Origin of the sequence: Winogradskyella maritima (assembly GCF_042650215.1) — a bacterium.
GTDB lineage: Bacteria > Bacteroidota > Bacteroidia > Flavobacteriales > Flavobacteriaceae > Winogradskyella > Winogradskyella maritima.
Window position 1 is genome coordinate 1,268,554 of the sequence record NZ_JBHSAT010000004.1, and the last position, 115,343, is coordinate 1,383,896.

The window sequence follows — 115,343 nt, forward strand, 5'->3', positions numbered from 1 at the left end:
TACTTATACACCACCGGAATAATCTCACCCTTCGCCAATCTAAATCTATCAGTATCTTCGTCAGAAAGCGTTGCTGTGTAATCCACTTCTTCAACCTTGAAACCAACTGACCGAAGCTTATCAAAATAATCACGGCCATATACACGCACGTGGTCGTACTGACCAAAGATTTTAGCGCGTTCGGCTTTGTCGGTTATTGAGGCATCTTCGAATGTAGCTTCACGATTTAAATCTTGTGGAATCTGAAACACACCCCAACCGCCAGGTTTCATAACACGATAGAGTTCTTGCATGGCTTTGTTGTCGTCAGGTATATGCTCCAACACATGGTTGCAAAGAATGACGTCGTAACTATTGTCTTCAAAGGGTAGGTCGCAAATGTCAGCCTTCACGTCGGCAATTGGCGATAGCAAGTCTGTGGTGGTGTAATCCAAATTTTCTAGCGCTCTGAATCTGTCTAAAAAGCACTGCTCTGGGGCGAAATGTAGCACCTTCAAATTCGAACTAAAGAAATCAGTTTCATTTTTAAGATAAAGCCAAAGCAAACGATGGCGTTCTAAACTTAGTGTTGAGGGCGAAAGCACATTTGGGCGTTGGGTACCATAACCATAGGGCAGAAACTTACTGAAATTTTTGCCGTCGATGGGGTCTTTGTATTTTGTACCTTTTAGGAAGAATGCTAAAATTGGTCTAACAACATAGCTCAACCGAATGAGGATTGGGCGCGGGATAAGATTGAGTATGAGCTTAAAGAGGTTTGACATTAGTTTATATGGGGTTTTACACAGAGTTTCACGAAGTTGACACGGAGATTCTCAGAGAATTTAATCATTAGTATTGATAAATCTCTTAATTCCATTTTTAAGAAGTTTAGAACGAAAGTTGAATAAAAGTCCAACAGGATAATCACCCAACTTCATGTAAGTTAAAATTTGCGCGGTATGGACATCTGTAAATCGTTCTACAGTTTTCAATTCGATAACAACCGTGTTTTCTACAAGTAAATCTATGCGATAACCATTGTCTAAAATCAAGTCTTTGTAGGTTTTAGGTTGAGACACCTCTTTTTTGACCGAATAGCCTAATGCTCTCAATTCATATAAAAGACATTCTTGATAAGCGGATTCTAATAATCCCGGACCGACTGCTTTGTGAACCTCTATGGCAACTCCAATAATATTTTCTGTGATTTTATCGTAAATCATCAAGTAATATAATATTCAAAATACACAATAGTAATTCCTCCGTGCAACTCTGTGTGTCTCTGCGTAACTCTGTGTGAAAACTATACCTCTATAGGCACAGCCCTAAACTCATCCTCCTCATCCGAAGTAATCCCCAAAGCCTCATGAACATACTTAAAAGTCGATAAAATCTCAGGTTTTCCATTAACCAATGCCACATCATGTTCAAAATGGACGCTTGGTTTTCCGTCTTGGGTGACAATCGTCCAACCATCCTTAAGTTGTTTTACTTTGTGCGTTCCCATATTAATCATGGGTTCTATAGCAACAGTCATACCTTCCAAGAATTTTTTACCGCGTCCGCGTTTACCGTAGTTTGGCATTTCCGGGTCTTCGTGCATTTTTTTTCCGATACCATGCCCAACCAATTCCCGAACCACACCATAACCTCGGTCTTCGCAATATTTCTGAATTGCATAGCCCACATCACCAACACGATTGCCGTTTTTAAATTCACGAATACCTACATAAAGCGATTCCTTGGTCGTCTGAATGAGCCTTTTAGTCTCTTCATCCACTTCTCCAATTTCAAACGTATAGGCATGGTCGCCATAGTAATCGTTCATCAGTGCACCACAATCCACAGAAACAATATCACCATCTTTGAGCGGGGTATCTGTCGGAAGGCCATGAACAACAGCTTCATTAACACTACATAATAACGTGGAAGGACAATCATAAAGCCCCAAAAACCCAGGAATTGCACCTTGCTCACGGATAAAGTCTTCCGCAAGTTTATCTAGTTGTTGAGTTGTAACACCAGGCTTTATCTCCTTGGCCAACATGCCTAGGGTTTTAGACACCACCAAGGCACTTTGGCGCATTAATTCTATCTCTTCTTTGGTCTTTACAATAATCATTGCAGGTAAAATTAGACGGCAAAGATAGCTATTAATCTATAAAATGAATTTGGATTGAAGATGTTAAGTCGCTATGACTTTAGCCAACCGAAAAGGCCTCCTTTGTTCGGCTTTTTTTCTTCGGAAATAATCTCGTTGGTAATCATTTGGTAGACTTTCCCCCAGCCGATAAAACCGCCGATATTTCTATCATCTATAAAAAGGTCAGCGTGAATTTTTCGACTTTTTTTCGAATCGAATTGCTCCTCAGGAAAACTCTTATTTACGGCATAGAACTCGATACCATTATCCTTACAGAATTGAACAGCTTCTTCAAGCTTTGAACCATCTCTATAGGTCCAAAGGATGAGTCGATGCCCATCTTTTTGAAGGCGCTTCAAGGTTTCAAACGCAAAAATTTGAGGTTTTCCAATATCGGGATAAGCATCATGCACGATGGTACCATCAAAATCTATGGCTAGTATGAGTCGGTCTTGAAAATTCATATTACACCAAACTATGTTGCGTCATGGCTTTTGGTTGTTCCACACCCATCAAAGATAAAATAGTTGGAGCAATATCTCCAAGAATTCCGTTTTTGATTGTTTCTAAATCTTTGTCAATAAGAATCACAGGGACAGGATTAGTGGTATGCGCTGTGTGGGGAGACCCATCAGGATTTATCATGGTTTCGCAATTGCCATGGTCTGCAATTAATAATGTTGTATAGCCCTGGTCTAGCGCTGTGGAAATGATTTTCCCTACGCAGTCATCAACAACTTCGCAGGCTTTAATGGCTGATGACATCACTCCAGTATGGCCTACCATGTCGCCGTTGGCAAAATTAAGGCAGACAAAATCGGGCTCGCCGTTTTCTAGTTTAGGTAATAGGGCTTCAGTAAGTTCGTAAGCACTCATTTCCGGCTTTAAATCGTAGGTCGCAACTTTGGGAGAGTTCTTCAAAATGCGCGTTTCACCTTCAAAGGGTTCTTCTTGCCCTCCTGAAAAGAAAAACGTCACGTGAGGATATTTCTCGGTTTCCGCAATTCGTATTTGGGTCTTTCCTGATTTTGAAAGGACTTCACCTAGCGTTTCGGTAATATTATCTTTATTGAAAACTACTTTGATGTTTTCAAAATTCTCATCGTAATTGGTCATGGTCACATAATACAAATTCAACTTGTGCATGTTCTGTTCATGAAAATCACGTTGCGACAATGCATCCGTCAATTGACGTCCTCGGTCGGTTCTAAAATTGAAAAAAATCACCACATCGTCTTCTTCGATTTTAGCGGTTGGTTCACCTTCAGAATTTAGAAGAATCATCGGTTTTAAGAATTCATCGGTGACATTTTCTTCATATTGATTTTGAATCGAATTCAAGATATTGGTCGTTCCCTCACCTTGACCGTTTACCAGAGCATCGTAAGCCAATTTTACGCGCTCCCAACGTTTGTCGCGGTCCATAGCGTAATAACGACCAGTGAGCGTAGCGAGTTTTGCCGTGGTTGTTTCTAGGTAGTCTTCGAGTTCAGAAATAAATCCATAACCCGATTTTGGGTCGACATCACGACCGTCCGTAAAGGCATGGATATAGACATCGCTCAAGGCATTTTCCTTGCAGGCATCCAACAGCCCGAAGAGATGATTGATGTGTGAATGCACCCCGCCATCACTAACCAAGCCCAAAAGATGAACTTTTTTATTATGGTTTTTGGCATAGGTGAAGGCCTCTTTTAATACGAGTTCGTCCTTTAGTTTATCGTTTTGTACGGCAAGGTTGATTTTTGCCAAATCTTGGTAAACGATTCGTCCCGCACCTAAATTCATATGACCCACTTCACTATTGCCCATTTGTCCTTCTGGCAGTCCAACATGTAAGCCGTCCGTTCTTAGCGTGGCATGTGGGAATTTCGAATATAAACTGTCAATAAATGGCGTGTTGGCTTGGTCTACGGCAGAAACTTTAGGGTCGGGAGATAGGCCCCAACCATCTAGAATCATTAAAATGACTTTTTTGTTCATATGTTAATTCTGATGAAGCTCAAAGATAAGATTTCAAATAAAGATAGGTTGCTAACCGCTAGATTTATTGAACAAGTTTCGAAATAACTGGCTTTAACAGTTTGAAACACTTTTAGTTAAACTAATGTTATAAAGGTGTATGTGTTGTAACGCAATGAGATTGTAGGCGTCTTTTAAGTAACAATCATAACATAATCAATTAATTAAATTCTTTCATCATGAAAAAAACATCAATCATTTTAGCCTTGGCATTAGGGCTATTCACAATTAGTGTAAATGCAAACGAGATTTTAACGGAAACTTCATCTACAGAATTGGTTAGCCCAATATCTGAGGTTAGCGCTTTGTGCAAGGCTGCGGCCACGGGTGATATAGACACCGTAAAACAACTTATTGCCAATGGGAATAAGCTAGATGTAAAATCTAACGGAATGCTACCCATTCATTACGCGGCAAAGTACAATAGAGTAGAAGTAATTAAAGTATTGATCACAGCGGGGTCAGATGTTCATACCCTATGCGATAAAGGATACAGTGCTTTAAGACATGCTGAAAAAACAAATGCTAAAGATGCAGCCTTGTTTTTAAAGCGATTTAAAAAAGCATCTTAAAAAATTAGTTAGAGTTAGTTTGGAAAAGCACCTTAGACTTAGGTTTGGGGTGCTTTTCTGTATTTCGCAATGGACTCTCTAATTTTTTCAATCCTATTTTCAGGATCTGGATGTGTGCTCTGAAACTCTGGAACTCGGTTGGGGCCAGCGGCATCTTTAAGAATTTGCATGACGCCGATCATTTCTTCGGGATTATAGCCTGCTTTCATCATAAATCGGACGCCCAAGTCATCGCTCTCCAGTTCGTCGCCACGACCATTTTTAAGCAATTGACCTTGTCCGATTTGTTGCGCTACCTGCCCAAAATCTATGGCTGCAGCACCCATAGCGAGTGTTGACCAAAAGTTTGAATTTGTAATTCGCTCATTTGAATGTTTCCCCAGAACGTGCCCAATTTCATGGCCGAGAACCCCCGCCAATTGGTCTTCATTTTCCAATTTTGAAAACAAAGCATAGGTTATGAAAATCTGTCCGCCAGGTAAGGCAAAAGCATTGATTGTTTTAGGATCTGCCAATAGATGGAATTCATATTTGTACGGTGTTTGTTGCGCAATACTGTTATCAATAAGTTTATTACCAACATTATCCACTAAAGCTTGATATTGATTGTTTGGATGTAAACCACCGTGTTGCTGTGCCATTTGTGGCGCACTTTGCAGACCGATGGCAATTTCTTGCTCGGGCGATAAGGATATTGCCTGTGTACGGCCGGTATATGGATTTTCTTCCTGCTGGCTACAGCGTCTCAAAAAAGCAAATACAACAACGGCCAAACCTATAAGTAATCGGATTTTAAAACTTCCTCTTCTCATTTTATTTTTAATTAGATGATGCCAAAAGGTACAAATGCTATACTTATTTTGTTAACTCAAATCCATATTAAAGTTTACTTTATTAATTAACGAATTTTGCAATTAAGGGATAGAGAGATTATTTTTATCATTAATAATTGTTACATGGAAATTAAATTCGAAATTCTCCCTAATTCAGATTTAGGCAAGATAATCCCTTTGGTATTCAAATTGAATGAGGGCCGTGTGTCTGAAACTCTTTTAAAAGAGCGGTTCAACGAAATGAAGCATCAGAATTATGAATGTGCTGTGATTTATGATGGCGAGCAATTGATAGGTGTTTCTGGCCTGTGGTTCTGTACGCGTCATTACACGGGCAAGTCTGTAGAATTAGACCATGTTTATATTTCCGATGCTTATCGGGGTCAAGGATTGGGTAAGCGATTCATGTCTTGGATAAAGACTTATGTTGAAGAAAAAGGCTGTAAGTCCATGGAGTTAAACACCTATGTACACAACTATCCCTCACACAAATTTTACTACAATGATGGTTATGAAGCCTGGGGCTACCATTTCTTCAAAAAAATATAAGTCTACCCGTTGTACATTTTGAATACTAAAATACGATTCATCGTCACTTCGAGTGATTTTGAGGTACGAAAAATTGTATCGAGAAGTTATTTAAAGGAAAAATTCTGTTTCTCGATACAAATTTTTCTCATTTCAATCCAAAAATCCACTCGAAATGACGAATTTTCTAAAAATGCACAGCGGGTTAAGTCTATTTAATAGATGATAAGTCAGAATTTGATTCAATTTCAACAGCACGTTGGCCTTGTTTAAATAGCCTTGCTTGTAAATTCCCGCGAAGATTAATGTCTTCGCCATCAACCTCTATCCAACTGCCTTCGCGTAATCCAATAACCGGTTGTGGATTAAATTTATGAAACTCAGAAATACGCGTTTCACGGGTCTCGCCCATGTGGGTATTTCCTGAAATCGGGTCAAGATAATGCGGGTTGATATTGAACGAAAACAGTCCCATAGCTTTAAAACTTGGCGGGTAAACAATGGGCATATCATTGCTTGTGCCAATGGTGAGCCCGCAGATATTACTACCGGCGCTGGTACCTAAATACGGTGTTCCATTTAAGATACTTTGCTTTAAATCATTAATAAGATTGAGTTTATAAAGTTGGTCTAGCAACACAAATGTATTGCCACCGCCCGTAAAAATACCTTCGGCATTCATAAGTGCTTGCTTAGGGTTTTCAAAAGTGTGTAGTCCTTTGACGCGTTTTCCTATTTTGGAAAAAGATTGACTTACTTTTTCCGTGTAATCGTCGTAAGAGATACCACTTGGTCTGGCAAAAGGAATAAATATAATCTCATCAGCTTCTTTAAAGAAGGGTTTGAGCTCTTCATGCAAATACTCTAAATGACCACTTCCAAAAACGGTTGAGGTGCTGGCGGCTATGATGTTTGCCATTTCTTTTTTGCGTAAATTTAGAGATAAGTTCAGTTTAACAAAAATTTACCACCACATTGGTAAAAGCTTAAGAGGCTTCTGTCTTAAATTTACATAAACCAACAAACGCTACTATGAAAACCATCTACCTTTTTCTCTCACTATTGTCTGTCTCACTATTTTCAGGAGCTCAAGAAATCATTCGTGTGGAAATTTCTGGTAAAATTGTGGTGGATTCTGATGAGCGCGAAGGTATAACCGTTTACAACTCAAGTTCCAATAAAGGGGTAACGACTGAGGCGAATGGCACCTTCAAAATTAATGTTGCTTTGAATGATGTTGTGGAGTTTGGTGCACTTCAATTTAAAGATTTCACCGTAAGGGTTGATGAAAATGTGATGAAATCCAAACAAATGACCGTGTATTTGGTTGAGGACGTCAATAAGCTCGATGAGGTCATTGTACTTCCGTATGATTTAACGGGTAACTTGGCTACAGACCTTGAAACGGTGCGAACGTTTAACGTGGATATGGACGACATCTATACGGATGCGAAAAATACCGAATTGTACGAGTATACAGCAGATGAAAATACTAAAGTTGATAACCCCTTCACCAACAGGGAATTTAAATACGGTCTTAATATTATAAATCTAGTTGGTCTGTTTACCAAGAAAAAGAAGACGAATCCTGAATTAGAATCCGAATTGCAAACCCCAATCTCAAAGCGGTACAACGCCAAGTATATTAATGAGAATTTTAATATCCCACTGAATCAGGTTGATGCTTTTTTTGATTATTTGAAAGGTAAAGAACTCGATGAAAGACTTCTTGAAAAAAACAATGAATTGCTCCTTATCGACTATATCCGAAAGCAAAGTCAGCTATTTTTAATTGAGCGTGGCAAAAACTAAATTTCTCTTTTTTTTCTTCGGTTGTTTTGTGCTTTCATTAAATGCACAGCAAAAAATTAATGGACAGGTCATAGCATCTGAGGATGTAGACCGTATTCATGTTTTAAACAAAACGTTTTCAAAATACACTGTGACCGATGAGCGTGGATTTTTTGAAATCGAAGCCCGGCTTCAAGATACACTTTCAATTTCTGGCATAAAATACAAACCCGTTGAGGTAGTAATCACTCAAGATATTCTCAGTGGCGGTTTGCTTCAAATTCAATTAGCCGAAAACATTAATGAGTTGGATGAAGTGACGGTGGGTAAAGTCCTTTCAGGAAATTTGGAAAGTGATATTGCCAATTCGGACGCTAAGCGAGATATCGACTTTTACGATCTTGGAATCCCAGGTTACACCGGTAAGCGAAAAACCCAAGTGGAAGCCCGGTTGCATGACGCGGATCATGGCACTATGTTGACACCGACTTCGGTGAACATCAATAAACTTTTAAATGCGATTAGTGGCAGAACCAAACGCCTTAAAATGCAAGTAGCTCTGGAGTATAGGGAAAAATGTATGCAACGTTATAAATCCGAATTTTCAAAATCATTATTCGATAATGAAACTCTTGATGAAACATTACAAGACAACTATTTTAACAGCCTCACCGATGACCCCGATTTTGAAGCGCTTTGCAAACAGAATGATGACTTAAAGTCCGTAGAATTCTTGCTTAGAAAGTTAAAGGCATATAAAGCCAATCTAAATTCTGAAGAAAAGAATTAACTTGGAACACTTTTTGAAACTACCCGTTCAAACCTGTATTATGAAATCTAGAATAGTTATTCTCACCCTTATTGCCCTACCATTATTTATGGCTATGTCTGTGGCTCATAAATACTACGTCAGTGTTACTAAAATCGTCTATGCAAAGGAAGAGAAAGCTGTACAGATTACCAGCCAGATTTTTATTGATGATTTTGAAAACCTATTGCGAGAGCGCTACGATGAGACCATTACATTAGCAGGAAAAGACGAATCTAAAAATGTAGATATGTATATGCAACGCTATCTTACCGATAAACTAAAATTGGTTATCAACGGAAAGGAAGCTGATATTAACTATTTGGGTCACGAATACAAGGAAGATATTACCTATTGTTATCTCGAAGTTTTAAAGGTTGAAGGCATATCCTCAATGAAAATCACAAACGAAGTTCTATTCGATATGTTTGATGAGCAACAGAATATTGTTCGCACAGAAATCAACTCCAAAAAGAAGAGCTTTTTAATGATTCCAGAAAAAAATCAAGGTGTGTTAAACTTTGATTAAAAATCTCTCAAAGCCCTTTAAAATCGCTATTTTAGGCATCATTTTTAACAAATCATTATAATTTATGAAATTAATTAAGCAGTCCTTATGGGCTATTCTTTTTGTTTCTGCTGGCGCATTTGCTCAGGATGAAACTACTGAAGAAAAACCTCAAGGTCACACCAACAACAACAAATTCAAGCAGTTATATGATGAATTTGCAACGCCTAATATGTTCAGAACCGGATCGGGTGCTCCTGGGCCAGCTTACTACCAACAGCAGGCCGATTACAAAATGGACATTGAAATTGATGATGAAAATGCAAGACTTTACGGTAATGAAACCATTACCTACACCAATAATTCTCCAGATCCGCTAAAATATCTTTGGGTACAATTAGACCAAAATATGCGTGCTAGAGATTCCAAAACCCCATTGATTAATAGTTCAGGTATTGGTCCAGCAACCACGCCAAGCAGAGCGGCGAGAACGTATTTAAGTGAAGGGTTTGATGGGGGTTTTAATATCGAATCTGTCACTAATGTCAACGGCAAGCCTTTGCCACACATGATTAATAGAACGATGATGCGCGTTGAGTTGCCAAAGGTGATGAATACGGGTGATAAATTTTCTTTTAAAATCAAATGGTGGTACAATATCAATGATCACGTAAAAGATGGTGGGCGTTCAGGATACGAATATTTCCCTGAGAATGATAATAGAATCTATGTTATGGCGCAATTCTATCCACGTATGGCTGTATACAATGATGTTGAAGGATGGCAGAATTCCCAGTTCTGGGGACGTGATGAGTTTGCCTTACCATTTGGAAATTTTGACGTGAATATCACCGTGCCAGCAGACCATATCTTGGATGGTACAGGATTTTTAACCAATCGTGAAGAGTTATTCACTAAGGAAATGATGAAGCGTTTCAATCAGGCGAAAAAGTCTTATGACGAGCCAGTAATGATTGTTACTCAAGAAGAGGCTGAAAAAACAGAAAAGACAAAATCAAAAGAAAAGAGAACCTGGAAGCTTTCTGCACAGATGGTTCGTGATTTTGGTTTTGCTACATCCCGAAAGTTTTTATGGGATATGATGGCTGTTAAAGTGGGTGATAAAGATGTGATGGCTGTGTCTTTATATTCTAAAGAAGGAAACCCGTTATGGGAGCAGTGGTCTACAAAAGCGGTGGCAAGTACATTAAAATCATACTCACGTATGACTTTTGATTATCCTTACCATAAAGCCATTTCGGTTCACGCACCGATGGGTATGGAATATCCAATGATTTGTTACAATTTTGGTCGTCCGGATAAAAACGGAAATTATTCAGACCGAACTAAATTTGGGATGATTAGTGTTATTATTCATGAGGTAGGACACAATTTCTTCCCAATGATCGTCAATTCAGATGAACGCCAATGGACATGGATGGATGAAGGTTTAAACACCTTTGTTCAATATGTGGCTGAGCAAGATTTTGGCGAGTGGTACCCAACTGCGCTTTCGGAAGGGCAAACGGCATACCCATCGAGACGCGGTCCAGCTAAAAACATTGTTCGCTACATGGGAGGTAATCAAGATTTCATTGCACCAATTATGACCAAAGGTTTAAATACTTATCAATTTGGAAACAATGCCTATGGTAAACCAGCTACGGGACTTAATATCTTAAGAGAAACTATTATGGGACGTGACCTGTTCGATTATTCTTTTAGAGAATACGCTAACCGTTGGATGTTTAAGCACCCAACACCTGAAGATTTCTTTAGAACTATGGAAGATGCTTCGGCATTTGATTTAGATTGGTTCTGGAGGGGTTGGTTCTATACAACGGATTACACGGATATTGGTATAGAAGATGTTAAGAAATTTGTTGTCACTTCTAAGCCAAGTGCGGAAGGTACAAAATTAGCAGAGCGTTTTAATATGAGTACTGACGAATTAATCTACTTTGTTGAAGAAGACTCTGATGAATTTGATGCCGCTATGAAAGGTAAAGGTCTTGAAGATTTACCAACGGTGAAAGAGTATGTTATGGATAACTTCTCTGAAGCCGAGCGTAAAGAAATTAAAGCGCCTAAGTATTTTTATAGTGTTACGTTCAACAAGCCAGGTGGTTTGGTGATGCCTTTGATTGTAGAATATAGTTATGCTGACGGTACAAGCGAAAAGGTGACATATCCTGCACAGATTTGGAGACTTAATGATAAGCAAGCAAGCAAAGCTATAGCTAGCGAAAAAGAAATCGTTAAGATAACGGTTGATCCAGATTTAGAAACTGCTGATGTTGACACTACAAATAATTCTTGGCCGAGAGAGGCTCAAGAAAGTGATTTCAATAAGTTTAAAAGTGGCATGAAAAACTAGTCATCCACTATATGATATAAAGCCGACTTTTTAACGAGTCGGCTTTTTTTATTCCCTACAGTCAGCCTATATTTGCACCGTGATACACGCACTAAACATACTATTCATTGGAGGACCAGAGATTATATTCATACTGTTTATAGTCATTATGGTTTTTGGTGCGGATAAAATCCCTGAAATTGCCCGTGGCTTAGGTAAGGGTATGCGTCAATTAAAAGATGCAACCAATGACATTAAGCACGAGGTTACCAAAAGTGCCCAAGACTCTGGCGTAATGGATACCGATGTTACCAAGAACATCAATGAGGAGCTAAACAAGGTTAAGGATGATCTTGAAGACTTCACAGGTTCCGTTAGGCGAAAGCTGTAATTCACTTTTGTAGAAGCTTTGAGTTTACTAAGGTTTACATGAGGATTGGTAATAGGTGAATGTCTACGATAAATAATCTTCAGCTATTTAAGCTAATAGAAGCGGATAATTCGGGTTTGGGAATATTGAAACATTACGAGCTAGTTTGTAATACAAACATCTAGTAATTAGATAGTTGATTTTCTTGATATATGTATTTTTTTGTGGGGAAATATTTCTGAAAATGCATTTCATCGAAAAAATAGTACTTTTTGTCGTATTTCTTTAAATATTTGCTATGTTGCCGCTCCCAATTTGCCCTACATGAAATTGAACCTACTTTTAATAGCTTGCTATTTTATCCTTAATTTCACCTATGCTCAGGATGAAAGAAGTGTTATCAAAACAATAGACCTCCTCAATCAAAGTGCAAAAAAAGCATACTTAGAGGATAATATCGACCTTGCATTTGAGGCCATTACTAGAGCTATTCATCTTTCAGATTCTATTTCAGATTATTATGGCACGGCCATTTCTTATATAACTCTAGGTAATATATATGCTGAAATCGGAGATTACCATAATGCGGATAGCATGTATCAAACCGCACTGGAGTCTGCCAAATCCGTTGAGGATCCACATACCTTGTCTAAAGCCAATCTATATATTGGATTGATAGCACTAAAGCAGAATAAAAAAGCCTCTCAAATCATAAAACCTTTGGAGGAAGCAATGCGGGTTGCGCAAAGTATTCCTAAAGATGACGAAGAAGGAACACTAGAGAAAAACAGTATTATGGCTAAGGCTTTGGTTGCTCTTGCCAGTTACCATAACCAAAATGAACAATCTACTGCATCATTAGCTTTGGTATTAAAAGCCAAAAATTTGCTCAAGACCAATTTAGATTTTTATGATAGGGCACTTGTAAATTTTGAGTTTGGGAGATACCATTTTAATAACCAGAATTACTTTACGGCAATAGATAATTTCGAGATAGCACTTAGTGAACTTAAGCAGGTTGGTAAGCCTAGTTATCAAGAATTAATGTTAGAGGCGGATATAACTAAAAATTATGCCAACGCTTTAAAGAATTTAGAGCGTAAAGAAGAGGCTTACGAAAAGTTAGTGGTTGCCGAGTCCTTGGCAGCAACTGTGTTTAATGAGGAAAAATTAAGGCAAGTTAACTTGGCAAAGTCCCAATTTAATATAGAGTCTTATAAGCGTAAGGCAGATATCGCTAATCAGCAGCGCCTTTTACAAGCTGAAGTAAACGAAAAGAAGGGGAAGGCCATACTTGTAGTTGTTGTAGCTGCATGCATTTTGGCGATAACCCTTATTTTGGTAGTTCTAAGTCAGATGTCATACCGTAGAATAGCAAAACAATTATCCCTAAAAAATAAAGAATTAGAACTTGCTAAGAATCTAGCAGAAGAATCTTCTAAGCAAAAATCTTTATTTATATCCAATATTAGTCACGAGTTGAGAACACCGCTGTATGGCGTTGTAGGATTGACCAGTCTCTTATTGGAAAGTAATAATTTGGACAGGCGGGAACAAGGTTTTTTAAAATCGCTGAAATTTTCAGGTGATTATCTTTTGCATCTTATCAATGATGTCCTTCAGATGAGCAAGATTGAATCCAACAAAGTGGAATTGCAAAACACCTCTTTCAGTCCAAAGCGATTGGCTAAAAATATTTATAACTCTTTTTCTTATCAATTAGAAGGAAAGAACAATCAATTGCATTTAACCTTAGATCGAAGATTACCAAAGTATATATTGGGCGATAGTGTACGTTTATCACAAATCTTAATCAATTTGGTAGGTAATGGCTTAAAGTTTACCAATGGCGGTAATGTGTGGTTGCGCATGACGCAAGTTGGGTCTTCCGAAACAACTACAACTATACAATTTTGTATTGAAGACGACGGTCCAGGTATAGCGCCCGAAGAACAAAAGAAGATTTTTGAAACCTTTTCTCAATTAAACCGAAATTATAATAGTGAGTATCAAGGTACAGGACTAGGGCTTTCCATTACTAAAAACCTGCTGGAGATTTTCGATAGCCAGATAAATTTAGAAAGTGAGATTGGCAAAGGATCCAAATTCACTTTTAATATTAGTTTTGAAATTGATCAGGCAAAACAGGAAGCTTTAAATATTCAAACTATAAGTCAAATTATTTCAGACAAAAGCAACTCCAGAATACTGATTGCGGAAGACAACAAAATAAATCAAATTGTAACAAGAAATATTCTAGTCAAAGAAAACTACGACTGCGATTTGGTGGAAAACGGACAGCTTGCTGTAGAAGCTGTTAAAACAAAGCATTACGACCTCGTGTTAATGGATTTAAATATGCCGGTAATGGGTGGTGATGAGGCGACACAAAAGATTCGTGAGTTTAATAAGGATATACCTATCGTAGCGTTAACAGCTTCCGTTATGGAGGAAATTAAAGATAGGCTAATGACGATTGGCATGACCGATATTATCATTAAACCCTATGATAATTACGAATTTTTTCAAACTATAACAAAGCACCTTTATAAGGCACTACCTTCAGAAACGTCACGATTAAAGCTTTCGGCTAATGGTTAAGCCATCTCTAATGGGAAGTACAATAGTCTCTACTCTTGGGTCTTCTTTCAAAAGTGTATTATAATCTAAAACAGCCTTTGTGGATACGTCTTTTGGGTTCAACGTCTGAATGACTTTTCCATGCCACAACACATTGTCCGAAAGAATGATACCTCCAGTAGCTACTTTGTCAATTATTGCATGGAAATAGTTTGAATAGTTGGGCTTGTCGGCATCAATAAAAACTAAATCGAATTCATCTTCAAGTGTCGGAATAATATCTAAAGCGTTCCCCACATGCTGAATGATTTGTCTTCTGAAACCAGATTTTTCAAAATATTTATTCTGGATGGTTTCCAATTCCTCATTCACATCAATGGTGTGGATTTCGCCATCAGTTTGAAGCCCTTCAGCTAAACACAAGGTGGCGTAGCCTGTAAAAGTGCCTAATTCTAGAATGCGTTTTGGTTGTTTCAATTTTGAAATCATGCTCAACACTCGGCCTTGATATGGCCCACTCAACATTATCGGTTGAAGGATTTTTTGATAGGTTTCTCTTGTGAGCGCCTTCAACAAGTCCGGCTCTTGCTCAGAATGCGATACCACATAATCATCTAAATCTTCAGGAAGGAAATACATTATCCTAAAATTCTCTTTACCAATTTGTCTTTCTCATCTTGATTATCACCACACAACCATTGAATGACGTTGTCTTCCCAAATTGCATCCCGTTCAGTCTCGGTGATAATGTTACGTTCAATGGCTAAATCCAAAATTTTCCCAGGATAGGAGGATTGCTTTTCGCTTTCCATTTCACCTAGAGGATAAGGGTCATCTAAGCCCATTAATACTTGTTTGGAGCCTTGATTTTTTATTAATAGTTCCAAGCCACCAGTATCGTGTACAAGGGTGTCAAAGAAAATGTTCCTATGGCCTACGGCTTTTCTAGGGTGTGTTTTCCCTTCAAACAAATCGGGACGCCCATCAAAACCTTGAATACGTCGGCCTAAATTAATTTGCGCCAATTGGCCACCATGGGCAAAGCAGGTTCGCATATTTGGGAAGCGTTCTTGATAACCGTTCAAAGTCAAAAAGTGATAGGCATCAGCGCATTGTGCTAGCATCCAAATAAGGTGAAAACGCCAGCTTGTATTTTCAAGTTTAATGAATTTTTCGCCATCATACGGATGGATTTCAACAGCAAGGTTGTATTTGTTGGCGAGTTCAAAAATGGGTTCGTTCTCTTCATCAAAAATGCAACGCCAGGTACCAATGGTATCCATGTAGTGCGTCGGTAGGCATAATAATTGCATGCCCAGTTCCTCAACACAACGTTCAATTTCCCAGCAAGCACCTCTTACAAATCCAGGATGTACTACAAAACCGCAGGTAAATTTACTCGGATTGTCCTGTTGTACCTTCGCATTAAAATCATTCTGAAATCGCAAGGCCTGTTTCATTTCTTCAACCCTTAAACCGTTACCATAAAGCTGGGAAAGGTTTAAAACCACGGCATGGTCAATCTTGTTACGCGCCATCCACTCTAACTTTTCATCCAAGAAAAAACTAGAATCGGTGATTGGTCGATTCCAATCTTTCTGAAGCATGTATTTTCGGTCTTTGTCTACCCAAAAAATACCCTTGTCTTTCATGAATTGAGGAATATCCTCAGGATAGGGTAGAAGGTGAGAATGCCCATTGATTCGTAATTTGCGTTTATCTTCCATTGTCATGCTGAGCGCAGTCGAAGCACCTTTGTTTGATTAATTATCTATCTGAACTTTTTTAGGTGGTTCCATCGTTTCACCACAATTAGGACAGGTACGTTTGTGCTGGTCGCCATAATATTTATCGAAGATTTTTGGCATATCCGTTTCAATATTATCTAGTGTAAAATCCTCTTCGTACAACTTGGTGGTACAATTTTCGCAAAACCATAGGAGCGCATCCTGCACCCCTTTTTCTCTTGGGTATTCTATGACCAAGCCTACGGTATTTGCACCACGCTGGGGCGAATGTGGTACTTTGGGGGGCAATAGAAAGATATCACCCTCTTTAATATGAATGTCTTTCGGTTCTCCGTCTTCAATAACCTTAAGGACAATATCACCTTCGACCTGATAGAAAAATTCTGGTGTTTCGTTATAATGATAATCCTTTCGGCTGTTGGGGCCTCCAACAACCATGACAATGAAATCGCCATCTTTCCAAACGACTTTATTGCCAACTGGCGGTTTAAGAAGATGTCGGTTTTCTTCAATCCATGCTTTAAAATTTACGGGAGGATATAATTTACTCATTGACTCACTATTTTGTCATTCCTGCGAAGGCAGGAATCTGTTAATCACTATGTTTTTGGATTCCTGCCTTCGCAGGAATGACAAGTTACAAACTTTTTGTTCTTCCACCATCCACAGGCAGATTAATCCCATTGATATAAGATGCTCTAGCACTCGCTAAAAATGTTATGGCGTCTGCGGTTTCTTCGGGCCGAGCAAAACGTTTTGCAGGCACGGCATTTTGCATTGCTTTTGTGGCATCTTCAACGCTGGTACCAGATTTTTGAGATTTGTTCCTAATAATTTGCGATAAGCGTTCCGTGGAAGTAGCACCGGGTAAAACATTATTTACGGTGATGCCAAATTGCCCCAGCTCATTGGCCATTGTTTTACTCCAATTAGCGACTGCACCTCGTATGGTATTACTTACGCCTAGACCGTCTAGGGGTTGTTTTACGGATGTTGAAATGACGTTAATAATACGACCATAATGTTCTGATTTCATAAATGGTGCAAGCGTCTGTACCAAAACATGATTACACTTTAAGTGTTGTGTAAAAGCATTTTCAAATTCGTCTAAGACCGCATCGAATATAGGACCGCCTTTTGGGCCACCAGTATTATTTACGAGAATGTGAAAGCCATTATTTTCTTCAATAAATTTTGAAACTTTAGATTTCAATTCATCTGGATTTGAAAAATCAGCCACAATATAATTATGATTTCTGTGTGAAGGCAACTCGGCCAAAACGGCTTTGAGCTTGTCCTCGTTTCGTGCAATTAATGTGACATTGACACCTTCTTCAGCCAATGCCAATGCTGTTGCTTTTCCTATACCTTGTGTGCTTCCGCAGACTAAGGCGTTCTTGTTGTTAAGTTCTAAGTTCATTCCTATCCCTAACCCTTTCCAACGGAAAGGGAACAATTTTTTAGTTAATTTTTAATTTATCTGTTCAATCAGTTTCTTCTCTTGCCTTCTCCGCTAAAGCTAAATCGTCACGCACGTGGGAAGACGGAAAATGGGATTTAACTTTTATAACATCTGAGTCAGCATTCCTCCCCTTGGGGGAGGTTAGGTGGGGCTGTTTACACACACATTCTTCGCCTCCGTGAAAAACCGAAGCGCCTCAAATCCACCTTCTCTACCAACACCGCTGGCTTTTACGCCACCGAAGGGCGTTCTTAAATCGCGCATCATCCAGGTGTTCACCCAAACAATACCGGCTTGGATTTCTTGACTCATACGCATGGTGCGTTTAAGGTTATTCGTCCATAGAGTTGCTGACAAACCGTATTTTACTGAGTTGGCCATCTCTAGTACTTCGTCTTCTGTATTGAATGGCATTAGAGTTACCACCGGTCCAAAAATTTCTTCTTGATTTACACGGCAGTCGTTAGAATCGACTTCGATAACGGTAGGCTCTAAATAGTACCCATTTTCAAAACCTTCGACCTTTACTTCGTTTCCGCCACATAGGATGTTTTCGTTTTCGAATTTAGCGATTTCGATATATGATTTTACCTTTTCGAGGTGTGATTTTGAAACTAAAGCACCGATATCCGTCGTGTCTTCAGACGGATGTCCTACTTTTAATTGCTTTACTTTTTCGACAAAATCGGTTTTGAATTTTTCATAAATCGAAGCCTCCACAAAAATACGACTACCACACAGGCATATCTGTCCCTGATTGGCAAACGAGGAGCGAACCGTGGTTTTAAGCATATCTTCATAATCACAATCAGCAAAGATGATATTTGGGTTTTTCCCACCGAGTTCCAATGACAATTTTTTGAACATGGGCGAGGCCACTTTAGCGATGTGCGCACCCGTTGCCGTACCACCTGTAAATGAAATCGCTTTGATATTTGGATGCTCAACAATGGCTTGTCCTGTGGTAGTGCCCAATCCGTGAACAATATTTAAAACTCCTTTTGGAAGGCCTACCTCGTTACAAATTTCACCCAAAAGGTAAGCCGTCATTGGCGTAATTTCACTTGGTTTGGCGACGACACAATTTCCTGAGGCTATGGCTGGTGCAATCTTCCAGGTAAATAAATACAATGGGAGATTCCATGGCGAAATACAGCCCACAACGCCAATCGGTTGTCGTAAGGTATAATTGATGGCATTTTGGCCAACGCTCTCATGGCTTTCACTTGCAAACTGCGTAATGGCATTGCCAAAAAAACGAAAGTTACTCGCGCTTCTAGGAATATCGACAGCCTTAGACATACTTATAGGTTTGCCATTGTCTTTACTTTCGGCTTCGGCTAAACGGTCTATGTTGGCTTCGATTAATTCTGAAATTTTAATAAGAATACGACTGCGCTCATCCAACGTGGTTTTACTCCAAATGGGAAATGCAGATTTGGCGCTTTGATAGGCGTGTTCTACATCAGCCTTGGAGGAGTTGGGAATTTGTCCGTAAACCTCACCGTTAGCAGGATTATAATTATCTAGCCACGCATTAGACGTTGGATTTATGAATTCGCCGTTGATGTAGTTTTGGATGTTCATTTAAATAGGTTTATAGGCCATCACCTTAATCTCCACTACCAAATCAGGATGTGGTAATTGGTGTACGGCAACCGTAGTCCGTGCTGGTCCCGTCTCTTTGCTAAAAAACTCCGCGTAGGCTTTGTTGTAATCGGCAAAATCATTCATGTTGACTAAAAACGACGTCACATCAACCGCATCGTTTAGGGACGCACCTTCCTTGGCTAAATTACGTTCAATGTTTTTTAACACCTCCTGGGTTTGGGTATAGGCATTTAGTTTTTTGGTTCCCATCTCGTCGATGATATCTACGCCCGCGATGGTATTGTCTGGTCGGCGCGAGCTGGTGCCAGATACAAATATAAAATCGCCCACGCGCTTAGTATGTGGGTATGCGCCTCTTGGTGTAACGTCACTCATGGTAAAAAAAGCCCCTCTTAATCTCCTCTAAGGGAGAGACTCTTACTCGGGCGTAGTAAGAATACTTGATTATTGTCATTCCTGCGAAGGCAGGAATCTTTTTTTGATTTATTTAAAATTACGTCATTGCGAATCACGCCTAAGCGTGATGTGGCAATCTCATTACTTTAATATCACATTAATTAAAAAGATTACCACGTCACTACATTCCTAGTAATGACGTTTTAACTTAGTCCAGCGATTTCATCATCTTCCAAAATCGCTCTCGTTTCTTCTGTTACTTTGTCTAAAATTGTTTTTAAATTTTTAATTTCTGTCAGGTCGAGCGCAGTCGAGACCTCTCCATCCGCCAACATATTCAAGATGGCTTTGTCTTGGGCGCGTCCTTTCAACATGGCTTCGCGATAACCAATATCTTCATTAAAGGTAACCAAACTATATTTAGAAGAATAGTCATCGGGGAAGGCTTTTTCCAAGGCCATTTCGATCTTCCGTTTTTCTTGAAATATCGCTTGACCCACATGGTCTTTCATCTCATGGAAATTGTCAATCGCTAAATCGGCAATGGCATCAGTATCTGGTTTACGTCGTTTTTCGTAGGCTTTAAATATGGCTTCCCAATTATCATGACCTTCATCTAAAACAGCGTCGAATTCTACAACGTCTTCAAAGGATGCATTCATCCCCTGCCCATAAAACGGAACGATAGCGTGCGCCGAATCACCCATCAACAGGGTATTGCCTTTGTAGTGCCAAGGCGAACATTTAATGGTGCCCAATGGTGCCGTGGGATTTTCAAAGAAATCATCGACCAAATTCGGCATTATAGCCAAGGCATCTGGGAATTCTTTTTCGAAAAACTCTGTAACGATTTCAGGTGTTGTGAGATTATTGAAATTGTACTCACCTTCGCCATAACTTAAAAATAGCGTAACGGTAAAACTGCCATCTAAATTGGGAAGTGCAATTATCATAAAATCGCCTCTTGGCCAGATATGTAAGGCGTTTTTAAAGGTCTTGTAACCGCCATCTTCGGCAGGTAGAATGCTTAATTCTTTATAGCCGTGCGTCAAGTAATTCTGAGAAAAACTAAATAAGAATTTCCTGCCCAAATAATAGCTTTTTCGCAAGTTAGAACCCGCACCATCCGTCGCGATAATGACATCAGCATCTTCTATAAATTCCGATTTATCCAAATAATCTTTAAACAACGCAGTGGTGTTTTCAAAATCGACACTTTTACAGCCTTTATTGAAATGGATGTTAACATTATCATGTTTTTCAGCTTCGGTCAGTAACAATGCGTTTAAATCTTCGCGCGAAATGGAATTGATATACTCGTAATCGCGTCCGCTGTAATTGGACATAAAGGTGTTACCGTCTTTATCATGAATCATTCTCCCGTGCATAGGAATACAAAGCGCTTTCACATTGTCTTCCAAACCAACGAGCTTCATGCCTTTGTTCCCTCGGTCTGAAAATGCGAGGTTGATGGAACGCCCTGCTGAAATGTCAACTGTTCTGAGGTCTGGGCGCTTTTCATAAACGTTAACGTTGTAGCCACGTTGGCCCAAGCGCAAGGCGAGTAAGCTCCCGCAGAGGCCTGCTCCAATGATGAGAATATTCTGTGAAGCCCCATCTATACCGACGTTTCGGGATTCCCCGAAGACTTTCTCACTGTTGCTTTTGTTTTCTTTAGTGTTCATTTTTTTGCGTTAATCGTTCCTTCCCTTTGGGAAGGCTAGGATGGGCTTTAGTCTCTCAACAAACTCAAAAACATCCTCAAATGAGTTATACAACGGTACGGGCGCGCAACGAATCACATCGGGTTCTCGCCAATCCGTTATGATTCCTGCTTCAGTGAGTTTTTGGTGTAAGGCCTTGTCTGCACTTCTTACCTGAATACTCAATTGGCAACCGCGTTCTTTTGCATTGGATGGTGTTATAATTCGGATATGGTCATTATTCAATTCGTTGATAAGATATTCAAAATAGCCTGTCAATTTTCTAGATTTTTCTATGAGGTTATCCATTCCGGCCTCAGCAAAAACATCCAATGAGGCTCTAATGGCACACATGGATAAAATAGGCGGATTGCTCAACTGCCAACCTTCGGCGCCAGGTAATTGGTCAAACTCATCCCGCATCTTAAATCGGGTTTGTTTGTTGTGACTCCACCAACCAGTAAATCGGTTTAGGGTTTTATCATGGGCATGCCGTTCGTGCACAAACACACCGCTTAGACTTCCTGGGCCTGAGTTAAGGTATTTATAAGTGCACCAAATGGCAAAATCAGCTCCTGAATTATGTAAATCTAACTTCACGTTACCCGCGCCATGGGCACAATCAAACCCGACTTTACAGCCGTACGAATGCCCGAGTTCTGTGATGCGTTTTAAATCGAAAAATTGTCCAGTGTAATAATTGACACCGCCAATCATGATAAGTGCAATTTCGTCACCGTGCTGTTCCATTAAACGTTCTAACTCGTCATAATGGGTAAGGTCGGTTTCAGGATTTGGTTTCCAGAGAATTAATCCGTCTTTGTCGTCATAGCCGTGATGGCGCAATTGCGATTCCACAGCGTATTTATCTGACGGAAACGCATCTGCTTCAATCAGTATTTTATAACGTTTTTCCGTGGGTTTGTAAAACGACACCATCATCAAGTGTAGGTTGGTCGTTAGGGTATTCATAATCACGACTTCAATCGGTTTGGCACCGACGATGTCCGCCATGCTTTGGGTTAAGAATTCGTGATAATGTAACCAAGGATGCTCACCTTCGGTATGGCCTTCTACACCCAAATTGGCCCAGTCGTTCAATTCTTCTTCAATATAAGATTTGGTCAGTTTTGGTTGCAAGCCCAAGGAGTTTCCGGTAAAATAAATTAAAGGATTTCCATTGGCATCTTTGGGCAAATGGAACTGCTGTCTAAAATCCGCGAGCGGGTCATTCTTATCCTGTTCTAGGGCGTAGGCCTTGCCTAATTTGTAATCGGACAATGGTTTTTGGTTTTGGTATCTAACAAAAATACGGATTAAAAAGATGCCAGTCTAGTCGGATTGGGTCAATCGCAACTTCAAAATTTAGTATCTTTAAGAAAGTTTCAACCTATGGAAAAAGTAAAAGAATACAGTAACGGCGAAGTAACCATTATCTGGAAACCCGAACAGTGCATACATTCTGGGATTTGTGTGAAGGGTCTTCCAGAGGTTTTTCAACCTAAAGACAAACCTTGGATAAAAATTGATAATGCGACTACGCAAGCCTTGGTGAGTCAAGTTAAGGACTGCCCATCTGGTGCCCTATCGCACTATATGAATTCTGAAAAAGAACAAATGGAACAACCTGAAGATATTAAAGTAGAAATAAGAGAAAACGGCCCTTTGCTGGTCTATGGTGATTGCGAAATAAAGAACCCCGACGGGTCAACCACCACCAAAAAACGGAGCTCTGCCTTTTGTCGATGTGGTGCTTCTAGCAATAAACCATTTTGTGATGGTTCCCATGCTGATGTCGGCTTTGTAGGTTAAAAGAAAAAGCGTCTCTCCGTAGAGAAACGCTTCGATATATAGACGCCCTAAGGCGGAAAAGTGAAAGATATACGTAGAAAGTCTAAACTTAATCGCGAACCTTACACTTATACATTCAAAACGCGTGCCAATTATTTGTTCAGCGTCACGTTGATTTTATCAAAATACAGATTGAAATCGCTGTCGGGCATTTTGTGCTCCGTAGCTATCATAATCCCATTGTAATTCTTATAATTTTCAAAGGTCGTCATCATGGATGGTTCTTCGGCATTCCCTTTTCTAAAGACCCATTCGCGAATCATATAATCATCATCGTAAAAAATATCGTAAGCATCACCAGGTGTGTAACCGCCTTCACTCGGATAGGTGATGGTAATCATGTTCATTTCGGTTTTGCTGATTGGGGCCTCTTTGGTTACTGGCTCCGATAAAGTTGCGGTATTATCCCAAACCAATTGAAACGGTACCAATAACCAATATTTATCATTGATAAATGCTTGGTCTGTTTTCAGTTTGGTGCTGTCCATCGACGCTCTCGTGTAGGCAATGGTCTCATCTTCACCAAAAAACTGAACCGCATCTGGTTGTGGAGCCCATGCCCAAGCACGTCCAGGACGTTTGTTGTCACCTCCTCGGTCTACATTAAACGTAAAGTTGATGGTATTAACATGTTGCCAATTGTCATAACCATGGGCTTTGGCGATTTTTTCAGCGGTGGTTAATTCCGGTTCTGCCGGTGTTGGTTCGTCGGCGATGCGTTCGTTTTTGTCTGATTTGCACGAAGCGAAAGCTAAAAATGCGAAGAGGTATAAGAGTCTGAATGTCATTCTGAACAAATGTTTAATTTAGACACAAATTTAAGAAACGATGAGTCAGCACGAGAATTATTTTGAAGTTAATAAAGCCACATGGAATAAGAAGGTTGCCATACACGCGCAAAGTGAGATGTATGATATGAAATCTTTCAAAGCTGGAAAAACCTCATTAATGCCTTACGAATTGAAGGCGCTTGGCGATGTTAACGGTAAATCGCTGTTGCATTTACAATGCCATTTTGGTCAGGATACTATTAGCTGGAGTCGCCTCGGTGCTACCTGTACTGGAATAGATATTAGTGATTCTGCGATTGACCTAGCTCGAAGTTTAGCTAAGGAATTAAAGGCTGATGCTCAGTTTGTTTGTTGTAATGTGTTAGATACCTCCAAGCATGTGAAGGAGCAATTTGATATTGTGTTTACAAGCTACGGTACCATTGGTTGGTTGCCCGACTTAAAGCCTTGGGCACAAATGATTGCAGAGCGCTTAAAACCTGGTGGTGTGTTTTACATTGCAGAGTTCCACCCCATTTTATGGATGTTTGATTATACCGATGGGCAAGCCGTAATGCAATACCATTACAATCAGGAGGCTGTTATTTATGATGAATACAAAGGCACGTATGCGGACCAAAATTCAGATATTATCAGTAAAGAGTACGGCTGGAATCACGGTTTGGCCGATGTCGTCAATGCACTAATAGAAGCAGGGCTAACCATCGACTATCTCAACGAGCATGATGAAAGTCCGTACGATGTGTTCCCTAACTTAAAGAAAAACGAATCTGGGATGTATGTAATGGAGGAGCAGTTATTTCCTATGATTTTTGAGGTAAAAGCAATCAAGAAGACTTAATAACCATTTAAACCGGATTCTTAATGCTTCGCCTCTTCCTTCAACACCTCGGGCATCTTCGCCTGAAAACGTTTTAACCTCGGAATAGACACATTTCGAATGTAGCCGTTATTTGGGTTGCGTTTTTCGTAATCTTGATGATAGGCTTCTGCTACCCAAAACTTCTGAAACGGGTAGATTTCTGAAGCAATTTTGGCATCCAATTTTTTTGCAAGGGCGTCTTTCTTTTCTTCAATGATTTGCTTTTGCTCGTCATTTTGGTAGAAAATTATGGGACGGTATTGCGACCCTTTGTCAGGGCCTTGACCATTAATCTGCGTTGGATTTTGGGATGCATAATAGACATCTACCAAGGTGGCAAAACTTACAACTTTAGGGTCATAAATGATTTCTACGGCTTCGGCATGGCCTGTTCGTCCCGTATTACTTGCTTCGTACGTTGGATTGTCAGTATAACCTCCAGAATAACCGCTAATGGATTCTTTAACACCTTTGACGCTTTCGTAAACTGCTTCGACGCACCAAAAACAGCCACTGGCAAAATAGGCTCTTGCCAATCCATTTTCCAAAGGAACTTCTACAGGGTCGGCATCAATAACGGCTTGTTGTTTCGGGTTGATAGTTTGTGCGGTATGGTTGCAACTGAAGAGCAGGGCAACTATTAGAGTAGATAAAATCTTGTTCATAGCAATGTTTCTTTTCATAGTCGTACAAAGTTAGATAACCTTAAAGGGAATGGTTTTAAAATTTTGCTAAATGTCCAAGTTTTCATTTCGGGTGAATTCTTCAGATTGTAAAACGGTTAAGAATTTTTATTGAGAAGCTCTCAGTAGATGTGTTCTCGATAGACGCTCTTTCGTCACGCACTCGAACTGACATAAGAGCATAAAAAAAGCCCCTATCCGAAAATAGAGGCTTTCAATATATAAGTTTCAAACTTAAGACAGCTTAGCAAAAAGCTTATCCATCTTAGCTTTTTCTTCTTCAGCTAATTGCGCATCAACCAATATTCGTCCTGAATGCTCATCAGTAATGACTTTCTTTCTAGACGCAATTTCTACCTGTACTTGTGGAGGAATTGTAAAGAAAGACCCACCAGATGCACCTCTTTCAATCGGTACAACGGCTAAGCCATTCTTAACGTTAGTACGGATACGTTGGTATGCTTTTACCAAACGCTCTTCAATTTGCTTTTGGAATTCTTCAGACTTAGCAAGTAATGCTTTTTCTTCTTTTTCAGTCTCTTTCAAGATTTCATCAAGTTCACCTTTTTTGTGCTTAAGGTGTGTCTGACGGTCTTTTAACTTCTCTTTAGTTTCGCCAATCACTTCCTTCTTTTGCTCAATTTGAGCTTTAAATTCCTTGATGTGCTTTTCGGCCAATTGAATTTCCAATTCCTGAAATTCAACCTCTTTGGTCAAAGAGTTGTACTCTCTGTTATTTCTAACGTTCTTCTGTTGTTCAGAATACTTGCTGATTAAGGTTTTAGACTCCTCAATAAGGTTTTTCTTAGACTTGATTTCTTCATCAATCATATCCAAGCTTTCGTTCAGTTTTTCCAAACGTGTGGTCAGTCCCTCAACATCATCTTCTAAATCTCTAACCTCTAACGGAAGTTCTCCTCGTACATTTCTAATTTCATCCACGCGAGAGTCAATCAACTGTAAATCGTACAGTGCTCTTAATCGCTCTTCTACAGAAACTTCAGCCTTCTTTTTTGCCATAATTATAAATACTTTACCGGATTTGTATTTGTGCTTGATAAAACGACTGCAAAATTAGGAATTTTTTTCGAGAGATAGTCCACTAAAAACGTTTTTGTGTACTGCTCGCTTTCGTAATGACCAATATCCGCAACGATGATATCTTGCTCGGCTGAAAAGAAGTCGTGATACTTAAGGTCTGCCGTGATTAAAATGTCCGCGCCATTGGCTTTTGCAGATGGAATGGCAAATGCGCCAGAACCACCTAAGACAGCGACTTTATTAACGGTTTTATCACCCAATTCTGAATGTCGAACACAGCCCGATTTCATTTTCTCTTTTACAGTTTGAAGGAATTCCCGTGCCGGAACACCTGTTCCCAACTCACCAACCATACCCATCCCAATATTCTGGTTGCTGTTATCTAAAGTGATAACCTCATACGCAACTTCTTCGTACGGATGCGATTTAAATAAGGTTTGAAGAATTTTCCCTTCCAAATGTCTTGAAAAAGTGACGGTGATTTTCGTTTCGGGTTCTGTTTGAAACTGACCTTTTTCACCAATTGTTGGATTCGAATCTTCGTTGCCTTTAAAGGTGCCAAAGCCTTCGGTATTAAAACTACAGTTATCGTAATTCCCAATATTACCTGCGCCAGCATCGAATAGGGCCTGGCGAAGATTATCCGCATCTTTTGTAGGAACGTAAGTCGTCAGTTTTTTGATGCTCCCTTTTTGAGGCATTAAAATTTGCTTGTTTTTTAGCCCGAGTTGGTCGCAGATGATAGAATTGACGCCGTTGATAGCATTGTCCAATGCAGTATGAATTGCGAAAATCGCAATATCGTTTTTTATGGCTTTCGAAACCGTGCGCTCAACATAGCTTTTTCCCGTTAGGCGTTTTAAACCCTTGAAAATAATGGGGTGGAAGCTGACAATAAGATTACAGTCTTTAGCAATGGCTTCATCAACCACGGATTCCAACGTATCTAGCGTTACCAAAACACCTGTCGCTTCTGCGTTTTCATTCCCGACTAAAAGCCCAACATTGTCAAAGTCCTCTGCATAAGCCAATGGAGCTAAATCTTCAAGATGGGCGATGATGTCTTTGATGCGCATGGTCTATTGGAATTGGTTTTTTAGAGGTATAAACCTACGAAATTTTCTTTTGAATGATTTGTAAATCAATATGCGGAAACATAAAATTGCCAAGCCATCAGATATATAGTATTTTCGTTTTATGAAATGGCTACGCATCATCCTATTTCCCATCGTTCCGATTTACTTTATTGTGACTTGGGTGCGGAATCTTCTGTATGACATCGGTTGGAAATCATCTAAGGCTTATGATTTTCCTGTGATTTGCGTTGGAAATCTCAGCACGGGAGGCACGGGAAAGACGCCAATGGTCGAATATTTGGTTCGTCTACTCAGTCCTGATTATAACCTGGCAACCTTAAGCCGAGGTTACGGCCGAAAAACTAAAGGCTTTCTATTGGCAAAAGACAATGCTTCTGCTGAAAAGCTTGGGGATGAGCCGTTTCAAATTTATTTAAAATTTAAGGAGATTACCGTAGCCGTGGATGAGAAGCGTCGGCATGGTATTGAGGTTTTGAGGTCTTTGCAACCAAAACCTGAAGTCATTCTTTTAGACGACGCTTTTCAACACCGAAAAGTAAAAGCAGGACTAAACATTCTCTTAACAGCCTACGAGAAGTTATATGTCGATGACATCCCGCTACCGACCGGGAATCTACGAGAGCCTAAGTCTGGCGCCAAGCGTGCACAAATTGTAGTGGTTACTAAATGTCCAAAGCATATTTCGGAAGCCCAGAAGCTTCAGATTAAGGAGAAATTAAATTTGTTACCGACTCAGCGCTTGTTTTTTAGTCATATTACTTATGATTCAAACGTTTATAACGAAGACAAAGAATTGGAGTTGACGAGTTTGCATAAATTCACTTTAGTAACGGGGATTGCAAATGCCAAACCTTTGGTGGAGCATCTTCAAACGTTAAATCTAGAGTTTAGACATTTGGAGTTTAGCGACCATCATAACTTTACGTTTGATGAATTAAATACCTTTAGTAATGACAAGCTGATTGTCACCACGGAAAAAGATTATGTGCGTCTAAAAGATATTGGGCCTTTACAAGGAAAATTGTTCTACTTGCCTATTAAGATACAACTAGACCAAGATGCTGATTTTGATACTGTAGTTAAGCGATTTACTAAAGAGGTGTAGCTACTTTATCCTTGTCGTCGCCAGTGCCAGACAATTCATTGTATAATTTCTTTTCGAAATCTTCTTGTTTAAACGGCTTGGAGATGATATCGTCGAATCCGGCTTCGTCAAACTCATGCATCTTATCTTCCAAAGTTACCGCTGTCAATGCAAAAATGGTCAGTTCTTTATCAAAAGTTCTAATGCGTTTTGTAGCTTCCAATCCACTGATACCTGGCATGTGAATATCCATGAGAACCACGTTGTATTCGGTGTCTCGTACGCGCTCTACGGCCTCTTCGCCATTGTCTACAACATCACAGTACAGTCCCATTTTGTTGAGGATTTTCTTGGTAATCATTTGGTTGATTTTGTTATCCTCAACCACTAAGATTTTAATGTTTGTTAAGTCCAAATTCTTAATGTTTTTAGCATGTTCACTAACTTTCGGTACTACTTTTTTAGGTTCGGCATATTTCAGGGGAATTTCAAAAAGGAACGTGGTCCCTTTGCCTAATTCGCTCTTCAGCCAAATTTTACCCTTAAGGATTTCAATAAGTCCTTTTACGATGGAAAGACCTAAACCTGTGCCACCATATTTACGGTTAATTTGCACAGAGCCTTGCGAGAAGCTTTCAAACATTTGGCCTTGCTTTTCTTTGCTGATACCAATGCCATTGTCTTCAACTTCAAAACGTAGACGGTAGTTGTCACCATCTTGCTCTTCTTTAAACGCGCGCACCCAAATATCACCGTCTTTAGTGAATTTGATTGCATTACCTAGTAGGTTAATTAAGATTTGGGATAATTTTAGTTGGTCACCAAAAAAGGTCTCCGGTAAGCCCTTGCCATATTCTAAATGGACTTTAATATTGTTGTCTAAGGCTGAATTATTTAACGCCGAAATAACATTTTCCAGCTTTTTTCTTAGGTTGAATTGCTCTGGGTCTAACTCAACTTTATTGGCTTCAATTTTATTAATTTGAAGAATGTCATTAATGAAGGTCAGCAGATAATCACCAGAAAATTTCAAGGATTTTAAATGTGGAATTTGCTTTTCCTTTGGCTCCTCTTCCAACAACATATTGGTAAGTCCAGTCACAGCATAAAGTGGTGTTCTCAACTCGTGCGTCACGGTAGACAAGAAGTTGGCCTTGGTTTTTGAGGCTAACTCTGCTTTTTCTTTAGCAACAATCAATTCATCATTCTTTTTGTGAAGCATGTTGTTGGTGCGCAAACGGATGTTGTTATTCTTGTAAAGTGATAACGTTAGAAGCGATAAAATAGTAATTAAGGAGATACTCAAAATGGTTGTGATACGAGACAGGTTTTCCTCGGCATCAGCTTCATCAATTTGCTCTTTTAAATTTTTGTTTTCGGCGTTTCTGTACTTGGTTACATATTGAGCCTGTTTTTCGGGCGATAGGTTTTCGCGCTGAATATTCAATAATGAATCCGAAAGTTTTAAATGACGGTTGAGATAGACGTTAGCATCCTTAAAATTTTGTTGGGCTTCGTAAATCTGACTCATCGTTAAATAAGCATCATTTATGTTTTCCTGACTTTCAATCTGTGTAGCCAGTTGCAAGCCCTCTTCGGCCTGCTCCATGGCAATGTCAAGATTGTCTAATTTCATGGCGACCTTTGCACTTAGTATATAGGCCGTACTTAATGTTCGTTGTTGGTCGTGTTTTTTGGCAGAAATAATAACTTCTTCAAGCTTGTCTTTCGAAGCTTTAAAATTTTCTAAATGATAGTAAGAACGCGCTTCATTCAGCGTTAATTCCGAAAGATATTTATCAAGACCTTCATCATTGAATAAGCTTCTTGCGGAATTAAAGTATTCTAAAGCTGTGGTGTATTCGCCTCTGCTGTTGTGAATATAACCTTGTACATTATAAGTTAAGGCGAGATTAGGATTGTCATTAATATCTCGTTGAATCTCTGTAGCCTTAGCTAACGCACTCAGTGCCTTATCGGACTCGTCTACAAAGAAATGAAGCTTTGCTAATTTGGTGTGAATAAAGCCTACGCTTTTTCTGTCATTTATAGATATTGCAATATCCTTTGCTTTCTCCAAATTGTCTTTGGCATCGAAATAGTCACCTCGGTCACTCTGTATTTGGGCTTGGTCAATCAGCTGTTCTACTTCAAAAGCAAGTTTATCAGCGTCTTGCTGACTGCCATTTTGAGCTATGGTAAACCCAGCAAATGCGAGGAAAACTGCAAGTATGTAGTGTTTTAGTTGGGGCATTTAAGCACTATTTATCTGAACAAATATAATTATTTATTCGACAAACGTCCTTTTTTATCCGATAAATTGCAGATTAAGTCTAATATCCGAGAGGAGTAGCCTGTTTCATTATCGTACCAACCTATGATTTTCACCATGTTTCCAATTACGGAAGTCATCTGTGCATCAAATATGCAAGAATGTGGATTTCCAACGATATCAATCGAGACAATAGGGTCTTTTGTATATTGAAGGATGCCTTTTAAGTTTGAATTTGAAGCCTTTTTAAATAATGCATTGACCTCCTCAATGCTCACATCGTCTTTTTTAACATTAAAGGTAATATCCGTTAAGGAACCGTTAGCTACAGGAACACGTATACCACAACCTCCAATCGACTCTGACAATTCTGGAAAAATCTTTGTCAAGGCTTTCGCCGCTCCAGTAGTGGTAGGCACTATGCTTTGTCCCGCCGCTCTGGCACGTCTTAAGTCTCTATGGGGTTGGTCATGCAGACTTTGGTCCGTAGTATAAGAATGTATGGTTGTAATATAGGCTTGCTTTACACCAAAAGCTTGATGCATAAGGTCAATCATCGGCGCCGCATTGTTGGTGGTACATGAAGCGTTGGAAATGATTTTTTCACTACCATCCAAAATATCATCATTAACGCCTAAAACTATGGTTTTGATGCTTTCATCCATAGAAGGAACGGACAGAATGACTTGTGAAGCACCATTATCGATATGGTGTTGCAATTCTTCACGCTTTTTGAATTTACCAGTAGCTTCAATCACCACATCAACATCGTAAGGTGTCCAATCAATATTACTCGGATGGTTTTGATTTATAAGTGGTATTGAATGACCATCAACGCCAATGTGACTAGAATCGTGAGAGACTTCCTTGTCTAAGACGCCATGAATACTATCGTATTTCAATAAATGGCTTAATGTTAGTGCATCTGCCAAATCATTGATGGCAACCACTTCAACTTGTGGATGTTCTAGTGCCAAGCGCAACACACGGCGACCAATACGCCCAAATCCGTTGATACCTAAGCGAATCATTAATTGATGTGCTTTTGAGCCTTGTAGGAAGAACGCACCAAAGCACTACTTTCAACATGTCTAAAGCCAAGGTCTAGCCCAATTTCTTCGTATTCCTTAAACTGGTCTGGATTGATGAATTGTTTAACAGGAAGGTGTTTTTTACTCGGTTGTAAATATTGCCCGATAGTAACAACATCAACATCATTATCTCGTAAATCGTGAAGCGTTTCAATCACTTCCTCTCGCGTTTCCCCTAAACCTAGCATGATGCCCGATTTGGTTCGTCGCTGTCCCTGTGTTTTTAAATATTTAAGAACACCCATGCTTCGGTCGTATTTAGCTTGAATTCGTACTTCACGAGTTAGTCGTCTTACGGTTTCTATGTTATGCGAAACCACTTCTGGAGCGACTTCAACAATCCTATCGATATGTCTTTCGATACCTTGAAAATCGGGAATTAAGGTTTCTAGCGTCGTCTCGGGATTCATGCGTCTTACGGCATTTACCGTTTCGGCCCACATAATACTTCCCATATCTTTTAAATCGTCTCTATCAACACTGGTCAATACAGCGTGTTTAATGCCCATAATTTTAATGGAACGTGCCACTTTTTCGGGCTCTGCCCAATCCAATTGTTCGGGCCGTCCGGTTTTTACACCACAAAAACCACATGAGCGTGTGCAGACATTTCCTAAAATCATAAAGGTTGCCGTGCCTTCTCCCCAGCATTCACCCATGTTAGGACAACTTCCGGAAGTGCAAATAGTGTTAAGATTGTATTTGTCAACTAAGCCTCTTAATTCTATGTATTTCTTGCCCGTAGGCAATTTTACACGGAGCCATTTTGGCTTGCGTTGTGGTAGTATGTTAGACGCTGTTGCGGTATCCATTTTCTAGTCAACTTTTGTAAAGCAAAGATACGAAGTAATAAATTAAATGTCGTTAAAGAATACTCAGGTACCAGATACTGAAACCAATTAAGAATAGTATACCTGTCCAACTTAAAATATGCATGGCTTTGCTCAATTTCCATTCCGTTGGGACATTCTTGGAACGCATTAATTTATAATTGAGAATAGCATAAAAAGGCGCTGTTAGGAACGATAAGATGGTCGCTATTTTTACCAATTGACCCAACTCAGAACTGAATAGGAAGAAGATAAGAATACAACCAGCCACCAAGGCAAATAGCCATGGTTTGTAGCTTTTAATACTTTTTTGTTCTAGAAGTAAATCCGTGGTTTTGTCCATAACGCGAGGTGAACCGTCCAAGGTAGTGAGGGTAGTGCTGAACATAGTTGTAAAGGCCGCAATCCCAATGATAAGATAAGCCCAAGAGCCAAGACTACTAGTATACATACTTATCAGTTGCCCTGCAAATTGACTAGCGTTTGTGCTAAGGCTTTGGCCGGTATTGAACATAATTAAGGCACCCAAAGAGAGAAACCCAATACCCAAAATAATAGTGGCAACGTAACCGATATTAAAATCGAATAACGATGTTTTCTTTTCGAACCGCTGTGGGCCTTTGGTTTTTTCTATCGACCAAAGGGAATGCCAAACCGAAATATCTAAAGGTGCAGGCATCCATCCCATAAATGCTATTAGGAATGCCCAGCTGGCTTCTTTAGGGAAAATTTGTTGGAACGACACTGGACTTTTGGTCGTTGTTGCGGACGCTATTAGTGCGATAATGGTACTTATCGTTAATGTAATAATGATAATTTTCATTAAACCATCCAATAATTTATAACGTCCAATAAGTAGGATGGAAGCGCAAATCCCCAAAAGGATAACTGTCCATAATTGTACGCTGTCCAAACTTATGCTTCCAAGACTGATGGGGTCAAATGTGAAAAACAAGTTAGAAGCCAAACTCGCCGTTACAATGGTCACCGCCGTCTGTATGGTAAACATTGAGGCGAATGTTAACAAAAAGAAAGCGATAAGTATAGGTTTACCTAGTTTATTGTAACCATCGACTAAACTCTCGCCAGTCGCCATGGCATATCGCGGGCCAAATTGAAAAAAAGGATATTTAAAAAGATTCACCAAGAGCAAAGCCCAAAGTAGCCCGAAACCAAAATCGGCACCAGCTCTTGTCGATTGTACCAAATGGGAAACGCCGATGGCCGCTCCGGCAAATAATAGGCCTGGGCCTAGTTTTTTAAGCGTTGAAAGCATTGCTTTTTTGAATTATTCCGGCAAGAAGCTTTTTTGCCCTAAGTAGTTTAACCTTTACGTTATTGATGGGTTCATCAAGCTCAATAGAAATGTCCTTATAGCTCATTTCTTGAAAAAACCGCAACTGAATTACCTCCTGATAATGCGGTTTCAACTTTTTGATATCTCGAAGCAACTTTGCCAGATTTTGTTCCCGAATAATTTCATCCTCTTTCGTCGGCGAACCATCAGCAATACTATAGATTTCCTCGTCAACATCCTTTGTTTTACTATTGATAGATGAGTTGTGTTTTCGAACCAAATCAACGTGTATGTTCTTTGAAATGGTAATCAACCAAGTCTTAAATACGTATTCTTCTTTATAGGTGTGGATCTTATCGAAAGCCTTAGAGAAGGTTTGAATGGTAATATCCTCCGCGTCGTTTTCATTCTCCGTTCGTTTTAATTGAAAGCCATAAACATCGTTCCAATAGTTGTCCAATAAAAAATTAAAGGCCAATTGGTTGTTGTCTTTGGCAAGCGCAATCGCTTCATTTACTTCCAATACAGAGGTTTTGAGATAAGATTAGCTATAAAGATACAGAATTGTATGGCAATTAGAAAAGGTTCTAAAATAGGAGCGAATACCCAAAGTAGTTTTTCTTTCAATCGTTTGCTAGCCAAAGCCCAGGTTGTTATTTGCAATATAAATCGAAAGCCAATCAATCCCAACACAACAGGCCATAAGTATAATGTGCACACGAGTGCAATTCCCAAAACCCAAAACAAAACCTGGGACAAATAGAAGAGCCCGAGAAGACATTTATGTTTTCCCTTGTAATGTTTGGCTGTACTCACATGCCTACGCTTTTGGTAGAACCAGGATTTAAAATTGGTTTTTGGTTGAGATTCAGTAAATCCTTCTGGAGATAAGCAAATGGCAGTGTTTTTAGAGTCGGATGCTTCATTGATAAACAAATCATCATCGCCAGAACGTAGTTCCATATGATTCATAAAGCCCGAATGCTTAAAAAACAATTCCTTTCTATAGGCCAAATTACGACCAACTCCCATATAGGTCAATCCTGCTTTTGCATAGCTGAAATATTGAATGGCTGTAAGTACAGTTTCAAATCGGATTAAAGCATTGAGTAGTCCTTTCTTTTTTCGGTAGGCACCATAACCTAATACAATGGCTTTTTGGTTGGAAAAATGACTGCTCATTTCAGAAATCCAACGATGTGACCTCGGTTGGCAATCGGCATCTGTAAATAATAGAAAATCGTTTTTCGACGCTTTTATACCCAGCGTTAAAGCGTATTTTTTATTTCCCCAAAACTTATCAATAGACTTTACATTGACGCATTTAATGTTGGCGTGGCGCGCTTCAAACTGTTCAATAATCTCTAAAGTGTCGTCGAAAGAATCATCGTTTATGAGGACCAATTCAAAATTGGGATGGTCTTGTTCAAGAAGAAGGGGAATCAATTTTTTTAAATTTTCAGATTCATTCTTTGCACAGACAATGACCGAAACGGGGATGCTATGTTGCTTTCTTTCCGAAGTTTTTTCAGACGGAAAGTATATCAAATAAAAACTATAGTAAATAACTTGAAGTGCTACAACTGCAACAAAGCTGTAGAATAAAAGCGACAGTAGCGTCATAAATGCTTACGAATGCTGAGGTTCGTTACAATCCGCGAACTCGTCTGGAGTTTTGCCACAGAAGCCACAAGCTTCACCATCTTGGTTGAGCATAGGATTTTGGCTTGCACAAGTGCCAGCAAATTTTCCGTCTTTTTTTGCCCATATTTTAATGGCAATGCCCGCCACGGCGAGACCGAGAAGAACTAGGGTTATGAGTATGAGTTTCACAATAGTTTTATTAAGCGGTTTGTCGAGGCAAAGATACAGGTTTTAGTCAAGTTTATAAAACAAAATAGGCCATAGCAACTTTCGGTAAAGTGACTATGGCCCAGCTATTTAATTTAAGGGACTTTCTAATTGGTGCGCAGGGCAATTTCTGCGACTTCCTCTTTGCCTTTTGGCATAGCACTGTTTTTATTTTCAATAGTAATACTTAATGCCATGGCATCTTCCATGTATGGGATTGGACGTAATTTACGTTCTGTAGCGTCCAAAACACCCAATTCTATAATCTTGTCCTGAAACTCCGCCCACATTTGGTAATACTGCTCTTCTGGCAATTGTGGCAAAGTAATCACATCAATCATGGATGTTTTTTCAACCGGATTAATGTAAGCTACCGTTTCTAAATCCTTAGCACGGTCGTTACCTCTAAGCACATACTTTTGTGCGTCAGGGTTGTTTAATTTCATTAATTGTTCAGCCAAAGACTCCAAACGATTATTGTTCTTGTCTATATCTCCTCTTAGGTCGAAAATTTCTTCGACTACGACATCATTTTCAGATAGCAACTCCGAGTTTTCTTGCTGTAGCATGTAAGTTTTTCCTGCAAAGAACAAAGCTACAATGCTGGCCGCTATGCCGAACCAAGGCATTTTAGAGCCTCTTTTCTCTACCACAACTGAGCTTTCTTTGGTGGCATCCAAAATTCTAACTAAACTGCCATAAGGTGCATCAACAGCATTGGCTTTAGCAATAATTTCCAAGTTTGTTTGAAGCTTATCATAAGCCTCAGCAATTTCAGGATAACTATCTATAAGGTGCTCTACCTCCATAGTTTCAGCAATAGAAGTATCTCCGACAAGGTACTTTTCTAGCTTGCCAGAATTTAAAAAGATATGTAATTTTTCTTCCATACTTATTTGTTCAACGGGTCGTATACTTTTTTAAGTTCTCTTAACCCAATTTTTAATCTTGATTTTATAGTGCCCAGCGGAATTTTTAATTCGTCGCTGGCTTCTTGTTGTGTCATGCCTTCAAAAAATAAAGCGTTTAACACAATTTGATACTTTTCTTCCAATCGTCCAAGATGGTCTTTAATATCCATCACATCTTGGTTAATATTCATACTCGGCAATATATATACGTCCGATTTGTCGATTTGGACTTCTCTATGGTGCCGATTGTTGTAACTTCTCAGTTTATCAATGGCTGTGTTGCGTGCAATTCTATACAACCATGTAAATAGCTTGGCTTTTTTTGGGTCGTACTTACCTGCATTTTTCCAAACTTTTACGAAGGTTTCTTGCAAAGCATCCTCGGCAATTTCTTCTTTCTGGGTCACTTTGATGATAACACCGTAAAGACTGTTGGAATAATGCTCGTACAACAGATTAATAGCGCGTCTGTCTCCTTTGTCCAGAAGGCTAATAATCAATTTCTCTGTAGGCGTAACACTCAAATTCAGTTAGGGATTTAGGATTGAACTGTGGCGGTTTAAGCATCCTTAGTTTCAAAAATACGAATTAAGTGATGTGTTTGGATGTTTTTTAAATGATATTCACTTCCATTTGAAGCTGAATATTGAATAATCTGACCACTGTATTCTGAATTAATTTTGCCAGATTAAGAATGTCTTTTCCATCGGCACCACCATAATTGACCAAGACCAAAGCCTGATTTTCGTGAACACCGTAGTTGCCGAAAGTCTTGCCTTTAAAACCTGCTTTTTCAATCAGCCAACCTGCCGGTACTTTTATTTCTGAATCGGAAACAACATAATTCGGAATATCTGGAAATTGACGTTTTAGGTCTTCAAATAAGTTTGAAGAAATCACAGGATTTTTGAAGAAACTACCGCTGTTTCCGATGTCTTTTGGGTCGGGCAATTTGCGTTGACGAATAGCAATGACCGCTTTTGAAATATCCTGAATTGAAGGGGTTGACACATTCATAGCCAACAACTCATCTTTTATGGCGCCGTAGTCCGTTCTTAGCGTATGATTCTTTTTTGTTAATTTGAATTCTACACTTGTGATTATATATTGGCCTTTATGAGAATTTTTGAAGATGGATTCGCGATAGCCAAATTGGCAATACTCTTTTGAAAATTGCTCTTCCCGTTGGGATTTTATGTGCATAGCTGAGCAGGACTCAAAGACATCCTTAATCTCTATACCATACGCCCCAATGTTTTGCATGGGTGCTGTGCCGACATTACCAGGAATCAAAGAAAGGTTCTCAATACCGCCGTAGTTGCGTTCTAAACAGAACAAGACGAATTCATGCCAGTTTTCGCCAGCCATTACCTTGAGTATAATGTCTTCCTCAGTTTCTGACACAACTGAAATGCCTTTTAAATTAATGTGAAAAACGGGGGTTTGGATACTCTTGGTCAGTAGTAGATTGCTACCACCACCCAAGACAAATATGTCCGACTGGGCATACTGAGCTAGGGCGTCTTTCAATTGCTCAATAGACTTGATGTTTACATAGTTTTGAGCCTTGACGTCTAATCCAAAAGTATTGTATGGCTGTAGTGAAATATCGGTTTGGGTCGCCATTAGTCCTTGTAAACTTTTAAGGCTTCTTCAAGTATTTTTACGGCTTTGAGCAAACTGTCTTCATTAAGAACATAGGCAATTCTAATTTGGTTTAGACCTACTCCAGGTGTAGAATAGAATCCAGCCGCCGGAGCTACCATAACCGTTTGTCCTTCATAATCAAATGATTCTAAAAGCCATTTAGCAAAATCATCCGAATTTTTAACAGGCAATTCGGCTATACAATAAAAGGCGCCATTTGGCTTGGCTACTTTAACACCATCGATTTTTTCTAAGGCATTGATAAGGGTATTTCGTCTACTGACGTATTCTACGTTAACCTCGTCGAAATAACTTTGAGGTGTTTGCAAGGCCGCTTCACTTGCAATTTGTGCTAGAGTCGGTGGGCTTAATCTTGCTTGGGCAAACTTTAATGCTGTCGCAATCAGGGTTTTGTTTTTTGAGACTAAATACCCAATTCTGGCACCACACATGCTATAGCGTTTTGAAACGGAGTCGATGACAATCGCGTGGTCTTCCAAGCCTTCTTCTTGTAAAATGGAATAGTGCGAAATGCTGTCATAAACAAACTCGCGATAAACTTCATCGGCAATGAGGAACAAATCGTGCTTCTTTACCAAGTCCGCTAGCTTCTTAATTTCATCTTTTGAATACAAGTAACCTGTAGGATTCCCAGGATTGCAAATAAGTATGGCCTTGGTTTTATTGGTGATTAATTTTTCAAATTCTTCAATTGGTGGTAAGGCAAAATTGTTGTCAATTTTAGAAATGACTGGGACAACATTAACGCCTGAAGCTGTTGAGAACCCATTATAGTTGGCATAGAACGGTTCGGGAATGATGATTTCATCATCTTGGTCCATAATACTTCCAAAAGCAAACAGTAATGCTTCACTACCGCCAGTGGTTACGATGATATCATTGTGTGCAACATTAATGTCATTCTTAGCGTAATAATCAGCAATTTTTATTCGGTATTCTTCGGAACCTTCAGAACGAGAGTAAGCTAAGATATCCAGCGAGTGATTTGCTACAGCATCTAAGGCTACTTGAGGAGTTTTAATATCGGGCTGACCAATATTTAAATAGAAAACCGTTTTTCCTGCCTTATGGGCTTTTTCGGCGTAAGGCACCAATTTTCTGATTGGTGATTCTGGCATAATACGGCCCTTTTCGGATATTGCTGGCATAGTGAAATATATTAAGGCGCTAATTTCTGAAAATTCTTAAAGTTTATTTAAAAAAATACCTTAAAATTAAAGGTTGGAATAAAGATTTGTACATTCCGTTTCACCTTTTAATTTATGACGGCTGGTTTAAAATATTTTGTAATATGTCTTGCAATTGCATACTGCGGTATAGCTACAGGGCAAAGCAAGTTTGTTATGAAACCGAATCAGAGCAAGAAAATTAGGTTTAAGCTTGTCAACAACCTTATTGTGGTGCCTCTAGAGCTTAATGGAGTTAAACTATCCTTTGTTTTAGACACCGGAGTGAGTAAACCCATTCTCTTTAACATTGTTAATACAGATTCTTTAAAGATTAAGCAGGTTGAGACCATTTTTTTACAGGGCTTAGGCAGTGAAGGGTCTATAGAGGCCTTGCGATCCAAGAGAAACTTGTTGAGGTTTGGCCCTGCCATTAATGTCAATCAGGATGTGTTTGTAGTATTTGACAATACCATTAATTTCACCCCACGATTGGGTGTTCCTGTACATGGTATTATTGGATACGATATTTTTAAGGATTTCGTGGTTGAGGTAAATTATGGAGGACGCTATATTCGTTTGTATAAATCTGAAAAATTTAAGTCTAAAAACGCTGACAGGTGGAGAACACTTCCTATTAATCTTTATAAACGAAAACCCTATCTAAATGCTGAAGTAAAAATAGATTCAACTTATAAATCTGTGAAGTTATTGATTGATTCTGGAGGTAGTGATGCACTATGGTTGTTTAAGAATGAAGCCTCTGGTCTTACCTACAGAGATGATATGTTTTTTGAGGATTACTTAGGTAAGGGTTTGAGCGGTCCAGTTTATGGGCAACGATCCCGTTTGAATGAATTTAAACTGGCAGATTATCAAATTAAGAATGTCAATGTTGCATTTCCTGATTCTTCTTCTTTGAATGTGGCAAGAATGTACAGAGAACGATCTGGCAGTATTGCTGGGAATTTATTAAAACGCTTCAATTTTATTTTCGACTATAGAAACAAGACTATTCAATTTAAGAAGAATAAAAATTTTAAGGCGCCATTCTATTACAACAACGCCGGAGTTGTTTTGGAACAACATGGAACGAGATTGGTGAAGCAGCAGATAGCTTCAAAGGTCATAGATTCATATGGAAATGAGCGAGAATCGGGAAACAATGCGATAGAATTATCTACGAGATACAGTTTTGTTCTCAAACCTTCTTTTGAAATTGTCGATCTACGGGATAACTCCAATGCTAAAAGGGCAGGTTTAATGCTTGGTGATGTTATAACTGAGATTAATAATAATAAAACGCATAGGATGACCCTACAACAGGTGAATAGTTATTTTTATGATAGATTGGGCAAATCCATCTCTATACGTGTAGAGCGCGATGGTCAGTCCAAACTATTCCGCTTCAAACTAGACGACGTCTTCAAAAAAAAGAGCCCTCAAATTGAAGGCTCCTCAGATTCTATTTCAAAAATGTAGATTAATTTATTGTTCTACAGTCGATTTTTCTTTTTTGTCCATTAAGCTTTTATCACCAGGATTAACAACTAAGCCTTTGATTTTTAAAGCTACTGTTGGTGTATCAGCATTTGAGATTACGGTTATGGTTTTTCTTATAGGGTTAACACGATTGGTGTCATACTTTACCTCAATCTCTCCGGTTTCACCTGGCATAATTGGCGCTTCAGGCTTCTTAGGCACCGTGCATCCACAGGTTGACTTTACACTAGAGATAATCAAAGGCGCGTCACCTGTATTTGTAAATTCAAATACGCGGACGCCATTGGCACCTTTTTCTATGGTTCCGTAATCAATTGTATCGGTTTTAAATTCAATCTTAGCCACTTTTTCTTGGGCTTGCAATCCTAAACTCACTAGACCTACAAATAAAATTGTAAATAATTTTTTCATGACTTTCATTTTAAGTTTATAATTCAAAGCTAGTTACTTTCTTGGTTTCGTCAAAATTAATCGGACGTAATGCGTTTTATTTAACAGTAAATACGTTTTAAACACAGATTATGGTCGTCATTAATTCCTAAAAAAAAGAAATATAAGTACTTTTGCCCGTTACAAAGCAAAAAGGATACCAAAGATGGAAATACCCTCTAAATATAGCGCCAAATCAGTTGAATCTAAGTGGTATGATTACTGGATGGAACACAATTATTTTCATTCAGAACCAGACGACAGAGAGCCCTACACTATAGTTATTCCACCACCAAATGTTACTGGTGTTTTGCATATGGGTCACATGCTGAATAATACCATCCAAGATGTATTAATTCGTCGGGCGCGCCTACAGGGTAAAAATGCCTGTTGGGTACCTGGTACTGACCATGCCTCTATTGCTACGGAAGCCAAAGTTGTTGCGAAATTGAAGACTCAAGGTATTGATAAGAATGATTTAACACGTGAGGAGTTCCTAAAACATGCCTGGGATTGGACGGAAGAATACGGCGGTGTTATCCTTGAACAGTTAAAGAAATTAGGCTGTTCTTGCGATTGGGATAGAACAAAATTTACGATGGATGATGACATGTCTGAAGCCGTAATAAAAGTCTTTGTAGACCTTTATAATAAAGGTCTGATTTACCGTGGTTACCGAATGGTAAACTGGGACCCCGAAGCACAAACCACCTTATCTGATGAGGAAGTGATTCACGAAGAACGCAATGACAAATTGTACTATGTTAAATATCAAATTGAAGGCGAATCTGAATTCGTGACCATTGCCACAACACGACCAGAAACCATTTTGGGCGATACTGCGGTGTGTATCAATCCTGAAGACGAACGTTTTCAGTATTTAAAAGGGAAACGTGTCATTGTACCCTTATGTAACCGAAGTATTCCGATTATTGAAGATGATTACGTAGATATTGAATTTGGAACAGGATGCCTTAAAGTAACCCCGGCACACGACATTAATGATAAAGACATTGGCGACCGTCACAACTTAGAAATTATTGATGTACTGAATCCTGACGGAACCTTAAATGCCTATGGTTTACATCACCAAGGTAAAGACCGAGTGGTTGCTAGAAAAGATGTTGCCAAAGAGCTTGATGAAATGGGCATTTTAGTAAAAACAGAAAACATCACTCACAATGTCGGAACTTCTGAGCGTACTAAGGCGGTTATAGAACCACGTCTGTCTGACCAGTGGTTTTTAAAGATGGAAGATTTGGTAAAACCAGCCATCAAAGCCGTGTTGGAAGATGAGGAAGTAAAACTATTTCCAAAGCGATTTAACAATACCTACCGCCACTGGATGGAAAATATTCGCGATTGGAATATCTCCAGACAATTAATGTGGGGACAGCAAATCCCTGCCTATTATTACGGAGATGACAAAGAAGATTTTGTGGTTGCCGAAACTAAAGAAGAAGCTTTAGAATTAGCAAATAAGAAAATATCGGTCAGTTCGAGCGGAGTCGAGAACTCATTAAAACTCGAAGACCTTCGCCAAGATAGCGATGCTTTAGACACATGGTTCTCATCATGGCTATGGCCAATGAGTGTTTTTGATGGTATTCGTAACCCCGAAAACGCAGACATTAAATACTATTACCCAACTAATGATTTGGTCACAGGGCCAGACATTCTATTCTTTTGGGTAGCACGTATGATAATTGCAGGTTATGAATATAAAGACGAACGTCCGTTTGAAAATGTATACCTCACTGGATTGGTGCGCGATAAGCAACGCCGTAAAATGTCCAAGTCGCTCGGAAATTCGCCAGATGCCTTAAAGTTAATTGATGACTACGGCGCTGATGGTGTCCGTGTAGGATTGTTGTTGAGTTCTGCCGCGGGTAATGATTTAATGTTTGATGAGGAACTTTGTAACCAAGGAAAATCCTTCGCAAATAAAATCTGGAATGCCTTCAGATTAGTCAAAGGTTGGGACGTAGCATATATTGAACAACCAGAAGCGTCTAAAATCGCTTTGGAATGGTACGAAGCCAAATTTCAAAAAGCATTGAGCGAAATTGAAGACCATTACAGTAAGTACAGATTGTCTGATGTCTTGATGACCACTTACAAATTAGTTTGGGATGATTTCTGTTCGTGGTTATTGGAGATGATTAAACCTGCCTACCAACAACCGATAGATAAAACAACCTTTGATATGGTTATCAGATTATTTGAAGATAACCTAAAAATCCTTCACCCGTTCATGCCGTTCCTAACTGAAGAAATTTGGCAATATATGGAAGAGCGTACGCCAGAAAACGCTCTGATTGTTTCAAAATATCCTGGAGTCAAGTCTTATGATGAAACGTTAATTTCAGATTTTGAAATGGTAAAAGAAGCTGTTTCAGGCATTAGAACCATCAGAAAGGAAAAGAATATCGCATTTAAGGATACTATCGATGTGTCAGTTATCAATAATGAAAAGCTAGATTCAAAATACAACTCAGTGATTTCCAAATTGGGGAATATTGCTGAATTCTCTACGGTTGAAGACGCTTTGGAAGGCGCTTTAACCTTTAGGGTAAAATCCAACGAATACTTCATTCCTATGGCAGGCGCCATTAATGTTGAAGAGGAAATCAAAAAACTTCAAGAAGAGTTGAAGTACGCTAATGGCTTTTTAAAATCGGTTCGTGGGAAGCTATCTAATGAACGATTCGTTAACAATGCGCCTGAGCAAGTTGTGGCTTCAGAACGTAAAAAAGAAGCTGATGCTTTGGCTAAGATTGAAACTATTGAAGCGAGCTTGAAGAGTTTGCAGTAGACCTACCACTCATTAATCTTATTGGAATCCAGCTTCACAAAGATGAACAACAAAATCGTAAAGCCCATTAGACTAGAACCACCATAGCTAAAAAAAGGAAGAGGAATGCCAACAGTGGGAATAAGTCCCATGACCATTCCTGTATTAATTAAGAAGTGAACGAAGAATATACTCGCCACACTATAGCCATATACGCGGCTGAATTGCGACTTTTGAATTTCTGCCAAATAGAGAATCCTAACAATAAGTATTACAAAGCAAATCACAACAAAAGCAGAACCGAGGAATCCCCATTCCTCACCAACCGTACTAAAGATATAGTCTGTATCTTGTTCGGGAACAAACTTTCCGGTGGTACGTGTACCTTCCATAAATCCTTTACCAGTTAAACCACCCGAGCTAATCGCTTTTTCAGACTCGTTGAGGTTATATAAAATGGTTTGCTTCATCTGCCGAAGCTTTTCGGGGTCTTTCTCTAAACGTAACCATAAACTAATACGGTCTTGCTGATGCGGTTTCAAAATGGAAGTATAGAAAAACCGAACGCCAACAGCAATACCAACCCCTAGAACAATAAGTGCAATTGTTCGAAGTATTGGAGGACGCCGTTTTCGCTTTCGGAATAAATAAATAAGTGCAAACAAAATCAAAATGCCTGCTGTAACCAATAAACCGAATTTTAATGCTAATATGGCTATAGTAATCAATGCCGTCAACGAAATCAGATAGACTTGCTGTATGCCTTCCCTGTAAAAAACAAAGAAGAATGCACCGTAAACTAATGTACTACCTGCATCATTCTGAAGTAAAATCAAGATAGATGGCACCACAATAATAGCCAAAGCTTTTATCTGGTCTTTGATGGACTTCATGTCTGTTTGTAAATCGCTAATGTATTTAGACACCGCTAAGGCTGTAGCGGCTTTAGCAAATTCACTAGGTTGTAAGGTCATACCCCCAATGCCATACCAAGAGGTGGCGCCATTGATGTTTTTTCCGAAGAGAAACAAACCAACTAAGGTTAACAGTGAAAATAGATAAATTATACTGGCAAATCGCTCATAAAAACGAGATTCTAAGGAAAGTATGATTATAATGAGTGTTATTGAAACACATATGAATACAGCTTGTTTACCGAAACGCTGGGACATGTCAAACCAAGATGTAATATCACCATCATGTGAGGCGGAAACAATATTGATATACCCAAATAGGACAAGTGCGAGATAAAGTATAATGGTAAGCCAATCGAACTTAAATCCTCTATGATTTTCTCTATACATGTCTAGGATTTAAACGGCTTGTCCAGTTGAAGTTTCACCTCTTCTTTATCAATAACCTGAAGTTGGGTTTCCCCATTAATTTTAAACGGTTCTCCAGATTGTGGCTTGGCGTACTCGTTTTCTAGGCTGTGGGTTAAAATCCAATCTTCCATATCCGTTCTGGTGATGTCGCCTTTAATGTATTTTTCAATCATCAAACTTGCCATTTTGCCCGCAAATCGGCTTCCCCAGTAGCCATTTTCAACAAATACGGCGATGGCGATTTTAGGATTGTCCTTTGGTGCAAAAGCAACAAAAATAGAGTGGTCGGTCAATTGGGTTTTTTTGCCCTCAATAATGGCGAAGTTTTCGGCCGTACCCGTTTTACCACAGATTTCAATGCCAGGTACTTGAAGGTATTTGGCTGTTCCTTTATTGTATACATCAAACATACCTTGAACCACAGGTTCAAAATGTTGCTTATCTATCGTGGTATAATTAGGGGTTTTAAATTTTGAAGGAATAGTATCATTTTCAATCTCTTTCACAATGTGAGGTGTATAATAAAAGCCTCTATTGCCAATCGCCGCCGCCATGTTGGCTAACTGTATAGGCGTTGCCAATACTTCACCTTGGCCAATGGCATTAGAAATTGTAAAGGTGGTGTACCAACGATTTTCGCCATAAGCTCTATCATAAGTCCGTGATGAGGGCACTTTTCCTGGTTGCCCAACGGATAAGTCATTGTTGAGGTAGTTGCCAAAGCCAAAGCTTTTAATATGGTTACTCCAGACGTCCATACCTTTTGCAGGAGAATCGTATTTATCCATAATACGTCGATAGACATTGGCAAAGTAGGCGTTGCAAGACTCATAAATCCCAAGATTCATATCAGCAGGACTGCGATGTGCGTGGCAACCCATACGTCTGTTACCGTAGCGGTAGCCCATAGAGCAACTAAATCTATCTGACGTAGTAACCACACCTTCTTGAAGAGCAACCAGTGCATTAAGGGTTTTAAATGGCGAACCTGGAGGATACATCGCCTGTAAACCTCTATCAAATAAAGGTTTGGCAATACTATCGTTAAAAAGTTTGGTGAAATTACCTGAACGTATTCTTCCCACCAAATCGTTTGGATTATAGCTTGGGCCAGATATCATAGCTAAAATCTCACCACTGCCAGGTTCGATGGCGATTATGCCACCGCGTTTGTTTCTCATTAATAATTCTCCGTATTCTTGAAGCTTTGCATCAATGGTAATGGTAATATCCTTTCCAGGTTGAGGTAACGTATCATAGATGCCTTCTTTAAAAGGCCCAATATCTTTATTGAAACGGTCTTTTTGAATAAACCTCACACCTTTAACACCGCGCAGTATTTTTTCATAAGAGTCTTCGACTCCTGCGTTACCTATTAGGTCTCCGAGTTTGTAGTAAGGTTCCTTATTTATTATTCTTTGATTAACTTCACTTATATGTCCTAAAACATTAGCACCAATTGTTGTTTGATAGGAACGAAGAGAACGTTTTTGAATATAAAAGCCCTCATATTTTCGCATTTTTTCTTGAAGTACCGCATAATCTTCTTTGGACAGTTGTGGTACAAATGGCGAAGGCAATCGCGGGGAATAGTTATGTGCCCTTTCTAGCTTAGAGGCATAATCCTCTTCGGTGATATTAAGTAAGTCGCAAAATTCTGAAAGGTCTTCAGGTTTCATATCCTTTACTTCCTTCGGAATAACCATTACGTCATAAGAGGGTTGATTGGCAACCAAAAGTTGTCCATTTCGGTCATAAACATAACCGCGTTTCGGATAGTGGTACTCTTTTCTAATGGCGTTATCTTCTAAAATACTATAGGTATTATCGCTGTAAACTTGAAGATAGAATAACCGAGCCAGAAAAATAATTCCGACTAAAATCACCGTCATAAAAAGAAGTAGTTTTCTCATTTTCGTTTACTAAATAATTGAATCAGAATAATGCACAGAATACTCGTAAATAGTCCTGAAAATAACGTCTTTTTCAATATGAGAAGTATGTGGCTTATGTTAAAAATTTCGAGCGAAAACAATATCAAATGATGCAGAAATGTCATAGCGATGATATAGGCTAGGAGGTTGCCCAAATCAGTTAGACTAAACTTTAAGTTGTTGTATTCATATAATGTTCCAAAGGCGAATTTCAGAAAGACGGGTCTAGAGTAAGCCAATGCTACTGAAGCGGCGGCGTGAACACCGCCAGAATCCAGAAACAAATCTACGGTCATGCCGAGCAGAAAACTGATAAACAGAAAGCCTAATCGATTTGTGCCTACGGGATAAATGAGAATAAATAAAATGTAGATGTAGGGATTAATATACCCCAGAAAATTGATGTTATTGCAGATAAGCACCTGCACCAAAACCAAAATGATAAACCGTAATGCGTTATTTGCAATGGCGCTAGTCATTAATTCCGTTTTCTAAGGTGTTAATTTCTTCTGCGTCTTCATTTTCAACTATATAGACATAGCCGATATTAGTCATGTCATTAAAGAGCTTTACGTTAATGGTGTATGTGTCACCACTTGGATCGAGACTAAAATCATGAATGCTCCCTATGCCAATACCAGCAGGAAAAATTGAAGAGGAACCGCCAGTTACTATGGTATCTCCGACCTTTACTGGCGCAAATTTTGAGATATCGGTAAGCTGAGTCAACTCCAATGAGTTTCCATCCCATTTTAATGAACCCATGTGATTGGTCGCTTTTATCCTAGCATTAACACGGCTTTTGGTGTTTAAGATGGAAAGTACGGTGGAATAGCCATTGCTCGTATTCTCAATAATGCCGACAATACCCTTGGAAGTTAAGACACCAAAATCTTGTTGTACGCCATCTTTTTTACCTTTATTGATGAGAAGATAGTTGTTGGTTGATGCATAATTGTTACGGTATACCTTTGCATTATAGTATTTGAAAGTTCCATTACTGATGCTGTCGGTCCAAGTGGAATCAACTTCGTTCTGAGTATTGGATAATTGCGCTCGCAATAATTGGTTTTCTTCAATAAGCGCGTTGTTTTTTTCTTTTAATCCGAAGTAATCATCAATGCCACTAAAAGTACCATAAACACCACCAGACAAGAAATTGGCAGAATTTATGAATTGACTTTTATGATAATTGTGGGATTGAATTGTTAAGCTTAATGCTATCCCAAAGAGTAATAAAAACAATAGAAATGTTTTGTTTCTAATTACAAAATTGATGATTTGTTGCATTATTTAAGCTTATTTAATCAATACGCTTTTGTATTTAGGTAAGTTTTTAAGTACAATACCAGTACCGCGAACAACCGCTCTTAACGGGTCTTCGGCAATATAAACTGGTAAGTCTGTTTTTTGAGACAGGCGTTTATCCAAACCACGTAACATAGAACCACCACCTGCTAAATAAATGCCTGTGTTATATATATCTGCTGCTAACTCAGGAGGTGTTTGCGACAAAGTTTCCATCACAGAATCCTCAATTCGTAATATGGATTTATCTAAAGCTTTTGCAATCTCTCTAAATGAAATCTGAACTTGCTTGGGTTTACCTGTCAATAAATCTCGACCTTGCACACTCATATCTTCTGGCGGTAAATCTAAATCTTCAGTTGCCGCACCGATTTGTATCTTAATTTTTTCAGCAGTACGGTCTCCAACGTAAAGGTTATGTTGCGTACGCATGTAATAGATAATATCATTGGTAAACACATCACCAGCAACTTTTACGGACTTGTCACAAACAATACCACCTAGCGCGATAACAGCTATTTCTGTAGTACCACCGCCAATATCAACAATCATGTTTCCTTTGGGTTGCATAATGTCTACTCCAATACCAATTGCTGCAGCCATGGGTTCGTGGATTAAGTAAACTTCCTTACCATTAACACGTTCACAAGATTCCTTCACCGCTCGCATTTCTACTTCGGTAATTCCAGATGGAATACAAACCACCATGCGAAGGGATGGAGTGAATAATTTTTTCTTGAGTGCAGGTATATTTTTGATGAACATATTGATCATCTGTTCAGATGCATCAAAATCAGCAATTACACCATCTTTCAACGGCCTAATTGTTTTGATGTTTTCATGGGTCTTTCCTTGCATCATGTTGGCCTCTTTACCAACGGCAATAATTTTCCCCGAAATTCGATCTCTTGCTACTATAGATGGATTGTCAACCACAACCTTATCGTTGTGGATAATAAGTGTATTTGCGGTTCCTAAGTCAATGGCTATTTCTTCCGTAAGGAAGTCAAAAAATCCCATATGCTATCAATAATTAATTTGGGTTTAGTAAAGTGATTTACGTGTGCTTGTAAATGTAACTAATTATACGAAAAGATATTGGTTATTAGATGTCCATTATCCAATTATTTTCTACAAACTTTTTAACGCCTAAAAAACGTTTAAATAACTAATTAGCTATCATCGATTTCTCGATAGAGTTAGTGCTTAAAATGACGCGTTCCCGTAAAGACCATAGCCATATTATTGTCGTTGCAATAATCAATGCTCAACTGATCTTTTATGGAACCTCCCGGTTGAATCACGGCTGTGATACCGGCATTGTCAGCAATCTCCACACAATCCGGAAAAGGAAAAAAAGCATCACTAGCCATTACAGCGCCACTGAGATCAAAATTGAAGGACTGTGCTTTGTGAATGGCTTGGTTTAAAGCATCAACACGGCTTGTTTGCCCAGTACCACTCGCACATAATTGTCTTTCTTTTACTAGAACAATGGTGTTAGATTTGGTGTGCTTACAGATTTTCGAAGCAAAAATCAAGTCATCAAGCTCGGAAGTAGATGGTGTAGTTTCCGTAGCGTTCTGTAATTCAGCAATGGTATCTGTTTTATAGTCTCTGTCTTGAACCAAAACACCGTTAAGACATGTCCTAACAGTGGTTTCAGGAAGTTTAACGTCATTTAAAATTAAAAGAATTCTGTTCTTTTTGCCTTTTAGAATTTCTAAAGCATCTACACTGAATGAAGGTGCAATCACCACCTCACAAAAAAGCTTATGGATTTCTTCGGCGGTTGCTTTATCGATTTCTGTATTGCTAATCAAGATACCACCAAAAGCAGAAACTGGGTCGCCAGCCAAGGCGTCTACATAGGCTTGATGAACCGTATCGCGCTGTGCAAAACCACAGGCGTTGTTGTGTTTTAGAATGGCAAAAGTCGGTGCTTCGTTTTTAAATTCTGAAATTAAATTTACTGCTGCATCGACATCCAATAGATTATTATAGCTTAATTCCTTACCATGAAGTTTTGTAAACATGGCATCGAAATCTCCAAAGAAAAAGCCACGTTGATGGGGATTTTCACCATAGCGTAATACTTTTCCGTTGGTTTCACTGATTTTTAAAACAGCTTCGCTATGATCAGCATTAAAGTAATTGAAAATTGCAGTGTCATAGTGAGAGGACACATTAAAAGCTTTCATTGCATAAGTTTTACGATCAGCTTCAGACGTGTCACCATTTTTTTCGTTGAGTAAATCCAAAAATGCTTCGTATTCATTAACTGAAGACACACATAAAACGTCAGCATAATTTTTAGCTGCTGCACGGATTAAAGAAATGCCACCAATATCAATTTTTTCAATAATGGATTGGTGGTCTGCACCAGAAGCAACTGTTTTTTCAAACGGATAAAGGTCAACAATGACCAAATCGATTTGAGGAATATCAAATTCTGCCAACTCTGCAACATCGCCCTCGTGATTTTGACGATTCAAAATACCACCAAAAACTTTTGGATGTAAGGTTTTTACTCGACCACCCAAAATAGAAGGGTAAGAGGTGACGTCCTCAACAGGTATCACTGAAATACCTAAATCTTTTATGCATTTTTCTGTGCCACCGGTGGAATAAATGGTGACGCCTAAATCGTTAAGTTTTTGAACGATGGGTGCTAAACCGTCCTTAGAAAATACAGAGATTAAGGCCGATTTAATTTTAATGTTGCTCATGCTGTTGTGTTGTGTTTTAGAAGGCACAAAAATACAGATTCAGTAGACAAAATAATATTTACAGAAAAGATAGTTTTGCAAATTTGTAACAATCCATTGTTGAAAACGTCCTATCGTTAATCTTATCAGAAAAATAACTATGCTAGTCTATTTACGACTGTTTAAAGAGAGTTTAAGCTTTGCAATCAATGCGCTTAGAAACAATAAATTGCGAACTTTTCTATCCCTTCTTGGGGTGACCGTTGGGATTTTTTCCATTATTGCGGTATTGGCTGCGGTGGATTCGTTAGACCGAATGATTAAAGACAGTCTTTCGGGCATAGATAAGAATACGGTTTATCTTACACATTTTAGTTTTGGGCCAACAGATGTACCACGTTGGGAACGTGAGAATTTTGAGCCCATGCAGTATGACGATTACCAATTTGTAAAACGAAACATTGCCGATGTAGAAGCTTCGGCTTATGCTATTTTTGGGTCTAATGAAATTGTGCGCTATCAAGCTGAAAGTGTAGGGCCAGTGACTATAGTTCCGGTAAGTAGTGGGATTTATTACATTGATGGCTTTAAGATTGATAAAGGCCGATTTTACACCGAAGGCGAATCAGAAAGTGGCGCGCCTGTGGTTGTATTAGGGGCATCTTTGGCAGAAAACCTGTTTCAAACCGAAAACCCGTTAGGGAAAACCGTTAGAATTTACGGTAGAAAACTAAAAGTAATCGGTGTTGTGGAAAAGCGTGGTGCGGGATTCGGAGATACGCCAGACGACCGTGCATTTGTGCCGGCTAAGTTTGTTCTCACATTTAAAAATACAGGAAAAAATGGTTTGCCTGGTGCAATACTTTTAAAACCTAAGCCAAATGCAGATATGGCGGCTTTTGAAGAAGTTCTAAAACAAAAATTTAGAGCCTACCGCGGTCTCAAACCAGATGAAATAAATGATTTTTTTGTCACTAAAATTGCAGGATTTGTGGAGTTGATTGATGGTATTATCGGCGGTATGAATGTCATCGGCTGGATTATCAGTGGTTTCTCATTACTCGTTGGTGGTTTTGGTATTGCCAATATCATGTTTGTCAGTGTTAAGGAGCGCACCAATCTTATTGGGATTCAAAAATCCTTGGGTGCTAAGAACAGGTTTATACTTTTTCAATTTTTGTTTGAAGCAACTATACTTGCCGTTATGGGTGGTTTGGTAGGGCTTTTCTTGGTCTGGCTGATGACGGTTTTTGCCAATATGGTTTCAGGCGACTTTGAGTTTGTTTTGTCATTTGGTAATATGTTTCTAGGTTTTGTCATTTCATCTTTCATTGGTTTAGTGTCAGGTGTGATTCCTGCATTGTCGGCATCCAGACTGGACCCTGTTGAGGCTATTCGTACGGGGATGTAATTCCAAGAAACTCTATAGTATTTAAGTTTTCTGTAACTTTTACTGTTTGAAATTCGTCTATCTTTAACGCATCAATCAAACTATATGTTGCTATATATCCGCATTCTTGGGGAAAGTCTGTCTTTTGCTTTAAATGCGCTTCGAAATAATAAGCTGAGGACGTTCCTGTCCCTTTTAGGTGTTACAATAGGCATCTTTTCCATTATTGCCGTTTTAGCGGCAGTGGATTCTTTAGATAAAAATATTAGGTCCCAACTAAGTGCTTTAGATAGCAATACCATGTATTTGTCTAGGATTTCTTTTGCCCCAACTAATGTTCCACGCTGGAAACGCCAGTCCTTTGATGAGGTGTCTTACAATGAGTATAAATATTTAAAGTCGTCGCTTGAAGGTGCTGAACATGTCGCTTATCAGCTCTTTGCTAGGGCAGAAAGTATACGTTATGAGTCAGAAGTGGTGAGTAACGTTAACACCGTTGTGGTGTCTCATGAGTTTGCTGATATTCAGACTTTAGAATTTTCTAAAGGACGATTTTATTCAGAATCTGAATCAAACTCTGGAAAGCCCGTCGTTGTGATTGGCGATGAGATTGCAAATTCCTTATTCGGGGAGTTTGAGCCTTTGGGTAAAAAAGTTAGAATTTACGGGCAAAAATTTACAGTAATTGGCGTAGTGAAGAAAGAAGGTTCTGGATTGTTTGGGGAAAGTAACGACGTCTCTATGTTTCTTCCCGCTAATTTTGTAAGAAACCGCTATGGTGATAATAATAAGCTCATGACACACGTGGTCATCATTAAGCCAAGGTCTGGTGCGGATATAGATGAATTAAAAGCCGATATCACTCAGATTTTAAGAACACGTCGTGGTTTAAAACCAGACGAAATAGATACCTTTTTTATCAGTGTTATTTCTGGCCTTCAAGATGCCATTGATGGCATTATCAGCACCATGAACTTTATTGGTTGGATGATTAGTTTATTCTCGCTATTGGTTGGAGGCTTCGGCATTGCCAATATTATGTTTGTCAGCGTGAAAGAACGCACCAATCTTATTGGAATCCAGAAATCCCTAGGAGCAAAAAATAAATTTATTCTGTTTCAGTTTTTGTTTGAAGCCATCATCTTAGCTTTGGTAGGAGGGATTGTAGGTTTAATCTTCGTATGGCTAGGAACCGTTGCTGTTAACGGTATCGTTGAAGACTTTGAATTTGTTTTATCAATTCAAAATATTTTGCTGGGCTCCTTTATTGCAAGCGTCATTGGCTTGATTTCTGGTGTGATTCCAGCGTTGTCAGCATCACGATTAGACCCAGTTGAAGCGATACGTACGGGGATGTAGACTTCAAAATCTTTGGATTTTGAAGTAATTTCTAAAATTCAATCTCCAAATTCCATAAGAATGTTAATTATTTTAATCTCAATGGTATATTTTTCAATTCTTAAATGACTAAAAAACTAAAAATAATTTTACTGCTGTCCTATGCTTTAATCATGCTACAAGGGCAAATTATTGGGATGCCATTAATCGCTTGGTTGGTTCTTGTCAGTTTCGATTTTGGGAATCCTGACCAAATTTTCGTATTACTTGGCGTGGTTGGATTTATACTCTTAACTACGAAATATAGTAAATTAAGAAAAGTCATATTATTGGGCTTTGTTTTGATGGCAATGCCCATTTTTAAAAGAATAACTTCAGTTCCTTTAGAGCAATTTAATTATTGGACCTTCTATATTCCATTGCTCATCTTTGTCATCTCATCTTTATTGTTACTAATATTTCAGTCAAATAAAAATGAAGATTAAAGATTAATTTTTTAAGGGCTTTATTTGAAATTTAGAGATTGAATGTTGGAATTTAAAAAAGTTCAGAAACTTTTTCACATATAAACTCCAAAAATCGCTCATCTGCCTCAGTAAATGGTTCCGCTGTATTGGAATCAATATCAATCTGTCCGATATTTTCACCGTTTACAAAAATCGGTACTACAATTTCAGCCTTAACGGTAATACTACAGGCAATATAGTTGTCTTGGGCCTTTACATCCGGCACAACAAAGTTTTGATTGCTTACGGCCACTTGTCCGCAAATGCCTTTTCCGAAAGGAATAATGGTATGGTCTGTTGGTTCGCCAACATATGGCCCGAGTTTTAGTTCGTCCTTGTCACCATTCTTAAAATAGAAGCCTACCCAATTGTAATACTCTATGTGTTCTTCGAGCAGTTCACAGACTTTTAAAAGGCGTTCGTCAACTGATAAATCTGAATTAGAAAGGATGTCTACTGTGGGTTGCTTAAGGGCGTCAAATGTCATTTTATCGTTAATTTTTGGCAAAAGTATCTAAAAAGTCCTACATTCAAATTCTGTTTCATCAAAATTTAACAGCAAACTAACACGCCTTTATCTGAAAGCACTCATTAGCAAATACAAGCTGGTTATTAAGTTTATCCTAACCTTTCTGTTGGTCTATGCGGTGCTATCGTTTAGCTATAAACTGTATCTCGATTATTCAGACGGTTCTAAATATTATCCCGATTATTTTACCAACTTGGTCGCCAAACAGAGCACAACCTTGCTCAATGCAGTAGGATATGAAACCTTGGTTGAGCCTCACCCCGACGAAGCGTCAATGATGGTTTACGTCAACCGTAAATACGTGGCACGGGTCATTGAAGGCTGTAACGGCATTAGCGTCCTTATTTTATTCATCTCGTTCGTCATCGCATTCAATGATAAGTATAAGCGCACGGCTTTGTTTCTGCTTGGTGGAAGCGTATTAATCTATTCCGTAAATCTTATACGCATTGTGTTACTTTCAATAGGATTGTTCCATTATCCATGGCGACGCGATGTGTTGCATACTGTGATTTTTCCTTTGGCTATTTATGGATTGGTCTTCGTGTTATGGATGGTCTGGGTGAATCATTTTTCAAAACAATACAAACCAAAACCAACGCCAAGTGTCTAGGCCAATCCGCTATATCGGAATCTTTATACTTATTGTGCTTTTGGCATTGATTCGTGGTTTTGAGGATGAATTATTCTATGACCCGTACTTACTTTTTTTTCAGAATGACTTTTTATATATAGATAGTCCACGCCGAGAAGTCGCCAAGCTGGTAGCATTTACCTCGTTGCGCTATGTAATGAATACTATTTTGTCACTCGGTATCATTTATTTGGCCTTTATGGACCGAGGCATGGTGAAATTTTCAGGACTGATTTATACGGTAGCTTACATCGTTTTACTGATTCTGTTCTTATATTTCGTGATAAACCCAAGGCAAGAAGACTATTATCTTTTTTTCAATATCCGCCGATTCCTCATTCAGCCGTTGATACTTATTTTCCTACTTCCGGCCTTGTATTACTACCGAATTAAACGTTAATACTCTGATAAAAAGCACATCCGATTTAACAATTTTTCTACTTTTGCAGTGTGAAGCCAACGCGTTTACATAAAATCCTTTCGTTTCAGCTTGCCATTTTGGTAGCCTTTTCAACCATGTCTTTCACGATTGAAAAGCACTTCTGTGGAGGCACACTGGTAGATACAGCGGTATTTACAAAAGCAAAAAGCTGTACTTCTGAAATGGAGACGCCAGTAAAAAAGCCATGTTGTAAAAACGAAGTAGAGCTTATTAAAAGCGTTGATGATTTAACGACAGTAACACTTGAAGATGTTTCGTTGGAACATATCCAGCTCTTTCAAGTCGTGCTTTATGGCCTTCAGATTCAGTTTGAAAGTCTTCCAAAACAGCTAATCCCACACAAGGATTATGCACCACCCAATCTCATCGCTGATATACAGCTTCTGGATGAGGTCTTTTTGATTTGATGATAAATTTGAAACGGACCACGCACTGACGTGGCAAGAATTCGCAATTTTATCATTAAATTAATCACACAATGACACATACATATAACGTAACGGGCATGACCTGTGGCGGATGCAAAGCCTCGGTTGAAAAGACGCTTTTGGCATTACCAGAGGTCGAGCAAGCCACAGTTGATTTGGACAAAGCAGAAGTAGTGCTAAAAATGAATGCACATCTGTCCCAAAATCAATTACAATCGGCTTTGCCCAATAAATATCAAATTTCCCAAAAGAAAACCAACGTCTTTAAATCGGTTAGCGCAGAAACGGCTGAAGAGAAAAGCGAATGGCGACAACTCTTTCCGTTGTTTCTAATTTTCATTTACATCACAATCGCTTCTATTTCATTAAATGTAAATCCATGGAATGCCACAGCATTTATGCTCGATTTTATGGGGTTGTTCTACATCGTTTTTAGCTTTTTCAAACTATTGGATTACAAAGGTTTCCCTGAAAGCTTCAAAATGTACGACCCATTGGCAAAGGCCATTCCGGCGTATGGTTGGGTGTATCCTTTTATTGAAGTAGCATTAGGTTTAGCCTTTTTAATGCGTTTTCAAATTAAAATAGCTTTAATAGCAACTTTAGTGGTGTTAGGTATTACAACTGTCGGCGTCACACGAGCTTTGTTGAGTAAGAACAAAATTCAATGTGCCTGTTTGGGGACTGCTTTAAAGTTGCCAATGACCAAAGCGACATTTATTGAAAACACAGTTATGATAGTCATGGCTATACTCATGCTTTTAAACTCGTCTGCCTTATGAAAAAGCTAATTATGTTATGCAGTTTGGCTTTCGGGATGTTTGCAAATGCACAAGACCAAATTAAAGGCACAATTTTAGAAGCTGTGGACGGCAAAGAATTGCCGTTGGCGGGAGCAAATGTCTATTGGTTGAATACAACGATAGGTACTATGACGGATGGCCAAGGTCAGTTTTCATTGGCCTATGATTCATCTAGAACACAGTTGATTATTAGTTATGTTGGTTTTAAAACCGATACACTTACTGTAACATCACCAAAACCAATTCGCCATGTGTTGCAATCCACACAAGATTTGGATGCTATTACGGTAACATCCCGTAAGCAAGCTACGGCGAAATCGTATCTCAAAGCCACAAATACCTTTACGGTTAGCGCGGATGAATTGTTAAAGGCCGCTTGCTGTAACCTGTCCGAAAGTTTTGAAACCAATCCATCCATCGATGTCAATTTTGCCGATGCGGTATCTGGAACAAAACAGATAAAAATGTTGGGCCTTAATTCACCTTATATTTTAATTACGACCGAAAACGTCCCTGCCATCCGAGGAGCGTCTCAAGCTTATGGTCTTAGTTTTATACCAGGCACTTGGGTAGAGAGTATTCAGATTACTAAAGGTGCGGGGAGTGTTGTTAACGGCTTTGAAAGTATAGCCGGGCAAATCAACGCCGAGTTGCAGAAACCAACGACGGATGACCGTGTTTTTGTCAATGCCTATGGCTCTGTCAACGGTAGACTAGAGTTGAACACGCATCTCAATACTCAAGTGTTCGATAAGTGGAGCACAGGATTGTATTTACATGGTAATACCCGAAATCAAAAATTTGATAATAATGACGATTCATTTTTGGATGTCCCTCTGAAAAATCAAATCAATGTCATGAACCGTTGGCAATATACCAATGGCGAAAAAGGCATCGTGAGTTTTATTAACCTACGGTATTTGAATGACAATACCCAATCGGGTCAGTTGGATTTTAATCTAGACACAGACACAGGGACAATGAACGCTTGGGGAAGCGAAATTGACACGGAACGCTTTGAAGTCACCACTAAAGTCGGCTACGTGAATCCCGAAGTGCCATGGCAAAGTTTGGGTGTGCAAACGGCATTTAGTTACCATAAGCAAAACTCTTATTTTGGATTGAATGATTACGATATCGTCCATCGCAGTTTTTATGGTAATTTGGTGTATAACAGTATCATTTCAGACTCGAGACATAAGATTAAAACAGGATTGAGTGTTACCCACGATGATTACGACGAACAAGTCAATACCACAGATTTTAAACGTATTGAAAATTCCTTCGGAGGCTTTTTTGAGTATGCTTATGATAATTTAGATAAATTGACTTTAACTGCTGGAATACGTGCCGATCAGCACAACCGTTTAGGCTTTTTCGTAACACCAAGGGTGCATGCACGCTACACGCCATGGGAAAAATCAGCTTTTAGAGCGTCGATTGGAAGAGGAAAGCGGAGCGCCAATATATTTGCTGAAAACCAGAATTTGTTTTCAAGCTCACGCCAGATTTCTATTGATGATGACGGCGGAAAGATTTACGGTCTAGACCCTGAAATCGCATGGAATTACGGCGTGTCCTATTTACAAGGTTTCAATCTTTTTGGAAGAAAAGCGGACATCACGTTAGACTTCTACCGTACCGATTTTCAGAATCAGGTCGTGGTGGATTGGGAAGATCCATTCGAGATTCAATTTTATAATTTGGAAGGCGAAAGCTATGCGAATAGTTTTCAGTTTGAATTCAATTACAACCCATTTGAACGTTTTGACATCAGAACAGCCTACAAATATTATGATGTACAGACGGATTACAAATCCGGAAGGCTTCAAAAACCATTAATTCCTAGAGAACGTATATTCGCAAATATGGCTTATGAAACGCTTGAAAAAGACAACGGAAGCCAATGGAAATTCGATGCTACGTACAATTGGTTGAGTGAACAACGCTATCCAGATACCAGTCTGAGTGCACCCGAATTCCAATTGCCAGAGTTAACACCAACCATCGGAACCTTGAACTTGCAGGTTACTAAAGTTTTTTCTCCTAAATTTGAAATATATGTCGGTGGGGAAAATGTAACCGATGTCCGTCAAGACCGACCAATATTGAGTGCAGACAATCCGTTTGGCGCAAATTTTGATAGTAATTTTGTGTATGGCCCAATATTTGGAAGTATGTATTATGCAGGGTTACGGTTTAGAGTGGAATAAAAACGATTCTTTTACTTCTGAAGTCTCGGGAGAGTGGTCCCGAATCGTCGGGAGAGAATTGAAAAAATAGAATTTAACCAGTGATAAAATGTCGCGCTTAGCACAGGCGAAGTGCTTCAATAAAAAAATAAGTTTTAACTAAAAAGAATCCTCTTTTCGCTAGAAATGAGGTAAATACTAAAAATGAAAAAACTAGCAATCATAGCAGTAATGCTAATCACAACAGTAGGTTTTGCACAAACTAAAAATGACAGGGCCATTATGGAAGTAGACGGTGTTTGTATGATGTGTAAAGCCCGAATTGAAAAGGCCGCCATTAAAACTAAAGGTGTAAAATCCGCCATTTGGAACGTGGAAACCCACGAGCTAAAATTGATTTATGATGGTAACAAAACCAATGTTGACACTATCAGCAAAAACATAGCGGCAGTTGGGCATGACACTAAAACCATTAAGGCCACTGACGAAGCTTATAATTCGGTTCATCCGTGTTGTAAGTATAGGGATGAGGAAGTGAAGAAGGATCACGATGGTAATTAAAAATTCAAAGCCACGCGAAATGCGTGGCTTTTTTGTTATTTTCAATTTAAATTAGAAACAGGAAGATTTATTAAGAGATTTTAAAAAATGAGACTCACAACGCATTGTAGTTCTTGCAAAGAGAACATTAAGATTAAATCTAGTGCTTCAACACGTGGCGACCTTCAAATGGAAAAAGGTGATGAAATTAAAGTAAATTGTCCTCAGTGTGGTAAAGTTGAAAAAAAGCATATAAATGAAATTAGAGCAGAAGCCAATAACTTTATTATTGTTGGTTCTATAATTTTATGTCTAGTAGTTACCGCTTTTCTTTGGTATTATTTTGGTGCAATCGGTCTAGTTGGCTTTGCGATTCCAATAATTGTTTGGTATCAACAAATGAATGCTACGAGGTCTTTTAATTTGTATAGAATTAGAAGGAAATGAGCTTTAAACATTTATTATTTAAAGCCTCTTAGATCTTATAGAGAATATAGGATTGTTTTATAATGTATTTCTTTTAGCTACGCGAAAAAATGCGTGGCTTTTTTCATAATTTAGGGTTCTTCAAAAAATCATGCTCAAATGAAAACTCTAAAACAATTCTTTTTACTTTCAATTCTACTCGCATTAGTGCTAACCTCTTGTGCTAAAGATGAAAAAACTGAAGCCTCAATGCTTATCTATGGCGGGACTATCTACACCCTTGATGATACTCAAGAAACTGTGGAAGCCGTTGCCGTAAAGGGTGATACCATTTTATTTGCTGGAACGTTGGCAGGAGCTGAGAAATTCAAAGGTGAATCTACGGAACTATTGGATTTACAAGGCAAAACCATGACGCCAGGCCTTATTGAAGGTCATGGGCATTTTATGGGTCTTGGTTATAATGAAATCAGTTTGGATTTGTTGGGAACGACAAGCTATCAAGCCATAATCGTTGCTGTGGAAGAACGGGTGAAAACTTCCCAACCTGGCGAATGGATTACCGGTCGTGGATGGCATCAGAGTAAGTGGGATTCGTTACCGGAAGACTTAGTCAAAGGCTTTCAGACACACTTTAAATTGAGTGAGGTCTCGCCAGATAACCCTGTTTATTTGAGTCATGCTAGTGGTCATGCAGGATTTGCAAACGCCAAAGCTATGGAGGTCGCAGGGTTGACCGGATTGTATAAAGAAGGTTTGGGCGCTTATCAGGTTGAAGGAGGTGAGATTATTTTGGATGCAGGCGGAAGACCAACTGGAATTTTTAATGAAAGAGCACAAACGGTTATTACAAAACACATTCCTGAAAAAACTGCAGAAACGGATAGACAGGCCTTCGATTTAGCAGTGAAGGCGTCACATAGAAACGGGATTACCAGTTTTCACGATGCCGGAATAGGCCGTGAAACCATAGCCTTATTTGACGCCATGCAAGCAGAAGGTAAAATGGACGTTCGGATTTATGCCATGCTAACAGGATGGGATAAGGAACTATTGAACGAATGGTATTCAAAAGGTATTCGTGTGGATCCTGAAAACAGATTTACCATTCGTTCTGTAAAATTGAATTGCGATGGTGCTTTAGGCTCGCGTGGTGCGTGGTTATTGGAGCCTTACACCGACCGACCAGACCATTTTGGTCACGAAACACTACCAATGGAATTTGTCAAAGAAACTGCCTTTAATGGTTTGCGAAATGGCTTTCAAGTTTGTGCGCATGCTATTGGAGACAGGGCTAATCGGGAAATATTAGACCGTTATGGACTTGCTATGAATGAGGTGAAAGACAAAACAGAAAATCACAGATTCCGAATAGAGCATGCACAACATCTCCATCCGGATGATATTCCTCGATTTGCAGAATTGGGTGTGATTCCTGCGATGCAAGCGGTACACATGTCGTCCGACCGTCCTTGGGCGATTGATCGACTCGGCGAAAAACGTATTAAAGAAGGCGCCTACATGTGGCAGGATTTATTAAAGAGTGGTGTGCCTATTGTTAATGGTACGGATGTTCCTGTAGAACCTATCAATCCTATTGCGAGTTTCTACGCTAGTATCAGTAGGAAGACGCTTAAAGGATTACCGGAAGGTGGCTACGAACCCGACCAAAAAATGACGAGGCCACAAGCCTTAAAATCCTATACCTTGGATGCCGCTTACGGGGCATTTGAAGAAGACATCAAAGGTTCTATAGAAGTCGGTAAATTAGCTGACTTTACGATTTACAATCAGGATTTGATGACCGTACCAGAAGATAAGGTTTTAGACACCAAAGTTGTGATGACCATTTTTGATGGAAAAATTGTTTTTAAAGCTGAAGATTAAGTAAGTATTCAGTTTTTCAACTAAGAGCAACTTAGTTAAGTGCTTCACCTAATGTTTCGAGCACGTTGTCACAACTTTTGACACCTTCTTGAGTCGCTGTTCTTTTGTCTACAAATGATTGGAGCAGAGCCCTAACGATGTTTTTCAATTTTATTTCATCCAAAAAAGGTGAATTGCCTTGATTCATTTGGTCGTAGTCCGCATTATTCACAAGGTAGTTTCCTAAATAATCTTGAATGAGACTTGTATGCCTAATATAATCGTCGGCCATCTCTTCATAATTAGAATAGTGTTGTTGAATGGCGGTTTTTAATTCAAAATCTTCAATAAGTTTCAAGTCGCCAGAATTTACAAGCGTAAGGTAGGTGGTTTTTTTAGAGTTGAAATTTTCGTACTCAACAATCTCGAAGACATTAGTTAATAAACTCATGCCTTGTTGGCTGTTGGTGTTCAGTACTGGGATGATTTGTTCGCACACCTTTATTTTTTTGTCAATGGCTTCTATGTTGTTTTCAAGTTGAAGTCTGTCCGCTTCAATATCGCTTTTCAGGTTAGTGAGGTACTGTTCTTTCAATTTTGTATTGCTCCGGCTTTCGGCACATTTATTCATGCTAAAGGCAATAGTGATACCAATGATGACAATAATAATTTCCCGTAAGGTGTATTTCCAAGAAGAAGTTTTGGCCATGTTTTATGTGCTAGAATCTAAAACTATTAAAATTTGGAATGGGAACATAAGAAAAGCCCCAGATTTTCATCTAGGGCTTAGATTTGTATTCGTCAATTGCGAAAATGTGGCAACTTGCCTGTCCGTGCTACGGACTACATCATGCCTGGCATACCGCCACCGCCCATTGGAGGCATAGCAGGAGCATCTTCTTTAATATCGACTAAAGCACATTCTGTGGTTAGAATCATACCAGCCACTGAAGCGGCATTTTCCAACGCGATACGTGTCACTTTCTTAGGGTCGATAATACCGGCAGAAAGCATGTCTACGTAAGATTCTGACTTGGCATCGTAACCAAAGTCTTTCTTACCTTCAAGTACTTTATTGATAACTACAGAACCTTCACCACCAGCATTCTCAACGATAGTACGAAGTGGAGATTCAATAGCTCTATTCACAATTTGCACACCCGTTGTTTCGTCCAAGTTTTCTGTAGTAATCTTTTCTAGAGTTTTCTTAGCGCGCACTAAAGCGACACCACCACCAGCAACGATACCTTCTTCAACAGCGGCACGCGTCGCATGAAGTGCATCATCCACACGGTCTTTCTTCTCCTTCATTTCAACTTCAGATGCTGCGCCGACATACAATACAGCAACACCACCAGCTAACTTAGCCAAGCGCTCTTGAAGTTTTTCCTTGTCATAATCGGACGTTGTTGTTTCAATCTGAGCTTTAATTTGATTAACTCTTGCTTTGATGTCAGATGCTTTTCCAGAACCATTAACAATCGTTGTGTTGTCTTTATCGATAGTTACAGTTTCAGCCGTTCCTAACATTGTAAGATCAGCGTTCTCTAATGAAAAACCTCTTTCTTCAGAAATCACAACACCACCTGTTAGAATAGCGATATCTTCTAACATCGCTTTACGACGGTCACCAAAACCAGGTGCTTTCACAGCAGCGATTTTTAATCCACCACGCAATTTGTTGACTACTAATGTCGCTAAGGCTTGTCCTTCAACATCTTCAGCGATGATTAATAACGGACGACCAGATTGTGCTACAGGCTCAAGGATTGGAAGGATTTCTTGTAGGTTAGAAATCTTCTTATCGAATAATAAGATGTATGGATTTTCTAAATCAGCAATCATTTTATCCGCATCGGTAACAAAGTATGGCGATAAGTAACCACGATCAAATTGCATCCCTTCTACAACGTCTACATAGGTATCTGTTCCTTTTGCTTCTTCGACAGTAATAACACCTTCCTTACCAACTTTTCCGAAGGCTTTTGCGATTAACTCACCGATGGTGTCGTCATTGTTTGCTGAAATAGAGGCTACTTGCTTAATCTTTTCAGACGAGTTGCCTACTTTTTTAGATTGTTTGTCAAGATCACTAACTATAGCTTCAACAGCTTTGTCGATACCACGTTTTAAATCCATTGGATTTGCACCAGCGGCAACATTCTTTAAGCCTTCTTTTACGATAGCTTGCGCTAATACAGTAGCAGTGGTTGTTCCGTCACCAGCAAGGTCGTTGGTTTTAGATGCAACTTCCTTCACCATCTGTGCACCCATATTTTCAAGTTCATTCTCTAGCTCAATCTCTTTTGCTACAGAAACACCATCTTTAGTGACTTGTGGAGCGCCGAAGGATTTGCTAATAATTACATTGCGACCTTTTGGTCCCAATGTTACTTTTACTGCGTTTGCTAAAGCATCGACACCGCGCTTAAGGCCGTCTCTTGCTTCAATATCAAATTTTATATCTTTTGCCATTGTCAAAATTTATTTTGTCATTCCTGCGAAAGCAGGAATCTTGTTAATGTTAAATCTGTTTTTTTGAAAATTTTGAATTCCAATTTTAGATGATAGCAAGAATATCACTCTCACGCATCATTAAATAATCTTTGCCTTCAAGTTTAAGCTCTGTGCCGCCATACTTTCCATAAAGTACAGTGTCACCTACTTTTACTGTTAAAGGTTCGTCTTTTTTTCCGTTGCCAATAGCAACTACATTTCCTTTTTGTGGTTTTTCTTTTGCATTATCTGGGATAATGATACCCGAAGCTGTTTTGGTCTCAGCTTCCATCGGTTCTACAAGAACACGGTCTGCTAAAGGTTTAATGTTTAAAGCCATTTGTATAATTTGTTTAAGTTAATTAATTCAATTTATGTTATCCCGATTAAGGATTAACGCTTAAGCGTTATTCAATAATTTTGCCAATAAAAGAAGACTGACAAACTTGCAGAAGGATCTGACGGATAATGCTAGATTAGTCAGTTTTGAAACACTGTCATTCTGAACTCTTTTCAGAATCTAACCGTTTATCTTGAAGATGCTGAAACAATCCCGATATTTCGGGACAGCATGACAAATAGTTGATTTAAGCGTTTAAAACAAAAAAGCCATGCTAATTGCATGGCTCTTCAAATTTATATTACAACTTTAAATTAGTTGTTTGTATCATCCGTTGTACTTGCCGGAGGCGTTACAGGAATACTAGTCGTATCTTCAGTATCCAATGCTTTAGATTCTGAAACACCACCTGCACCTTCAATCGTAAGGTTAGAGGCTAAGATTAATAAAATCAATACGGTTGCCAAAGCCCATGTACTTTTATCCAAAAAGTCTCCGGTCTTTTTTACACCACCCAATTGTTGGGTTCCACCACCACCGAAAGATGAAGATAAACCGCCACCTTTAGGATTTTGCACCATAATTACCACCACTAAAAGGAAAGCGACGATTACGATTAATACAAGAAATACTGTAAACATTATTTTTAGTCTTTATTATTAGATTTAAGCGCTTCTACTGCTTTAATTTGGTCTGCAAAGAAACCACTTTTTTCTGGATATTTCAAACTTAAAATTTTATAAGATTGAATGGCCTTGTCATAGTTTTTTTGCTCTAAATAAATACGGGCTAAAGTCTCTGTCATCACGCTTTCTTCGACCGTATCCTCATTATTTACGAGCTTTGGTTTTGGCGCATTTTCAGTAGGCTTTATTTTTGGATTCGAGGTTAAGAATCGGTCAATAAGTTCTAGTTTGGTGTCTAAGGGAGCTGAGGGTTGAGCATCGGACGTTCGGTCTATGGGTTTAAACGTAGTCAGTTTTAACCATTCTGAAAAACTATGTGTTTCAGATTTATCAAAGCTTAAAGGTTTACCTATGGAGAGCAGGTCTTCGGGAGAAGCGGTAATTTCAGTTTTTGGTTTTGAAGTTGATGCAATGGTTTGGAGCGTTTTTGATTTTTCTTCAAACAAATTAGGGTCAAGCACCCCTTTGGTATCTTGAATCTGCTGCTTTAAAGCATCGTCAATCTTTACGCTTTTATCAACTGAAATGTCATCAACTTCATTGACCAAAATGTTCTTCAGATATTCTGAATTCTGTTTTATGGATTCCGAAATCGCATTTTGATTGAATACTTCCGACGTGATATAATCAAATAAAACACTACGGTCCGTTGTGTGTGCGGCAGTTACTTTTAAGGCATTATTATACTTGTAACTTTCCTTTTTTTTAAGACCTTTTAGATATAAAGCGCGTGCACTTTGAAAATAAGGGTGCTCGTCCACCAAGGCTTTGAGTTGCTCGGTTTGTTGAGCCGTTATGGCTTGAGGATGCTGTAAAACGTATGTAAATTCGCTTTGCTGCATAAGACTACCAATCTGCGAGTGAGGCGTTTAAAATATCTTGTGTAATCCGTTCAAACAATTCTTCCCATGCCGTATCACGTTGTGAGCCTATAAGCTGTGCTTGTGCAGGGTAATCGTAAAAGAATGAAAAACGCTTTTCAAAATTTTTCTCCTCGTCCAAGTTGTCAATATATCTTACGTTGACGCCCATGGTCACTCGGTTTTGGGCGGCTCGATTATCGGATGTTGCAGTGGTAGGAGAGATGCGGTATTCCACAATTTCGCCCTCGTAAATAATATCAGCGTTGGAGGTAGAAAGTTCCAAGCTAGTTTGGTCTTGAATGATATCCTGAAGCGCATTAGTGAATTCTATATCCAGCCCAGGCTCAATAAGGTCAGCATTATTCTGAAAGAAATTCACCTGAAACGAATTGGCGTTGGTACTAATTCCCGTAAACGAATAAGCACCACAACCCAAAAGCGTGAGCGATAGAATAAAAACGAAGCTATATTTAAAGTGTTTCATTAGACTAAATATACGGTCAATTATCAACGTATAATTATAAATCGTATTGTTTTATTTTCCGATAAAGTGTTCTTTCGCTGATGCCCAATTCGGCGGCGGCCAATTTACGTTTACCGTTATGGCGCTCTAAGGATTTTTTAATCAGTTCTAGTTCTTTATCATGAAGCGAGAGCGTTTCCTCTTCTTCAATTTCCTCAGCGAAATGATATTTATCTTGTTGCTCAATAATTGGTTCCTGAATTTGGGGTTCTTGCGCATTGGAAGGAATCGCCAAGACTTCTAAATCCTGAATAGCTTCTTCGTAATCTGAAGCATTGTCATTGCCGTAAATTTTTTCAATCAAACCTTCATTTTCCTTCTGAACGTCAGAACTAGAACCATTCTTCATTAACTCTAATGTCAATTTTTTGAGGTCGTTGAGGTCGGCCTTCATATCAAAAAGCACTTTATAAAGTATCTCACGTTCGTTGCTAAAATCACTTTCAGATTTTGAAGAATTATTAATTACGGCCGGAAGATGATTTCCTGAATTTGGTAAATACGATTGCAGAGCAAACGCATTGATGGTTCGGTTATGCTCCAAAACGGAAACCTGTTCAGCGACATTTCTCAACTGTCGGATATTACCATTCCAGCGGTATTTTAAAAGCGAATCAACAGCGTCCTCTGTTAGCTTCACCGTTGGCATTTTATATTTTGAAGCGAAATCACTAGCAAATTTTCGAAACAACAAGTGAATGTCTTCTTTGCGCTCCCGTAAGGCTGGTAGATGAATTTCAATAGTGCTCAACCGGTAATACAAGTCTTCACGAAACTTCTCCTTTTTAATGGCTTCGAACATATTTACATTCGTAGCGGCCACTATCCGTACATCGGTTTTTTGAACCTTACTCGAACCTACTTTGATGAATTCTCCATTTTCCAGCACACGTAGCAAACGTACTTGTGTGGTTAGTGGCAATTCTCCGACTTCATCTAAAAATATGGTACCACCATCGGCGACTTCAAAATAACCAGAACGGGTTTGTGTAGCTCCTGTAAAAGCACCTTTTTCGTGTCCAAAAAGTTCACTATCAATCGTGCCTTCTGGAATGGCACCACAGTTTACCGCGATGTATTTGCCGTGTTTTCTGTGGGATAATTGGTGGATGATTTTAGGAATACTTTCCTTACCCACTCCGCTTTCACCCGTCACCAATATGGAAATATCGGTTGGTGCCACTTGTATGGCTTTTTCTATCGCACGGTTGAGTTTTGGGTCATTCCCAATAATCCCGAAACGTTGTTTTATGGCTTGTATTGATTCCATAGCCCCTCAATCCCCAAAGGGGAAGTTTACTATTGCTAAATTTATATAACTATTTCTTTTCATAAAGCTTTAAAGCCTCCCTTTAGGGGAGGTTGGTAGGGCTATATCCTACAGCCTCACCAATAAGGGTTGCGGTGGTACAATCATTAATCTTTACCATCACAAAGTCGCCTACTTTGTAATTCTCCTTTGGAAAAACAGCAACGGTGTTTTGTGAGTTTCTTCCCGACCAATGCTGGTCTGATTTTTTTGATTCTTTCTCAATCAGTATTTCAACAGTTTTACCAACCTGTTGTTTAGTTCTATAGTGACTGTGCTGTTGTTGCAAGTCAATGATTTCGGACAAGCGTCTTTTCTTTACATCCATCGGCACATCATCTTCCATTTTACGGCCAGCAAGAGTTCCTGGGCGCTCGGAATAGGCGAACATAAAGCCAAAATCATACTTTACGTAGTCCATTAGGCTTAAAGTGTCTTGGTGGTCTTCCTCCGTTTCCGTTGGAAAACCTACGATCATATCTTGGCTAATGGCGCAATCTGGAATACGTTTTTTGATATTATCAATGAGCGCAAAATATTCCTCACGTGTGTGAAGACGATTCATTTCTTTTAAAATACGGTCGCTACCACTTTGTACAGGTAGGTGAATGTAGTTGCAGACATTATCATATTTCGCCATAACATCGATAACGTCCATCGTCATATCCTGCGGATTACTTGTTGCGAATCTAAAGCGCATTTTTGGCTGAGCTTTAGCACATAGTTCCATAAGGTTTGCAAAATTGACTGCCGTTGCCTTTTGCATGTCCGTAGCCTTTTCAAAATCTTTCTTTAAGCCACCGCCATACCATAAATAACTATCCACATTCTGGCCTAATAAAGTGACTTCCTTGTAGCCTTTGGATGCTAAGTCATTGACTTCTTCAATTATGGATTGTGGGTCACGGCTACGCTCACGACCTCGAGTAAAGGGCACTACGCAAAACGTACACATGTTATCACATCCTCGGGTGATGGATACAAAAGCAGTAACGCCATTGGTATTCAATCGTACGGGCGAAATATCAGCGTAAGTCTCTTCTTTAGAAAGAATAACGTTTACAGCATTTCTCCCTTCATCTACTTCGCTAATGAGATTGGGTAAGTCTTTGTAGGCATCTGGCCCGACCACGAGGTCAACCATTTTTTCCTCTTCTAAAAACTTACTTTTTAAACGCTCTGCCATACAGCCTAAAACGCCAATCTTCATTTTTGGATTGACCTTTTTAACCGCATTGTATTTTTCGAGACGCTTTCTAACAGTCTGTTCTGCTTTGTCTCTAATTGAACAGGTGTTTACAAGAACCAAGTCCGCATCTTCAAGATTCTGTGTGGTATTAAAACCTTCCTTAGATAAAATGGAAGCGACAATTTCACTATCGCTAAAATTCATTTGGCACCCATAACTTTCAATAAAAAGTTTGCGTGAATTGCCTTCTTTCTGCTCTAAAATGAGGCTTTCGCCCTGTTTATTTTCGTCTATAATTTTTTCCATCGTGTACCGCAATACTGCGTTTCAATAAGTGTGCAAAGATAGGATTTATTTCAGTTTATGACAAAATGGCATAATTCTATTTTTATAAAAATCGAGCTTTAATATTTCCCGTAATTAAAGCCTTCGAACATTTAATATTAGGATTGTCATTTTTTTTTCTCCTACCTTTGTGGCCTTAAAATAGGATACATGTCGAAGAATTTAGTCATCGTGGAGTCGCCTGCAAAGGCCAAAACCATAGAAAAATTTTTAGGAAAGGATTATAAAGTGGCCTCAAGCTTTGGGCACATTTCAGACTTGCCTTCCAAAGAATTAGGTGTTGATGTGGAGGGCGATTTCGAACCCAAATATCAAGTCTCCAAGGACAAAAAAGATGTCGTTAAAAAATTAAAGGAACTTGCCAAGAAAGCCGACATGGTTTGGTTAGCAAGTGATGAGGACCGTGAGGGAGAGGCCATTGCGTGGCATTTAGCCGAGACCTTAAACCTAGATAAAGATAAGACCAAGCGTATCGTTTTTCATGAGATTACAAAGTCGGCGATTAATAAGGCGATTGAGAATCCGAGACAAATAGATTATAATTTGGTGGACGCGCAACAAGCACGTCGCGTATTGGATAGGATAGTAGGTTACGAGCTGTCGCCAGTATTGTGGCGTAAAGTCAAAGGTGGGCTTTCTGCAGGTCGTGTTCAGTCCGTTTCGGTTCGATTGATTGTAGAACGCGAGCGTGATATCCAGGCCTTTGAAGCAGAAGCGTCCTACCGTGTGGATGCGGAATTTACTACTGAAGACGGTAAATCGTTCAAAGCGAAGTTGCCTTCAAACTTTAAATCCAAAAAAGAAGCTGAGGCTTTTCTAAATAAGAACATCAATGCCAATTACAGTATTGCCGACTTGGAGAAAAAGCCAGTTAAAAAATCACCAGCTCCACCATTTACTACGTCGACCTTACAACAAGAAGCGTCTCGTAAATTGGGGTATTCTGTAGGCCGAACGATGAGTAATGCCCAACGCCTTTACGAAGCAGGTCTTATTACTTATATGAGAACAGATTCTGTGAACTTATCAGTAGAAGCCAAGCAAGGGGCAGAACGCGAAATCATTTCAGCATACGGCGAAGAATACAGCAAGCCGAGAAACTATAAAGGAAAAGCCAAAGGTGCTCAAGAAGCTCACGAGGCCATCCGTCCAACAAATTTTGCGAGTCATTCGGTATCAGTGGAGCGCGACCAAGCCAGATTGTATGATTTAATCTGGAAACGTGCCATCGCCTCACAAATGAGTGAAGCCAAATTAGAACGTACTAATGTGAAGATTGCTGTTGAAGGCAATTCGACAGTAAAAGAACAATTCTCTGCAAACGGTGAGATGATTACGTTTGAAGGCTTTCTTAAAGTCTATCTCGAAGGGAATGACGATGAGGACGAAGAGCAATCAGGATTACTACCAGATTTAAAAGTGAATGATAATTTGAATAGAAATTACATCACTGCAACCCAACGTTTCACAAGACCGCCAGCGCGGTATACTGAAGCCTCTTTGGTGAAGAAATTGGAAGAATTGGGTATCGGTCGTCCGTCAACTTACGCACCTACGATTTCTACCATTCAGAATAGAAATTATGTAGAAAAGGGAACGGTAGATGGCGAAGAGCGTGAATATATCCAACTCGTTCTTGAAGATGAAAAACTGAAAGAAAACAACCTAACCGAAAGACATGGTTCCGACAAAGGAAAGTTGGTGCCAACGGATATCGGGATGATTGTGACCGACTTTTTGGTCAATCATTTTGAAAGCATTTTAGATTACAACTTTACGGCCAAGGTCGAAGAGAGTTTTGATGATATCGCAGACGGAAAAGAAGATTGGAAAGCCATGATGAAGGATTTCTACAAAGGCTTCCATCCGCAAGTTGAAGATGTGAAGGAAAATGCCGAGCGCGAATCTGGCGAACGTATTTTGGGCATAGACCCAAAAACAGGTAAGCAAGTTAGTGTAAGGTTAGGGCGTTTTGGGCCAATGGTTCAGATTGGAACGGTAGATGACGAAGAAAAGCCACAATTTGCCAGCTTGTCTCCAGACCAGCAATTAGGAACGATTACCTATGAGGAAGCCATGGATTTATTCAAACTTCCTAAAAAATTAGGTCATTATAATGAAGAAGAAGTCGAAGTAAATAATGGTCGTTATGGACCATATGTGCGCTACGGCGAGAAATTTGTGTCGCTACCTAAAGGTGTTGACCCCCTGAGTGTGGAATATGATGAAGCGTTGGTATATATTAAGGAGAAAGAAAAAGCTGATGCACCTATATATACGTATCAAGGGCTAGATGTTCAAAAAGGGAAAGGGCGTTTCGGACCATTCATTAAATGGAACAATATGTTCATTAACGTGAACAAGAAATACGATTGGGATAATCTCTCTGATGACGATATCGTAACCTTGATAGAAGATAAGATTCAGAAAGAAAAGGATAAGCTTATCCATGTTTGGGAAGACGAAGGTATCCGAGTGGAGAAGGCCCGGTGGGGTCGCCACAATGTTATCAAAGGCAAACAGAAAGTAGAGCTGGCCAAAACGGTCGATGTTTCTAAAATGACGTTGGAAGAAGCCCAGGCCATTCTCGAGAAAAATGCGCCAAAGAAAAAGGCGACCAAAAAGAAAACTACAAAACGAAAAACTACCAAAAAGAAATAACCAATGAATTTTAATTTTTTATCGCCCGTTCCCGATACCGTTTTAGCCCATAACGAACTATTATCAGAACAGAATCTCGGTAAAAAAATTAGAATTCATTCCCAGCAAAACGGCATGCCCGATTTAGATGGTATCCGTTTGGCAATTATTGGAATCCAGGAAAATCGGAATGACGTCAATTACATAGGCAACTTCATTAAATTCGATTCTATCCGTATGGCGCTTTATGGTTTGTACCCTGGTAATTGGGCAACCGATATTGCAGACTTGGGCGATATTGAACCTGGGGAATCGGTGGAGGATACGTACTTTGCCCTTAGAACTTCGATTGAGCTACTTGTTGAAAAAAACATCATACCTATTATATTAGGAGGGAGTCAAGATTTAACCTATTGCCAGTACCGCGCTTATGACCAGTTGATGCCTATGGTCAATATTGTTAATGTAGATACTAATTTTGATTTGGGCGATTCTAACCTTCCAATTAAAAATAACAGTTATTTAGGAAAGGTCATTTTAGAGCAACCTTATAATCTCTTTAATTATTCAACCATTGGATATCAGACTTATTTTAATTCACAGGAAGAAATCGACCTGATGGAGAAGCTTTATTTTGAAGCATACCGTTTAGGAGAGGTCTCTTCAGAAATAAATATGGTAGAGCCTATAATGCGAGATGCACATATTGTAAGTATAGATATGAAGTCAATTCGCGCTGCAGAATTGGATGGCAATCAAAAATTTTCACCCAACGGTTTAACCGGAAAAGAAATTTGTGCCGTAACCCGCTACGCGGGGATCAGTAATAAGGTAAGTTCATTTGGTATCTACGAATATCAGAACGCCCAAAAAGACCAAGCAACGGCAATGCTTGTCGCCCAGATGATTTGGTATTTCATCGAAGGGGTAAATTGTCGCGTAAAAGATGACGATTTTAAGGACGAATCGGCCTACCAAAAATACAATGTCCTTATTGAAGACGAGGAACTTATCTTCTATAAAAGCCTAAAAACGGGTCGATGGTGGATAGAAATACCTTTTTTAGAAAATCTTAATAATAAATTAAAGAAGCATACGTTATTACCATGCACCCATGAAGATTATGTGGGCGCAACCCTAGGTAATACGCCAGAAAGGTGGTACAAGGCATACCGGAAGAACAACTTCTAATTCGTACATTTTATCGACTAGAAGTGTTAAAAACATCGATGAAATGCATTTTAACAAGGATGAAATGCAAAAAAAATTGATGAAAAGTTGTTTATGTAAAAATATATAGATATGTTTACCACCTCAAAATTTTTGAAGGATACTAATTTAACCTATAGTTTATGAAAATTAAGAAGCTTATTTTACTAGCCACATTAGGCGCTTTTATTGCCAGTTGTAATTCTGGTGACAAAGGACAGTTAGTGGGCGTGCAAGGTAAAAAATGGCACCCTGAGAAACCTTATGGAATGACACTTGTCCCAGGTGGCGCATTCATTATGGGTAAGTCAGATGACGATATCGCTGGTGTAGAAGATGCCCCGACGAAGACGGCAACAGTTAGAGCATTCTATATGGACGAAACGGAAATCACTAATAGTGAGTACCGTCAGTTTGTTTATGATGTAAGGGATAAGATTCTTAGAAAGAAATTAGCCGAGATGGCTGACTTGGAAGGAAAAACTCCTGGTAATGGTGATATTGGTGAGTTTGCTTATGTAGATTCAGAGGATCCAGAATTATTAAATGCATATGAACGTTATATGCTTAATACTTATGGAGACCAACAGCGTAAAATAAATGAAGATGTCGAACTAATTTTTGATACAGATGAGTTTCCAGATGAGTTGTACGCTGAGGTGATGGACGGTATGTATATTCCTTTAGAGGAATCATACAACGGACAACGTACTTGGGATGTGACCCAATTTGTATATAACTATACGGAGATGGACATTCAGGCGGCAGCAAGAGACAAAAGCTTAAAGCGTTCGGATGTCATTTCACAACGAGATATCGAAATTTATCCAGACACTACAGCTTGGATTAGAGACTTTGCATATTCTTACAACGAACCTATGCACAATGATTACTTCTGGCATGATGCCTATGGTGACTATCCAGTCGTTGGTGTTTCTTGGGAGCAGGCAAAAGCATTTTGCCAGTGGAGAACTAATCACCATAATAACTACCAGAAAGAAAAAGGTAGTCAGCCCGTAAATGTATACCGTTTGCCAAATGAGGCAGAGTGGGAGTACGCGGCACGTGGTGGATTGCAAGGAGCAACCTTCCCTTGGGGTGGTTACTATACCAAAAATGATAGAGGTTGTTTTATGGCTAACTTTAAGCCAATGCGTGGTGATTATGCAGCAGATCAAGCACTTTATACTGTAGAAGCTGATGCTTATGAGCCTAATGATTTTAATCTTTACAATATGGCCGGTAATGTGTCCGAGTGGGTTAATGGTTCTTACGATACATCCTCATATGAGTACATGTCTAGTATCAACCCAGCAGTAAACGATCCTCAAAATGAGCGTAAAGTTGTTCGCGGAGGATCATGGAAAGATGTTGCTTACTTCCTGCAAGTGAGCTCAAGAGATTACGAATATGCAGATTCTGCACGTAGCTACATCGGCTTTAGAACCGTACAAGATTACATGGGCACTGAAGTGACCAAAAATGCAAGAAAATAATATTACAGATAAACTATAAACTAAACTTAAACCTACTTTTAAGTTGTAACCGACTTAGAACTTTAAAATTTAAAAATTATGGCACAAAAAGGCAAACTTACGTTAACAAACATGATCTACGGATTAGGAGCTGCAATTGTAATTGTTGGAGCATTGTTTAAAATTCAACACTGGCCTTATGGTTCAGAAATCCTTACCATTGGTATGATTGTAGAAGCCTTAGTATTTACATACTCCGCTTTTGAAAAACAACAAGACGACCTAGATTGGTCATTGGTATATCCAGAATTAGATGGTGGTCAAGCAAAAAATCGCAAGAAGAATGAAACTCCAGAGGAAGTTGAAGCACAATTATCTAAGAAATTAGACAACCTATTAAAAGAGGCTAAGATTGATGCAGAATTAATGTCTAGCTTAGGTGATAGCATCAAAAACTTCGAAGGTGCTGCAAAAGGTATTGCACCGACAGTTGATTCAATGACTGCACAGAAGAAATACGGTGAAGAATTATCATTAGCTGCGGCTCAGATGGAATCTTTAAATAGCTTATACAAAGTGCAAATGGAAAGCGCTAGTAGACAAGCTAACATTAACGAAGAAGCAGTAGAAAATGCAACTAAGTTAAAAGAACAAATGCAATCATTAGCTTCTAACTTATCATCCTTAAATGGTGTATATGGTGGAATGCTTTCTGCAATGAACAAGAACTAATTAGTTTTTAATAATTACCCAAACTTTAATTTAAAACCTATAAAAACTAATTAATCATGGCAGGAGGAAAAGCTAATGCTAGGCAAAAAATGATCAACCTGATGTACTTGGTATTTATCGCAATGATGGCGATGAATATGTCAAAAGAAGTACTTACAGCGTTTGGTCTTATGGAAGCCAAGTTTGAAAACAATAATGAAGCCGCTGCAGAAAACAATGCAGGAATGCTGGCCAACTTAGAAACAAAGGCAACAGAAAAGCCCGAAGAATTTAAGGAAGCTGCCGCTAAGGCCAACCAAATCACCGCAGTTTCTGATCGATTCTTTGCTTATATTGAAACATTGAAAAATGATCTTCTTAGAGAAGGTAAGTACGAAATAGATCCAGAAACAGGAAAATTACCATTCGAAGCAATGGACAAGACTGACATCTTGGACGAAGCTTGGTTTACGGGAGACCGGTTAACTAAGAAAGGTGACGAGGTTATGGCAACGATTGAAAAGTACAAGTCGGATATTAAGACTATACTTGGAAATGACGTTAAGTATCAATCAGCCATTGAAGACTTTGAAGATCGATTTGATACAACACCAGTTGTAAATAACGACGGTAAGGAAATCGATTGGTTAGATTATCACTACCAAGGATTCCCGGCTATTGCTTCTTACACAAAGTTAACTGCAATGCAGAATGATGTGAAGCTAACTGAAACTAATATGTTCAACCTTTTCTTAGGAAACACATTAGACGAAGCAGTATCATTAAAAAATTACACAGCTATAGTTATTCCAGACAAGAATGCATTCTTCGCTGGAGAGAAATTTACTGGTCGTGTAGTTTTAGGAAAATACGCAAACGTAACGCCAACAGCTCTGTCTGTGGAAGGTAACAATATTGACTTATCTAGAGCAGAAGCTATTGATTCTACCGGTGCTGCTCGTATAGAGTTTGTTGTTGGTAATGTTGGTGAGCATGATGTTAACGGTCAGTTTACATTTAAAGAAGATGGTAAGGATTTACCAATCGACTTTAATGGTAAATATGTGGTAGTACCACGTCCAAACTCGGCGACTATTTCTGCTGATAAGATGAACGTTGTTTACCGAGGTGTAACCAACCCAATGACTATTTCTTTTGCTGGTGTATCAGACAATAAAGTTTCGGCTAGCGCCCCTGGCCTTAATAAAACAGGCACCGGTAAATACGAAATGCGTCCACAGTCGGGTAGGGAAGTTAAGATTAACGTTTCTGCAACTTTAGATGACGGAAGTAGAGTGTCTGACAGCAAAGTCTTTAGAATTAAAGATTTACCAAAGCCTTTAGGATCATTTAACGGTCAGCAAGGAAATGCCAAGTTGCCTAGAAATAACGTAGAGATTGGAAAATTATCTGCTGATTTCGGTGATGATTTCGACTTTAAATTACCATTAGATATTATATCATTTACCATTAAAGTACCAGGAAAACCTTCTGTAAATGTTAATGGAAACCGATTGAATTCTCAAGCTAAGAATGCCTTGCGTTCTGCTAAGCGTGGTGATCTAGTTCAGTTCATCAACATTAAAGCAAAAGCACAAGGAAGTTCTATTAGAATTAAGACAGTAACACCAGTTGTTATTGAATTAGCGAACTAATAGGGTATATAAAAGAGCCTCAAATTTTATAAAAAAGACAATAATGAAACTAAAGCAAATTGTATTAACCATAGTAGGAGTAGTTGCCGTTAACGGTATGTTTGCTCAGGCTAATATCTTAAGCGCCAAGATTCCTGAAGAAATCGGTTTAAAGACCGAAGCTCAGTTATTGTTGGACAACGATCAGCCGCTAGAATATGGTTACGTAGATGATAGAGATATCTTATTCTCAAAAATGACTTGGGAGAAGGTAATGCTCGATGAGCGTGTTAACTTTCCGTTGTACTACCCTGTAGATACAAACAACATTGGAGGTAATAGACGTTCTTTGTTTCATACGTTGATGAAAGCTGTTGAAAATGGTGACATTCCAAAAGTGTACAGTGACTCTTATTTTTCAAGAGAATTGACACAAGAGGATATGGCGGCGTCTATGCAGAAAATAGATACGATGGATGTCGGTTACGATCAGTATAACGCTGATGGTTACGTAGATCCAGAATATATCTTAAAGCGTAATATTGAGGCTTACGATGTAAAAGCATATTTGTTGAAAGGCCTTTGGTATTTCGACAAGCGTCAAGGTGAATTAAAATACCGTCTTTTAGGTATTGCGCCAGCAGCGCCAGATGTGAATTTTATCGATTCTGATGATGAAGCCAATAACGAACCTATCGGAATGTTTTGGGTGTTCTTCCCAGAAGCTAGAGGCGTCTTACACGAAGCCAAAGCCTTCAATAATAAGAACAGTGCCAAACCCGTGTCGTTTGACCATCTCTTAAACTCACGTCGTTTTCACGGCTACATGTACAAAGAAGAAAATGTGTATGGTGATAGAGAGGTGAAAGAATACATTCCAGATAATGCCTTAATGCAGTTATTGGAGTCGGATCGAATTAAGGATAAAATCCGAAACTTTGAACAAGATATGTGGAATTACTAATTCCAGATGCATAATATAAATGAAGCGTCCACTTTTAGTGGGCGTTTTTTGTTTTATTTCATCGCGAGAAGCAAGAGGAACGAGCGAGGTGGTGATCTCATCATAATAATAGAGTATTCAAAAGATTGCCACAGCGTGCATAGGTACGCTTCGCAATGACTTATTTTTTGATTTTAAACTATGATTAATAATAGTGTCATCACGAGGATCACGAAACTTCGGGAGACGTGGTGATCTCATAGTTAAAACTAAAGAGTCATACCCACCAATCCCACAAGCTTTGTATAATCATGTAGGTAATCGTATTCAATTTTAATAATTTCGCAACATGAGGCATGTGGATTATATCATAGTAGGTTGCGGTTTGGCTAGTGTCGCGTTTTGCGAAATTCTTAAAGCTGAAAACAAATCCTTTGTTGTTTTTGATGATGCCTCTCAAAAATCATCAATCGTAGCCGCTGGACTTTACAATCCTGTTATTCTTAAACGTTTTACCAAAGTCTGGCAATCCAAAGAACAATTGCATTTGGTAAACTCGATGTATCCTAAGCTCGAAAAGGAATTAGGCATTAAAGTGGATCACAAACTCAAAATTTTAAGGCGCTTTGCCTCGATTGAAGAACAAAATCTATGGTTTGAAGCACAATCAAAACCAGAATTGGAAACCTATATGTCTCCAGATATTATCAAAACGTCGTTACCATGTATCGACGCACCCTTTCATTTTGGTGAAGTCTTGCATGCTGGGAGAATTGATACGAAAACCTTGTTAATGGCCTACAAGGAACGTTTAAAGTCTAAGCATCACTTGTTAGAAGAACAGTTTCAATATGACGCAATGACTCATTCCGAAGAAGGTGTAGTTTACAAGGACATAAAAGCCAAACACGCCGTTTTTGCCGAAGGTTTTGGGGTGAAGCGAAATCCTTATTTTAAAGACATCAAACTTAACGGAAACAAAGGTGAGGTATTGACTATTGAAGCGCCAGATTTACATCTCAATGTTGCGATTAAGTCTTCCGTTTTTCTTCTTCCCATTGGGCAATATCGATATTATGTGGGCGCCACCTATAACAGAGAAGACAAATCCCAAGAACCAACGTTAAAAGCTAAAGAGGAGCTTTTACGAAAGTTAAGAAGCATCCTCAAATGCGATTTTAAAGTGGTTAATCATGTGGCTGGCATCCGTCCGACAACAGTAGACCGTAGACCTTTAGTTGGGCGACATTCAAAACATAAAAATCTTTATGTCTTGAATGGTTTGGGAACCCGAGGTGTTATGATTGGCCCTTACGTGTCACAGCAATTATTTCAGCTTATTGAATATGACGAGCCTTTGGACATGGAGATAAACTTCCAGAGATTTTAAACACCCCTAAAGTCCCCTCAAGGGGACAATAGTCCATAGGTATATTTTTTCAATTTTTAAAAAATCTATTATCGATTGAGAAAACTTATTGCTTAGGAAGTCTGACAATTAGTAATTATTGTCATCGTTTAGATTGTCCCCTTGAGGGGACTATAGGGGTGTAGCCATAGCTGTTTTTATGAATATAGCTAGCATAAAAATGACGGTTCATAATTTGATGATATCTAATGAAACTTGTGATTTAGTTTTTGGAATTTGCCGAATCGTAAGACATAAACAAGTTAATCCAAATATTGCGAGACAATCGCATTATAATTGGCATAAGAACCACCAGCGTTCCAACAATAGATAAGAAAGCAGTAGTGAGTGAAGATTCAAAAATCAAGTAACTGACCACAAAAGCAACCACCGCAAAGGCAATACCAACACCATAACTCACATACATGGAGCCATAGAAAAACGAGGGTTCCATTCGGTATCTCGTTTGGCAATGGGAGCAACGCTCATGTATTTTCAAGGTATCAGAAATGATGTAAGGATTTTTCTCTACATACATGGATTCTTGGTGGCATTTTGGGCAAGCGCCAAACAGAATACTATACAGTTTCATTCCTTTTCTAATCATGCTAAATCAGTTACTTTTGCGTTTTCAAATTCTATATAAAGATAGGTGCTTTTAAGTTTAGGGTGATGCACCATCCAACGATTTAGTCAATTTCAATATTCAAAAAAGGTATGCTCAATATCCATAATTTATCCATTGCGTTTCAAGGCGAATATCTCTTTGAAGACATCACCTTTAAATTGGGTCACGGCGATCGCATTGGTCTCATCGGAAAGAATGGTGCGGGAAAATCTACCCTTTTGCGCATACTGGCGAAAGAGCAAGAACATGATACTGGGCAAATTGCAGCAGACAAAGACCTGAAAATTGGGTTTTTAAAACAGGATATTGATTTTGACTTCGGAAAAACGGTGCTCGAAGAATCCTACGAAGCCTTCAAAGACATAAAACAACTCGAAGCACAGCTCGAAGACATCAATACTCAACTCGCCGAGCGTACCGATTATGAAAGCGAAAGCTACAATCAGCTGATGATTGATTTGAATGAAATTCAGCATCAATACGAAATATTGGGCGGTTACAATTACCAAGGCGATACCGAGAAGATTCTTCAGGGTTTAGGGTTTAAGCGTGAAGATTTCACCAAACTGACGGATACTTTTTCTGGAGGTTGGCGTATGCGAATTGAGTTGGCGAAACTTTTACTTCAGAATAATGATTTATTGTTACTCGATGAGCCCACGAACCACCTCGATATTGAATCTATTATTTGGTTAGAATCCTTTTTGAAAACTTATCCCGGGGCAGTGGTCATCGTATCGCACGATAAGATGTTTCTGGATAACGTCACCAACCGAACTATTGAAATAAGCCTAGGTCGTATCTACGATTACAATAAGCCATACAGCAAATTTCTAGTGTTGCGTGCCGAAATGAAAACCCAACAATTGGCAGCGCAAAAGAATCAGGAAAAGCAGATTCAGCAAACCGAAAAACTGATTGAAAAGTTTAGGGCTAAAGCGAGCAAAGCGACTATGGCACAATCGCTGATAAAGAAATTGGACCGCATGGACCGTATTGAAGTCGATGAGGATGATAATGCGGTGATGAGTGTACGGTTTCCGGTGTCTGTAACGCCAGGTAAGGTCGTAGTAGAATTAGAAGATGTATCTAAGAACTACGGTGAGCTTCAAGTGTTGCATAATGTAAGTCTAAGTATTCCTAGAGGTGTAAAGACTGCCTTTGTAGGCCAGAACGGGCAAGGTAAATCAACCTTGGCAAAAATTATTGTCGGTGAATTAGAGCATGATGGTGAAGTTAATATTGGGCATAATGTACAGATTGGGTATTTCGCGCAGAATCAGGCAGAGTATTTAGATGGTAACAAAACCGTTTTAGACACCATGATTGATGCCGCCAATGAAACGAATAGAAGCAAAGTCAGGGATATTTTGGGGTCATTTTTATTCCGAGGGGAGGAAGTAGAGAAATACGTCAAAGTCCTATCTGGTGGTGAACGAAACCGTTTAGCATTGGCCAAATTGTTGCTAAAACCCTTAAACGCGCTGATTATGGATGAGCCAACCAATCACTTGGATATTAAATCCAAACACGTTCTTAAAGAAGCCCTAAAACAGTTTGAAGGGACTTTGATATTGGTGTCTCACGATAGGGATTTTCTTCAAGGTTTAACCGAAACCGTTTATGAATTTAAAGACCAGAACATCAAGGAATATTTAGGGGATATCGATTATTATCTGGAGCAACGGAATTTAGAAAACCTAAGAGAAGCCGAACGACGAACGGTGGTGGAAACCGAATCCAAAGTTTCTAATAAACAAAGCTACGAAGACCAGAAAAAACTGAAATCTCTCAATAACAAGCTCAGTAATATTGAAGCGAAGATCAATAGCTTAGAAAAGGACATAAAGGCTGATGATTTAAAATTGGCTACGGATTATGACCAAACTGCTTCTGATCCTAAATTCTTTGATGGCTATCAAGAGAAAAAACAGCGTTTGGAGCAACTAATGGCTGACTGGGAAACCGTTCAAGAAGCTTTAGACCAGCTAAACAATTAGGATTTTTTTAACTGCCTTGGCTTAGGTATTGGTCTAAATTTGTAGCTTAACTAACCATCATCTACATGAGAAAACTGATTCTCGGCATTCTCGGCGTACTTTTAATTGTCGGCGCCATCTTTCTCGGAAACTATATAGCAAGCAGTAAAAAGAAAACACGGCCAGTTCCTGAAAAGGTTGTGAAAACTGTATTTACGGATACTATTGAAAACAAGACAGTTAAGATTGTGATTCCGGCTAACGGAAATTTAGTAGCTAAGCGCCGTGTTGAATTATATGCCGAAGTACAAGGTGTTTTTAGGTCTACGGGAAAATTATTCAGACCTGGGCAAGAATATAGTCAAGGCCAAACCTTAATCAGTATTGATGCTTCAGAATATTACGCAAGTGTACAATCAGCCAAAAGTAATTTATACAATACCATTGCGGCAATAATGCCCGATTTGCGCTTAGACTTTCCAGAAGTCTTTGATAAATGGCAGATCTATCTCAATAGTTTTGATATGGATAAGACCACACCAAAGTTACCGGAGATGACTTCTGAAAAGGAAAACTATTTCATTACTGGTCGAGGTATAGTATCTAGTTATTACAATGTTAAAAATTTAGAACAGCGTCTTTCAAAATATAGAATTCGAGCGCCTTTTTCTGGTATTCTCACTGAAGCTTTGGTGACCGAAGGTTCCCTAGTTAGAAACGGGCAAAAACTCGGAGAATATATAGATAATTCTGTTTATGAAATGGAAGTGTCTTTAGGTAAATCTTACGCGACACTTCTAAAGGTCGGCGAGTCTGTAGAACTCAATAATATTGAAAATACCATGAGTTATTTAGGAAAAGTGACTCGGGTTAATGGAAGTATTGATGCCACTACTCAGACCATAAAAGCCTTTGTAGAAGTTAAAGGAAAAGACTTAAAAGAGGGTATGTTTTTGGAAGCTAAACTCAATGCTAAAGAAGAACGTAATGCTATTGAAGTTGGGCGTGGTCTTTTATTGGATAATAATCAAATCTATGTGGTAAGGGATAGTCTTTTAGATATTATAGATGTGAAGCCAGTCCATTTTTCAGATACCAAGGCTGTGATAAAAGGCGTGCCAAACGGCACCATCATTTTGGCAAAACCTATTCCTGGGGCTTATGCGGGGATGAAAGTGAAAGCATTTCAAAACAAAGAAAATTCATCTAAATCTACATCTTCAAACTAAGCCATGAGGAAAGTCGTAGCCTATTTTATAAGACACAGTGTTGCCGTGAATGTGGTGGTTTTGATGTTTGCTATATTCGGATTTTTCGGGGCAAAAAATTTAAAATCATCTTTCTTCCCGCTTGTTGACTCAAAAAACATAAGCATCAATGTGACTTATCCTGGGGCGTCACCTCAAGAAGTGGAAGAGGGAATCGTTCTCAAAATTGAAGATAATTTAAAAGGTCTTAATGGAATAGAGCGTGTCACTTCAACCTCACGTGAGAACAGTGGTAGTATCAACGTGGAAATTGAAAAGGGCAAGAATATAGATTTCATGTTGCTTGAGGTTAAGAATGCCGTGGACCGCGTACCGTCCTTTCCGGTAGGTATGGAACCTCTGGTAGTTGCCAAACAGGAAGCTCTACGACCTACGATAACCTTTTCTGTGAGTGGCAAAAATGTGTCCTTGGCGACATTAAAGCAGATTGGCCGTCAGATCGAAAACGACTTGCGAGGGATTGACGGTATTTCCCAAGTTCAGATTTCTGGTTATCCTGAAGAGGAAATAGAAATTGCAGTAAATGAAGCCGATTTATTGGCTTACAACCTCACCTTTGCCGAAGTGGCCCAAGCGGTTAATCAAGCGAGTTTAATTACTACGGGCGGGACAATTAAAACAGATGCCGAGGAATATTTAATTAGGGCAAATAACCGTTCTTACTACGCTGATGAGCTGTCTAATACAATCATACGGTCGGATGCTTCTGGTCGAAAAATTCAGCTTAAGGATGTCGCGAGTGTAAAAGACCAATTTTCTGAAACGCCAAACTCTAGCTATTTTAATGGTAATCTTTCCATAAATATTACCATCACCAGTACCAATTCTGAGGATTTAATTTCATCCGCAGAAAAAACCAAAGATTATATAGAGGACTTTAATCAGCGCTATGATAACATTCAATTAAATGTTGTCTCCGATAGGTCAACAACTTTAGTGCAACGAACAGCATTATTAACGGAGAACGCCGTTGTTGGGATGCTATTGGTATTGTTGTTTCTGTCACTTTTCCTAAATACAAGACTAGCCTTTTGGGTCGCTTTTGGATTACCTGTGGCTTTTTTAGGGATGTTTATGTTTGCGGGTTATTTTGATGTCACCATTAACGTTCTTTCTTTATTCGGAATGATTATCGTTATTGGGATTTTAGTAGATGATGGTATTGTCATCGCCGAAAACATATATCAACATTACGAACGTGGTAAAACACCAGAGCAAGCGGCCATTGATGGTGTGATGGAAGTTATGCCTGCAATACTTTCTGCTATAATCACTACGATATTGGCCTTTGGTATTTTCCTTTTTCTTGATGGACGTATTGGCGAGTTCTTTGGAGAAGTTTCTGTGGTGGTGATGTTGACGTTAATCGTCTCACTGGTTGAAGCTTTGATTATTCTTCCCGCGCATTTGGCGCATTCAAAAGCTTTAAGAGTAGAACAGCCTAAACCAAAAAAGGGCTTTTCGGGTTACGTGCAAAACGCTTTTTCAAAATTGAGATACATAAATGAATTCGGAGACCGTATTATGCGTTGGCTTCGGGATAATGTGTATAGCCCTGTTTTACGCTTTTCGTTGAACTATAAATTCTTGTCGTTTTCATTCTTCGTGGTCTTTATGATTCTAACATTTTCAAGCATTAGCGGTGGCATTATTAGAGTAGCATTTTTCCCACAAATAGCAAGTGATCAAGTCGCTATTAACCTTAACATGCCTAACGGGACTAATGAAAATGTAACAGATAGTATAATTTCATTTATTGAAGACAAAGCGATACTAGCGACCCAACAAATTCATGATGAATACATAGGGTCTGACAATCCCAGTGAATTTCTGGTAGAAAATATGATAAAGACGATTGGGCCGGGTTCATCTGCGGCGTCTCTTCAAATTAACCTATTGCCAGGCGAATTACGACCGAATGACATCACTACAAATTTGGTGACTGCTAGAATACAAGATTTAGTCGGCCCCGTTTTAGGTGTTGAAAGTTTAACCTACGGTGGCGGTGGTAACTTTGGTGGAAGTCCTATTTCCGTCTCTTTTCTTGGAAATAATATCGAGGAGCTAAAAGCTGTAAAAGCAGAATTAAAACAGAATTTAGAAAATAATATTTTGCTTAAAGACGTCACGGACAATGACCCGGCGGGAATAAAAGAAATTCGCTTAGAGCTCAATGAAACAGCTTATGCTTTAGGTTTGGATTTAAGGACGGTGATGGCACAAGTGCGTTCTGGATTTTTCGGCGCGCAGGCGCAACGTTTCCAAAGAGGCCAAGATGAAATTAGGGTTTGGGTGCGCTATGATAGAAGTGATAGGTCATCCATCACCAATTTGGATGATATGAGAATTACAACACCAGTGGGAGAAAAAATTCCATTGAATGAGATAGCATCCTATAGTATTATTAGAGGTGATGTAGCCATTAATCATTTAGAAGGACGGCGAGAAATACAAGTATCTGCCGATATCAAAGACCCTAAAAAGACCAGTTCTACAGATGTTATGGCTGAGATTAGGGATGAGGTGATGCCTGAGATTTTATCTAAATACCCAACAGTAACTCCGATTTTTGAAGGCCAGAACAGAGAGCGTCTTAAACTCACAAATTCTTTGGCTCCTGTGGGGCTTACGGTGTTGTTACTTATCTATATTGTCATTGCGTTTACATTCAGAAGTTATAGCCAGCCGTTAATTTTATTGCTGATTATTCCGTTGAGCTTACCGGCAGTGGCCTGGGGACATTGGATTCATGATTTTCCATTAAACATACTGTCTTTATTGGGTATTATTGCTCTTATTGGGATTATGGTGAATGACGGATTGGTACTTATAAGCAAATTTAATAGCAATCTGAAAGGCGGGATGGAATTTGACGAGGCCTTATACGAAGCTGGTCGTGCACGATTTAGAGCTATTTTTCTAACGTCCATAACAACAGTAGCCGGATTGGCACCATTGATTTTTGAAGAAAGTCGTCAGGCACAATTCCTCATACCTATGGCAGTGTCTATTGCTTATGGTATCGCCTTCGCCACAGTATTAACGTTAATAGTGTTACCGATATTTTTGTCGTTTAGCAATTACTTAAAGAAGAATGCTAAGTGGTTGGCAACGGGTAAGGATGTGACAAAAGAAGAAGTAGAACGGGCTATTAAAGAAAAAAATGAAGCACATGTCCATTAAGTTTAAAATAGCATTAGTTGCCTTATTTTCTTATGGCTCCATATTTAGCCAAAAGGTGGTTAGCCCTGAAGAGGCTATCACTTTGGCTTTAGAAAATAATTACGGGATTAAGATTGCCAATAATAATCTTGAAGTTGCGGAGAATAATACAAGTATTTTAAATTCAGGTTACTTGCCAACCCTTACTGGAAATGCTGGAGCTACCTTCAATAGGGATAACCTTAGTGCAGAGTTTGCCGATGGTAGAGAAACCACGTTAAATGGTGCTGAAAGCTCAAGATATAATGCGTCTTTAAATTTGAATTACACCATTTTTGACGGTTTGGGCAGGATGTATGATTATAAAAGTTTGAAGGAACAGTATGCGCTTTCAGAATTACAAGCCAGGGAAACCATTGAAAATACCATCGTACAATTACTGACCATTTATTACGATGTCGCGCAACGTGAAGAAAACCTATTATCCCTAAATGAAACTTTTGATATTTCGAAAGACCGATTAATACGTTCAGAATATCAGTTTGATTATGGCCAGACCACAAAATTGACTGTGCTTAATGCCGAAGTGGACATCAATAACGATAGCATCAATATCATCACCGCCCGCCAAGCGCTCATCAATGCCAAGCGCGACTTGGATGTAGTTACCGGAAACACTATTAATTCTGAATTTGAAGTCGATACAACCGTTACATTTTTAATGCAGTTGAATAAACAAGATTTAAGGCAAAAATTAATCGCAAATAATGTAAATCTTCAGCAAATAGAACGTAATATTCAAATTAGTGATTTTACAATTAAGGCCAATAAATCAGGATATCTTCCAACAATTGGGCTGAACGGTACCTACGGTTGGAATCAGAATAACAACAACGCCGCAAGCTTTGTGGCAGTGTCTACAAATACAGGCTTGTCTGCTGGGCTTAATCTCAGTTGGAATCTTTTTGATGGGGGTGCTACCATCACACGAGTGAAAAACGCCAAACTTAATCTTGAAAGTCAGAAACTCCAGAAAGAAGCTCTTATTCTTGATATTGAGCGGAATTTTAATAACGCTTGGGACGATTATCAGAATAAATTGACGATTCTTCAAGTTCAGGATATCAACATTAAGACCGCGCGAAATAATTTTGAGCGTACGGTTGAAAAATTCAAATTGGGTCAAGCAACATCCATTGAGTTTCGGCAAGCACAGTTGAACCTCTTGTCTACAGAATTAAGTCGGAATCAAGCTAAGTACGAAGCTAAACTTGCGGAAATCATTGTACTTCAATTAAGTGGAGAACTCCTAAATGTAAAGTTCTAGTATGGAAGAGCATTTCTTTCAATGTCCATATTGCTGGGAGACCATTTCTATGCTGATAGACCTATCGCAAACGCAACAGAATTATATTGAAGATTGCGAAATTTGTTGCAATCCCATTCAGATTAATGCTCAGATAGACGGCCAATCCATCACCTATTTCGATGCTCAGAGCATAGAACAGTGATTTTTAACACACTTGAATTCAATATTTTAAAATTTTTGAGTGTATTTCATCGAAAATATTTGTCGGTTTATCGAGTAGCGTCTATATTTGACTTGTTAATAGGTTCCCTCGCCCCAATAACCGCAACTATGAAACTTATTAAACTGACCTTATTATTTGTGCTATGCACAAGCTTAGCGTTTGCAGAAATACCGCAATCTGAGAAAAACGCATTACAAGATTTTTACGAAGCCACAAACGGTGCTGAATGGACCAACAAATGGGATGTGAATACACCGATGTCTAAATGGTGTGGGCTGACCATTGAAGATGGACATGTAGTAGCCATTGTGCTGAGTTTTAATAATCTCGAAGGTCACATACCAGCTTCAATCGGTGCATTAAAAAACTTGAGACGATTAGATTTGTCTTTCAATAAAATCAAGGGCACCTTTCCTGTAGCTTTAACTACTTTACCAAATATTGAAGAGATTAAATTATACAGCAATCAATTATCAGGTAACCTTCCAAACTCTATTGGTAACCTTACCAGTCTAAAGGCTTTGGAAATTTACAATAACGATTTTTCAGGAGCTTTGCCGGTATCTATCGGAAACTTAAAAAATCTTGAATTCTTAATGTTGAGTAGTAATCAGTTTATGGGAAAACTCCCAATTACGATTACGAATTTAAAGAAGCTTAAGGTGCTGAGTTTATTCGATAATAATTTCTTCGGAAATCTTCCAAACCGAATAGGTGAGATGGCTCAGTTGGAAGAATTGGTGCTATCTAATAACAGTTTCTTTGGTGAATTACCATCGAGCCTAGCGAAATTAGAAAAACTGAATACGCTTTTATTATCTAACAATAATCTAAGAGGAAACTTTGCGAAAGTTCAGGATCAGTTGCCAAACATCATGACGTTCGATATAGACGAAGCCAACACTAAAGGTGAGTTAGTAACCTTAGATATTGAAGATGACGAAGACGATAATTAATCTGTCTTTAAGTTATAATTAGATGAGTAACTCCTAAATGAAGATTTAGGAGTTATTTTTTTGAAAGCGCTTTGGCAAAGTTAAAAAAGGTAGTATATTTGCCATCCAATATCGCGGGATAGAGCAGTAGGTAGCTCGTCGGGCTCATAACCCGAAGGTCACTGGTTCGAGTCCAGTTCCCGCTACTAGAAAGCTCCTTGAGAAATCAAGGAGCTTTTATTTTAAAATTAATTAATGCTGGCATCAGAATAATTAAAGGATAAAGGTAAATTTAACTAATCAATGAGTTTAAAATGCCTTTAAAGCCAAACCTATTTTTTCAAAAAAAAACTTCAACAACCACAGGTATAATAACTGAGATTGCCAAAACAAGCTGAAATTTCAAAAATCCAGACAAGGAAGGTATCCCAAAACGATTGATTTTTTCATTACTTAAATATAATTGAAAAGAATATCAAGAATTAAATTCTATAACCTATTTCAAAAATCATATAACACAAAAAGGAGATTCGCATGGTAAATTTGTAACATACAATTAATTAATACTCCATGATTACTCGAAACTTAAATTTAAAAAACGCAAAAACCCTAAAAACGCTTTTAGAAACTGCATATGATATTGAAAGCAGTTATGACCAACTCATCGCACAGACCAAAAACGATGATTTAATCTTGTGGATTGATAACAAACGTCAAATTGCGACGGATTTAATTTTGGACATCCTTCTTGAATTGAATGATATGGAAATTACGCCAATGGAAAAAGGTTCTGTAGCTGGTGGATTAAATCGTTTGTGGTTTGATTTATTTTCGTCCGTAACTTTAATTAAAGATAGTTTTGTAATTAATAAGTGTAGAAAATTAGATAGAAACTTTGTGCGTACCATTAAGAAGTTTCAAAAGAGTTTCGCTATAGATGATAATTTTAAAGAGACGTTAGACAAGTACCGCGTAAAAATCTATCATTATAACAACCCAAATGGCAGTGAACATTTAATGGTGGTATAAAATTCGGCCTCTGTAATCATAAAACATATAGCAAAAAGCGCTCAGAAATACTTTCTGAGCGCTTTTTTTTGCTGTTTAACAAACATCTTATTTTCATAAACAATTTTGATGTATTTTAGCCATAAGACGAAGGTCAATTGAAGACTGTAGCTAACCTTTATAGAGCACATTAATTGAATGATTGAGTCAATGATATAGCACGATTTGCGTGATTTTTATTTTTTAAGGCAAGCATGAAATTATTTGTAAAGTTCGATTACAAAACACTTTGTAACAAGGTGTTAAACGAGGTACTAGAACGGCATAACATAGAGTTTGAAGTCACTGGTTTTGGAGAGGTTGACATTAAAGGCCAGCTTGCTGGTGAAGCCTATGATGAGTTGGTTGCTGAATTGGCATCTTATGGTACGTCTGTAATTGAAAATCAAAAAACCATTCTTGTTGAGAAAATTAAAGATGCTGTGATTGAAATGGTGTTTGAAGAAGAAAACCAGATTAAAGTAAACAGTTCTGTGTATCTGTCTGAAAAATTAGGACACAGTTATGGCCATTTGGCCAATCTTTTTTCTGAAATAACGTATTCATCCATTGAGAATTTCATCATCTTCCAAAAGATTGAATACACTAAAAAACTTATCATAAAAGAGAATATGAGCCTTACAGAAATTGCTTATAAACTCAATTACTCTAGCGTAGCACACTTAAGTGCACAATTTAAAAAAATGACGGGTATTACCCCTTCTGCCTTTCAGCGCATTATTGCAAAAAGGCAACAAATCACTAACGAATCTTAACAATGCAAGAAAACAAAATACATATAATCTTAGCGGATGACGATGCGGACGACCGTATGTTTTTTACCGAGGCATTTGATGAGTTAAAGATGAATACTCAAGTAGACACTTTTGATGACGGTGCTTACCTAATGGATTATTTTAATAGTGAAGATGCCAAAATACCTAGCGTCCTGTTTTTGGATTTAAATATGCCACGTAAAAATGGTATGGAATGTCTGCGAGAACTAAAGCAAAACAAGAAATTTGATAATATGGCCATTGCCATATATTCTACATCGGCCTCAGAGGAGGATATAGAAAACACATTTGTGGAAGGTGCCAATATTTACATTAAAAAACCAAATGATTTTAATGCTTTAAAAAAGGTGTTGTCTAACGTGGTTACCATTAATTGGCAATATCATAGTAACGGTCTTAACAAGGATAATTTTTTGATGCGCTTGTAACATGAATCGAAAGGCTTTCTACAAATCGTCGTGGTTCATCAGGACTGTTTTCTTTATCAGTCTTGGCCTTATCTTTATTATTGGCGCCATTGCCTTTAAAAATATTAAGAATCTCACGGATTCTTCAGACATGGTGGTTCATACCTATGTTGTTGATGTAGAACTGGAGCAAATATTGTCCTATCTTAAAGATGCGGAAACAGGCCAACGCGGTTTTTTGGTCTCAAAAGATTCCGTTTATTTAGATCCTTATAACTCTGGGCGCGAAAAGGTGAACAATAGTTTTGCCGTCCTTAAGGAGTTGACGAAAGACAACGAATTTCAACAAAAGAATCTTAAGGTGCTGAATACCCTCATAACTAAACGTCTTCAAGACCTTAAAGTCAGTACGCAACTCGGTCTAAGAAATGGTTTGGACAGCCCTGTTTTTCTTCAATCATTTTTAGAAGGAAAAGCAGAAATGGATGCCATACGTGATAAGATTAAAGAAATGATTTCCTATCAAAATCTTTTGCTTAAAAAAAGGCAGGAAGACTATGAAAGCGACCTTCAGTTTACGCCGATTTTTTTGTTCCTGTTGTTTATTCTGGCTTTGGCCATTATGTATTTGGCATACAAACGATTCATGCTAAATATCAAAGAAATGACGTTGGTCAATGATCAATTGACAATTTTTAAAGAATCCACTAAACAAGCTGAGCGTATAAGTAGCCATGGTAATTGGATATGGCATGTTGAAGATGATACATTTGAATATTCAGATAATTTGTATCGCTTGTTAGGTGTAGAGCCTCAGTCATTTGAGTCTACCATAGAGAATTTTATGAAGCACGTCCACCCCGATGATGTCGAAAAATTAGGAGCTGAGGTTGAGAAAATGAGAGAGAATAAGGAATTGCCTTTCATTTACTATAGAATCATTAGAGCTGATGGCGAATTGAGACATTTTAAAGGCTTTGGGAAATCCATAGTTAATTCTGAAGGCGAAGTTCAATTAGTAGGAACAGTTGTGGATATTACTGATGAAGTGAAGAATATGTATCAGCTCGAAGAACGAAATGAAGAGCTAGAGCTGAACAATAAAGAACTTTCGGCGTTCAACTATGTAGCTAGTCACGATTTACAAGAACCTCTGCGTAAAATCCAGACCTTTATTTCGCGATTGGAGAGTAAGGAGAAAGACAATCTATCAGATTCTGGAAAAGCATATTTAGAACGCATGAATTCCGCATCAACCCGTATGCGTGCCCTTATTGATGATTTGTTGCAATACTCAAGGACTAATAAGGCGGACCAAACTTTTGAAGCGACTGACCTTAACTCGGTTTTGGAAGATGCACAGCAAGATTTAGCCGAGCGTATCGCAGAGAGCCAAGCCAAGATTATTGCAGATGAGCTTCCTCAATTGGCAGTTGTTCCATTTCAGATTCAACAGTTGTTTGCTAATCTTATTGGTAATTCCATTAAATACGCTCATGTAGACAGGAACCCAGAAATAAAAATTACTAGCGATATCGTCTCAGCATCAAATCACCATGTATTAAAGGAATCGCGTGCAAATCGATATGCCAAAATTACCTTTCAAGACAATGGCATTGGTTTCGATAATGAATACGCCGAGAAAATTTTCGTACTTTTCCATAGACTTCATAATCGTGAGGATTATTCCGGTACGGGAATAGGGCTTTCCATCTGTAAAAAAATTGTAGATAACCATCATGGTTTTATCACTGCGGAAGGGCAAAAAGGAGTCGGCGCTACCTTCACTATCTTTCTTCCGACGGCACAAATTTCCTAGTATTTTTAGTATTTATGGGAATGTTATAACCACATCTTAAAATTGTGTAACATCAAAATGATCATTTATTAGACCTTTGTATAAATGATTTGAAGTTACCAATTATGAATTTTTTACAATGTAAACATTTAAAGAAAACAGCCTTACTCTTATTAGCGATGACTACGCTATGGGGTTGTGATTTTATAATGGATAAAAAACCAGACGATTCCGTTAATGTTGATGCCACACAAGAAATCATCATTTCAAAGGATAAGGAAATGGCAAAACTTTTAGTTGAGGCAACAGAAAAGAATTATGAGATTATAGAGATAGTAGAGCAGATTAAAACGATTTCAACACCTGATTCTATTGAAGCAATTGCTAATGACTTAGAAGCAGACCACAATCTATTGAGCAATGCTTACAATCGTATAGCAAGAGAAAGCTTAATTTCTATTCCTGAAGAGTCTGTTACTGCAAATCAAGATTACAATATAAAAAATGTTGATAGTCTTGAGCCAGTTTTAAAAATTATAACCAACAATATCGAAACTCAAATTAATGCTCTAAACCAATTAGAGCAGGCCGTTGACAACGCCGAGATTGCCCAACTTACTTTTAAATCTAAACGTGTACTGAAAGAGAATTTGCAAAAGATGGAAAACGTAATTAACAGTATTTAAAACTAAGACCAATGAAAACCATATTTAAGACATTATTTTTATTACTAGGTGTATTTATATTTATTAATAGTACCTACGCTCCGGCAGAATTACCAGATGAAGAAATCTTGGTTTATGATGGTTTTGAAGGCGATATGTACTTCTTTACAGACGCCAATGACGAACCAGTTATAATTAAAAGAAACAGTACAGATAAATTGTTTAAAGATGCAGATACATCTGAAGAATTAATCGATGCAAAATTTAAGACCCAATTTGATTCTAGAGTAGGGTACAGACCAAATAGAATTTATACCGTTAAAGAGGTTATGAATATCAATAGAATTCTTAGAGAATAAGGATGGAGTTTAGTTTATGTTTAGAGAAAAAATCGTTTCGAGAGAAGCGATTTTTTTATACGCTACTTTTTACCCATTTTTTGGTCCCTAAGTTCTTCAGCTAATAGGTGATTGCGAGTGGCTTCCCAAATAGCTTTAGACTCTTCTTTGTCTTTTAAAAGACCTATAGAAAACGAATCCATATCCAATTGACGGCTGTTTTCTAAAAATAAGTTTTGGTCTCTTAGGGACGCGTCTCCGATAAAAGCTAAATGCCATTCTGGAAACAAACGCCCCGATTTGTAACCACTGAAAACTTTTTTAATATTAAAGTGGCGATAATCTTTCTTTATTTTTGAAACGATGTTTTCCACATCAGATTTAGACCCTTCAATTATCTGAAAGAATTGTTGGTTGTGATATAACAAACAACCCGTAAGGTTATGTTCAGAATTCCATGCCGTAGATTCGTTAAGAATAGCTTGTATATGAGACTTCCTTAAATTATCCATAGCTTCAGAAGCGTAGCAATATTCGTAAATAGGGTCTTCAAGGAGGTATTCTTTTCGGTATTCGCTAGGTAACAAGCCAAATTCCTTTTTAAAGATAGAGGAGAAGTAGCTTCTGCTGTTTAATCCAATACTGTACACTATTTCAGAAATAGTGTTAGTATCATCTCTTAGTAACTCTTTCGCTTTATCTAATCGCACACTTAAGATGTACTTATTAACGCTACAATTAAATAGTTTTTTAAAACCGCGTTGTAATTTTTTTTCACCCACACCGATATATTCCACTAATTGCTCTAGCTTCATTGGTCGGTCAATGTTGTCCTGTATAAATTGGGCGAGGTTGATGAGTTTGTTTTCTTCAAGTTTACTAAGGCCAGAAGACAATGAGCTCTCTATTTCAGAGGTCTCAAAATCTTTAAATTGTGAGGCCACATTCTGAAGAGCCAAACCTTCCGCAAGCAGTCGGTCACTGAGATTACTGAAATTTAAATCAATAAGTTGTTTAGCAAACACCATATGTTTAGAGGATATGTGGCTAAAATGTACAAACGGCTCGTTGATGTAAGATTCTTCTAAAATTTCTAAAACAGAATCATCAAATTTTAAAGCATGTAACTCATCATTACTTTTTATGCTAACTGTAACTACGGTAGCCTTCAGGCGCTGTTTTGCCGGTAATTTAACGTTGGACCGACTGTTTGTTCGGCAACTCAAAATGAGGTTTTGGCGTCTATTGAGCGTATTTAGTACATCATTATTATCATGCTTTTGCACAAGATAACCTTCCAAACAACTTACAAAATGTAAACATTCACGGTTGCTGAATAAAGGTCCAATTTCTATATCCTTTTCAGAAACCAGGTTAAAGTTGATGACGCTAAGGTGCGACGATGAGGAAAATGCCTTTATATTCCCGTAAAAATCATCGTTGTCAACTAAGATTTGAGAATAGTCAGTATCCTTAATTAGTTTACCACCAAGTAATTCGTTTAATTGAGCAAGTGTTTGATGTAAAGCTTCCGTCATTAAATGTGTTCAATTGATGATTCAAAACTAAAGTGATAACTAGATTTTGTTTAACTGTATCAAAGATTAATTGGTCACTTTTGCGCCTTTTCCTACAAATTAGACATATTTGATATTTAATGGCATCAATAGCGATAACATTAATAGTTATTCGCATTGCATTTAATATTATATTTGAAGGATTCTTCTTTTGATAAAGAAAATCATAAATCTGTTAAGCAATAAGCCTGTACCTAATAGATTTGAAGAAAAAACAACCATTGATAAGAATCAACGTAAATACAGCAGTTGAAGGCCTGCGAAAGATGTCTATTGGCTGGGGCGGTAAATTTACCGAAGGCTTCGGTACGGCACGTTTAGACCTGGATAACCAAGTCGGTAAAGGATGTATATCCTCATATGATATTTTACCGGGTCTTTCGGTAAATACATACAATGTCCGTTTTAAAAAAGAAGTACGCTTTAGTAAAAATGAAGAGCAGATGAACCCGCTCTATTTTCTTTACTGTTTAAAGGGTTATTTTTATCATCGATTTGGTGACGACGGGGAGATGAAAAAGGTTTCCGAAATGCAGAGTGTGGTCCTTACCAGTTCTATAGACCAGACGAATGATGTTGTATTGCCGGCCAATACGGATTTGCAGATTTCGGTCATAATTTTAATGACCGAGAGACTCAAGGATGCCCAAGTAGGTAGCCGTCACTTTCTTCAGAAAACCTTGCAACAAACCTTCAGTTTTGTAGATAGTCAAACCTCGTTTAAACACTATGGAGAAATAAATCCTAAAACCTCCGAGTTTGCTAAAATCCTTATTGAAAATAAACGTACCGGTGTCGTTGGGCGTTTGCTTACGGAGGCTTCCGTGCTGAACACATTGGCATCACAACTTGAAAATTTAAAGGTCGCAAAGCTTAAACAGTCTCAAAATAAGCTGGTTGATGACTCTACGTTAAGAAAAGTAATAGGTCTCAGTGCCTATATATCCGATAATATTTCTCAGCGATTATCTGTGAATGAGTTGGCAATGGAGTCAGGTTTGTCACCAAAGAAGTTGCAACGTGCCATGAAATATCTTTATGGCTGTTCAGTCAACGAGTGTATTAGAAATGTAAAGCTAGAGTACGCTAAAGACCTCATACAATCCACAAACTTGTCCATTTCTGAAATCACTTATGAAGTCGGTTTTAGCAGTCGTAGTTACTTTTCTAGAATTTTTAACGAACGTTTTGGTATTCAACCTTATCATTTTAAGGAATCCTTTAAAAAAGATAACGTCTTGTTTGAGCTGAGCTATAGGTCACTTATGTCACCAGAGGTAAATTCAGAAGTCATTAGCGATATTGTCAGTGTGAGTCGCCGTCAGAACAAAATTCACAATATTACGGGTTGTTTGGTCTATCATAATAATATGTTTTTTCAACTATTGGAAGGGCCCAAAGATGCCGTTTTACAACTGTATGAAAATATAAAGGAAGACCAACGCCATTATGAAGTAAAAACCTTGTGGCAAGGTGCTAAACTCAAACGTATATTTGAAGATTGGAATTTGGCTTTGGTGTCCCAAAAAGGAAATTTCAAAGTTAAGGTAGATGGTGTTCTTAGGCACGTCAATTTAGATGATATCATGAAGGAGAATGAAGACCTCTCCATTTCTTCGGATTTACTTTGGCGTCGTGTCCGTAATATCCTGAAGACAGCATAGCTGTAAATACATAATCAGACTATCTGTGTTTTGTATTTTTGCCTTATGTTAAATAATCTTACCAACGAATTTTTTGGAATCGGCATTCAAAACGGAAAAACACCTGAAAATTTAGGTGTCCTTTGGCGAACAGCTCAAACATGGGTGCCAGCTTTATTTTTACTATTGGGAATCGTTATGCCAAGCAGGCTTCAGACACGCATAACGCGGTTAAATCCATGCCGTATTATCACTATACAACCTTTGAAGAATTTTTTGCGCATCTCCCAAAAGGCGCACGACTGGTCGGTGTAGAATTAACAGAAGACGCAGAAGATTTAGAAACCTTTCATCACCCAAGGCGTTGTGTCTATCTACTAGGCGCCGAAGACCACGGCTTGTCTAAAATAGCGATAGAAAAAAGTCATTTTTTAGTAAAATTTAATTCCGAATTAAGCCTCAACGTCGCCGTCGCGGGTAGTATTGTGATGTACGATAGGGGAATAAATAAACCAAGGTCGTAACTTTGCCATAAATTGAGAAGATGCACAAAGCAGGTTTTGTAAATATTATTGGGAATCCCAACGTGGGCAAATCCACTTTAATGAATGCCTTTATCGGGGAGAAGTTATCTATCATTACATCTAAGGCCCAAACCACGAGACACCGTATTTTGGGGATTGTCAATGGCGAGGATTTTCAAATGGTCTTAAGTGACACACCTGGTATCATCAAACCTGCGTACGAGTTGCAGTCATCGATGATGGACTTTGTTAAATCTGCGTTCGACGATGCTGATGTTCTCATCTACATGGTAGAAATCGGCGAAAAAGAATTGAAGGATGAAAAGTTTTTTAATAAGATTACCAATTCTGAAATTCCGGTGTTGCTCCTGCTGAATAAGATTGATAAATCCAATCAAGAGCAAATGGAAGAGCAAGCACAGCTTTGGCAGGAGAAAGTCCCCAATGCTGAATTTTTTCCAATTTCTGCGTTGGAAGGGTTTAACGTACCTAACGTGTTTAACCGAATTATTGAATTGTTACCGGAATCTCCACCATTCTATCCTAAAGACCAACTTACTGATAAACCAGAACGGTTTTTTGTCAATGAGGCCATTCGTGAAAAAATATTGTTGCATTACAAAAAGGAAATCCCTTATGCTGTTGAAGTTGATACAGAGGAATTTTTTGAAGAGGAAAACATCATCCGAATGCGTTCCGTCATCATGGTAGAGCGCGAAACCCAAAAAGGTATCATTATTGGCCATAAAGGTGAAGCCATAAAACGTGTTGGTATCGAAGCCCGGAAAGACCTCGAAAAGTTCTTTGGTAAGCAGGTTCATTTGGAACTCTACGTAAAAGTCAATAAAAACTGGAGAAGTAACCAGAAGCAGTTGAAGCGTTTTGGTTATAATCAGAAGTAGGTTTCAGTCGCAGTTAACATTCGCAGTCTCAGTCTCAGTTTTCAGTCTCAGTTTGTAGTATTTCCATTTCCCGCCAAGCTTTGCGCCTTCGCGCCTTCGCGAGAGTTACTTAAGTAATAGAGTAAGCTTTTTTGGAATTTAGCCCCGACACTTCGGGATTGGAATTTATCTTCCCCGTCCAACTTTGCGTCTTAGCGCCTTCGCGAGAGTTACTTCAGCGTTAGAGTAAGTTTTTGGAATTTAGCTTTTCGAGTAAGCCTTTTTTGGAATTTTGTGTTTGTGATTTGTAATTTAATACGTTGTAATACGAACCCTTATTTATCGTATATTTGCACCCGCTTACAGGAGATGTAATGCAGAGTAAATCAAACAGATATGGGTAATATAGTAGCCGTTGTTGGGCGTCCTAATGTAGGTAAATCAACATTCTTCAACAGATTAATACAACGTCGCGAAGCGATAGTAGATGCCGTTAGTGGTGTAACCAGAGACAGACATTACGGAAAAAGCGATTGGAATGGAAAGGAATTTTCCCTAATCGATACTGGCGGATATGTCAAAGGGAGTGATGATATTTTCGAGGAGGAAATAGACAAACAAGTGCTTTTGGCAATAGAGGAAGCTGATGCTATCATTTTTATGGTAGACGTTGAATCTGGTGTAACGGGTATGGACGAAGAAGTAGCCAACATTCTTAGACGTGTTGAAAAACCTGTGTTTTTAGCAGTCAATAAAGTAGATAACAACGCTAGAGCACAAGATGCCGTTGAATTTTATAGTCTAGGTTTGGGCGATTATTATACTATTGCTAGTATTAACGGAAGTGGAACAGGCGATTTATTGGATGCTTTGGTAGAAGCCTTGCCAGATGTGGACGAGGAAGAAGAAGCTGAGGCACTACCACGTTTCGCTGTCGTAGGACGACCAAATGCAGGGAAGTCCTCTTTTATCAATGCCTTGATTGGTGAAGAGCGCTACATCGTTACTGATATAGCAGGAACAACACGAGATTCAATAGATACGAGATATAATCGATTCGGATTTGAATTCAATCTAGTCGATACGGCAGGAATTCGTCGTAAATCAAAAGTCAAGGAGGATTTAGAATTTTATTCTGTGATGCGTAGCGTTCGTGCTATAGAGCATTGTGATGTGTGTCTGTTGGTATTGGATGCAACGAGAGGATTTGACGGACAGGTTCAGAATATCTTTTGGTTAGCAGAACGTAACCGTAAAGGTGTTGTAATTCTGGTGAACAAATGGGACTTGGTAGAGAAAGACAACAAGACGGCAAAAGACTTTGAAAAACATATCCGTAACGAAATCGCACCATTTACCGATGTCCCGATTGTGTTCATTTCGGTATTGAATAAGCAACGTATTTACAAAGCCATAGAAACAGCCGTTGAGGTTTATAAAAATCGAACAAAGCGTATTAAAACCAGTGTGTTAAATGAGGTATTGTTGCCAATCATAGAAAGCAATGAACCACCAGCCTACAAAGGAAAATACGTAAAGATTAAATACATTATGCAACTGCCAACACCACAACCGCAGTTTGCTTTTTTCTGTAATTTACCGCAATACGTAAAAGAACCTTACAAACGTTTCCTAGAGAATCAGTTGCGTGACCATTTCGATTTTCACGGTGTACCCATTAGTGTTTACATGAGGAAAAAATAGTACTTTTAGGTGCTATGTATGAAGAAAAATTGTCAAAACTAATTTTATGTTTTCTTGTGTTATCCTCTTTTTTGGGGATAGCTCAAAATACTCCTCCTTCTGTGACGGTTACAGGTGATCAGGTATATTGCCCAGACGGACCATTACCTGTGGTCAGTTCTATTAGAATTTCAAACCAAGATCCAACAGCTACAGAATTACCTGAAGTTATTGTTCAAATTTCTGTGGGTTATGAGATGGGCTTGGATATCTTGAGTTTAAGTGGTGTTCACCCAAATATTTCTGCAAGTTGGGACGCTACGCAAGGGCAATTAACATTAACTGGACCAGCAACATTTGAAGCATTTGAAAGTGCAGTTTCAAATGTGCTTTTTGAGACTACACAAACGTTATTTATACAAGACCGACAGATTTCAGTAAACCTCAGTGACAATAAGTACTTACCTAGTACAGGGCATTATTATGTCTATGTATCATCACCAGGTATTTCATGGTCGGCAGCGAGAACTGAAGCCTCTCAAATGACTCTGTTTGGAGTACAAGGGTATTTGGCCACTATTACATCAGAGGAAGAAGCCCAGTTAACAGGAGAGCAAAGTCCTGGAACAGGTTGGATAGGCGCAACAGACGTCCAAGAAGAAGGGGTTTGGATATGGGTAACTGGGCCAGAGGCAGGGACTCAATTTTGGCAAGGCGGTGTTGGAGGCTCTACAGTAAATGGTTCTTTTGAATTTTGGAATAGTGGAGAGCCTAATAACCTTGGAGAAGAGCATTATGCCCACATAACGGATCCTAGTATAGGAATACCGGGCTCATGGAATGATTTAGACAATGCAGGAAGTCCAGACCCGACCAATCCATATCATCCCCGTGGTTTTTTTGTAGAGTTTGGTGGTCTTCCTGGCGATCCTCCTTTAAATTTATCAGCGAGTACAGAGATACTAATGCCTCGTATTACTATAGACGACACCCCTGTTGAGGTATGTGAGAATGTTACCATACAACTCGAGGCAACTACAAATACTACTAATATATTGTGGTACGGAACATCCACATCACCAACACTTTTAAATACAGGTTTATCATACCAAGTCAACCTGAGTAGTTCAACAACATTTTGGTTGCAACCTGCGGTTGATGGCTGTACTAATTTACGCCGATACCCCTTATTGGTTAATGTAAATCCTTTGCCAGAGTCTGCAGATATAAGTGTTTCGCAGTGCGACGATGCTGTGTTAGATGGTTTGGTAGCCTTCAATCTCAGCAGTTATGACAATTTAGTCAGTAATGGTACTGTTGCAAATAGGAGCGTCACCTATTTTGAAGATGCCAGCCTAATGACGGAAATAGATAATTCCAACTATACCAATACGAGCAACGGACAGATAGTCTATGCCAAAGTTACCGATACAACGTCTGGCTGTTTTTCAACTGCTGAAGTGACCTTAAATGTGAGTAGCTCATCTTCCGAAATGGTAGAACTCGAAGCCTGTGATGCTTTGGAAGGCGAAGGGTTTACAAATTTTGATTTGTCGGAACTCGATGCTCAGTTACTAACAGGAACGCCACCAGGTACATCGGTAGACTACTACCTTAATTTTGAAGATGCCTTGCTTCAAAACAATGCTTTGCCTACAGATTTTTCAAATACTCAGGCGTTTGAACAGACCATTTTTGCAAGAGTGCAAGATGATGTTAACTGTTATGGTATCAACACGGCACGTTTAATTGTAAAACCACTGCCCAACATTCTGCCCGATGAAAGCATTTTTTATTGTTTAAATACATTTCCAGAAACTATTAAAATAAATGGTGGCGTCGTGGATGATATTCCAAATAACTATTTCTACAACTGGTCTACCGGCGAAACAACCATTGAAATTGAAGTGAATGAACCTGGTGACTACGACGTCGAAGTCCGAGGTGTCAATGGTTGTGCTAGAACACGCACTATCACCGTTGTAGCATCATCTACAGCCATGTTTGAAAATTTTAATGTCAATAACAATACAGTAACCGTGAATGTTCTTGGTGAAGGGATTTATGACTACAGTCTAGACAATCCAACAGGACCGTTTCAAGAGTCGAATACGTTTACTGAGGTCACGCCTGGTTTTCATGATGTTTACGTCAATGATAGAAATGGCTGTGGTATTGTGTCTCAACGTGTTGCGGTGTTAGGATTCTCTAAGTATTTTACGCCAAACGGGGATGGGAACAATGATTTTTGGAGCATTAAGGGTTTAGAAGATTTAGACTTACAAATTTCAGTCTTTCATATTTTTAATCGTCATGGAAAATTAATTCAAATTTTATCAGCTTCAAACCCGCAATGGGATGGACGCTATAATGGCAATCCTATGCCTACTGACGATTATTGGTTTTCAGGTCAGTTGAGTGATGGGCAAACCATTTCAGGTCACTTTGCTTTAAAGCGCTAAATGTCAATAGAGTTATTTATAGAAAAATTAAGAATTTTCATACGAAAGAACGACTATTTTCGTTTTTAGTATCAACTATATTCAAATTAAAACTAAACAAATAGTTGTTTAACTATAAAAATAGTTTTAATTTTGAATGACCAATCATCAATCAATCTAATGAAATATTTCCTACCGCTATTTTGCCTGCTGTGTATCAATTTAGTAACAGCGCAACAAAAATCCTTCGTACTTAAAGGGCAATTAACTGCTGTTGACACAAAAGCACCTTTAGAGTCTGCAACCGTCTACTTGGAGCGCGTTAAAGACAGCAGTCTTGTCACTTATACGATATCTGATAAGGACGGACTTTTTCAACTCGAAGACAGAACCTACGACGACAATTTAAACCTTTTCATATCCTACATAGGGTACAAGGCGTACAAAAAAACCGTGTCAATTGACAGGGAATTGATTGATTTAGGTACCATAGAAATGCAAGTTGATGATAACGCTTTAGATGAGGTTGTTATAAAATCGCGCGCACCGATTACCATAAAAAAGGATACGTTGGAGTTTAACGTAAAATCCTTCAAAACCAAAAAAGACGCAAGCGTGGAAGACCTCTTAAAACAATTGCCAGGTGTTGAGGTCGATGACGAAGGCAACATTACGGTCAATGGGAAAAGCGTGAATAAAATTCTGGTTAACGGAAAACCCTTCTTCGGAAATGACCCAACCATTACCACCCGAAACCTGACTAAAGAACTGATTGAAAAAGTTCAAATAACAGATACAAAGACCAAGTCTGAAGCCTTTGCTGGCGAGGAGGGCGATGATGAAAACAAAACCATAAACCTAACCATTAAGGAAGAAAATAACAAAGGTGTTTTTGGTCGGGTCTCTGCCGGAGGAGGTACTGATGAACGATACGAATTTGCAGGTCTCGTCAACTACTTTGATAATGACCGACGGATTTCCGTACTCGGTGGTGGCAATAACATCAACTCGCCAGGGTTTAGCTTTGGAGAGATACAAAAGATGTTTGGTAATGTTAGTTCCATTTCAATTAATAGTAACGGTAATTTTTCCATCAACGGACGTTCATTTGGTGGAGGCGGTGATGGCATTGTGACCTCCCGAAGCACAGGCGCCAATTATGCCGATGAATTATCTAAAGGCGTTGACGTGGCTTCAGATTATTTTTATTCGAAAAGTAATTCAGAAAATGAATCAACTACCGAAAGGGAAACCATTCTTCCGGATTCTAGATTTTTTACAAATTCTAATATCAGAACTACCTCAGATAACGATAATCATAGATTCAATACGGAATTTGATATTGAAGTCGATTCTACTTTTCTCATCAACATTAGGCCGTCGTTTAATTATGGAAATTCCATAAGTCAGAATAATCGATTTGAAGAAACCTTGGATGAAAATCAAGTAAAATCCAACCAAACGACTTTCAGTTCGTTTAATGAATCTTTTGTAAAGAATTTTCAAAATGATTTAGACATCACAAAGCGTTTAGATAGCAATGGGTCGTTTTTAAAATTTGGCTTTCAGGTTGAATTTAATAGAGATGAAAGCGAAAATTTTCAACGTTCTGAAACCTTAATTAATGACCCTGACCAAGATGACATTACTAGAGACCAATTTTTAGACGATGACGCCTCGTTTGATAGATACCGATTGAGTGCTACTTATCGTATTCCCATCATTTCGAAGACCTTGTTTTTAGATACCGAGTTGAGCTATGTGTCCGAAGTGCGGAACAGTGTAAATTCTGCCTTCGATTTTAATGATGCAACGCTGGAATATGACTTGTTTAACGCCGACCTGAGTTCCGACTTTAAATTTCGAAATTTAAGAACCACGCCTAAACTAAGTGTTAGGTACAACAAAGATAAATTTGGTATTGGTTTTGGGGTAGGTTATGTGATGCGAACTATTGAAAATGAAGATGGTCTACGACCAGAATTTGACATAAAACGAAATTTTAGAGCTCTGGAATTTAATGGGAATACCAATTACAGATTCAGCGATAAGTCTTCCATGTATTCTAGCTTTAGCTATACCAACACACCACCACAATTGCGACAATTGCAGGCTTTTCAAGATGTGTCTAATCCTTTGAATATTGTAACTGGTAACCCCAATTTGTCGCCTTCAAATAATTTCCGGATGTTCGGTGGCTTCAATAGTTTCGATTGGCAAAAACGAACCGGTTTTTTCGGAAATATAAACGCGAGTTTTACCCGAGACCAAATCGTGACAAGAACGATTGTGGACGAGAATTTTGTTCGGAATACAACTTATGAAAATGTCAATGGTAACTATAATGTAGGTGTCAACGGGTCGTTTAGAAAGTCCGTAAAACTAGATTCTACCAAGACTTTGAAATACCGCATTGGTGGTAATATTAATTCTAATAAGCGCATCAACTTTAATAATGATGTAAAATATTCAGCAAAGAATACCTCGGTTGGTCCTTCGGTTGGTCTGACGCTAGATTGGAAAAAAGTATTAGAAATTGCACCAACCTATAGACTTAATTACACCAACTCTACTTTTGATATAGCTCAATTTGAAGACCAGAGTTTTGTAACGCATAATGTGGGAATTAGAACAGCGACTTTTGTGCCGAAGAAGCTAGAATGGCGGAACGACATCAATTTTAATTACAATCCAAATGTTGCGCCAGGCTTTCAAAAGAGTGCTTGGTTTTGGAATTCTACCTTGGCCTATTCCATGCTAAAAGACAAAGGCACGTTGACCTTGAAAGCCTATGATTTATTAAACCAAAATACCAACGCCAGGCGAACCATTACTGCTGATTATATTCAAGATTCTGAAAGTACGGTACTACGTCGCTATTTTATGCTAAGCTTTAGTTGGAAATTTAATAGTCTTGGCCCCAAAGGCAGTACAAACGATAGTAGTTTTATAATTTTGGATTAGGGTTTTAATAACAGTTTGCAGACACAGTTTTCAGTATAGAAAATTTGATAGAAAGAAATGACATTCAATAGTCATGACTTCTATTTGCTATCAAATCAGCTTTGCGTCTTCAACTCTCTCCAAAACAATTGTCATCTGCGCCGTCTTGGAACTTTGAACTTTGAAATTTGAACTTGGAATTTGGAACTTTAAACTTTCAAGCCTACCAACCCCCAGAAGCGCCACCGCCTCCGAAGCCTCCACCACCGAAACCGCCTCCAAAGCCACCACCGAATCCTCCGCCGGAAGAACCTCCAAAACCGCCACCACCAAAGCCTCCAGAACCTCGCGAATAACTGCCACGGCCCATATTGCTTAGGATAATTGCGTCGAGAAGACTGGTGCCTCCTGAATTGGAACCACTGCCTGGACCACCACGACCTCTGTTTTTAGAAATGGATATGATGATAATGATGAAAAAGACAAATAAAATGAAGAAGACACCAAAAGGGAATTCCGGCATATCATCTTGTCGTGTGCCTTGGTACTCGCCATTAAGCGCTTTAAAAATGGAATCGGCTCCAGCGTTAAGTCCGCCGTAATAATCATTTTGTTTAAAGTGGGGGATTATGTCCCGCTCAATAATATGTCGGCTGAGTGCATCAGGCAAGGCACCTTCTATGCCATAGCCTGTATTAATTGCAATCCTACGGTCACCTTTTGCAAGAAGAATAAGAATGCCATTGTCTTTATCTGCTTGACCAATGCCCCATTTTTCGCCCCATTGGGCTCCAAGATAATTGATATTTTCACCTTCGGTGGAATTAATGATGGCCACAACAATTTGTGTTGAGGTCGTATCTGAATACCGAACCAATTTGCCTTCTAATTCGGTCTTTTGAGAAGCGGATAATAGATTGATGTAATCGTAAATACTTGTTTGCTTTTCAGGAATAGGTGGAATTTTAAACTGCGCTAAAACAGATTGACTACTGAATAAGAACACAAAACATAATAGAAGAGAGTATATGTGCTTATTCATCCTACAGAAATGCTATTGTCCAATTCATCAATATCGCCATGAATCCAAGGAAAGTGTGCCGACAATTCTTTGCCAGCGCGTAAAACCCCTTCAATAAGGCCTTGGGCAAATTCTCCTTTTTTAAAATGACTAGCCATAATATCTCTGGTACTATCCCAGAAAGTTTGTCCAACAACGGCATTGATGCCACTGTCACCGTAAATCACAAATTCTTTTTTGTTGATGGCAACATAAATCAAAACCCCATTTTGGGCTTTGGTATTATCCATTTTTAAGAGATGAAAGACTTCCATAGCATGGTCTTCCACAGGCCCATCACAGGTACTTTCTATATGCACGCGGATTTCACCAGAGGTTGATTTTTCCGCAGTACGAATGGCTTCAACAATGTTAGCCTCTTCGTCCGCAGTAAGGAAGTCTTCAAGTTTGCTCATATTTTGGTTTTAGTCGAAATTGAATTCAACGTCAGGTGCATTTTCGCTTCCGGCGTCAGCTTCGTAATAGCCTTTTTCATCAAAGCCAAGTAGCCCGGCCACAATATTGTTAGGCACTTTTCTTACGTAAGTATTATAAGGTTTTACAGCTTCGTTAAAACGGTCACGCGCAACGTTTATGCGGTTTTCCGTCCCTTCCAGTTGGCTTTGTAGTTCCAAGAAGTTCTGATTTGCTTTAAGCTCAGGATAACGCTCTACCGTAACCAACAAACTTTTTAAAGCACCAGATAATCCACTCTGTACTTCGTTGAATTTTGCAAGTTGCTCTGGGCTAAGGTTACTCGCATCAATATTCATGGAGGTCGCTTTTGCTCTCGCCTCAATGACGTCTGTCAATGTCCCACGCTCAAAGTCAGCGGCCCCTTGGACGGTTTTGACCAAATTGCCGATGAGGTCGTTACGTCTCTGATAACTGCTTTCTACGTTTGCCCACGCTTCAGTAACGTCTTCTTCCATGGTTACGGCTGAGTTATTAACGTTCATAGCCCACAATCCTAAAAGGACGATGATAACTACTGGTACAATCCATTTTTTCATAGTTGTTGGTTTTAAAGTTCGGTTTTAATTTTTATGAGTTTTGCTTTAATGTCTTCGAGTTTTGAAATGATTTCAAATTTACTTAAGGCTTGTTTGCGTTCTTCTTTGAGATGTGTTTTGGCGCCTTCTAAAGTAAACCCACGTTCTTTTACTAAATGGTAAATGAATTTGAGGTTTTTAATATCCTCTGGTGTAAATTTTCTATTGCCTTTAGCATTCTTTTTAGGCTTAATGGCATCGAATTCCTTTTCCCAAAACCGGATTAAAGACGCATTGACATTAAATGCCTTGGCGACTTCGCCGATACCGTAATAGCGTTTTTCAGGAAGGTCTATATGCATCTTAATCGAGGGATTGGTTTTCTAATGATGCTTTTTTCAAGAGTTCATCAAATTCTGCTGGGGACAGGTTGCCATAATAGAAATTGATAGGATTGATACGTTCGTCGTCTTTCCAAACTTCGTAATGTAAATGTGGCGCTTCAGAACGTCCAGTGCTACCGACATAGCCGATTAAGTCACCTCGTTTTACGCGTTGATTGACTCGGACGTTATACTTGTACAGATGTGCGTATAGCGAAATATAGCCGTAGCCGTGGTCTATCCTAATATGTTTTCCATAACCTGTAGAACTGTTATCTGCACGTTTAACTATACCGTCTCCTGTAGCATAAATTGGTGTACCTCGCGGTGCGGTGAAATCCATTCCGTAATGAAACTTTCGCACTTTGGTAAAAGGGTCGGTACGGTATCCGTAACCAGATGCCATACGCGTTAAGTTTTCATTATTTACAGGCTGAATTGCAGGAATGGCCTCCAAAAACTTCTCCTTATCCTCTGCCAAAATCTTTATCTCGTCTAAGGATTTGGACTGCACAACAACTGCTTTTTCAAGCACGTCCAATTTTTTATTGGTTTCAATGATTAATTCAGAATTATTGAAACCTTCATATTTTTTATAACGATTGACACCTCCAAATCCGGCGCGACGCTGTTCTTCGGGGATAGGATTCGCTTCAAAATACAATCTATAAATTGCGTTATCGCGTTCCTCTACATTTTCCAAAACCGCCATGGCATCATCCAAGCGTTTATCCAATAATTCGTATTGAAATTTTAAATTCTGGTTTTCACGGGCAAGTTCGCGCTCTTTCGGACTTTCAAAAAATTGGCTGGCAATAATGACAAAGAAAAACCCGAACAAGGCTGAAGCAAGTAAAAATACTGTCGCATATTTAAAGGTCTTCCGTTTCTTTCGTTCTATTTTACGGTACGAAAGCGTTTCGGAATCATAATAATATTTTGCCTTAGCCATTTTCTAATTTATAGTATTTTTGCAGTCTAACAGCAGATATGTAGTGCTGTGAAATTGCGCTAAACAATCAAAGATAAAAAATTGTTTCGCAATACATCAAATAATAACAATTGCCACTCAATAGTTGCCAATGAAATCTCAAGATATACGCCAAAAGTTTCTCGATTTTTTCGAATCTAAACAGCATACCATAGTGCCATCTGCGCCCATGGTTTTAAAGGACGACCCTACCTTGATGTTCGTGAATTCAGGGATGGCGCCATTTAAGGAGTATTTTTTGGGCAACGGTCAACCAAAGAGTAACCGCTTGGCGGATTCGCAAAAGTGTTTGCGAGTGTCTGGGAAGCACAATGATTTGGAAGAAGTTGGGTACGACACCTACCACCATACGTTGTTTGAAATGCTGGGCAATTGGAGTTTTGGCGATTACTTTAAAAAGGAAGCCATTGCTTGGGCCTGGGAATTGCTGACTGAGGTTTATGGCATTGACAAAGATATTTTATACGTCACGGTGTTTGAAGGCGACAACGAAGACGGTACAAAACTAGACCAAGAGGCTTACGATATTTGGAAACAATACATTTCTGAAGACCGTATCCTTATGGGTAATAAAAAGGACAACTTTTGGGAAATGGGCGACCAAGGCCCGTGTGGACCGTGTAGCGAAATCCATGTGGACATCCGTTCTGCTGAAGAAAAAGCCAAGGTTGATGGGAAGTCCTTAGTTAACGAAGACCATCCACAGGTTGTGGAAATCTGGAATTTGGTCTTTATGCAATATAACCGAAAGGCAGATGGCTCTTTAGAAGTTTTGCCGTCCAAGCACATCGATACAGGTATGGGCTTTGAGCGCCTGTGCATGGTGTTGCAAGACGTTCAGTCTAATTACGATACGGATGTGTTTACACCATTGATTCGTGAGATTGAAACCATTACCGATACGGATTACGGGAAGGATAATCAGAAGGATGTGGCTATCCGCGTAATTTCAGACCACGTGAGAGCGGTGGCCTTTTCTATCGCAGATGGTCAACTGCCAAGTAATAACGGTGCAGGTTATGTAATTCGAAGAATTTTACGCAGAGCGGTTCGCTATGGTTTTACATTTTTAGATAAGAAAGAACCATTTATATACAGACTAGTCGACGTGTTGACCAAACAAATGTCGAAAGCGTTTCCTGAATTGAAAGCCCAAAAGCAACTCATTGAAAATGTTATAAAGGAAGAGGAAGCATCATTCTTAAGAACCTTGGACCAAGGTCTTATTTTGCTGGATTCTATTATTGAAACATCAAGTTCGAAGGAAGTTTCTGGAGCAAAGGTTTTTGAATTGAAAGATACCTATGGATTCCCAGAAGATTTAACAGATTTGATTCTTCGTGAAAAAGGCTATTCCTATAATAAAAAGGAATTCAAACTAAAGCTAGAAGAACAGCAGGCTCGAGGAAAACAAGCTTCAGCCTTACAATCGGACGATTGGACGGTGCTGATAGAAGACGAGGAGCAGGAATTTATTGGCTACGATGCTTTGGAAGCTAATGTAAAAATTGTGCGTTACCGAAAAGTGACCTCAAAGAAGGATGGGGAACTATATCAATTGGTGTTCAATCTTACGCCATTTTATGCTGAAGGCGGAGGCCAAGTGGGCGATAAAGGCTATTTGGAAGATGTACACGGCGATGTCATTTATGTTTTAGACACCAAAAAGGAAAATAACGTCATTATCCATTTTGCGAAAAACTTACCAAAGCATATCAACGAAACATTCAAAGCCGTTGTGGACAAAATGCAACGTCGACGTACGGAATGCAATCACACAGCAACACACTTGTTGCATCAAGCATTGAGAGAGGTGTTGGGAACACATATTGAACAAAAAGGCTCGGCGGTCCACTCCAAATACTTACGATTCGATTTTTCACATTTCTCAAAGGTAACGGTAGAAGAGTTGAGAGAAGTTGAAGATTTTGTCAATCGACGCATCGAGGGGAAATTACCTTTTGAAGAATTTAGAAATATCCCTATACAAGATGCTTTGGACAAAGGTGCATTGGCTCTTTTCGGGGAAAAATATGGTGATACGGTACGAGCGGTTAAATTCGGGCAGTCGGTAGAACTTTGTGGTGGAACGCATGTTGATAACACAGCAGATATTTGGCATTTTAAGATTAAGTCTGAAGGCGCAGTAGCGTCAGGAATCCGTCGTATCGAAGCCATCACCAATGATGCGGTTAAGGATTTTTATTCTGAAAACAACCGTGCGTATTTTGAAATGAAAGACCTGCTCAATAACGCTAAAGAGCCGGTAAAGGCATTACAGAATCTTCAGGATGAAAATGCCGATTTAAAAAAACAGATTGAAGCCTTATTAAAGGATAAAGCCAAAAACTTGAAAGGCGACTTAAAATCGGAATTGGAAACCGTTAACGGTATTCAATTTTTAGCTAAAAAAGTGGATTTGGATATTGCGGGTATTAAAGATTTGTCATTTGAACTCGGTAACGAGTTTGATGATTTGTTTCTTTTATTTGGAACAGAACAAAACGGAAAAGCCATGCTGTCTTGCTATATTTCAAAATCGGTTGTAGTCGATAAAGGCTTGAACGCTGGGAACATTGTGCGAGAACTTGGTAAATACATCCAAGGCGGTGGAGGCGGACAGCCATTTTATGCAACTGCTGGCGGGAAGAAACCTGAGGGAATTGAGGAGGCGCTAATGATGGCTAAAGATTACATTATGTAATATTATTTTCGCATGGAGGTCTCGACTCCGCTCGACCAGACAGAGCGTATTAAGATTGAACTTATCGAAAATTTAAAGAGATTTTATGCAACTTCAAACCAAAATGCCACTCTCAAAACAACCACACCATCAAATTACCTATGATGATAAAATTGTACTTCTAGGTTCTTGTTTTTCTGAAAATATTGGCGCTAAATTTGAGTACTTCAAGTTTCAGAATTTAATCAATCCATTTGGGATATTATTTCATCCACTAGCGATTGAAACCCTCATCACAAGAGCCGTTAATCTTGATTATTATTCTGAAGAAGATATACATTCAAACGAAGAAAACTACTTCTGTTTCGATGCACATTCAAGATTAAATACGATTGAAGCTAATGCTTTGGTGTCTGATTTAAATTCAAGATTAGACCAGACCCATCAATTACTTAAAGAAGCGTCATATCTAATTATTACATTGGGGACAGCTTGGGTCTATCATCATTTAGATACGGATGCTGTGGTCGCCAATTGCCATAAAGTACCCCAAAAGAAATTCTCAAAACGCTTGTTGACTGTGGATGAGATTTCGGAATCACTGGATGCGTCCATGGCGTTGGTTAAATCCGTTAATCCTAATATCAATTTTATATTTACGGTGTCTCCGGTTCGGCATTTAAAGGATGGCTTTGTTGAGAATTCACAGAGCAAAGCGCATTTAGTTTCGGCTGTACTTCAAACCGTAGAGCCAAGATTTAAACGATTTTATTTCCCATCTTACGAATTGATGATGGATGAATTGCGAGACTATCGATTCTATGATTCGGATATGATTCACCCCAATGACATAGCTATCAATTATATCTGGGAACGCTTTTCAGATATTTGGATAGCGGATGAGGCACATAAGACAATGACCGAGGTAGCGACTGTACAAAATGGATTGGCGCATAGACCTTTTAATCCCGAATCGGAAGCCCACAACACCTTTTTAGCAGATTTAGAGTGGAAGAAGGAGAATCTTAGTTCTAGACATCCTCATATTCAATTTGGATAACAGAATTGATGTCTAAAAATGACAATTTTTATAGCTCGAAAACTCTAAAGATTTGATTATTAACGAGCTCAATTTTTCATACTATGTACTTTATCTTATAATAATGTTACTCGTCGAATTTTTGAACACTTAACGCGATAAGAGCATATATTTAGAGTGCTATTAATCAATTTTATTGAGAAAGCGTTAGTTCATTTCCCGTTAAAAGGAAAAGGTCTGATGCTTTTTTTTTGACATTATTTTACCTTCACACTACCCGGCACTAATACCGAATAATCGCCACCATTTCTAATAACATCTCGCACAATAGACGACGAAATGAAGGAGGTGTCAGCTGAGGTTAATAAAAATACTGTTTCAATCTTGGAGAGTTTTCTGTTGGTATGGGCGATGGCTTTTTCAAACTCAAAATCAGCAGGATTCCGCAAACCACGCAGAATAAATTCGGCATCTACTTTTTTGCAGAAGTCAATGGTTAAGCCTTCATACGTCAGGACTTTTACCTTGTCTTCCGACTTAAAAGCTTCTTCTATAAAGTGCTTTCGCTCATCAAGTGAAAACATGTACTTTTTATCGGCATTTACGCCTATGGCAATAATGATTTCATCAAACAAATCAATACCACGTTTAATGATATCAAAATGTCCATTGGTGATAGGGTCGAAGGAGCCAGGAAAAAGTGCACGTTTCATAGTCTAACAAAGATACTTATTATTTTTTCAAGGCTTCCTCAATCGTATTTACGAATAGGTCTTCTAACGAGATACCTGCTTCTGTAGCTTGTTGCGGTAAAAGACTTTCTTTAGTAAGTCCAGGTACGGTATTCATTTCCAGGAAATGGGGTTCGTCATTTTTAAAGATAAATTCGCTTCGAGTGAAGCCTGTCATACCAAGTATTTCGTAGATTTTTTTGGCGACTGCTTCCGTTTTTTGTCTTTGCTCTTCAGAAATTCTGGCTGGTGTAATTTCTTGACTTTGTCCTAAGTATTTGGCTTCGTAATCGAAGAAATCGTTGTCCGATACAATTTCGGTCATTGGTAAAACAGTTGTTTTACCTTTATAGGAAATCACGCCGACAGACACTTCCGTACCATCTAAAAATTCCTCAATAATAATTTCATCATCCTCTTTAAATGATAATGCAATCGCGTC

Annotated in this window: 105 protein-coding genes, 1 tRNA gene and 1 pseudogene (2 of these 107 only partly in view); 52 read left to right on the forward strand and 55 right to left on the reverse strand. The window is 38.8% G+C overall.

Annotated features, from left to right (window positions below; all coding sequences use genetic code 11):
- The 5 genes from ACFOSX_RS06770 to gpmI all read right to left on the reverse strand — a co-directional run.
- A protein-coding gene (locus tag ACFOSX_RS06770) for a class I SAM-dependent methyltransferase (RefSeq protein WP_386098307.1) crosses the window boundary here: on the reverse strand, nucleotides 1-764 show its 5' portion. It extends 1 nt beyond the left edge of the window; the window shows 764 of its 765 coding nt (coding positions 1-764); its start codon is at nucleotides 762-764; its stop codon straddles the left edge of the window (only 2 of its three bases are visible, at nucleotides 1-2).
- Nucleotides 765-824: 60 nt separating this feature from the next.
- Nucleotides 825-1,205 (reverse strand): GxxExxY protein, encoded by a 381-nt coding sequence (locus ACFOSX_RS06775; protein ID WP_386100247.1) that lies wholly within the window; start codon nucleotides 1,203-1,205, stop codon nucleotides 825-827.
- 80 nt (nucleotides 1,206-1,285) lie between these two features.
- Nucleotides 1,286-2,104 carry a type I methionyl aminopeptidase gene (map, locus tag ACFOSX_RS06780; protein ID WP_386098309.1) on the reverse strand — a complete coding sequence of 273 codons (819 nt, stop codon included), beginning with the start codon at nucleotides 2,102-2,104 and terminating at the stop codon, nucleotides 1,286-1,288.
- Nucleotides 2,105-2,175: 71 nt separating this feature from the next.
- Nucleotides 2,176-2,589 (reverse strand): BT0820 family HAD-type phosphatase, encoded by a 414-nt coding sequence (locus ACFOSX_RS06785; RefSeq protein WP_386098311.1) that lies wholly within the window; start codon nucleotides 2,587-2,589, stop codon nucleotides 2,176-2,178.
- Nucleotide 2,590: 1 nt separating this feature from the next.
- Nucleotides 2,591-4,108 carry a 2,3-bisphosphoglycerate-independent phosphoglycerate mutase gene (gene gpmI / locus ACFOSX_RS06790; RefSeq protein WP_386098313.1) on the reverse strand — a complete coding sequence of 506 codons (1,518 nt, stop codon included), beginning with the start codon at nucleotides 4,106-4,108 and terminating at the stop codon, nucleotides 2,591-2,593.
- A gap of 218 nt (nucleotides 4,109-4,326) precedes the next feature.
- Here gpmI and ACFOSX_RS06795 point away from each other — a divergent pair, with 218 nt between their 5' ends.
- Nucleotides 4,327-4,719, forward strand: a complete 393-nt coding sequence (locus tag ACFOSX_RS06795; protein WP_386098315.1) for an ankyrin repeat domain-containing protein — start codon at nucleotides 4,327-4,329, stop codon at nucleotides 4,717-4,719.
- Between the two features lie 38 nt (nucleotides 4,720-4,757).
- Here ACFOSX_RS06795 and ACFOSX_RS06800 read toward each other — a convergent pair whose 3' ends face one another.
- On the reverse strand, nucleotides 4,758-5,531 hold the full coding sequence (locus tag ACFOSX_RS06800) for a M48 family metalloprotease (protein ID WP_386098317.1): 774 nt from the start codon (nucleotides 5,529-5,531) through the stop codon (nucleotides 4,758-4,760).
- Between the two features lie 144 nt (nucleotides 5,532-5,675).
- Between ACFOSX_RS06800 and ACFOSX_RS06805 the strand changes: the two genes are divergently transcribed.
- Nucleotides 5,676-6,101: a GNAT family N-acetyltransferase gene (locus ACFOSX_RS06805; protein ID WP_386098319.1), complete on the forward strand. Its 426-nt coding sequence runs from the start codon at nucleotides 5,676-5,678 to the stop codon at nucleotides 6,099-6,101.
- Between the two features lie 190 nt (nucleotides 6,102-6,291).
- Here the strand turns inward: ACFOSX_RS06805 and pepE are convergent, their stop codons facing one another.
- Nucleotides 6,292-6,999, reverse strand: coding sequence for a dipeptidase PepE (pepE, locus tag ACFOSX_RS06810; RefSeq protein ID WP_386098321.1), 708 nt, complete (start codon nucleotides 6,997-6,999; stop codon nucleotides 6,292-6,294).
- 113 nt (nucleotides 7,000-7,112) lie between these two features.
- Between pepE and ACFOSX_RS06815 the strand changes: the two genes are divergently transcribed.
- The 6 genes from ACFOSX_RS06815 (at nucleotide 7,113) to ACFOSX_RS06840 (ending at nucleotide 14,514) form a co-directional block, all read left to right on the forward strand.
- Nucleotides 7,113-7,892, forward strand: a complete 780-nt coding sequence (locus ACFOSX_RS06815) for a hypothetical protein (protein WP_386098323.1) — start codon at nucleotides 7,113-7,115, stop codon at nucleotides 7,890-7,892.
- Nucleotides 7,879-8,661, forward strand: coding sequence for a carboxypeptidase-like regulatory domain-containing protein (locus tag ACFOSX_RS06820; RefSeq protein ID WP_386098325.1), 783 nt, complete (start codon nucleotides 7,879-7,881; stop codon nucleotides 8,659-8,661). Before ACFOSX_RS06815 ends, ACFOSX_RS06820 begins: the two co-directional genes overlap by 14 nt.
- A 40-nt stretch (nucleotides 8,662-8,701) precedes the next feature.
- Entirely contained in the window at nucleotides 8,702-9,208 is a 507-nt protein-coding gene (locus tag ACFOSX_RS06825; RefSeq protein ID WP_386098327.1) for a DUF6702 family protein, read from the forward strand.
- 64 nt (nucleotides 9,209-9,272) lie between these two features.
- Nucleotides 9,273-11,564 (forward strand): M1 family metallopeptidase, encoded by a 2,292-nt coding sequence (locus tag ACFOSX_RS06830; RefSeq protein ID WP_386098329.1) that lies wholly within the window; start codon nucleotides 9,273-9,275, stop codon nucleotides 11,562-11,564.
- Between the two features lie 79 nt (nucleotides 11,565-11,643).
- Complete coding sequence (locus tag ACFOSX_RS06835) at nucleotides 11,644-11,934, forward strand: Sec-independent protein translocase subunit TatA/TatB (RefSeq protein ID WP_386098331.1); 291 nt, start codon at nucleotides 11,644-11,646, stop codon at nucleotides 11,932-11,934.
- Between the two features lie 303 nt (nucleotides 11,935-12,237).
- A complete protein-coding gene (locus ACFOSX_RS06840; RefSeq protein ID WP_386098333.1) occupies nucleotides 12,238-14,514 on the forward strand; it encodes a tetratricopeptide repeat-containing hybrid sensor histidine kinase/response regulator in 2,277 nt (758 codons plus the stop codon).
- On the opposite strand, the gene ACFOSX_RS06845 is transcribed toward ACFOSX_RS06840, so the two are convergent.
- The 8 genes from ACFOSX_RS06845 to kynU all read right to left on the reverse strand — a co-directional run bounded on the left by ACFOSX_RS06845 (nucleotide 14,491) and on the right by kynU (nucleotide 22,694).
- Nucleotides 14,491-15,132 (reverse strand): O-methyltransferase, encoded by a 642-nt coding sequence (locus ACFOSX_RS06845; RefSeq protein ID WP_386098335.1) that lies wholly within the window; start codon nucleotides 15,130-15,132, stop codon nucleotides 14,491-14,493. The genes ACFOSX_RS06840 and ACFOSX_RS06845 overlap by 24 nt on opposite strands.
- On the reverse strand, nucleotides 15,132-16,220 hold the full coding sequence (locus ACFOSX_RS06850) for an amidohydrolase family protein (protein WP_386098337.1): 1,089 nt from the start codon (nucleotides 16,218-16,220) through the stop codon (nucleotides 15,132-15,134). The genes ACFOSX_RS06845 and ACFOSX_RS06850 overlap by 1 nt, the downstream gene beginning before the upstream one ends.
- Nucleotides 16,221-16,256: 36 nt before the next feature.
- Entirely contained in the window at nucleotides 16,257-16,793 is a 537-nt protein-coding gene (locus ACFOSX_RS06855; RefSeq protein ID WP_386098339.1) for a 3-hydroxyanthranilate 3,4-dioxygenase, read from the reverse strand.
- An 85-nt stretch (nucleotides 16,794-16,878) separates the two neighbouring features.
- Entirely contained in the window at nucleotides 16,879-17,661 is a 783-nt protein-coding gene (locus tag ACFOSX_RS06860) for an SDR family oxidoreductase (protein ID WP_386098341.1), read from the reverse strand.
- A 183-nt stretch (nucleotides 17,662-17,844) separates the two neighbouring features.
- Nucleotides 17,845-19,290, reverse strand: coding sequence for an aldehyde dehydrogenase (locus ACFOSX_RS06865; RefSeq protein WP_386098343.1), 1,446 nt, complete (start codon nucleotides 19,288-19,290; stop codon nucleotides 17,845-17,847).
- Complete coding sequence (locus tag ACFOSX_RS06870) at nucleotides 19,291-19,689, reverse strand: RidA family protein (protein WP_386098345.1); 399 nt, start codon at nucleotides 19,687-19,689, stop codon at nucleotides 19,291-19,293. It lies immediately after the preceding gene.
- Nucleotides 19,690-19,913: 224 nt separating this feature from the next.
- On the reverse strand, nucleotides 19,914-21,395 hold the full coding sequence (locus ACFOSX_RS06875) for an FAD-dependent oxidoreductase (protein WP_386098347.1): 1,482 nt from the start codon (nucleotides 21,393-21,395) through the stop codon (nucleotides 19,914-19,916).
- Nucleotides 21,396-21,404: 9 nt separating this feature from the next.
- On the reverse strand, nucleotides 21,405-22,694 hold the full coding sequence (gene kynU, locus ACFOSX_RS06880; RefSeq protein ID WP_386098348.1) for a kynureninase: 1,290 nt from the start codon (nucleotides 22,692-22,694) through the stop codon (nucleotides 21,405-21,407).
- 111 nt (nucleotides 22,695-22,805) lie between these two features.
- On the opposite strand from kynU, the gene ACFOSX_RS06885 reads away from it, so the two are divergent.
- A complete protein-coding gene (locus ACFOSX_RS06885; protein ID WP_386098350.1) occupies nucleotides 22,806-23,225 on the forward strand; it encodes a (4Fe-4S)-binding protein in 420 nt (139 codons plus the stop codon).
- Between the two features lie 131 nt (nucleotides 23,226-23,356).
- Here the strand turns inward: ACFOSX_RS06885 and ACFOSX_RS06890 are convergent, their stop codons facing one another.
- Nucleotides 23,357-24,052 carry a hypothetical protein gene (locus ACFOSX_RS06890; RefSeq protein WP_386098352.1) on the reverse strand — a complete coding sequence of 232 codons (696 nt, stop codon included), beginning with the start codon at nucleotides 24,050-24,052 and terminating at the stop codon, nucleotides 23,357-23,359.
- A 40-nt stretch (nucleotides 24,053-24,092) separates the two neighbouring features.
- On the opposite strand from ACFOSX_RS06890, the gene ACFOSX_RS06895 reads away from it, so the two are divergent.
- Nucleotides 24,093-24,896 (forward strand): class I SAM-dependent methyltransferase, encoded by an 804-nt coding sequence (locus tag ACFOSX_RS06895; RefSeq protein ID WP_386098354.1) that lies wholly within the window; start codon nucleotides 24,093-24,095, stop codon nucleotides 24,894-24,896.
- 20 nt (nucleotides 24,897-24,916) lie between these two features.
- On the opposite strand, the gene msrA is transcribed toward ACFOSX_RS06895, so the two are convergent.
- The 3 genes from msrA to ACFOSX_RS06910 all read right to left on the reverse strand — a co-directional run bounded on the left by msrA (nucleotide 24,917) and on the right by ACFOSX_RS06910 (nucleotide 27,717).
- The gene (gene msrA / locus ACFOSX_RS06900; RefSeq protein WP_386098356.1) at nucleotides 24,917-25,600 is read right to left on the reverse strand and encodes a peptide-methionine (S)-S-oxide reductase MsrA; all 684 of its coding nucleotides are present in this window, start codon (nucleotides 25,598-25,600) and stop codon (nucleotides 24,917-24,919) included.
- Nucleotides 25,601-25,834: 234 nt separating this feature from the next.
- Complete coding sequence (locus tag ACFOSX_RS06905) at nucleotides 25,835-26,620, reverse strand: zinc ribbon domain-containing protein (RefSeq protein ID WP_386098358.1); 786 nt, start codon at nucleotides 26,618-26,620, stop codon at nucleotides 25,835-25,837.
- Between the two features lie 2 nt (nucleotides 26,621-26,622).
- On the reverse strand, nucleotides 26,623-27,717 hold the full coding sequence (locus ACFOSX_RS06910; RefSeq protein ID WP_386098360.1) for a Nif3-like dinuclear metal center hexameric protein: 1,095 nt from the start codon (nucleotides 27,715-27,717) through the stop codon (nucleotides 26,623-26,625).
- A gap of 121 nt (nucleotides 27,718-27,838) precedes the next feature.
- Here ACFOSX_RS06910 and lpxK point away from each other — a divergent pair, with 121 nt between their 5' ends.
- On the forward strand, nucleotides 27,839-28,843 hold the full coding sequence (gene lpxK / locus ACFOSX_RS06915) for a tetraacyldisaccharide 4'-kinase (RefSeq protein ID WP_386098362.1): 1,005 nt from the start codon (nucleotides 27,839-27,841) through the stop codon (nucleotides 28,841-28,843).
- Here lpxK and ACFOSX_RS06920 read toward each other — a convergent pair.
- The 11 genes from ACFOSX_RS06920 to ACFOSX_RS06970 all read right to left on the reverse strand — a co-directional run bounded on the left by ACFOSX_RS06920 (nucleotide 28,830) and on the right by ACFOSX_RS06970 (nucleotide 39,890).
- Nucleotides 28,830-31,076: an ATP-binding protein gene (locus ACFOSX_RS06920; protein ID WP_386098364.1), complete on the reverse strand. Its 2,247-nt coding sequence runs from the start codon at nucleotides 31,074-31,076 to the stop codon at nucleotides 28,830-28,832. The genes lpxK and ACFOSX_RS06920 overlap by 14 nt on opposite strands.
- Before the next feature lie 29 nt (nucleotides 31,077-31,105).
- Nucleotides 31,106-32,125: a type I glyceraldehyde-3-phosphate dehydrogenase gene (gene gap, locus ACFOSX_RS06925; protein ID WP_386098366.1), complete on the reverse strand. Its 1,020-nt coding sequence runs from the start codon at nucleotides 32,123-32,125 to the stop codon at nucleotides 31,106-31,108.
- Nucleotides 32,125-32,997 (reverse strand): lipoyl synthase, encoded by an 873-nt coding sequence (gene lipA, locus ACFOSX_RS06930; RefSeq protein ID WP_386098368.1) that lies wholly within the window; start codon nucleotides 32,995-32,997, stop codon nucleotides 32,125-32,127. Before lipA ends, gap begins: the two co-directional genes overlap by 1 nt.
- A gap of 52 nt (nucleotides 32,998-33,049) precedes the next feature.
- The gene (locus ACFOSX_RS06935; RefSeq protein ID WP_386098370.1) at nucleotides 33,050-34,291 is read right to left on the reverse strand and encodes an Nramp family divalent metal transporter; all 1,242 of its coding nucleotides are present in this window, start codon (nucleotides 34,289-34,291) and stop codon (nucleotides 33,050-33,052) included.
- Nucleotides 34,275-34,835, reverse strand: a complete 561-nt coding sequence (locus ACFOSX_RS06940) for an RNA polymerase sigma factor (protein WP_386098372.1) — start codon at nucleotides 34,833-34,835, stop codon at nucleotides 34,275-34,277. The genes ACFOSX_RS06935 and ACFOSX_RS06940 overlap by 17 nt, the downstream gene beginning before the upstream one ends.
- Nucleotides 34,826-35,935, reverse strand: a complete 1,110-nt coding sequence (locus ACFOSX_RS06945; RefSeq protein ID WP_386098374.1) for a glycosyltransferase — start codon at nucleotides 35,933-35,935, stop codon at nucleotides 34,826-34,828. Before ACFOSX_RS06945 ends, ACFOSX_RS06940 begins: the two co-directional genes overlap by 10 nt.
- A gap of 6 nt (nucleotides 35,936-35,941) precedes the next feature.
- Nucleotides 35,942-36,145 (reverse strand): membrane or secreted protein, encoded by a 204-nt coding sequence (locus ACFOSX_RS06950; RefSeq protein ID WP_386098376.1) that lies wholly within the window; start codon nucleotides 36,143-36,145, stop codon nucleotides 35,942-35,944.
- A 125-nt stretch (nucleotides 36,146-36,270) separates the two neighbouring features.
- Nucleotides 36,271-37,053 carry an anti-sigma factor domain-containing protein gene (locus ACFOSX_RS06955; RefSeq protein ID WP_386098378.1) on the reverse strand — a complete coding sequence of 261 codons (783 nt, stop codon included), beginning with the start codon at nucleotides 37,051-37,053 and terminating at the stop codon, nucleotides 36,271-36,273.
- Between the two features lie 2 nt (nucleotides 37,054-37,055).
- Nucleotides 37,056-37,598, reverse strand: coding sequence for an RNA polymerase sigma factor (locus ACFOSX_RS06960; protein WP_386098380.1), 543 nt, complete (start codon nucleotides 37,596-37,598; stop codon nucleotides 37,056-37,058).
- An 88-nt stretch (nucleotides 37,599-37,686) separates the two neighbouring features.
- Nucleotides 37,687-38,700: a UDP-N-acetylmuramate dehydrogenase gene (murB, locus tag ACFOSX_RS06965; protein WP_386098382.1), complete on the reverse strand. Its 1,014-nt coding sequence runs from the start codon at nucleotides 38,698-38,700 to the stop codon at nucleotides 37,687-37,689.
- Entirely contained in the window at nucleotides 38,700-39,890 is a 1,191-nt protein-coding gene (locus ACFOSX_RS06970; RefSeq protein WP_386098384.1) for a pyridoxal phosphate-dependent aminotransferase, read from the reverse strand. The genes murB and ACFOSX_RS06970 overlap by 1 nt, the downstream gene beginning before the upstream one ends.
- Nucleotides 39,891-40,085: 195 nt before the next feature.
- Between ACFOSX_RS06970 and ACFOSX_RS06975 the strand changes: the two genes are divergently transcribed.
- On the forward strand, nucleotides 40,086-41,390 hold the full coding sequence (locus ACFOSX_RS06975) for an aspartyl protease family protein (protein ID WP_386098386.1): 1,305 nt from the start codon (nucleotides 40,086-40,088) through the stop codon (nucleotides 41,388-41,390).
- A gap of 6 nt (nucleotides 41,391-41,396) precedes the next feature.
- Here the strand turns inward: ACFOSX_RS06975 and ACFOSX_RS06980 are convergent, their stop codons facing one another.
- Nucleotides 41,397-41,822 (reverse strand): DUF1573 domain-containing protein, encoded by a 426-nt coding sequence (locus ACFOSX_RS06980; RefSeq protein ID WP_386098388.1) that lies wholly within the window; start codon nucleotides 41,820-41,822, stop codon nucleotides 41,397-41,399.
- Nucleotides 41,823-42,006: 184 nt separating this feature from the next.
- On the opposite strand from ACFOSX_RS06980, the gene ACFOSX_RS06985 reads away from it, so the two are divergent.
- Entirely contained in the window at nucleotides 42,007-44,655 is a 2,649-nt protein-coding gene (locus tag ACFOSX_RS06985) for a valine--tRNA ligase (protein WP_386098390.1), read from the forward strand.
- Nucleotides 44,656-44,657: 2 nt separating this feature from the next.
- Here ACFOSX_RS06985 and rodA read toward each other — a convergent pair whose 3' ends face one another.
- The 6 genes from rodA to purH form a co-directional block, all read right to left on the reverse strand.
- On the reverse strand, nucleotides 44,658-45,938 hold the full coding sequence (rodA, locus tag ACFOSX_RS06990) for a rod shape-determining protein RodA (protein WP_386098392.1): 1,281 nt from the start codon (nucleotides 45,936-45,938) through the stop codon (nucleotides 44,658-44,660).
- Between the two features lie 2 nt (nucleotides 45,939-45,940).
- Complete coding sequence (gene mrdA / locus ACFOSX_RS06995; protein WP_386098394.1) at nucleotides 45,941-47,872, reverse strand: penicillin-binding protein 2; 1,932 nt, start codon at nucleotides 47,870-47,872, stop codon at nucleotides 45,941-45,943.
- Nucleotides 47,869-48,372, reverse strand: coding sequence for a rod shape-determining protein MreD (locus ACFOSX_RS07000; protein WP_386098396.1), 504 nt, complete (start codon nucleotides 48,370-48,372; stop codon nucleotides 47,869-47,871). The genes mrdA and ACFOSX_RS07000 overlap by 4 nt, the downstream gene beginning before the upstream one ends.
- Complete coding sequence (gene mreC / locus ACFOSX_RS07005; protein WP_386098398.1) at nucleotides 48,365-49,183, reverse strand: rod shape-determining protein MreC; 819 nt, start codon at nucleotides 49,181-49,183, stop codon at nucleotides 48,365-48,367. Before mreC ends, ACFOSX_RS07000 begins: the two co-directional genes overlap by 8 nt.
- Before the next feature lie 9 nt (nucleotides 49,184-49,192).
- The gene (locus ACFOSX_RS07010; RefSeq protein ID WP_386098400.1) at nucleotides 49,193-50,221 is read right to left on the reverse strand and encodes a rod shape-determining protein; all 1,029 of its coding nucleotides are present in this window, start codon (nucleotides 50,219-50,221) and stop codon (nucleotides 49,193-49,195) included.
- Nucleotides 50,222-50,400: 179 nt separating this feature from the next.
- Entirely contained in the window at nucleotides 50,401-51,930 is a 1,530-nt protein-coding gene (gene purH, locus ACFOSX_RS07015; RefSeq protein WP_386098402.1) for a bifunctional phosphoribosylaminoimidazolecarboxamide formyltransferase/IMP cyclohydrolase, read from the reverse strand.
- A gap of 139 nt (nucleotides 51,931-52,069) precedes the next feature.
- Here purH and ACFOSX_RS07020 point away from each other — a divergent pair, with 139 nt between their 5' ends.
- From ACFOSX_RS07020 to ACFOSX_RS07030, 3 genes are all read left to right on the forward strand, one after another.
- Nucleotides 52,070-53,320, forward strand: coding sequence for an ABC transporter permease (locus ACFOSX_RS07020; protein WP_386098404.1), 1,251 nt, complete (start codon nucleotides 52,070-52,072; stop codon nucleotides 53,318-53,320).
- An 84-nt stretch (nucleotides 53,321-53,404) separates the two neighbouring features.
- Nucleotides 53,405-54,658: an ABC transporter permease gene (locus tag ACFOSX_RS07025; RefSeq protein ID WP_386098406.1), complete on the forward strand. Its 1,254-nt coding sequence runs from the start codon at nucleotides 53,405-53,407 to the stop codon at nucleotides 54,656-54,658.
- 104 nt (nucleotides 54,659-54,762) lie between these two features.
- Nucleotides 54,763-55,122 carry a hypothetical protein gene (locus ACFOSX_RS07030; RefSeq protein ID WP_386098408.1) on the forward strand — a complete coding sequence of 120 codons (360 nt, stop codon included), beginning with the start codon at nucleotides 54,763-54,765 and terminating at the stop codon, nucleotides 55,120-55,122.
- Nucleotides 55,123-55,174: 52 nt separating this feature from the next.
- On the opposite strand, the gene ACFOSX_RS07035 is transcribed toward ACFOSX_RS07030, so the two are convergent.
- Nucleotides 55,175-55,630 (reverse strand): GAF domain-containing protein, encoded by a 456-nt coding sequence (locus ACFOSX_RS07035; RefSeq protein WP_386098410.1) that lies wholly within the window; start codon nucleotides 55,628-55,630, stop codon nucleotides 55,175-55,177.
- A 91-nt stretch (nucleotides 55,631-55,721) separates the two neighbouring features.
- Here ACFOSX_RS07035 and xrtF point away from each other — a divergent pair, with 91 nt between their 5' ends.
- From xrtF to ACFOSX_RS07075, 8 genes are all read left to right on the forward strand, one after another.
- Entirely contained in the window at nucleotides 55,722-56,285 is a 564-nt protein-coding gene (gene xrtF / locus ACFOSX_RS07040) for an exosortase family protein XrtF (protein ID WP_449361568.1), read from the forward strand.
- A complete protein-coding gene (locus ACFOSX_RS07045; protein WP_386098412.1) occupies nucleotides 56,278-56,706 on the forward strand; it encodes an exosortase F system-associated membrane protein in 429 nt (142 codons plus the stop codon). The genes xrtF and ACFOSX_RS07045 overlap by 8 nt, the downstream gene beginning before the upstream one ends.
- Nucleotides 56,707-56,822: 116 nt before the next feature.
- Complete coding sequence (locus ACFOSX_RS07050) at nucleotides 56,823-57,155, forward strand: HYC_CC_PP family protein (protein WP_386098414.1); 333 nt, start codon at nucleotides 56,823-56,825, stop codon at nucleotides 57,153-57,155.
- A gap of 71 nt (nucleotides 57,156-57,226) precedes the next feature.
- Nucleotides 57,227-57,958, forward strand: coding sequence for a heavy metal translocating P-type ATPase (locus ACFOSX_RS07055; protein WP_386098416.1), 732 nt, complete (start codon nucleotides 57,227-57,229; stop codon nucleotides 57,956-57,958).
- Nucleotides 57,955-60,192, forward strand: a complete 2,238-nt coding sequence (locus ACFOSX_RS07060) for a TonB-dependent receptor (RefSeq protein WP_386098418.1) — start codon at nucleotides 57,955-57,957, stop codon at nucleotides 60,190-60,192. Before ACFOSX_RS07055 ends, ACFOSX_RS07060 begins: the two co-directional genes overlap by 4 nt.
- Before the next feature lie 183 nt (nucleotides 60,193-60,375).
- Nucleotides 60,376-60,732: a heavy-metal-associated domain-containing protein gene (locus tag ACFOSX_RS07065; protein WP_386098420.1), complete on the forward strand. Its 357-nt coding sequence runs from the start codon at nucleotides 60,376-60,378 to the stop codon at nucleotides 60,730-60,732.
- Between the two features lie 87 nt (nucleotides 60,733-60,819).
- Nucleotides 60,820-61,158 carry a hypothetical protein gene (locus tag ACFOSX_RS07070; RefSeq protein ID WP_386098422.1) on the forward strand — a complete coding sequence of 113 codons (339 nt, stop codon included), beginning with the start codon at nucleotides 60,820-60,822 and terminating at the stop codon, nucleotides 61,156-61,158.
- Between the two features lie 138 nt (nucleotides 61,159-61,296).
- Nucleotides 61,297-63,024, forward strand: a complete 1,728-nt coding sequence (locus tag ACFOSX_RS07075) for an amidohydrolase (RefSeq protein WP_386098424.1) — start codon at nucleotides 61,297-61,299, stop codon at nucleotides 63,022-63,024.
- Between the two features lie 31 nt (nucleotides 63,025-63,055).
- On the opposite strand, the gene ACFOSX_RS07080 is transcribed toward ACFOSX_RS07075, so the two are convergent.
- From ACFOSX_RS07080 to miaB, 8 genes are all read right to left on the reverse strand, one after another.
- Nucleotides 63,056-63,712: a DUF6090 family protein gene (locus tag ACFOSX_RS07080; RefSeq protein WP_386098426.1), complete on the reverse strand. Its 657-nt coding sequence runs from the start codon at nucleotides 63,710-63,712 to the stop codon at nucleotides 63,056-63,058.
- Nucleotides 63,713-63,846: 134 nt separating this feature from the next.
- Complete coding sequence (gene groL, locus ACFOSX_RS07085; protein ID WP_386098428.1) at nucleotides 63,847-65,478, reverse strand: chaperonin GroEL; 1,632 nt, start codon at nucleotides 65,476-65,478, stop codon at nucleotides 63,847-63,849.
- Nucleotides 65,479-65,563: 85 nt separating this feature from the next.
- On the reverse strand, nucleotides 65,564-65,839 hold the full coding sequence (locus tag ACFOSX_RS07090; RefSeq protein WP_386098430.1) for a co-chaperone GroES: 276 nt from the start codon (nucleotides 65,837-65,839) through the stop codon (nucleotides 65,564-65,566).
- Between the two features lie 314 nt (nucleotides 65,840-66,153).
- Nucleotides 66,154-66,480 (reverse strand): preprotein translocase subunit SecG, encoded by a 327-nt coding sequence (gene secG / locus ACFOSX_RS07095; protein WP_386098433.1) that lies wholly within the window; start codon nucleotides 66,478-66,480, stop codon nucleotides 66,154-66,156.
- 5 nt (nucleotides 66,481-66,485) lie between these two features.
- Nucleotides 66,486-67,367, reverse strand: a complete 882-nt coding sequence (locus ACFOSX_RS07100; RefSeq protein ID WP_386098436.1) for a hypothetical protein — start codon at nucleotides 67,365-67,367, stop codon at nucleotides 66,486-66,488.
- 4 nt (nucleotides 67,368-67,371) lie between these two features.
- The gene (locus ACFOSX_RS07105) at nucleotides 67,372-67,872 is read right to left on the reverse strand and encodes an LptE family protein (protein WP_386098438.1); all 501 of its coding nucleotides are present in this window, start codon (nucleotides 67,870-67,872) and stop codon (nucleotides 67,372-67,374) included.
- A 34-nt stretch (nucleotides 67,873-67,906) separates the two neighbouring features.
- Nucleotides 67,907-69,181, reverse strand: coding sequence for a sigma-54 interaction domain-containing protein (locus ACFOSX_RS07110; RefSeq protein ID WP_386098441.1), 1,275 nt, complete (start codon nucleotides 69,179-69,181; stop codon nucleotides 67,907-67,909).
- Between the two features lie 82 nt (nucleotides 69,182-69,263).
- Nucleotides 69,264-70,715 carry a tRNA (N6-isopentenyl adenosine(37)-C2)-methylthiotransferase MiaB gene (gene miaB / locus ACFOSX_RS07115; RefSeq protein ID WP_386098444.1) on the reverse strand — a complete coding sequence of 484 codons (1,452 nt, stop codon included), beginning with the start codon at nucleotides 70,713-70,715 and terminating at the stop codon, nucleotides 69,264-69,266.
- Nucleotides 70,716-70,904: 189 nt separating this feature from the next.
- Between miaB and topA the strand changes: the two genes are divergently transcribed.
- The 7 genes from topA to ACFOSX_RS07150 all read left to right on the forward strand — a co-directional run bounded on the left by topA (nucleotide 70,905) and on the right by ACFOSX_RS07150 (nucleotide 80,756).
- On the forward strand, nucleotides 70,905-73,415 hold the full coding sequence (gene topA, locus ACFOSX_RS07120) for a type I DNA topoisomerase (RefSeq protein ID WP_386098447.1): 2,511 nt from the start codon (nucleotides 70,905-70,907) through the stop codon (nucleotides 73,413-73,415).
- Nucleotides 73,416-73,418: 3 nt separating this feature from the next.
- The gene (locus tag ACFOSX_RS07125; protein WP_386098450.1) at nucleotides 73,419-74,585 is read left to right on the forward strand and encodes a formimidoylglutamase; all 1,167 of its coding nucleotides are present in this window, start codon (nucleotides 73,419-73,421) and stop codon (nucleotides 74,583-74,585) included.
- 167 nt (nucleotides 74,586-74,752) lie between these two features.
- Complete coding sequence (gene porK / locus ACFOSX_RS07130; protein ID WP_449361569.1) at nucleotides 74,753-76,099, forward strand: type IX secretion system lipoprotein PorK/GldK; 1,347 nt, start codon at nucleotides 74,753-74,755, stop codon at nucleotides 76,097-76,099.
- Between the two features lie 78 nt (nucleotides 76,100-76,177).
- Entirely contained in the window at nucleotides 76,178-76,810 is a 633-nt protein-coding gene (porL, locus tag ACFOSX_RS07135; protein WP_386098456.1) for a type IX secretion system motor protein PorL/GldL, read from the forward strand.
- A gap of 56 nt (nucleotides 76,811-76,866) precedes the next feature.
- A complete protein-coding gene (porM, locus tag ACFOSX_RS07140; RefSeq protein ID WP_386098459.1) occupies nucleotides 76,867-78,444 on the forward strand; it encodes a type IX secretion system motor protein PorM/GldM in 1,578 nt (525 codons plus the stop codon).
- Nucleotides 78,445-78,487: 43 nt separating this feature from the next.
- The gene (gene porN / locus ACFOSX_RS07145) at nucleotides 78,488-79,387 is read left to right on the forward strand and encodes a type IX secretion system ring subunit PorN/GldN (RefSeq protein WP_386098462.1); all 900 of its coding nucleotides are present in this window, start codon (nucleotides 78,488-78,490) and stop codon (nucleotides 79,385-79,387) included.
- 328 nt (nucleotides 79,388-79,715) lie between these two features.
- Nucleotides 79,716-80,756, forward strand: coding sequence for an NAD(P)/FAD-dependent oxidoreductase (locus ACFOSX_RS07150; RefSeq protein ID WP_386098465.1), 1,041 nt, complete (start codon nucleotides 79,716-79,718; stop codon nucleotides 80,754-80,756).
- A 241-nt stretch (nucleotides 80,757-80,997) separates the two neighbouring features.
- Here ACFOSX_RS07150 and ACFOSX_RS07155 read toward each other — a convergent pair whose 3' ends face one another.
- Nucleotides 80,998-81,381: a DUF983 domain-containing protein gene (locus ACFOSX_RS07155; protein ID WP_386098468.1), complete on the reverse strand. Its 384-nt coding sequence runs from the start codon at nucleotides 81,379-81,381 to the stop codon at nucleotides 80,998-81,000.
- 110 nt (nucleotides 81,382-81,491) lie between these two features.
- Between ACFOSX_RS07155 and abc-f the strand changes: the two genes are divergently transcribed.
- The 13 genes from abc-f (at nucleotide 81,492) to ACFOSX_RS07220 (ending at nucleotide 95,351) form a co-directional block, all read left to right on the forward strand.
- Nucleotides 81,492-83,402 carry a ribosomal protection-like ABC-F family protein gene (gene abc-f, locus ACFOSX_RS07160; protein WP_386098471.1) on the forward strand — a complete coding sequence of 637 codons (1,911 nt, stop codon included), beginning with the start codon at nucleotides 81,492-81,494 and terminating at the stop codon, nucleotides 83,400-83,402.
- Between the two features lie 65 nt (nucleotides 83,403-83,467).
- On the forward strand, nucleotides 83,468-84,610 hold the full coding sequence (locus ACFOSX_RS07165) for an efflux RND transporter periplasmic adaptor subunit (protein ID WP_386098474.1): 1,143 nt from the start codon (nucleotides 83,468-83,470) through the stop codon (nucleotides 84,608-84,610).
- A 3-nt stretch (nucleotides 84,611-84,613) separates the two neighbouring features.
- Complete coding sequence (locus ACFOSX_RS07170) at nucleotides 84,614-87,832, forward strand: efflux RND transporter permease subunit (protein WP_386098477.1); 3,219 nt, start codon at nucleotides 84,614-84,616, stop codon at nucleotides 87,830-87,832.
- Entirely contained in the window at nucleotides 87,822-89,138 is a 1,317-nt protein-coding gene (locus ACFOSX_RS07175; protein WP_386098480.1) for a TolC family protein, read from the forward strand. The genes ACFOSX_RS07170 and ACFOSX_RS07175 overlap by 11 nt, the downstream gene beginning before the upstream one ends.
- 1 nt (nucleotide 89,139) lies before the next feature.
- The gene (locus ACFOSX_RS07180; protein WP_386098483.1) at nucleotides 89,140-89,322 is read left to right on the forward strand and encodes a CPXCG motif-containing cysteine-rich protein; all 183 of its coding nucleotides are present in this window, start codon (nucleotides 89,140-89,142) and stop codon (nucleotides 89,320-89,322) included.
- Between the two features lie 128 nt (nucleotides 89,323-89,450).
- Entirely contained in the window at nucleotides 89,451-90,299 is an 849-nt protein-coding gene (locus ACFOSX_RS07185; RefSeq protein WP_386098486.1) for a leucine-rich repeat domain-containing protein, read from the forward strand.
- 112 nt (nucleotides 90,300-90,411) lie between these two features.
- Nucleotides 90,412-90,484 (forward strand) — tRNA-Met (locus ACFOSX_RS07190).
- 364 nt (nucleotides 90,485-90,848) lie between these two features.
- Nucleotides 90,849-91,307: a DUF2383 domain-containing protein gene (locus tag ACFOSX_RS07195; protein ID WP_386098489.1), complete on the forward strand. Its 459-nt coding sequence runs from the start codon at nucleotides 90,849-90,851 to the stop codon at nucleotides 91,305-91,307.
- A gap of 233 nt (nucleotides 91,308-91,540) precedes the next feature.
- Nucleotides 91,541-92,101, forward strand: a complete 561-nt coding sequence (locus ACFOSX_RS07200; protein ID WP_386098492.1) for a helix-turn-helix domain-containing protein — start codon at nucleotides 91,541-91,543, stop codon at nucleotides 92,099-92,101.
- A 2-nt stretch (nucleotides 92,102-92,103) separates the two neighbouring features.
- Nucleotides 92,104-92,550 (forward strand): response regulator, encoded by a 447-nt coding sequence (locus ACFOSX_RS07205; RefSeq protein ID WP_386098495.1) that lies wholly within the window; start codon nucleotides 92,104-92,106, stop codon nucleotides 92,548-92,550.
- A 1-nt stretch (nucleotide 92,551) separates the two neighbouring features.
- On the forward strand, nucleotides 92,552-94,348 hold the full coding sequence (locus tag ACFOSX_RS07210; RefSeq protein ID WP_386098498.1) for a sensor histidine kinase: 1,797 nt from the start codon (nucleotides 92,552-92,554) through the stop codon (nucleotides 94,346-94,348).
- 104 nt (nucleotides 94,349-94,452) lie between these two features.
- The gene (locus ACFOSX_RS07215; protein WP_386098501.1) at nucleotides 94,453-95,013 is read left to right on the forward strand and encodes a hypothetical protein; all 561 of its coding nucleotides are present in this window, start codon (nucleotides 94,453-94,455) and stop codon (nucleotides 95,011-95,013) included.
- An 11-nt stretch (nucleotides 95,014-95,024) separates the two neighbouring features.
- Nucleotides 95,025-95,351, forward strand: coding sequence for a hypothetical protein (locus ACFOSX_RS07220; protein ID WP_386098504.1), 327 nt, complete (start codon nucleotides 95,025-95,027; stop codon nucleotides 95,349-95,351).
- Nucleotides 95,352-95,413: 62 nt separating this feature from the next.
- Here ACFOSX_RS07220 and ACFOSX_RS07225 read toward each other — a convergent pair whose 3' ends face one another.
- Nucleotides 95,414-96,868, reverse strand: coding sequence for a BLUF domain-containing protein (locus tag ACFOSX_RS07225; protein WP_386098507.1), 1,455 nt, complete (start codon nucleotides 96,866-96,868; stop codon nucleotides 95,414-95,416).
- Nucleotides 96,869-97,110: 242 nt separating this feature from the next.
- Between ACFOSX_RS07225 and ACFOSX_RS07230 the strand changes: the two genes are divergently transcribed.
- The 6 genes and pseudogenes from ACFOSX_RS07230 (at nucleotide 97,111) to ACFOSX_RS07255 (ending at nucleotide 107,043) form a co-directional block, all read left to right on the forward strand.
- Nucleotides 97,111-98,571: a BLUF domain-containing protein gene (locus tag ACFOSX_RS07230; RefSeq protein WP_386098510.1), complete on the forward strand. Its 1,461-nt coding sequence runs from the start codon at nucleotides 97,111-97,113 to the stop codon at nucleotides 98,569-98,571.
- 45 nt (nucleotides 98,572-98,616) lie between these two features.
- A pseudogene (locus ACFOSX_RS07235) lies at nucleotides 98,617-99,074 on the forward strand (RNA methyltransferase).
- A 20-nt stretch (nucleotides 99,075-99,094) separates the two neighbouring features.
- Complete coding sequence (gene era / locus ACFOSX_RS07240; RefSeq protein ID WP_386098513.1) at nucleotides 99,095-99,976, forward strand: GTPase Era; 882 nt, start codon at nucleotides 99,095-99,097, stop codon at nucleotides 99,974-99,976.
- A 375-nt stretch (nucleotides 99,977-100,351) separates the two neighbouring features.
- Entirely contained in the window at nucleotides 100,352-101,659 is a 1,308-nt protein-coding gene (gene der / locus ACFOSX_RS07245; protein WP_386098516.1) for a ribosome biogenesis GTPase Der, read from the forward strand.
- Between the two features lie 101 nt (nucleotides 101,660-101,760).
- Nucleotides 101,761-104,100, forward strand: coding sequence for a T9SS type B sorting domain-containing protein (locus ACFOSX_RS07250; protein WP_386098519.1), 2,340 nt, complete (start codon nucleotides 101,761-101,763; stop codon nucleotides 104,098-104,100).
- Between the two features lie 159 nt (nucleotides 104,101-104,259).
- A complete protein-coding gene (locus ACFOSX_RS07255) occupies nucleotides 104,260-107,043 on the forward strand; it encodes an outer membrane beta-barrel protein (protein ID WP_386098522.1) in 2,784 nt (927 codons plus the stop codon).
- A 202-nt stretch (nucleotides 107,044-107,245) separates the two neighbouring features.
- Here the strand turns inward: ACFOSX_RS07255 and ACFOSX_RS07260 are convergent, their stop codons facing one another.
- From ACFOSX_RS07260 to ACFOSX_RS07280, 5 genes are read right to left on the reverse strand one after another with little or no spacing between them, the layout of a single operon-like run.
- Entirely contained in the window at nucleotides 107,246-108,064 is an 819-nt protein-coding gene (locus ACFOSX_RS07260; protein WP_386098525.1) for a TPM domain-containing protein, read from the reverse strand.
- The gene (locus ACFOSX_RS07265; RefSeq protein WP_386098533.1) at nucleotides 108,061-108,498 is read right to left on the reverse strand and encodes a TPM domain-containing protein; all 438 of its coding nucleotides are present in this window, start codon (nucleotides 108,496-108,498) and stop codon (nucleotides 108,061-108,063) included. The genes ACFOSX_RS07260 and ACFOSX_RS07265 overlap by 4 nt, the downstream gene beginning before the upstream one ends.
- Before the next feature lie 9 nt (nucleotides 108,499-108,507).
- Nucleotides 108,508-109,095 carry a LemA family protein gene (locus tag ACFOSX_RS07270; RefSeq protein ID WP_386098536.1) on the reverse strand — a complete coding sequence of 196 codons (588 nt, stop codon included), beginning with the start codon at nucleotides 109,093-109,095 and terminating at the stop codon, nucleotides 108,508-108,510.
- Nucleotides 109,096-109,106: 11 nt separating this feature from the next.
- A complete protein-coding gene (locus ACFOSX_RS07275) occupies nucleotides 109,107-109,436 on the reverse strand; it encodes a MerR family transcriptional regulator (protein ID WP_386098539.1) in 330 nt (109 codons plus the stop codon).
- A 1-nt stretch (nucleotide 109,437) separates the two neighbouring features.
- Complete coding sequence (locus tag ACFOSX_RS07280; RefSeq protein WP_386098542.1) at nucleotides 109,438-110,409, reverse strand: peptidoglycan DD-metalloendopeptidase family protein; 972 nt, start codon at nucleotides 110,407-110,409, stop codon at nucleotides 109,438-109,440.
- Between the two features lie 130 nt (nucleotides 110,410-110,539).
- On the opposite strand from ACFOSX_RS07280, the gene alaS reads away from it, so the two are divergent.
- Entirely contained in the window at nucleotides 110,540-113,152 is a 2,613-nt protein-coding gene (gene alaS / locus ACFOSX_RS07285; RefSeq protein WP_386098545.1) for an alanine--tRNA ligase, read from the forward strand.
- An 85-nt stretch (nucleotides 113,153-113,237) separates the two neighbouring features.
- Nucleotides 113,238-114,191 (forward strand): GSCFA domain-containing protein, encoded by a 954-nt coding sequence (locus tag ACFOSX_RS07290; RefSeq protein ID WP_386098549.1) that lies wholly within the window; start codon nucleotides 113,238-113,240, stop codon nucleotides 114,189-114,191.
- Nucleotides 114,192-114,427: 236 nt separating this feature from the next.
- Here the strand turns inward: ACFOSX_RS07290 and coaD are convergent, their stop codons facing one another.
- On the reverse strand, nucleotides 114,428-114,883 hold the full coding sequence (coaD, locus tag ACFOSX_RS07295; protein ID WP_386098552.1) for a pantetheine-phosphate adenylyltransferase: 456 nt from the start codon (nucleotides 114,881-114,883) through the stop codon (nucleotides 114,428-114,430).
- Nucleotides 114,884-114,902: 19 nt separating this feature from the next.
- Nucleotides 114,903-115,343: the final stretch of a D-alanine--D-alanine ligase gene (locus ACFOSX_RS07300; protein ID WP_386098555.1), read on the reverse strand. 537 nt of this gene lie beyond the right edge of the window; only the last 441 of its 978 coding nucleotides appear in the window; its start codon lies off the right edge, out of view; it ends in the stop codon at nucleotides 114,903-114,905.

What these genes read in the sequence shown, in the direction of transcription:
- ACFOSX_RS06775 (WP_386100247.1), bottom strand. Translation starts at nt 1,205, where the DNA reads ATGATTTACGATAAAATCACAGAAAATATTATTGGAGTTGCCATAGAG.
- map (WP_386098309.1), bottom strand. Translation starts at nt 2,104, where the DNA reads ATGATTATTGTAAAGACCAAAGAAGAGATAGAATTAATGCGCCAAAGT.
- ACFOSX_RS06785 (WP_386098311.1), bottom strand. Translation starts at nt 2,589, where the DNA reads ATGAATTTTCAAGACCGACTCATACTAGCCATAGATTTTGATGGTACC.
- gpmI (WP_386098313.1), bottom strand. Translation starts at nt 4,108, where the DNA reads ATGAACAAAAAAGTCATTTTAATGATTCTAGATGGTTGGGGCCTATCT.
- ACFOSX_RS06795 (WP_386098315.1), top strand. Translation starts at nt 4,327, where the DNA reads ATGAAAAAAACATCAATCATTTTAGCCTTGGCATTAGGGCTATTCACA.
- ACFOSX_RS06800 (WP_386098317.1), bottom strand. Translation starts at nt 5,531, where the DNA reads ATGAGAAGAGGAAGTTTTAAAATCCGATTACTTATAGGTTTGGCCGTT.
- ACFOSX_RS06805 (WP_386098319.1), top strand. Translation starts at nt 5,676, where the DNA reads ATGGAAATTAAATTCGAAATTCTCCCTAATTCAGATTTAGGCAAGATA.
- pepE (WP_386098321.1), bottom strand. Translation starts at nt 6,999, where the DNA reads ATGGCAAACATCATAGCCGCCAGCACCTCAACCGTTTTTGGAAGTGGT.
- ACFOSX_RS06815 (WP_386098323.1), top strand. Translation starts at nt 7,113, where the DNA reads ATGAAAACCATCTACCTTTTTCTCTCACTATTGTCTGTCTCACTATTT.
- ACFOSX_RS06825 (WP_386098327.1), top strand. Translation starts at nt 8,702, where the DNA reads ATGAAATCTAGAATAGTTATTCTCACCCTTATTGCCCTACCATTATTT.
- ACFOSX_RS06830 (WP_386098329.1), top strand. Translation starts at nt 9,273, where the DNA reads ATGAAATTAATTAAGCAGTCCTTATGGGCTATTCTTTTTGTTTCTGCT.
- ACFOSX_RS06840 (WP_386098333.1), top strand. Translation starts at nt 12,238, where the DNA reads ATGAAATTGAACCTACTTTTAATAGCTTGCTATTTTATCCTTAATTTC.
- ACFOSX_RS06845 (WP_386098335.1), bottom strand. Translation starts at nt 15,132, where the DNA reads ATGTATTTCCTTCCTGAAGATTTAGATGATTATGTGGTATCGCATTCT.
- ACFOSX_RS06850 (WP_386098337.1), bottom strand. Translation starts at nt 16,220, where the DNA reads ATGGAAGATAAACGCAAATTACGAATCAATGGGCATTCTCACCTTCTA.
- ACFOSX_RS06855 (WP_386098339.1), bottom strand. Translation starts at nt 16,793, where the DNA reads ATGAGTAAATTATATCCTCCCGTAAATTTTAAAGCATGGATTGAAGAA.
- ACFOSX_RS06860 (WP_386098341.1), bottom strand. Translation starts at nt 17,661, where the DNA reads ATGAACTTAGAACTTAACAACAAGAACGCCTTAGTCTGCGGAAGCACA.
- ACFOSX_RS06865 (WP_386098343.1), bottom strand. Translation starts at nt 19,290, where the DNA reads ATGAACATCCAAAACTACATCAACGGCGAATTCATAAATCCAACGTCT.
- ACFOSX_RS06870 (WP_386098345.1), bottom strand. Translation starts at nt 19,689, where the DNA reads ATGAGTGACGTTACACCAAGAGGCGCATACCCACATACTAAGCGCGTG.
- ACFOSX_RS06875 (WP_386098347.1), bottom strand. Translation starts at nt 21,395, where the DNA reads ATGAACACTAAAGAAAACAAAAGCAACAGTGAGAAAGTCTTCGGGGAA.
- ACFOSX_RS06885 (WP_386098350.1), top strand. Translation starts at nt 22,806, where the DNA reads ATGGAAAAAGTAAAAGAATACAGTAACGGCGAAGTAACCATTATCTGG.
- ACFOSX_RS06890 (WP_386098352.1), bottom strand. Translation starts at nt 24,052, where the DNA reads ATGACATTCAGACTCTTATACCTCTTCGCATTTTTAGCTTTCGCTTCG.
- ACFOSX_RS06895 (WP_386098354.1), top strand. Translation starts at nt 24,093, where the DNA reads ATGAGTCAGCACGAGAATTATTTTGAAGTTAATAAAGCCACATGGAAT.
- msrA (WP_386098356.1), bottom strand. Translation starts at nt 25,600, where the DNA reads ATGAAAAGAAACATTGCTATGAACAAGATTTTATCTACTCTAATAGTT.
- ACFOSX_RS06905 (WP_386098358.1), bottom strand. Translation starts at nt 26,620, where the DNA reads ATGGCAAAAAAGAAGGCTGAAGTTTCTGTAGAAGAGCGATTAAGAGCA.
- ACFOSX_RS06910 (WP_386098360.1), bottom strand. Translation starts at nt 27,717, where the DNA reads ATGCGCATCAAAGACATCATCGCCCATCTTGAAGATTTAGCTCCATTG.
- lpxK (WP_386098362.1), top strand. Translation starts at nt 27,839, where the DNA reads ATGAAATGGCTACGCATCATCCTATTTCCCATCGTTCCGATTTACTTT.
- ACFOSX_RS06920 (WP_386098364.1), bottom strand. Translation starts at nt 31,076, where the DNA reads ATGCCCCAACTAAAACACTACATACTTGCAGTTTTCCTCGCATTTGCT.
- gap (WP_386098366.1), bottom strand. Translation starts at nt 32,125, where the DNA reads ATGATTCGCTTAGGTATCAACGGATTTGGGCGTATTGGTCGCCGTGTG.
- lipA (WP_386098368.1), bottom strand. Translation starts at nt 32,997, where the DNA reads ATGGATACCGCAACAGCGTCTAACATACTACCACAACGCAAGCCAAAA.
- ACFOSX_RS06935 (WP_386098370.1), bottom strand. Translation starts at nt 34,291, where the DNA reads ATGCTTTCAACGCTTAAAAAACTAGGCCCAGGCCTATTATTTGCCGGA.
- ACFOSX_RS06945 (WP_386098374.1), bottom strand. Translation starts at nt 35,935, where the DNA reads ATGACGCTACTGTCGCTTTTATTCTACAGCTTTGTTGCAGTTGTAGCA.
- ACFOSX_RS06955 (WP_386098378.1), bottom strand. Translation starts at nt 37,053, where the DNA reads ATGGAAGAAAAATTACATATCTTTTTAAATTCTGGCAAGCTAGAAAAG.
- murB (WP_386098382.1), bottom strand. Translation starts at nt 38,700, where the DNA reads ATGGCGACCCAAACCGATATTTCACTACAGCCATACAATACTTTTGGA.
- ACFOSX_RS06970 (WP_386098384.1), bottom strand. Translation starts at nt 39,890, where the DNA reads ATGCCAGCAATATCCGAAAAGGGCCGTATTATGCCAGAATCACCAATC.
- ACFOSX_RS06975 (WP_386098386.1), top strand. Translation starts at nt 40,086, where the DNA reads ATGAAACCGAATCAGAGCAAGAAAATTAGGTTTAAGCTTGTCAACAAC.
- ACFOSX_RS06980 (WP_386098388.1), bottom strand. Translation starts at nt 41,822, where the DNA reads ATGAAAAAATTATTTACAATTTTATTTGTAGGTCTAGTGAGTTTAGGA.
- ACFOSX_RS06985 (WP_386098390.1), top strand. Translation starts at nt 42,007, where the DNA reads ATGGAAATACCCTCTAAATATAGCGCCAAATCAGTTGAATCTAAGTGG.
- rodA (WP_386098392.1), bottom strand. Translation starts at nt 45,938, where the DNA reads ATGTATAGAGAAAATCATAGAGGATTTAAGTTCGATTGGCTTACCATT.
- mrdA (WP_386098394.1), bottom strand. Translation starts at nt 47,872, where the DNA reads ATGAGAAAACTACTTCTTTTTATGACGGTGATTTTAGTCGGAATTATT.
- ACFOSX_RS07000 (WP_386098396.1), bottom strand. Translation starts at nt 48,372, where the DNA reads ATGACTAGCGCCATTGCAAATAACGCATTACGGTTTATCATTTTGGTT.
- mreC (WP_386098398.1), bottom strand. Translation starts at nt 49,183, where the DNA reads ATGCAACAAATCATCAATTTTGTAATTAGAAACAAAACATTTCTATTG.
- ACFOSX_RS07010 (WP_386098400.1), bottom strand. Translation starts at nt 50,221, where the DNA reads ATGGGATTTTTTGACTTCCTTACGGAAGAAATAGCCATTGACTTAGGA.
- purH (WP_386098402.1), bottom strand. Translation starts at nt 51,930, where the DNA reads ATGAGCAACATTAAAATTAAATCGGCCTTAATCTCTGTATTTTCTAAG.
- ACFOSX_RS07020 (WP_386098404.1), top strand. Translation starts at nt 52,070, where the DNA reads ATGCTAGTCTATTTACGACTGTTTAAAGAGAGTTTAAGCTTTGCAATC.
- ACFOSX_RS07025 (WP_386098406.1), top strand. Translation starts at nt 53,405, where the DNA reads ATGTTGCTATATATCCGCATTCTTGGGGAAAGTCTGTCTTTTGCTTTA.
- ACFOSX_RS07030 (WP_386098408.1), top strand. Translation starts at nt 54,763, where the DNA reads ATGACTAAAAAACTAAAAATAATTTTACTGCTGTCCTATGCTTTAATC.
- ACFOSX_RS07035 (WP_386098410.1), bottom strand. Translation starts at nt 55,630, where the DNA reads ATGACATTTGACGCCCTTAAGCAACCCACAGTAGACATCCTTTCTAAT.
- ACFOSX_RS07050 (WP_386098414.1), top strand. Translation starts at nt 56,823, where the DNA reads ATGTCTTTCACGATTGAAAAGCACTTCTGTGGAGGCACACTGGTAGAT.
- ACFOSX_RS07055 (WP_386098416.1), top strand. Translation starts at nt 57,227, where the DNA reads ATGACACATACATATAACGTAACGGGCATGACCTGTGGCGGATGCAAA.
- ACFOSX_RS07060 (WP_386098418.1), top strand. Translation starts at nt 57,955, where the DNA reads ATGAAAAAGCTAATTATGTTATGCAGTTTGGCTTTCGGGATGTTTGCA.
- ACFOSX_RS07065 (WP_386098420.1), top strand. Translation starts at nt 60,376, where the DNA reads ATGAAAAAACTAGCAATCATAGCAGTAATGCTAATCACAACAGTAGGT.
- ACFOSX_RS07070 (WP_386098422.1), top strand. Translation starts at nt 60,820, where the DNA reads ATGAGACTCACAACGCATTGTAGTTCTTGCAAAGAGAACATTAAGATT.
- ACFOSX_RS07075 (WP_386098424.1), top strand. Translation starts at nt 61,297, where the DNA reads ATGAAAACTCTAAAACAATTCTTTTTACTTTCAATTCTACTCGCATTA.
- ACFOSX_RS07080 (WP_386098426.1), bottom strand. Translation starts at nt 63,712, where the DNA reads ATGGCCAAAACTTCTTCTTGGAAATACACCTTACGGGAAATTATTATT.
- groL (WP_386098428.1), bottom strand. Translation starts at nt 65,478, where the DNA reads ATGGCAAAAGATATAAAATTTGATATTGAAGCAAGAGACGGCCTTAAG.
- ACFOSX_RS07090 (WP_386098430.1), bottom strand. Translation starts at nt 65,839, where the DNA reads ATGGCTTTAAACATTAAACCTTTAGCAGACCGTGTTCTTGTAGAACCG.
- secG (WP_386098433.1), bottom strand. Translation starts at nt 66,480, where the DNA reads ATGTTTACAGTATTTCTTGTATTAATCGTAATCGTCGCTTTCCTTTTA.
- ACFOSX_RS07100 (WP_386098436.1), bottom strand. Translation starts at nt 67,367, where the DNA reads ATGCAGCAAAGCGAATTTACATACGTTTTACAGCATCCTCAAGCCATA.
- ACFOSX_RS07105 (WP_386098438.1), bottom strand. Translation starts at nt 67,872, where the DNA reads ATGAAACACTTTAAATATAGCTTCGTTTTTATTCTATCGCTCACGCTT.
- ACFOSX_RS07110 (WP_386098441.1), bottom strand. Translation starts at nt 69,181, where the DNA reads ATGGAATCAATACAAGCCATAAAACAACGTTTCGGGATTATTGGGAAT.
- miaB (WP_386098444.1), bottom strand. Translation starts at nt 70,715, where the DNA reads ATGGAAAAAATTATAGACGAAAATAAACAGGGCGAAAGCCTCATTTTA.
- topA (WP_386098447.1), top strand. Translation starts at nt 70,905, where the DNA reads ATGTCGAAGAATTTAGTCATCGTGGAGTCGCCTGCAAAGGCCAAAACC.
- ACFOSX_RS07125 (WP_386098450.1), top strand. Translation starts at nt 73,419, where the DNA reads ATGAATTTTAATTTTTTATCGCCCGTTCCCGATACCGTTTTAGCCCAT.
- porL (WP_386098456.1), top strand. Translation starts at nt 76,178, where the DNA reads ATGGCACAAAAAGGCAAACTTACGTTAACAAACATGATCTACGGATTA.
- porM (WP_386098459.1), top strand. Translation starts at nt 76,867, where the DNA reads ATGGCAGGAGGAAAAGCTAATGCTAGGCAAAAAATGATCAACCTGATG.
- porN (WP_386098462.1), top strand. Translation starts at nt 78,488, where the DNA reads ATGAAACTAAAGCAAATTGTATTAACCATAGTAGGAGTAGTTGCCGTT.
- ACFOSX_RS07150 (WP_386098465.1), top strand. Translation starts at nt 79,716, where the DNA reads ATGAGGCATGTGGATTATATCATAGTAGGTTGCGGTTTGGCTAGTGTC.
- ACFOSX_RS07155 (WP_386098468.1), bottom strand. Translation starts at nt 81,381, where the DNA reads ATGATTAGAAAAGGAATGAAACTGTATAGTATTCTGTTTGGCGCTTGC.
- abc-f (WP_386098471.1), top strand. Translation starts at nt 81,492, where the DNA reads ATGCTCAATATCCATAATTTATCCATTGCGTTTCAAGGCGAATATCTC.
- ACFOSX_RS07165 (WP_386098474.1), top strand. Translation starts at nt 83,468, where the DNA reads ATGAGAAAACTGATTCTCGGCATTCTCGGCGTACTTTTAATTGTCGGC.
- ACFOSX_RS07170 (WP_386098477.1), top strand. Translation starts at nt 84,614, where the DNA reads ATGAGGAAAGTCGTAGCCTATTTTATAAGACACAGTGTTGCCGTGAAT.
- ACFOSX_RS07175 (WP_386098480.1), top strand. Translation starts at nt 87,822, where the DNA reads ATGTCCATTAAGTTTAAAATAGCATTAGTTGCCTTATTTTCTTATGGC.
- ACFOSX_RS07180 (WP_386098483.1), top strand. Translation starts at nt 89,140, where the DNA reads ATGGAAGAGCATTTCTTTCAATGTCCATATTGCTGGGAGACCATTTCT.
- ACFOSX_RS07185 (WP_386098486.1), top strand. Translation starts at nt 89,451, where the DNA reads ATGAAACTTATTAAACTGACCTTATTATTTGTGCTATGCACAAGCTTA.
- ACFOSX_RS07195 (WP_386098489.1), top strand. Translation starts at nt 90,849, where the DNA reads ATGATTACTCGAAACTTAAATTTAAAAAACGCAAAAACCCTAAAAACG.
- ACFOSX_RS07200 (WP_386098492.1), top strand. Translation starts at nt 91,541, where the DNA reads ATGAAATTATTTGTAAAGTTCGATTACAAAACACTTTGTAACAAGGTG.
- ACFOSX_RS07205 (WP_386098495.1), top strand. Translation starts at nt 92,104, where the DNA reads ATGCAAGAAAACAAAATACATATAATCTTAGCGGATGACGATGCGGAC.
- ACFOSX_RS07210 (WP_386098498.1), top strand. Translation starts at nt 92,552, where the DNA reads ATGAATCGAAAGGCTTTCTACAAATCGTCGTGGTTCATCAGGACTGTT.
- ACFOSX_RS07215 (WP_386098501.1), top strand. Translation starts at nt 94,453, where the DNA reads ATGAATTTTTTACAATGTAAACATTTAAAGAAAACAGCCTTACTCTTA.
- ACFOSX_RS07220 (WP_386098504.1), top strand. Translation starts at nt 95,025, where the DNA reads ATGAAAACCATATTTAAGACATTATTTTTATTACTAGGTGTATTTATA.
- ACFOSX_RS07225 (WP_386098507.1), bottom strand. Translation starts at nt 96,868, where the DNA reads ATGACGGAAGCTTTACATCAAACACTTGCTCAATTAAACGAATTACTT.
- era (WP_386098513.1), top strand. Translation starts at nt 99,095, where the DNA reads ATGCACAAAGCAGGTTTTGTAAATATTATTGGGAATCCCAACGTGGGC.
- der (WP_386098516.1), top strand. Translation starts at nt 100,352, where the DNA reads ATGGGTAATATAGTAGCCGTTGTTGGGCGTCCTAATGTAGGTAAATCA.
- ACFOSX_RS07255 (WP_386098522.1), top strand. Translation starts at nt 104,260, where the DNA reads ATGAAATATTTCCTACCGCTATTTTGCCTGCTGTGTATCAATTTAGTA.
- ACFOSX_RS07260 (WP_386098525.1), bottom strand. Translation starts at nt 108,064, where the DNA reads ATGAATAAGCACATATACTCTCTTCTATTATGTTTTGTGTTCTTATTC.
- ACFOSX_RS07265 (WP_386098533.1), bottom strand. Translation starts at nt 108,498, where the DNA reads ATGAGCAAACTTGAAGACTTCCTTACTGCGGACGAAGAGGCTAACATT.
- ACFOSX_RS07270 (WP_386098536.1), bottom strand. Translation starts at nt 109,095, where the DNA reads ATGAAAAAATGGATTGTACCAGTAGTTATCATCGTCCTTTTAGGATTG.
- ACFOSX_RS07275 (WP_386098539.1), bottom strand. Translation starts at nt 109,436, where the DNA reads ATGCATATAGACCTTCCTGAAAAACGCTATTACGGTATCGGCGAAGTC.
- ACFOSX_RS07280 (WP_386098542.1), bottom strand. Translation starts at nt 110,409, where the DNA reads ATGGCTAAGGCAAAATATTATTATGATTCCGAAACGCTTTCGTACCGT.
- alaS (WP_386098545.1), top strand. Translation starts at nt 110,540, where the DNA reads ATGAAATCTCAAGATATACGCCAAAAGTTTCTCGATTTTTTCGAATCT.
- ACFOSX_RS07290 (WP_386098549.1), top strand. Translation starts at nt 113,238, where the DNA reads ATGCAACTTCAAACCAAAATGCCACTCTCAAAACAACCACACCATCAA.
- coaD (WP_386098552.1), bottom strand. Translation starts at nt 114,883, where the DNA reads ATGAAACGTGCACTTTTTCCTGGCTCCTTCGACCCTATCACCAATGGA.